Origin of the sequence: Nocardioides sp. GY 10113, assembly GCF_004919105.1 — a bacterium.
Classification (GTDB): Bacteria; Actinomycetota; Actinomycetes; order Propionibacteriales; family Nocardioidaceae; genus Nocardioides.
Genome location: NZ_STGK01000003.1, coordinates 286,715 through 372,365, shown reverse-complemented (window position 1 = coordinate 372,365; position 85,651 = coordinate 286,715). Strand labels below are relative to the sequence as shown.

The 85,651-nt window shown below is 72.8% G+C and carries 83 protein-coding genes and 1 tRNA gene; 32 read left to right on the top strand and 52 right to left on the bottom strand.

What is annotated here, in order from left to right:
• Positions 1-294: 294 nt before the first annotated feature.
• From E8D34_RS06155 to E8D34_RS06110, 10 genes are all read right to left on the bottom strand, one after another.
• Positions 295-1,593, bottom strand: coding sequence for a PhoH family protein (locus E8D34_RS06155; protein WP_136593695.1), 1,299 nt, complete (start codon positions 1,591-1,593; stop codon positions 295-297).
• A 423-nt stretch (positions 1,594-2,016) separates the two neighbouring features.
• Entirely contained in the window at positions 2,017-2,448 is a 432-nt protein-coding gene (locus tag E8D34_RS06150; protein ID WP_136593694.1) for a DUF5709 domain-containing protein, read from the bottom strand.
• Between the two features lie 102 nt (positions 2,449-2,550).
• Positions 2,551-3,285: a tRNA (guanosine(46)-N7)-methyltransferase TrmB gene (gene trmB, locus E8D34_RS06145; RefSeq protein WP_136593693.1), complete on the bottom strand. Its 735-nt coding sequence runs from the start codon at positions 3,283-3,285 to the stop codon at positions 2,551-2,553.
• 202 nt (positions 3,286-3,487) lie between these two features.
• On the bottom strand, positions 3,488-4,681 hold the full coding sequence (gene tuf / locus E8D34_RS06140; RefSeq protein WP_136593692.1) for an elongation factor Tu: 1,194 nt from the start codon (positions 4,679-4,681) through the stop codon (positions 3,488-3,490).
• Positions 4,682-4,765: 84 nt separating this feature from the next.
• Entirely contained in the window at positions 4,766-6,889 is a 2,124-nt protein-coding gene (fusA, locus tag E8D34_RS06135) for an elongation factor G (protein WP_136593691.1), read from the bottom strand.
• A 95-nt stretch (positions 6,890-6,984) separates the two neighbouring features.
• Positions 6,985-7,455, bottom strand: a complete 471-nt coding sequence (rpsG, locus tag E8D34_RS06130) for a 30S ribosomal protein S7 (RefSeq protein ID WP_136593690.1) — start codon at positions 7,453-7,455, stop codon at positions 6,985-6,987.
• Position 7,456: 1 nt separating this feature from the next.
• The gene (gene rpsL, locus E8D34_RS06125; protein ID WP_028654597.1) at positions 7,457-7,831 is read right to left on the bottom strand and encodes a 30S ribosomal protein S12; all 375 of its coding nucleotides are present in this window, start codon (positions 7,829-7,831) and stop codon (positions 7,457-7,459) included.
• Positions 7,832-8,040: 209 nt separating this feature from the next.
• Complete coding sequence (locus E8D34_RS06120) at positions 8,041-9,474, bottom strand: NCS2 family permease (RefSeq protein WP_136593689.1); 1,434 nt, start codon at positions 9,472-9,474, stop codon at positions 8,041-8,043.
• A complete protein-coding gene (locus tag E8D34_RS06115; RefSeq protein ID WP_136593688.1) occupies positions 9,471-10,721 on the bottom strand; it encodes an MFS transporter in 1,251 nt (416 codons plus the stop codon). The genes E8D34_RS06120 and E8D34_RS06115 overlap by 4 nt, the downstream gene beginning before the upstream one ends.
• 75 nt (positions 10,722-10,796) lie before the next feature.
• Positions 10,797-11,246 carry a MarR family transcriptional regulator gene (locus E8D34_RS06110; protein WP_240771147.1) on the bottom strand — a complete coding sequence of 150 codons (450 nt, stop codon included), beginning with the start codon at positions 11,244-11,246 and terminating at the stop codon, positions 10,797-10,799.
• A gap of 98 nt (positions 11,247-11,344) precedes the next feature.
• Here E8D34_RS06110 and E8D34_RS06105 point away from each other — a divergent pair, with 98 nt between their 5' ends.
• Positions 11,345-11,650, top strand: coding sequence for a DUF2530 domain-containing protein (locus E8D34_RS06105; protein WP_240771145.1), 306 nt, complete (start codon positions 11,345-11,347; stop codon positions 11,648-11,650).
• A complete protein-coding gene (locus E8D34_RS06100; RefSeq protein WP_136593687.1) occupies positions 11,643-12,275 on the top strand; it encodes a class I SAM-dependent methyltransferase in 633 nt (210 codons plus the stop codon). Before E8D34_RS06105 ends, E8D34_RS06100 begins: the two co-directional genes overlap by 8 nt.
• A 78-nt stretch (positions 12,276-12,353) precedes the next feature.
• On the opposite strand, the gene E8D34_RS06095 is transcribed toward E8D34_RS06100, so the two are convergent.
• Positions 12,354-13,130: a DUF3027 domain-containing protein gene (locus tag E8D34_RS06095; RefSeq protein WP_240771144.1), complete on the bottom strand. Its 777-nt coding sequence runs from the start codon at positions 13,128-13,130 to the stop codon at positions 12,354-12,356.
• A 103-nt stretch (positions 13,131-13,233) separates the two neighbouring features.
• On the opposite strand from E8D34_RS06095, the gene E8D34_RS06090 reads away from it, so the two are divergent.
• The gene (locus E8D34_RS06090) at positions 13,234-14,679 is read left to right on the top strand and encodes an MFS transporter (RefSeq protein WP_136593685.1); all 1,446 of its coding nucleotides are present in this window, start codon (positions 13,234-13,236) and stop codon (positions 14,677-14,679) included.
• 30 nt (positions 14,680-14,709) lie between these two features.
• On the opposite strand, the gene E8D34_RS21510 is transcribed toward E8D34_RS06090, so the two are convergent.
• Complete coding sequence (locus tag E8D34_RS21510; protein WP_206056571.1) at positions 14,710-15,105, bottom strand: cold shock domain-containing protein; 396 nt, start codon at positions 15,103-15,105, stop codon at positions 14,710-14,712.
• 119 nt (positions 15,106-15,224) lie between these two features.
• The gene (locus E8D34_RS06080; RefSeq protein ID WP_136593683.1) at positions 15,225-16,793 is read right to left on the bottom strand and encodes an FHA domain-containing protein; all 1,569 of its coding nucleotides are present in this window, start codon (positions 16,791-16,793) and stop codon (positions 15,225-15,227) included.
• A gap of 174 nt (positions 16,794-16,967) precedes the next feature.
• Between E8D34_RS06080 and E8D34_RS06075 the strand changes: the two genes are divergently transcribed.
• Together E8D34_RS06075 and E8D34_RS06070 are read left to right on the top strand one after the other, a co-directional pair.
• Entirely contained in the window at positions 16,968-19,244 is a 2,277-nt protein-coding gene (locus E8D34_RS06075; protein ID WP_136593682.1) for a helicase-associated domain-containing protein, read from the top strand.
• 90 nt (positions 19,245-19,334) lie between these two features.
• Positions 19,335-20,990, top strand: a complete 1,656-nt coding sequence (locus E8D34_RS06070) for a DNA repair helicase XPB (protein WP_136593681.1) — start codon at positions 19,335-19,337, stop codon at positions 20,988-20,990.
• Positions 20,991-21,009: 19 nt separating this feature from the next.
• Here the strand turns inward: E8D34_RS06070 and E8D34_RS06065 are convergent, their stop codons facing one another.
• Positions 21,010-21,576, bottom strand: coding sequence for a hypothetical protein (locus tag E8D34_RS06065; RefSeq protein ID WP_136593680.1), 567 nt, complete (start codon positions 21,574-21,576; stop codon positions 21,010-21,012).
• An 80-nt stretch (positions 21,577-21,656) separates the two neighbouring features.
• Positions 21,657-21,959, bottom strand: coding sequence for a chorismate mutase (locus tag E8D34_RS06060; RefSeq protein ID WP_136593679.1), 303 nt, complete (start codon positions 21,957-21,959; stop codon positions 21,657-21,659).
• Positions 21,960-22,039: 80 nt separating this feature from the next.
• On the opposite strand from E8D34_RS06060, the gene E8D34_RS06055 reads away from it, so the two are divergent.
• Together E8D34_RS06055 and E8D34_RS06050 are read left to right on the top strand one after the other, a co-directional pair.
• A complete protein-coding gene (locus tag E8D34_RS06055) occupies positions 22,040-22,672 on the top strand; it encodes a hypothetical protein (RefSeq protein WP_240771142.1) in 633 nt (210 codons plus the stop codon).
• A gap of 3 nt (positions 22,673-22,675) precedes the next feature.
• Complete coding sequence (locus E8D34_RS06050; RefSeq protein ID WP_136593678.1) at positions 22,676-23,047, top strand: hypothetical protein; 372 nt, start codon at positions 22,676-22,678, stop codon at positions 23,045-23,047.
• A gap of 48 nt (positions 23,048-23,095) precedes the next feature.
• On the opposite strand, the gene E8D34_RS06045 is transcribed toward E8D34_RS06050, so the two are convergent.
• Positions 23,096-23,812 (bottom strand): GntR family transcriptional regulator, encoded by a 717-nt coding sequence (locus E8D34_RS06045; RefSeq protein ID WP_240771140.1) that lies wholly within the window; start codon positions 23,810-23,812, stop codon positions 23,096-23,098.
• 131 nt (positions 23,813-23,943) lie between these two features.
• On the opposite strand from E8D34_RS06045, the gene E8D34_RS06040 reads away from it, so the two are divergent.
• Entirely contained in the window at positions 23,944-24,561 is a 618-nt protein-coding gene (locus E8D34_RS06040) for an alpha-ketoglutarate-dependent dioxygenase AlkB (RefSeq protein ID WP_136593677.1), read from the top strand.
• 72 nt (positions 24,562-24,633) lie between these two features.
• On the opposite strand, the gene E8D34_RS06035 is transcribed toward E8D34_RS06040, so the two are convergent.
• Positions 24,634-25,416: a 3'(2'),5'-bisphosphate nucleotidase CysQ gene (locus tag E8D34_RS06035; protein WP_206056570.1), complete on the bottom strand. Its 783-nt coding sequence runs from the start codon at positions 25,414-25,416 to the stop codon at positions 24,634-24,636.
• Between the two features lie 224 nt (positions 25,417-25,640).
• On the opposite strand from E8D34_RS06035, the gene E8D34_RS06030 reads away from it, so the two are divergent.
• Positions 25,641-26,195 carry a type 1 glutamine amidotransferase domain-containing protein gene (locus E8D34_RS06030; protein ID WP_206056569.1) on the top strand — a complete coding sequence of 185 codons (555 nt, stop codon included), beginning with the start codon at positions 25,641-25,643 and terminating at the stop codon, positions 26,193-26,195.
• A gap of 178 nt (positions 26,196-26,373) precedes the next feature.
• Here E8D34_RS06030 and E8D34_RS06025 read toward each other — a convergent pair whose 3' ends face one another.
• Complete coding sequence (locus tag E8D34_RS06025) at positions 26,374-26,721, bottom strand: YtxH domain-containing protein (protein WP_136593676.1); 348 nt, start codon at positions 26,719-26,721, stop codon at positions 26,374-26,376.
• 350 nt (positions 26,722-27,071) lie between these two features.
• Between E8D34_RS06025 and E8D34_RS06020 the strand changes: the two genes are divergently transcribed.
• A complete protein-coding gene (locus tag E8D34_RS06020; RefSeq protein WP_240771138.1) occupies positions 27,072-28,199 on the top strand; it encodes a YihY/virulence factor BrkB family protein in 1,128 nt (375 codons plus the stop codon).
• Between the two features lie 137 nt (positions 28,200-28,336).
• Here the strand turns inward: E8D34_RS06020 and pth are convergent, their stop codons facing one another.
• On the bottom strand, positions 28,337-28,930 hold the full coding sequence (gene pth, locus E8D34_RS06015) for an aminoacyl-tRNA hydrolase (protein ID WP_136593675.1): 594 nt from the start codon (positions 28,928-28,930) through the stop codon (positions 28,337-28,339).
• A gap of 153 nt (positions 28,931-29,083) precedes the next feature.
• A complete protein-coding gene (locus tag E8D34_RS06010) occupies positions 29,084-29,698 on the bottom strand; it encodes a 50S ribosomal protein L25/general stress protein Ctc (RefSeq protein ID WP_136593674.1) in 615 nt (204 codons plus the stop codon).
• 240 nt (positions 29,699-29,938) lie between these two features.
• On the opposite strand from E8D34_RS06010, the gene pepN reads away from it, so the two are divergent.
• From pepN to E8D34_RS05990, 4 genes are all read left to right on the top strand, one after another.
• The gene (gene pepN / locus E8D34_RS06005) at positions 29,939-32,371 is read left to right on the top strand and encodes an aminopeptidase N (protein WP_136593673.1); all 2,433 of its coding nucleotides are present in this window, start codon (positions 29,939-29,941) and stop codon (positions 32,369-32,371) included.
• Between the two features lie 379 nt (positions 32,372-32,750).
• A complete protein-coding gene (locus E8D34_RS06000; protein WP_136593672.1) occupies positions 32,751-33,983 on the top strand; it encodes a glycine betaine/L-proline ABC transporter ATP-binding protein in 1,233 nt (410 codons plus the stop codon).
• Entirely contained in the window at positions 33,980-34,915 is a 936-nt protein-coding gene (locus tag E8D34_RS05995; protein ID WP_136593671.1) for an ABC transporter permease subunit, read from the top strand. Before E8D34_RS06000 ends, E8D34_RS05995 begins: the two co-directional genes overlap by 4 nt.
• Before the next feature lie 105 nt (positions 34,916-35,020).
• Positions 35,021-35,917: a glycine betaine ABC transporter substrate-binding protein gene (locus tag E8D34_RS05990; RefSeq protein ID WP_136593670.1), complete on the top strand. Its 897-nt coding sequence runs from the start codon at positions 35,021-35,023 to the stop codon at positions 35,915-35,917.
• A gap of 290 nt (positions 35,918-36,207) precedes the next feature.
• Here E8D34_RS05990 and E8D34_RS05985 read toward each other — a convergent pair whose 3' ends face one another.
• The 5 genes from E8D34_RS05985 to E8D34_RS05965 all read right to left on the bottom strand — a co-directional run bounded on the left by E8D34_RS05985 (position 36,208) and on the right by E8D34_RS05965 (position 41,925).
• Entirely contained in the window at positions 36,208-37,188 is a 981-nt protein-coding gene (locus tag E8D34_RS05985; RefSeq protein WP_136593669.1) for a ribose-phosphate diphosphokinase, read from the bottom strand.
• A gap of 94 nt (positions 37,189-37,282) precedes the next feature.
• The gene (glmU, locus tag E8D34_RS05980; RefSeq protein WP_136593668.1) at positions 37,283-38,752 is read right to left on the bottom strand and encodes a bifunctional UDP-N-acetylglucosamine diphosphorylase/glucosamine-1-phosphate N-acetyltransferase GlmU; all 1,470 of its coding nucleotides are present in this window, start codon (positions 38,750-38,752) and stop codon (positions 37,283-37,285) included.
• Between the two features lie 34 nt (positions 38,753-38,786).
• Positions 38,787-40,163, bottom strand: a complete 1,377-nt coding sequence (locus tag E8D34_RS05975) for a lipase family protein (RefSeq protein ID WP_136593667.1) — start codon at positions 40,161-40,163, stop codon at positions 38,787-38,789.
• A gap of 110 nt (positions 40,164-40,273) precedes the next feature.
• Entirely contained in the window at positions 40,274-40,714 is a 441-nt protein-coding gene (locus E8D34_RS05970) for an SRPBCC family protein (protein ID WP_168929345.1), read from the bottom strand.
• 14 nt (positions 40,715-40,728) lie between these two features.
• A complete protein-coding gene (locus tag E8D34_RS05965) occupies positions 40,729-41,925 on the bottom strand; it encodes an oxygenase MpaB family protein (RefSeq protein WP_206056568.1) in 1,197 nt (398 codons plus the stop codon).
• 160 nt (positions 41,926-42,085) lie between these two features.
• Here E8D34_RS05965 and E8D34_RS05960 point away from each other — a divergent pair, with 160 nt between their 5' ends.
• A complete protein-coding gene (locus E8D34_RS05960) occupies positions 42,086-42,994 on the top strand; it encodes an NAD(P)H-binding protein (RefSeq protein ID WP_136593665.1) in 909 nt (302 codons plus the stop codon).
• 16 nt (positions 42,995-43,010) lie between these two features.
• Here the strand turns inward: E8D34_RS05960 and E8D34_RS05955 are convergent, their stop codons facing one another.
• Both E8D34_RS05955 and E8D34_RS05950 read right to left on the bottom strand, forming a co-directional pair.
• On the bottom strand, positions 43,011-43,706 hold the full coding sequence (locus E8D34_RS05955; protein WP_136593664.1) for a type II CAAX endopeptidase family protein: 696 nt from the start codon (positions 43,704-43,706) through the stop codon (positions 43,011-43,013).
• A 12-nt stretch (positions 43,707-43,718) separates the two neighbouring features.
• The gene (locus tag E8D34_RS05950) at positions 43,719-44,111 is read right to left on the bottom strand and encodes a helix-turn-helix domain-containing protein (protein ID WP_136593663.1); all 393 of its coding nucleotides are present in this window, start codon (positions 44,109-44,111) and stop codon (positions 43,719-43,721) included.
• 93 nt (positions 44,112-44,204) lie between these two features.
• On the opposite strand from E8D34_RS05950, the gene E8D34_RS05945 reads away from it, so the two are divergent.
• Positions 44,205-44,819, top strand: a complete 615-nt coding sequence (locus tag E8D34_RS05945; protein ID WP_136593662.1) for a malonic semialdehyde reductase — start codon at positions 44,205-44,207, stop codon at positions 44,817-44,819.
• 390 nt (positions 44,820-45,209) lie between these two features.
• Here E8D34_RS05945 and E8D34_RS05940 read toward each other — a convergent pair whose 3' ends face one another.
• The 5 genes from E8D34_RS05940 to cysS form a co-directional block, all read right to left on the bottom strand.
• Positions 45,210-46,520, bottom strand: a complete 1,311-nt coding sequence (locus E8D34_RS05940; RefSeq protein ID WP_136593661.1) for a cation:proton antiporter — start codon at positions 46,518-46,520, stop codon at positions 45,210-45,212.
• A 231-nt stretch (positions 46,521-46,751) separates the two neighbouring features.
• A tRNA-Gln gene (locus E8D34_RS05935) sits at positions 46,752-46,833 on the bottom strand.
• A gap of 123 nt (positions 46,834-46,956) precedes the next feature.
• Positions 46,957-48,537, bottom strand: coding sequence for a metallophosphoesterase (locus tag E8D34_RS05930; protein WP_240771136.1), 1,581 nt, complete (start codon positions 48,535-48,537; stop codon positions 46,957-46,959).
• A 107-nt stretch (positions 48,538-48,644) separates the two neighbouring features.
• A complete protein-coding gene (gene rlmB, locus E8D34_RS05925; protein ID WP_136593660.1) occupies positions 48,645-49,610 on the bottom strand; it encodes a 23S rRNA (guanosine(2251)-2'-O)-methyltransferase RlmB in 966 nt (321 codons plus the stop codon).
• A gap of 105 nt (positions 49,611-49,715) precedes the next feature.
• Entirely contained in the window at positions 49,716-51,116 is a 1,401-nt protein-coding gene (gene cysS / locus E8D34_RS05920; protein ID WP_136593659.1) for a cysteine--tRNA ligase, read from the bottom strand.
• A gap of 149 nt (positions 51,117-51,265) precedes the next feature.
• On the opposite strand from cysS, the gene E8D34_RS05915 reads away from it, so the two are divergent.
• Positions 51,266-52,528, top strand: a complete 1,263-nt coding sequence (locus E8D34_RS05915) for a C39 family peptidase (protein WP_136593658.1) — start codon at positions 51,266-51,268, stop codon at positions 52,526-52,528.
• Between the two features lie 25 nt (positions 52,529-52,553).
• On the opposite strand, the gene E8D34_RS05910 is transcribed toward E8D34_RS05915, so the two are convergent.
• Both E8D34_RS05910 and E8D34_RS05905 read right to left on the bottom strand, forming a co-directional pair.
• Entirely contained in the window at positions 52,554-53,309 is a 756-nt protein-coding gene (locus E8D34_RS05910) for an SDR family oxidoreductase (RefSeq protein WP_240771135.1), read from the bottom strand.
• A gap of 8 nt (positions 53,310-53,317) precedes the next feature.
• Positions 53,318-54,853, bottom strand: coding sequence for a molybdopterin-dependent oxidoreductase (locus E8D34_RS05905; protein ID WP_240771134.1), 1,536 nt, complete (start codon positions 54,851-54,853; stop codon positions 53,318-53,320).
• A 32-nt stretch (positions 54,854-54,885) separates the two neighbouring features.
• Here E8D34_RS05905 and ispF point away from each other — a divergent pair, with 32 nt between their 5' ends.
• Both ispF and E8D34_RS05895 read left to right on the top strand, forming a co-directional pair.
• Entirely contained in the window at positions 54,886-55,404 is a 519-nt protein-coding gene (gene ispF / locus E8D34_RS05900) for a 2-C-methyl-D-erythritol 2,4-cyclodiphosphate synthase (protein ID WP_240771133.1), read from the top strand.
• A gap of 32 nt (positions 55,405-55,436) precedes the next feature.
• A complete protein-coding gene (locus tag E8D34_RS05895; RefSeq protein ID WP_136593656.1) occupies positions 55,437-56,501 on the top strand; it encodes an alpha/beta hydrolase in 1,065 nt (354 codons plus the stop codon).
• Here E8D34_RS05895 and nirD read toward each other — a convergent pair.
• Positions 56,391-56,765, bottom strand: coding sequence for a nitrite reductase small subunit NirD (gene nirD, locus E8D34_RS05890; protein WP_136593655.1), 375 nt, complete (start codon positions 56,763-56,765; stop codon positions 56,391-56,393). The two genes, E8D34_RS05895 and nirD, sit on opposite strands and share 111 nt — an antisense overlap.
• Before the next feature lie 106 nt (positions 56,766-56,871).
• On the opposite strand from nirD, the gene E8D34_RS05885 reads away from it, so the two are divergent.
• The gene (locus tag E8D34_RS05885) at positions 56,872-57,642 is read left to right on the top strand and encodes a 2-C-methyl-D-erythritol 4-phosphate cytidylyltransferase (RefSeq protein WP_240771132.1); all 771 of its coding nucleotides are present in this window, start codon (positions 56,872-56,874) and stop codon (positions 57,640-57,642) included.
• A 211-nt stretch (positions 57,643-57,853) separates the two neighbouring features.
• Positions 57,854-58,033 carry a DUF6767 domain-containing protein gene (locus E8D34_RS05880; RefSeq protein ID WP_136593654.1) on the top strand — a complete coding sequence of 60 codons (180 nt, stop codon included), beginning with the start codon at positions 57,854-57,856 and terminating at the stop codon, positions 58,031-58,033.
• A gap of 36 nt (positions 58,034-58,069) precedes the next feature.
• Here the strand turns inward: E8D34_RS05880 and E8D34_RS05875 are convergent, their stop codons facing one another.
• Both E8D34_RS05875 and E8D34_RS05870 read right to left on the bottom strand, forming a co-directional pair.
• Entirely contained in the window at positions 58,070-58,690 is a 621-nt protein-coding gene (locus E8D34_RS05875; RefSeq protein ID WP_136593653.1) for a 2-C-methyl-D-erythritol 4-phosphate cytidylyltransferase, read from the bottom strand.
• 87 nt (positions 58,691-58,777) lie between these two features.
• On the bottom strand, positions 58,778-59,263 hold the full coding sequence (locus tag E8D34_RS05870) for a CarD family transcriptional regulator (protein ID WP_136593652.1): 486 nt from the start codon (positions 59,261-59,263) through the stop codon (positions 58,778-58,780).
• 351 nt (positions 59,264-59,614) lie between these two features.
• Between E8D34_RS05870 and E8D34_RS05865 the strand changes: the two genes are divergently transcribed.
• The 3 genes from E8D34_RS05865 to E8D34_RS05855 all read left to right on the top strand — a co-directional run bounded on the left by E8D34_RS05865 (position 59,615) and on the right by E8D34_RS05855 (position 62,347).
• Complete coding sequence (locus E8D34_RS05865) at positions 59,615-60,769, top strand: UbiA family prenyltransferase (RefSeq protein ID WP_136593651.1); 1,155 nt, start codon at positions 59,615-59,617, stop codon at positions 60,767-60,769.
• A 169-nt stretch (positions 60,770-60,938) separates the two neighbouring features.
• Complete coding sequence (locus tag E8D34_RS05860; protein ID WP_136593650.1) at positions 60,939-61,595, top strand: hypothetical protein; 657 nt, start codon at positions 60,939-60,941, stop codon at positions 61,593-61,595.
• Positions 61,596-61,600: 5 nt separating this feature from the next.
• The gene (locus tag E8D34_RS05855) at positions 61,601-62,347 is read left to right on the top strand and encodes a phosphoglyceromutase (RefSeq protein WP_136593649.1); all 747 of its coding nucleotides are present in this window, start codon (positions 61,601-61,603) and stop codon (positions 62,345-62,347) included.
• Positions 62,348-62,457: 110 nt separating this feature from the next.
• Here the strand turns inward: E8D34_RS05855 and phoU are convergent, their stop codons facing one another.
• On the bottom strand, positions 62,458-63,111 hold the full coding sequence (gene phoU / locus E8D34_RS05850) for a phosphate signaling complex protein PhoU (RefSeq protein WP_136593648.1): 654 nt from the start codon (positions 63,109-63,111) through the stop codon (positions 62,458-62,460).
• Between the two features lie 133 nt (positions 63,112-63,244).
• Here phoU and E8D34_RS05845 point away from each other — a divergent pair, with 133 nt between their 5' ends.
• The 3 genes from E8D34_RS05845 (at position 63,245) to E8D34_RS05835 (ending at position 66,145) form a co-directional block, all read left to right on the top strand.
• Positions 63,245-64,447: an ATP-binding protein gene (locus tag E8D34_RS05845; protein ID WP_206056567.1), complete on the top strand. Its 1,203-nt coding sequence runs from the start codon at positions 63,245-63,247 to the stop codon at positions 64,445-64,447.
• On the top strand, positions 64,444-65,121 hold the full coding sequence (locus tag E8D34_RS05840; protein WP_136593647.1) for a response regulator transcription factor: 678 nt from the start codon (positions 64,444-64,446) through the stop codon (positions 65,119-65,121). The genes E8D34_RS05845 and E8D34_RS05840 overlap by 4 nt, the downstream gene beginning before the upstream one ends.
• A gap of 100 nt (positions 65,122-65,221) precedes the next feature.
• On the top strand, positions 65,222-66,145 hold the full coding sequence (locus E8D34_RS05835) for a DMT family transporter (RefSeq protein WP_240771131.1): 924 nt from the start codon (positions 65,222-65,224) through the stop codon (positions 66,143-66,145).
• A 44-nt stretch (positions 66,146-66,189) separates the two neighbouring features.
• On the opposite strand, the gene E8D34_RS05830 is transcribed toward E8D34_RS05835, so the two are convergent.
• The 11 genes from E8D34_RS05830 to E8D34_RS05780 form a co-directional block, all read right to left on the bottom strand.
• Positions 66,190-66,936 carry a FliA/WhiG family RNA polymerase sigma factor gene (locus E8D34_RS05830; protein WP_240771130.1) on the bottom strand — a complete coding sequence of 249 codons (747 nt, stop codon included), beginning with the start codon at positions 66,934-66,936 and terminating at the stop codon, positions 66,190-66,192.
• Between the two features lie 20 nt (positions 66,937-66,956).
• Positions 66,957-67,679 (bottom strand): hypothetical protein, encoded by a 723-nt coding sequence (locus tag E8D34_RS05825; protein WP_168929344.1) that lies wholly within the window; start codon positions 67,677-67,679, stop codon positions 66,957-66,959.
• A 180-nt stretch (positions 67,680-67,859) separates the two neighbouring features.
• On the bottom strand, positions 67,860-68,306 hold the full coding sequence (locus E8D34_RS21505; protein ID WP_136593645.1) for a prepilin-type N-terminal cleavage/methylation domain-containing protein: 447 nt from the start codon (positions 68,304-68,306) through the stop codon (positions 67,860-67,862).
• A 128-nt stretch (positions 68,307-68,434) separates the two neighbouring features.
• On the bottom strand, positions 68,435-70,177 hold the full coding sequence (locus E8D34_RS05815; protein WP_136593644.1) for a hypothetical protein: 1,743 nt from the start codon (positions 70,175-70,177) through the stop codon (positions 68,435-68,437).
• Positions 70,174-70,938, bottom strand: a complete 765-nt coding sequence (locus E8D34_RS05810) for a prepilin-type N-terminal cleavage/methylation domain-containing protein (RefSeq protein ID WP_136593643.1) — start codon at positions 70,936-70,938, stop codon at positions 70,174-70,176. Before E8D34_RS05810 ends, E8D34_RS05815 begins: the two co-directional genes overlap by 4 nt.
• Positions 70,935-72,227 carry a prepilin-type N-terminal cleavage/methylation domain-containing protein gene (locus E8D34_RS05805; RefSeq protein WP_168929343.1) on the bottom strand — a complete coding sequence of 431 codons (1,293 nt, stop codon included), beginning with the start codon at positions 72,225-72,227 and terminating at the stop codon, positions 70,935-70,937. The genes E8D34_RS05810 and E8D34_RS05805 overlap by 4 nt, the downstream gene beginning before the upstream one ends.
• Positions 72,224-73,435, bottom strand: coding sequence for a type II secretion system F family protein (locus E8D34_RS05800; RefSeq protein ID WP_136593641.1), 1,212 nt, complete (start codon positions 73,433-73,435; stop codon positions 72,224-72,226). Before E8D34_RS05800 ends, E8D34_RS05805 begins: the two co-directional genes overlap by 4 nt.
• Before the next feature lie 10 nt (positions 73,436-73,445).
• Complete coding sequence (locus tag E8D34_RS05795; protein ID WP_240771129.1) at positions 73,446-74,636, bottom strand: PilT/PilU family type 4a pilus ATPase; 1,191 nt, start codon at positions 74,634-74,636, stop codon at positions 73,446-73,448.
• A complete protein-coding gene (locus E8D34_RS05790; protein ID WP_136593640.1) occupies positions 74,623-76,293 on the bottom strand; it encodes a GspE/PulE family protein in 1,671 nt (556 codons plus the stop codon). The genes E8D34_RS05795 and E8D34_RS05790 overlap by 14 nt, the downstream gene beginning before the upstream one ends.
• A gap of 85 nt (positions 76,294-76,378) precedes the next feature.
• The gene (locus tag E8D34_RS05785) at positions 76,379-76,894 is read right to left on the bottom strand and encodes a hypothetical protein (RefSeq protein ID WP_240771128.1); all 516 of its coding nucleotides are present in this window, start codon (positions 76,892-76,894) and stop codon (positions 76,379-76,381) included.
• Complete coding sequence (locus E8D34_RS05780; RefSeq protein WP_136593639.1) at positions 76,891-78,015, bottom strand: PilT/PilU family type 4a pilus ATPase; 1,125 nt, start codon at positions 78,013-78,015, stop codon at positions 76,891-76,893. Before E8D34_RS05780 ends, E8D34_RS05785 begins: the two co-directional genes overlap by 4 nt.
• A 186-nt stretch (positions 78,016-78,201) precedes the next feature.
• Here E8D34_RS05780 and pilM point away from each other — a divergent pair, with 186 nt between their 5' ends.
• The 5 genes from pilM to E8D34_RS05755 are packed head-to-tail and all read left to right on the top strand — an operon-like array spanning position 78,202 to position 82,810.
• On the top strand, positions 78,202-79,350 hold the full coding sequence (pilM, locus tag E8D34_RS05775; RefSeq protein ID WP_136593638.1) for a type IV pilus assembly protein PilM: 1,149 nt from the start codon (positions 78,202-78,204) through the stop codon (positions 79,348-79,350).
• Positions 79,347-80,234 (top strand): hypothetical protein, encoded by an 888-nt coding sequence (locus tag E8D34_RS05770; RefSeq protein ID WP_136593637.1) that lies wholly within the window; start codon positions 79,347-79,349, stop codon positions 80,232-80,234. The genes pilM and E8D34_RS05770 overlap by 4 nt, the downstream gene beginning before the upstream one ends.
• On the top strand, positions 80,231-80,878 hold the full coding sequence (locus E8D34_RS05765; RefSeq protein ID WP_136593636.1) for a type II secretion system protein GspM: 648 nt from the start codon (positions 80,231-80,233) through the stop codon (positions 80,876-80,878). The genes E8D34_RS05770 and E8D34_RS05765 overlap by 4 nt, the downstream gene beginning before the upstream one ends.
• Entirely contained in the window at positions 80,868-82,016 is a 1,149-nt protein-coding gene (locus E8D34_RS05760; protein WP_136593635.1) for a hypothetical protein, read from the top strand. The genes E8D34_RS05765 and E8D34_RS05760 overlap by 11 nt, the downstream gene beginning before the upstream one ends.
• Positions 82,013-82,810 carry an A24 family peptidase gene (locus E8D34_RS05755; RefSeq protein ID WP_276606580.1) on the top strand — a complete coding sequence of 266 codons (798 nt, stop codon included), beginning with the start codon at positions 82,013-82,015 and terminating at the stop codon, positions 82,808-82,810. The genes E8D34_RS05760 and E8D34_RS05755 overlap by 4 nt, the downstream gene beginning before the upstream one ends.
• 62 nt (positions 82,811-82,872) lie before the next feature.
• Here the strand turns inward: E8D34_RS05755 and E8D34_RS05750 are convergent, their stop codons facing one another.
• The 3 genes from E8D34_RS05750 to E8D34_RS05740 form a co-directional block, all read right to left on the bottom strand.
• Positions 82,873-83,373 (bottom strand): YbjN domain-containing protein, encoded by a 501-nt coding sequence (locus E8D34_RS05750; RefSeq protein WP_136593634.1) that lies wholly within the window; start codon positions 83,371-83,373, stop codon positions 82,873-82,875.
• Positions 83,370-84,677 carry a D-inositol-3-phosphate glycosyltransferase gene (mshA, locus tag E8D34_RS05745; protein ID WP_136593633.1) on the bottom strand — a complete coding sequence of 436 codons (1,308 nt, stop codon included), beginning with the start codon at positions 84,675-84,677 and terminating at the stop codon, positions 83,370-83,372. The genes E8D34_RS05750 and mshA overlap by 4 nt, the downstream gene beginning before the upstream one ends.
• Before the next feature lie 281 nt (positions 84,678-84,958).
• Positions 84,959-85,648, bottom strand: a complete 690-nt coding sequence (locus tag E8D34_RS05740; RefSeq protein ID WP_136593632.1) for an aspartate/glutamate racemase family protein — start codon at positions 85,646-85,648, stop codon at positions 84,959-84,961.
• Positions 85,649-85,651 lie beyond the last annotated feature (3 nt).

Genomic DNA, 85,651 nt, shown 5'->3' with positions numbered 1-85,651 from the left:
ACGCACCGACCTGGTGTCGCCGGAAGAACTCCAGCGCCCGTTGGTCAGGCAACCTGTGAAACACTACCCACCGCTTCGCGCCCGGTCAAACCGGCGAGACCGCCGGTGCCCCGGGCTCACTGGGGCGAGTGCCGTGGCAACCCGTTCCCTCCGGTTTCCCGGGGGCTTTTCCGCTTGCCGCGGCGAGAGAGAACATTACGCACACCGGCGCTCGGGGTCAAACCGACGACGCACCTTCAGCGGGCGGACCCTCGCCGGGCCCGCCCGCTGGCGGCGTTTGTGCAGGTCAGAGCGTCAGATGACGACGTTCTCCAACATCTCGGTGACCAGCGCCGCGATCGGCGAGCGCTCGGATCGGGTGAGGGTGATGTGCGCGAAGAGCGGGTGGCCCTTGAGCTTCTCCACCACGGCGACGATGCCGTCGTGGCGCCCGACCCTCAGGTTGTCGCGCTGGGCGACGTCGTGGGTCAGCACCACCTTGGAGTTCGCGCCGATCCGGGAGAGCACCGTGAGGAGCACATTGCGCTCCAGCGACTGCGCCTCGTCGACGATCACGAAGGAGTCGTGCAAGGAGCGGCCCCGGATGTGGGTCAGCGGCAGCACCTCGAGCATGCCGCGATCGAGGATCTCGTCCACGACCTCGGTGGAGGTGAGGGCGCCGAGGGTGTCGAACACCGCCTGCCCCCAGGGCGACATCTTCTCCGACTCCGAGCCCGGCAGGTAGCCGAGCTCCTGGCCACCGACGGCGAACAGCGGACGGAACACGACGACCTTCTTGTGCTGGCGGCGCTCCATCACCGCCTCGAGCCCGGCGCAGAGTGCCATCGCCGACTTTCCGGTGCCGGCGCGGCCACCGAGGGAGACGATGCCGACCTCCGGGTCGAGGAGCATCTCGAGCGCGATCCGCTGCTCAGCGCTGCGGCCGTGGACCCCGAACGCGTCGCGGTCACCGCGGACCAGGTGCACCTGCTTGTCGGGACCGACCCGGCCGAGCGCGGTGCCACGGTCGGAGAGCAGCACCAGGCCGGTGTGGCAGGGGTACTCGCGGGCAGCGTCGAGGTCGAGGGTCCCGTCGTCGTACAGCTCGTCGAGGTCGTCGGCGGAGACCTCGACCTCGGCCATGCCGGAGTAGCCGGTGTCGGAGTCCGAGATCGCCTCGCCGCGGTACTCCTCGGCACGGAGCCCGACGGCGGAGGCCTTGATGCGCAGCGGCAGGTCCTTGGAGACCAGCGTGACGTCGTGGCCCTCGTTGGCGAGGTTGCGGGCCACCGCCAGGATGCGCGTGTCGTTGTCACTGAGCCGGAACCCCGACGGCAGGGAGGCCGCGTCCGTGTGGTTCAGCTCCACGCGGAGGCTGCCGCCCTCCTCGCTGACCGGTACGGCGGTGTCCAGCCTCCCCTGGCTGACCCGCATCTCGTCGAGGAGCCGCAGCGCGCTGCGCGCGAAGAAGCCCAGCTCAGGGTGGTGACGTTTGCCCTCCAGCTCCGTGATGACCACCACCGGAAGCACCACCTCGTGCTCCGCGAAGCGGTGCAGGGCGCCGGGATCCGCCAACAGGACGCTGGTGTCGAGGACATAGGTACGTCGTCGCATCGACGGCGACTCGGACGCGCCCGACCGGGACTGAGACTTCGTGGTTCCCACGACTCACCTCACCGACCGCACGCGCACCCACGCCCGGTCTACAGTTCCTCAACGGTGGACCGGGAGACGGCGCCCGAGGGGTGCGGGCTGGCTGCCCGACCGCGCATGCCTGCCCGAACGCCGAGGTGCCGGCGCCCCGTCACTCCCGTGCCGCAGGGCATCCCCTGCACCCACTGGGTGATCGAGTCGTTGCTCACGAACGGGCCTCCAGATGTGGCGAGCTTCCCCACCCGCCATTGCTTCGGAAGGTACGCCCCGTCCCAGAGGTGATGCAGGCGACACGCCAAAATATCTGGCGAACGTCACATGCCGGAAACTTTTACGGCGCGGGTCCCCGCGGGGCGAACGGCCGCCCTACGGGGCCCCACAGGCTCAGTCGTCGATGACGTGGACCGCTGCCTCCTCGGCCGACGCCGCGGCACCGTCGATGCCGACGTCCTCGCCGAAGAGCTCGGACTCCCGGTCCTCCCCCGAGCCGTAGTCGGGGTCCACCAGCCGCCCGGCACGTGCGTCACCGACCTCGGGGTCGTAGTCGGAGAGCTGCTCGTCGACGTCCTCGTCCTCATCCGCGTAGGGATCGGGCTCGGGGTCCTCCTGGGCGAGGCGGTCGTCCAAGGGCTGCGCGTGCTCGGCCTCCCAGGGGGTGTTGCCGTAGCGCTGCGCGGCGGAGTACCGCTCGGGCGGGGAGAACCCACGCTCCAGCTCGTCAGTGACGTCGTCGTCCTCGAGGGTGTCCCCCGGATCGAGCTGCGTCTCGTCGTCGACGCTGTAGTCGCCGTAGGTCTCCGGGTCGTTGGTGGTCATCGTCGCCTCCTTCGGCTGATCTCCACCGTACGCGAGACCCCGATCGGCGAGGAGTGCCTTTGGTCCCGGCCCGGGGCCGGGCGGGCGCGGCCGGACCGGAGGTCAGGCGCGCTGGTAGCGCAGGTCGGTGATGGTGCGTCCCACCGCGAGGCCCTTGCGCTCGAACTTCGTCACGGGACGCTCCTCCCACCGCTCCACCACGCCGCCGTGCAGCGCCGGCTCGGCGTCGAGGACCTCCACCATCTGCTCGGCGTAGTCGGCCCAGTCGGTGGCCAGGCGCCAGCTGCCGCCGGGGGCCAGCCGGGAGGCGACGAGCGCCGCGAACGCGGGGTTGACCAGGCGCCGCTTGTGGTGCCGCGCCTTGTGCCACGGGTCCGGGAAGAACGTCCACAGCTCACTGACCGAGCCGGGAGCGATCAGGTGCTCCAGCGACCAGACGGCGTCGACCCCGCACATCCGCACGTTCGATGCGCCGGCGTCCTCCAGCCTGGCCAGCGTCGAGGCGACGCCGGGCCGCCAGACCTCGAACGCGAGGACGTCGTACGACGGGCGCGCGGCGGCCAGAGCGGCGGTCGCCTCCCCCACCCCGGACCCGATCTCGATGATCAGCCCGTCGCGCTCGGCGGGGCCGCGCCCGAACCAGGCGTCGAGGTCGAAGCCTGCCTCGTCGACGGCCTCGTCGGGGATCACCCAGGCCTCGGCGTGCTGGTCCCAGGCTTGCTGCTGCTGCGGGGTGAACCGGCTGCCACGACGCGCGTAGGTGAGCACCTCCCGCATCCGGCGACCGTCGGGGGTCAGCTTGAGGTGCGGACGTGCAGGGGTGACGCGCTGGTTCACGCCTCGAATGATCCCACGCCCCTCGGTACGCCGACAAAGCACGAAGCCCCCGAGCCGTGAGGCTCGGGGGCTTCGTTGGTGAGTCAGACGATCACCGGATCGGCGCGTGCGCGAGCACGCTCCGATCACTTCGTGATCTGCCGCCTTCGGCGGCCATCACTCGTTCGGCTCGCGTGGACGAGCAAGCTCGCCACGCTCACGCTCACTTCGTGATCTTGGTGACCCGGCCGGCGCCGACGGTGCGGCCACCCTCACGGATGGCGAACCGCAGGCCCTCGTCCATCGCGATGGGCTGGATGAGCTCGACCGACATCTCGGTGTTGTCACCCGGCATGACCATCTCGGTGCCCTCGGGCAGGGTCACGACACCGGTCACGTCCGTGGTCCGGAAGTAGAACTGCGGACGGTAGTTGTTGAAGAACGGCGTGTGACGGCCGCCCTCCTCCTTCGAGAGGATGTAGACGCTCGCCTCGAAGTTGGTGTGCGGGGTGGTGGTGCCCGGCTTGATGACGACCATGCCGCGCTCCACGTCCTCGCGCTTGGTGCCGCGGAGGAGCAGACCGACGTTCTCGCCCGCCTGGCCCTCGTCGAGGAGCTTGCGGAACATCTCGACACCGGTGACGGTGGACTTCTGGGAGGTCTCGCGGATACCCACGATCTCGACCTCCTCGTTCACCTTGATGATGCCGCGCTCGATGCGGCCGGTGATGACGGTGCCACGACCGGTGATCGTGAAGACGTCCTCAACGGGCATCAGGAACGGCTTGTCGGTGTCACGAGCCGGGGTCGGGATGTACTCGTCGACGGCCGCCATGAGCTCGGCAACCGACTCGCCCCACTTCGCGTCGCCGTTCAGCGCCGGGAAGGCAGCAACGCGCACGACCGGCACGTCGTCGCCCGGGAACTCGTACTCGGAGAGGAGCTCGCGCACCTCCATCTCGACGAGCTCGATGAGCTCCTCGTCGTCGACCATGTCGCACTTGTTCAGGGCGACGACCAGGGCGGGCACGCCGACCTGGCGGGCGAGCAGCACGTGCTCACGGGTCTGCGGCATCGGACCGTCGGTCGCGGCGACCACCAGGATCGCGCCGTCCATCTGGGCGGCACCGGTGATCATGTTCTTGATGTAGTCCGCGTGACCGGGGCAGTCGACGTGCGCGTAGTGGCGCGCCTCGGTCTGGTACTCGATGTGCGCGATCGAGATGGTGATACCGCGCTGACGCTCCTCGGGAGCCTTGTCGATCTGGTCGAACGGCGAGGCCTCGTTGAGGTCCGGGTACTTGTCGTGCAGGACCTTCGAGATCGCCGCGGTCAGCGTCGTCTTGCCGTGGTCGATGTGACCGATCGTGCCGATGTTCACGTGCGGCTTGGTCCGCTCGAACTTCGCCTTAGCCACTGGGGGCTCCTCCTGTGTGTGTGTTACTTGACTCGTACTAAAGGGGTGCTGCCGAGGCCCGGCAACGGGTGATCCCGGTTGGGATTACTCGCCGCGCGCCTTCTTGATGATCTCGTCGGCGATGTTCGTGGGAACCTCGGCGTACGAGTCGAACTCCATCGAGTACGAAGCCTGGCCGGAGGTCTTGGACCTCAGGTCGCCAACGTACCCGAACATCTCGGACAGGGGCACGAGGCCCGAGACGACGATGTCGCCGTGACGCTCCTCCTGTGCCCGGATCTGGCCGCGACGGCTGTTGATGTCGCCGATCACGGTACCGAGGAAGCTCTCGGGGGTCGTGACCTCGACGGCGAACATCGGCTCCAGCAGGACCGGACGCGCCTGGCGCGCGGCCTCCTTGAACGCCTGGATGCCGGCGATCTTGAACGCGAGCTCGGAGGAGTCGACGTCGTGGTAGGCGCCGTCCTCCAGCGCGACCTTCACGTCGACCATCGGGTAGCCGGCGAGAACGCCGAACTCCATGGCCTCCTGGGCGCCGTTGTCGACCGACGGGATGTACTCGCGCGGGACGCGACCGCCGGTGACGTTGTTGACGAACTCGTAGCCCGCACCGAGGCCGGTCTCGGGGTCGATGTTCGGCTCGATCGAGATGATGACCTTCGCGAACTGACCCGAACCACCGGTCTGCTTCTTGTGCGTGTAGCTGTGGTTCGTGACCGCCGAGCGGATGGTCTCGCGGTAGGCGACCTGCGGCTTGCCGACGGTGGCCTCGACCTTGAACTCGCGCTTCATGCGGTCCACCAGGATCTCCAGGTGGAGCTCGCCCATGCCCGAGATGATGGTCTGGCCGGTCTCCTCGTCGGTCTTCACGACGAAGGTCGGGTCCTCCTCGGAGAGCCGCTGGATCGCGGTGCCCAGCTTCTCCTGGTCGGACTTGGTCTTCGGCTCGATGGCGACCGAGATCACCGGGGCCGGGAACGTCATCGACTCCAGCACCACCGGCTTGGCGTTGTCGGAGAGCGTGTGACCGGTACGGGTGTCCTTGAGGCCCATCACGGCGACGATCTGGCCGGCGCCGACCGACGCGATCTCCTCACGCTTGTTCGCGTGCATCTGGTAGACCTTGCCGATCCGCTCCTTGCGGCCGTTGCTCGCGTTGAGCACGGTCGCGCCAGCCTCGAGCTTGCCCGAGTAGACGCGGACGAAGGTCAGCTTGCCCAGGTGCGGGTCCGCGGCGATCTTGAACGCCAGGGCCGACAGCGGCTCCTCGCTCGACGGCTTGCGGACGACCTCGTTCTCCTCGGTCTCCTCCGCGCCCGGCTTGTGGCCGACGATCGCGTCCACGTCGAGGGGCGACGGGAGGTAGTCGACGATCGCGTCGAGCAGGGGCTGAACGCCCTTGTTCTTGAACGCGGTGCCGGTGAGGATCGGGTTGACCTTGTCGGCCAGGGTCGCGCGACGGATGGCGGCCTTCAGGGTGGGCACGTCGAAGACGTCGCCCTCCTCGAGGTAGACCTCCATGATGTCGTCGTCGGCCTCGGCGAGGGTCTCGACGAGCTTCTCGCGGTACTCCGCGGCCTTGTCGGCGAGCTCGGCCGGGATCTCCTCGACGACGTAGTCCTCGCCCTGGGCGGTCTCGCCGCGCCAGACCTTGGCGTTGCCCTCGACCAGGTCGACGACGCCGATGAAGTCCTGCTCGGCGCCGATCGGGATCTGCAGGATCAGCGGGGTCGAGTTGAGCTTCTGCACGATCGAGTCGACGACGCGGTAGAAGTCCGCACCGGTCCGGTCGAGCTTGTTGACGAAGCACATCCGCGGGACGGCGTACTTGTTGGCCTGACGCCACACGGTCTGCGACTGGGGCTCCACGCCGGCGACACCGTCGAAGACCGCGACGGCGCCGTCGAGGACGCGCAGCGAGCGCTCGACCTCGACGGTGAAGTCGACGTGCCCGGGGGTGTCGATGATGTTGATCTGGTGCTTCTTCCACCAGCAGGTCGTCGCGGCGGACGTGATGGTGATGCCGCGCTCCTGCTCCTGCTCCATCCAGTCCATGGTGGCGCCGCCATCGTGGACCTCACCGATCTTGTAGGTGATGCCGGTGTAGAACAGGATGCGCTCGGTGGTGGTGGTCTTGCCGGCGTCGATGTGCGCCATGATGCCGATGTTGCGGACGACGTTCAGGTCCGTCGTGATGTCGACTGCCACGTGAGTCAGCGTTCCTTAGATAGGTGAGTCTGGGGATCAGGGGCCGGTGCGGCCGGTGCGAGGTGGGCGACGCTGGCGCCGCCCACCTCGTCACGTCACCAGCGGTAGTGAGCGAAGGCCTTGTTGGACTCGGCCATCTTGTGCGTGTCCTCGCGCTTCTTCACAGCGGCACCGAGGCCGTTGGAGGCGTCGAGGATCTCGTTCATGAGCCGCTCGCTCATGGTCTTCTCACGGCGGTCCTGGGCGTAGCCCACGAGCCAGCGCAGCGCGAGCGTGGTGCCACGCGTGCCCTTGACCTCGATCGGGACCTGGTAGGTCGCGCCACCGACGCGGCGGGACTTGACCTCGATCGCGGGGCGGACGTTGTCCAGCGCGCGCTTGAGGGTGATCACCGGGTCGGTGCCGGTCTTCTCGCGGGTGCCCTCGAGAGCCGAGTACACGATCCGCTGCGCGACCTGCTTCTTGCCGTCCTGCAGCACCTTCGAGACGAGCTGGGTCACCAGCTGCGACCCGTAGACCGGGTCGACGTCGATGGGGCGCTTCGGCGCGGGGCCCTTGCGCGGCATATCAGCTCTTCTCCTTCTTGGCACCGTAGCGGCTGCGAGCCTGCTTGCGGTTCTTCACGGCCTGGGTGTCGAGGGCACCACGGATGACCTTGTAGCGGACACCGGGCAGGTCCTTCACACGACCGCCGCGGACGAGCACGATCGAGTGCTCCTGGAGGTTGTGACCCTCACCCGGGATGTAAGCGGTGACCTCGACGCCGCTGGACAGGCGCACACGGGCGACCTTGCGCAGAGCGGAGTTCGGCTTCTTCGGGGTGGTGGTGTAGACGCGGGTGCAGACGCCACGGCGCTGCGGAGATCCCTTCAGGGCAGGCGTCTTGTTCTTCGACACCTTGTCCTGGCGGCCCTTGCGGACCAGCTGCTGAATAGTGGGCACCTGGTGGTTCCCTTTCGGTTTGCTCTCAGTGTCCGACACCTTGCCGGGCACGGGTCATGCAGTACTTCATCGTGCCTGTCGCGCCTCGCCGGCCGGGTGGATCCGGCCGGGGCACGCACGTGTCCGGGTCCCCCCAGACACAGCCAACGAGATTACCGGCCGTTACAGGCGGAAGCAAAACTGCGCAAGTACGCTCCGGCCTGCCCAGTTCAGGTCAGCCAGTCGGTCAGCGGACCGATCGCGAAGTAGACGACGAACAGCGCGGAGACCACCCACATCAGCGGGTGCACCTGGCGGGCCTTGCCGCGGACCGCCTTGAGGAAGACGAAGACCACGAAGCCGGCACCGATCCCGGCCGTGATCGAGTACGTGAACGGCATCAGGACGATGGTCAGGAACGCCGGCAGCGCGATCTCCACGTCGTCCCACGGGATGCCCGCGACCTGCTGCATCATCAGGAAGCCGACCAGGACGAGCGCCGGCACCGCGGCCTGCGACGGGATCACCGCCGCGAGCGGCGCGAGGAACACCGTCAGCAGGAACAGCGCGCCGGTGACCACCGAGGCCAGGCCGGTACGCGCGCCCTCGCCGACCCCGGAGGCGGACTCGATGTAGGAGGTGTTGGACGAGACGCCCGCGGCACCACCGGCGGCCGCGGCGATCGAGTCGACGACCAGGATCCGCTCGGTGTGCGGCGGCTTGCCCTCCTCGTCGAGCAGGCCGGCCTCCGCACCGATCGCGGTCATCGTGCCCATGGTGTCGAAGAAGTCGGCGATCAGCAGCGTGAAGAGCAGCAGCAGGGCCGCGACGGCCCCGATCCCGGAGAACGAGCCGAACAGGTTGAACTCGCCGAGGGTGCCGAAGTTCGGCGTGTCCACGATCGTGTCCGGGAACGCCGGGACGGACAGCCCCCACGCCGGCCCGACCTCGACGATCGACTCCAGCACGATCGCGACGACGGTCATGGTCAGGATCGAGATCAGGATCGCGCCGGGGACCTTGCGCACCCACAGCGCCGCGACCAGCAGCACGCCCACCACGAAGACCAGCACCGGCCATCCCGACAGCTGGCCGCCCGCACCCAGCTGCACCGGCACGGTGGTCAGCGAGGCGTCCGGGATCCGGGTCACGAACCCGGCGTCCACGAAGCCCACCAGCGCGATGAACAGGCCGATGCCCACCGAGATCGCGGTCTTGAGGTGGGACGGGATGGCGTGGAAGACCGCGGTCCGGAACCCGGTCAGGACCAGGACCAGGATGATCAGGCCCTCGAGCACCACCAGGCCCATCGCGTCGGCCCAGGTCATCTGGCTGGCGATGGCGAAGGCGACGAAGGCGTTCAGGCCCAGGCCGGCCGCCAGCGCCAGCGGGTAGTTGGCGACCACGCCCATCAGCACGGTCAGCAGCCCGGCGGCCAGTGCGGTGCCGGCCGCGATGGCGACCCGCGAGGCCTCGGGGGTGTCCCCGCCGAGGAGGTTGCCGTCGACGTCGGGGACCCCGCCGAGGATCAGCGGGTTGAGGATGACGATGTAGGCCATCGTGAAGAAGGTGACGACGCCGCCCCGGATCTCGCGGCCGAGGGACGAGCCCCGCTCCGAGATCTGGAAGTAGCGGTCGACGACGTTGCCCGAGACTGCACTCACCGATGCATCATGGCAGGCTCACGCGGGCCCTCGTCCACCCCCTCGGGCCGACCGCTCCGCTCCGTGACGGAGCGCACGAGGAGGGCCAGGCCGACGCCGGCGATCACCAACGTACCGCCCAGCACCAGCGTCCACCGGGCGCCGTACGTCTCCCCGATCCAGCCGACGACCGGGGAGCCGAGCGGCGTGCCGCCCATCACGATCGTCATGTAGAGCGCCATCACCCTCCCCCGCAGCGCCGGGTCCGCCTCGACCTGGAGGGTCGCGTTGGCGGAGTTGAGCAGCGTGATCGTGCTCAGCCCGATCAGCGGGCAGACCAGCATGAAGGTCGCGTACGTCGGCATCAGGCCGGCCACGATCTCCGCGGCGCCGAACGCGATCGCGGCGCCGAGGATCAGCCGCAGCCGGACCCGCACGCGCCCCGCGGCCAGCAGCGCGCCGCTGAGCGAGCCGACGGCCAGCGCGGAGCCGAGCAGCCCGAACTCGCCGGCCCCCTTGCCGAACACCTCGGTGGCCATCAGGGCCGAGGTGAGCTGGAAGTTCATGCCGAAGGTGCCGGCGAAGAAGACCACCACCAGGATCATCATCATCTTGGGCTGCGTGCGCAGGTACGCGACGCCCTCGCGGAGCATCCCCGGCTGCCGAGCGACCGGTCGCGGCGCGTGCAGTCGGGTGACGTCCATCCGCTCCAGCTGCGCGATCACCGCGAGGTAGGACAGGGCGTTGAGCAGGATCACCCAGCCGGTCGCGCGCATCCCTCCGCCGAGGGCGCCGATCATCAGTCCGGCCAGCGCCGGGCCGAGGAGCCGGGCGGTGTTGAAGGCGGCGGAGTTGAGACCCACCGCGTTGGTGACGTCGGCCGGGCCGACCATCTCGGAGACGAAGGCCTGCCGCGCCGGTGCGTCGAAGGCGGAGCCGACACCGAAGGCCAGCGCGAGCGCGTAGACGTGCCACGTCTGGGCGTGCCCGGAGGCGGCGATCAGCCCGAGGCCGAGCGCGGCGAGCGCCATGGTCGCCTGGGTCAGCTGCAGCATCCGGCGCTTCGGGAAGCGGTCGGCGATCACGCCGGCGTACGGCGAGAGCAGCAGGACCGGCAGGAACTGCAACCCGGTGGTGATGCCGAGCTCGGCACCCCCGTTGCCCGGGATGGTCAGCACCAGCCAGTCCTGCGCGACGCGCTGCATCCAGGTGCCGACGTTCGAGACGACGCTGCCGGCGAAGTAGAGGCGGTAGTTGGGATGGGACAGGGAGCGGAAGGTGGGACTCGTGGTGACTCCTCGTGGTGATGCCGGGGGTTCTGTGTGCCGGGAGGGCGGTGCCCCTCAGTCGTGGCTGGCCAGGCGGTCCAGGATCGGGGCGGCGCGGCGCAGCAGCTCGCGCTCCTCGGCGGGCAGCTCGGCCAGGCGGCGGGCGAGCCACGCATCGCGGCGGGCGCGGTCGGCCAGGACCGTCGCGCGCCCCGGTCCGGTGAGCCGGACCACCACCTGCCGACCGTCGTCGGGGTGCGGGCGGCGCTCGACGTACCCGCCCTCGGCGAGGGCGTTCACCGTCCTGGTCATGCTCGGCGGCTGGACGCGCTCGGCCGCGGCCAGCGCGCCGACGGTCGCGTCGCCGCCGCGGTAGAGGACGCCGAGCACCGCCATCGCGCCGGAGCTGAGGGGGTTGTCGGGGTCGCGCTCGGCGATCAGGCGGCGGCGCAGCCGCATCACGCCGACGCGGAGCTCGCTGGCGAGCCCGGCGTCGGTGCGGACGGTCCGGGAGATGGTGGGCACGACGGGTGAAACTCGTTAGCGTTGCTAACTATTCCCGGGCGCCGGGCGCGACCTGTGCCGACGCTGCTGCCGGGAACCCCAGCACCTACGATGGAGGGGTGGATCGACCCGAGGAGCAGCCCGAGCGGCGAGAGATCGGCAACCGCAGCTACCTGATCGCCCCCGTCGAGCCGCTGGACGTCGACGGCGTGCGGACCGTGCAGGTCGGCACGGCGCTGTTCGGGCTGGCGTTCGTCGCGCTGCTCCCCTTCTACGCCAGCCTGCAGGCCAGCGGCCGCACCTGGCTGCTCTGGATGTGCCTCACCGGCGTCGGCCTCGGGCTGATCGGGCTGGGCTACTGCCGACGCCGACGCGACGCGCGGATCGAGGGCGCCGCCGACCCGGCCACCTCCGCCGATGTCTGAGCACGACACGCTCCCGCCGACGCGGTGGGCGCTCGGCGGCCCCAAGAACGCCGGTTACGGGCGACGCTTCGCCGAGCTGATCGACGAGGGCGCCGACGTGCACGGCGAGGCCCGGCTCGCCGACGCCCTGGTCCCCCGCGGCGCCCGGATCCTCGACGCCGGCTCGGGGATGGGCCGGGTCGGCGGCTACCTGCGGGCCCAGGGCCACCGGGTGCTCGGCGCCGAGCCCGACCCCGCGCTGGTCGAGCAGTCGCGCCGCACCTACCCCGACCTGCCCGTGCTCCCGCTGCAGATCCTGGAGCTCGACCCGGCCGCACTCGCCGCGGCCGGCGCACCCACGGAGTTCGACCTCGCCGTCGCCGTCGGCAACGTGCTGCCCTTCGTGGCCGAGGACACCGAGGTGGCGGTCCTGACGCGGCTGCGGTCGCTGCTCGCTCCCGGCGGCCGCGTGCTGGTCGGGTTCCACCTGCAGGGCGGGCCGGAGAGCGCGCGACGCTACCGACCGGAGGAGTTCGTCGCCGACGCCGCCGACGCGGGTCTCGCCGTGCACCACCGGTTCGGCGGCTACGACCTGCGGCCGGCCGACGAGGAGTACGTCGTCTGGCTGCTCGCGCCCACGGGCTGAGCCCTTCGGCGTACCGGCGCCGCGGCTCGCGCAGTCACGACCCGCGACCCGGGCAGCGACGACCCGCGCCCCGCGGGGTCAGAAGGTCTCGAGGTCGCCCTGGGAGACGGTGTCCAGCACCGGCGGCGCCGGCGGAACCGGCGCGTGCCGCTTGCTCAGCCGCACCTCGGAGTGCGCGCCGCAACCGTGGTCGAGGCTGACCACGCGGCCGTCGTCGTTGGCGTCGCCGTTCGCGCAGACGCCGAAGGTCTCGGAGAGCGGGCCGGCGAGCCGGACCAGGAAGCCGCACGACCAGCACTTGTCGGCGACCGCCTTGGCCACCGGGGCGTCCGGGCCGCCGTCGCCGTCGTACCACCGCTCGGCGGCCGCGTCACGGCCCTCCGGGGACAGGGTGCGGACCCGGCCCAGGCCGAGCTCCTTGGCGACGGTGCGGATCTGGGCCTTCGCATCGGCGTCGAGGTCGTCGTCGCCGAAGGAGTACGTCGGCACCAGCCGCGGGTCGTCGTCCTCGACCGGCAGCAGGTCGCCCGGCGACATGTCGCCCGGCTTGATCCGTTCCCGGTAGGGCACCCACGCCGGGGCGGTGATCGCCTCCGGACCGGGAAGCAGCACGGCCTCCACGACGGTGACCCGCTTCTGCCGCGGCGCGCGGGTCAGGGTGACCGCCCACTGCCAGCCCACGTAGCCCTTGCGGCTACACGCGAACAGGTGGGTCACCACCCGCAGACCGTCGACCTGACGCCCCAGGTAGTCGCCCACGTCGCTCGCGGGAACCTCTTCCAACAGCGCCGACCGCGCAGCATCGACCGCATCCGCGGTGACGGCGTCGAGCGACTTGCGTTCCAGGGTGGCCACGGGCACAGCATCCCTCATCCGGCCCGACTTCGTGACGTCGGGGCCACCCCGCGGTCTCGGCGTGCCCGCCACGCCGGTCACCCGGGGAGGGCAAGATGGGCGTGTGAGCAGCGACGGACGGCACCCCGGGCCCCCGCCGCCTCCTGCGTCCGACCCCGCCGACCCCACGGCTCCCGACGCGACCGCTCCGCCGACCGTCGGGCAGAGCCTCGGCAAGGGCGCCAAGGCCACCGCGCGCGGCGTGCGCGGCGCGGCCGGCGCCACCGGTCGGCTGGGACGCGCCACCGTGCAGCGGGCCCGCCGCGCGGCCGGCGCCCAGGGCGCCGACCGGTCGGGGCTGAACCGGCTGCTCGAGCTGCACGCCTGCAACGCCGCGGGTGACGCCGCGGTGGCGATCGCACTGGCCGGCACCATCTTCTTCTCCGGCGCCACCAGCGAGGCACGCGGCCAGGTCGCCCTGTTCCTCGGGCTGACCATGCTGCCGTTCGCGATCGTCGCGCCGTTGATCGGGCCGTTCCTCGACCGGTTCAGCCACGGGCGGCGCTGGGCCATCGGCGCCACGTTCGCGATCCGCGCCTTCCTGTGCTGGGTGCTCGCCGGCGCGATCGCCTCGGAGTCGGTCTGGTTCTACCCCGCCGCCCTCGGCGTCCTGGTCTCCTCCAAGGCGTACGGCGTCACCCGCGCCGCCGCGGTCCCGCGGCTGCTCCCCTCCGAGATCACGCTAGTCAAGGCCAACGGACGGGTCTCGCTGGCCGGGGTCGTCGGCGCCACGGTCTCCGCGCCGCTGGCCGGCGCGGCGGCGTACTTCGGGGCGGAGTGGACGCTGCGCTACGCGTTCCTGGTGTTCGTGCTCGGCACGGTCGCCGCCATCCTGCTGCCCGCGAAGGTCGACTCCAGCGAGGGCGAGCGCCAGGTGGCGGTCGGGATCGGCGCCCCCAGGGGCACGGGCGTGCCGGCCAAGGTGGCGTTCGCGCTGCGCGTGAACTGCGGCCCGCGGTGGCTCTCGGGCTTCCTCACGATGTACATGGCGTTCCTGCTGCGCGCCGAGCCGATCGAGGGCTGGGAGGACCGCACCACGCTGCTGATCGGGCTGGTCATCGGCGCCGCCGGCCTGGGCAACACGCTCGGCATCGTCGTCGCCTCCGTGGCGCGCCGGATCAACCCCGCCGTGATGGTGGTGATCGCGCTGATCGCCGACATCGCGATCTGCGTGGTCGCGGCGCTCTTCTACAGCGTCCTGGCGATCGTGGCGCTGGGGCTGACCGCCGGCCTGATGCAGTACCTGGCGAAGGTCTCGCTGGACTCCACGATCCAGACCGGCGTCCCGGCCCGCTACCACTCCAGCGCGTTCGCCCGCGGCGACACCACGCTCCAGCTGGCGTGGGTGATCGGGGGGTTCGTGGGCATCGCGATGCCCTGGATCCCGCAGCTGGGGCTCGGGGTCGCCGCGGTCGTGCTCGCTGCCTGGGCGGTCTTCACGCTCGGCTCGCGGCCGCGGAGCGGCGGGTCCGCCGGCGCCGACGCCGCGAACGCGGCCGCGCGGGCCTGAGCCTGGCGCCGGGCGCGGCGGCCCGGGCGCTCAGGCCTCGAGCTCGTCGGCCAGCGCGCGCAGCAGCTTGGCGACCGGCTGCGCCGTACGACGCTCGGGGTGACGGCCGTGGCGGTAGCCCTCGCCGATGCCGTCGAGGAGCCGGATCGTGTCCTCGACGATCGTGACCATCTCCTCGGGCTTCTTGCGCTTGGCCTGTGCCTGCTTGCGGGCCACCGACGCCGGGGCGTCGACCACCTTGACCTGCAGTGCCTGGTCGCCGCGGCGACCCTGGGCGATGCCGAACTCCACGCGGGTGCCGGCCTTCAGCGTCTCGACGCCCTCGGGGAGCGCGTCGGCGTGCACGTAGACGTCCGGTCCGCCCGGCTGGGAGAGAAACCCGAAGCCCTTCTCCGCGTCGAACCACTTGACCTTGCCAGTCGGCACGTCTGGACCTTCCTCGCTGTCTCGGGCCGGACATCCCGGCGCGTCGGAATCGTAGGCCATCGCCCCTGCCGCCACGAAGGCGTTCCGGGGGTGCGCCACCGACCCGTCACCGACGGGACCTAGGACACCTGGATCGTGATCCCGTCGCCGAGGTTGATGATCGCCCCGGGGGTCAGGGCGACGGCGATGCCCGGCTTGAGATCCTCCGGCCCCTGCCCGGGACGGACCAGGACGGTGCCGTTCGTCGACCCCATGTCCGTCACCAGGGCGGTGCCCCGCTCGGCGCCGGGCCGCACCTCGATGTGCGTGGAGGAGATCTCGTTCAACCTGCTCGGCACCGCCACCAGGCGCGGCTGCTCGGTGCCGGTGAAGCGACGAGCCTCCGGCGCGCGCCCGATCAGGACCACCTCGTCGACCACGACCGCCTGGCCGTCCGAGACCCGGAGAGTGACCGGCGATCCGGTCGGCGGCACGGTGGGCGGGGTCGACGGCGGCGAGGTCGGCGGCGGCGAGGACGGCGGCGGCGAGGACGGGGGCGGGGCCGACGGGGGCGGGGTCGACGGGGGCGGCGAGGACGGCGGCGGCGAGGACGGCGGCGGCGCCGCCGCGCGCCTCGACGGCGTCACGGACGTGCCCGGTCGCGCCGCGGGAGGGGGCGGCAGCGGCGGAACCGCCGGCGCGGGTGGCGCGCTGGGCGGCGCGCTGGGCGGGGACGGGGGCGCGCCGAGGCGCTCCCAGGATCCGATGCCGAGCGGCGGGGGCGGATCCTGCGGCGGCTCACCGGGGCCGACGCCCCCGATGTCGAACTGACCGGTCTCGATGTCGTCCTGCTCCGCTGCCTGCTCCCCCGCGTCCGGCTCGGCGTCCGCGTCGGCGTCCGGCTCGGCGTCCGCGTCGGCGTCGGCGTCTGCCACGCCGGTCCCGGCGAGCGGGTCCCCCCACGGGTCGCCGAGGGGATCGCTCAACGGGTCGCGCAACGGGTCGCTCAACGGGTCGCTCAACGGGTCCTGGAGCAGGTCGGTGAGCGGGTCGCTGAGGGGGTCGCTCAGGGGATCCGGGATCGGGTCGCTGAGCGGGTCCACCGACGGGCCGTCGAACAGCTCGGTCGGCGGGCCGAGGTCGACCGCACCCGCGGCCGCCGGCTCCACCGGCGCCGGCGCCACCCGCTCCGCGGCCTCGGCCGCGGAGGAGCCGGCGGGCCCGGTCGCCCACCGCGCAGGGTGGTCGACACGGCCCGCCCGCACCAGCCCGGTGAGGATCGGCAGGTCGAGCGCCGCGCCCGCGGAGGCGTGCACGGGAGCGTCGTCGGGGGCCTCGCCCGGGGCCACCGTGATCGACAGCGCCGTCACGTCCGCCACGGTGCGCTCCACCCAGGTGCCGCCGGCGCCGTCGAACCGCACCGATCGTCCGTCCGCGACGATCTCGGCCGCCACCGCCGCGCCCCGCAGCAGCACCCGCGCCCCGCCGTCCTCGAAGCTCACCACGGCGAAGCCGGGGAGCCTGCTCAGCCCCGAGGCCAACAGGCTGTCCAGGGCCTCACCGAAGTCGGCGCCGCCGTCCACGCTCGCCCACAGCCCGACCGCGATCTCCTTCTGCGCCTCCGGCAGCAGCACGGTGACCCGGCTGCCGACGACCGCGAACCAGGGACCCGGCCGGTAGGACCAGGTCAGCGGACTCGTCACGCTCATGGGGGACTCCAGACTTCTTCTCCGGACTCCCGCGCTGCGCGCCGGAGTCGTGCGCCGTGCGTGGGGCAATCCCATCACATCGACGAGGACCGCGGTGAGGTTGTCGCGGCCCCGGACCCGACTCAGGTCGACATCGGTCATCACCGGCGCCCGCCGCTCGGTAGCGTTGGCCGGGTGGGAAAGGAACCGGTCGGCCACCGTTCGCTGGCGGACCAGCTGCGCGCGTGGCCGGACGAGCGGATCACCAGGCTGCTCACCGAACGCCCCGACCTCGCCACTCCGGCCCCCCACGACTTCGGACTGCTCGCCTCCCGGGCCGCCGCCCGCAGCTCGCTGCTCCGCGCCCTCGACGGCCTCACCCGCGGCGAGCTCTTCGTGCTCGACGCCCTCGTGGTCGCCGGACCGACCACCCTCGAGCGGCTGGTCGCCACCGTCGCCGCAGATCCGGCGTACGTCGCACGGGTGGTGGAGCGCCTGCAGGACCTGGCGCTGGCCTGGGACTCCCCCGAAGGGCTGCGTCCGCTCACCGGGATCGGCGACTGCCTGACCGGCGGTGTCGACGGCGGCGTGAGCGGGGTCCGTCCCTGCTCGGCCGACCCACGTCCCACCGAGGAGAACGCGGGTCGGATCGCCGACCTCTCCCCCGACGCCCGCCGGCTGCTGGACCACGTGATCGACAACGGCGGGCTCGCCACCGCCGGCACGACCCGGATCGGCCTGGGGCCCGACGACGCCCGCTCCCCCGCCGAGGAGCTGATCGCGCAGCACCTGCTGCGCCCGGGCGGTTCCGCCCACCCCGGGATGCTCGTGGTGCCCGGCGAGGTCGCGCTGATCCGACGGGGCGGCCGGACCACGACCACCCCGGTCGACCAGCCGCCGACGGTCGCCAGCGAGGCCCGTTCCGAGCGGCTGGTCGCCAGCGCAGCGGTCGGTGCCGCCACCGAGTTCGTACGACGGGTCGAGCTGCTGCTCGAGGGCTGGGGGCGGCGCCCCGCCGCCGCCCTGCGCACCAGCGGTCTCGGCGTACGCGAGCTACGGGCCACCGCCACGCACCTCGGCGTCGCCGAGCCCGAGGCCGCACTGCTGATCGAGGTCGCCTCGGCGGCCGGCCTGCTCGCCACCCGCGCCGACGGCGACGGCAACCAGGTCTGGGTCCCCACCGACGCCTACGACACGTGGCTCGGGCAGTCCGCCGCACAGCGATGGACCACGTTGGCCCGTGCTTGGCTGCACAGCACCCGGTTGCCCTCGCTGGTCGGCGAGCGCGGCCCGGACCAGAAGCCGTGGAACGCGCTCACCCCCGAGCTCTCCGCCGCGGGCATGCCCGAAGCCAAGGCGATGGCGCTCGCCGCGCTGGCCGACCTGCCGGAGGGGCACGGCCTCGCCGCCGGCACCGGGCTCCCGTCGTTGGTCGCCCGCATCGCGTGGCTGCGCCCGCGGCGCCCGCGCACCCGACCCGACCTCGTCGCGTGGACGGTCGCCGAGGCCGCCCAGCTCGGCCTCACCGGCGTCGACGTGCTGACCGACTACGGCCGCTCGTTGGCCGCCGGCGAGGACCCGACGCCGGTGCTCGCCGCGCGGCTGCCGGCGCCGGTGGACCACGTCCTCATCCAGGCCGACCTGACCGCGGTGGCGCCGGGACCGCTGGAGTCGCTGCTCGCGCGCCGCCTGCAGGAGGTGGCCGAGATCGAGTCGCACGGCGCGGCGACCGTCTACCGGTTCACCCCCGCGTCGGTGCGCGGCGCACTGGAGTCGGGCTGGAGCGGCGGGGAGATCAAGGAGTTCCTCACCGCGGTCTCGCGGACCCCGGTCCCGCAGCCCCTCGACTACCTCGTCGACGACGCCGTCCGCTCGTTCGGCCGGCTCCGGGTCGGCCTGGCCGCCGCCTACGTCTGCTCCGAGGACGAGGTGGCGCTGGCCGAGCTGGTCAACCACCCGCGCGCCGACGCGCTCGGCCTGCGGCGGATCGCGCCGACGGTGGTGATCAGCTCGGTGCCGGCCGACGTGCTGCTGCCGCGGATGCGCGAGCTCGGGCTCTCCCCGGTCGTGGAGGGCACCGACGGGGTGGTCCGGGTCGGCGTCGGGGATCCGCTGCGCGCGCGCAGCCCGCGGCAGGCCACCGACTCCGCCCGCGGTGCGGCCCGCGCAGCGGCGCACGTCGCCACCGCCGTACGGACGTTGCGCGAGGGCGACGCCGAGGCACGCACCCGGCCCGCCTCGGCCAGCACCCCGGCCGGCGCCTCGGCCGCCCTACGGGACGCGATCGAGCGCCGGGGCCGGGTGCAGATCGGATTCACCGACAACCAGGGCGTGATCGTCGAGCGCGAGGTGCTGCCGCTGGTCGTCGAGGGCGGGCGGCTCACCGCCCGCGACGCCGGCGCCGAGGCCGACGACCCGGACGCCGAGCGCAACTACCCCCTGCACCGGATCAGCCGCGTCCTCCCCCTCTGACGCGAGCCGGGGGTGAGGACCCGCCGAGCCGGGGCTCGGGGCCCGGCTCGTGGTTCGGGGTGGGGACCGGACCGCCCGTAGACTCGTGCGGTGACCGACGGACCCCTGATCGTGCAGTCCGACAAGTCCCTGCTCCTCGAGGTCGACCACCCGCAGGCCGCCGAGTGCCGCAAGGCGATCGCCCCGTTCGCGGAGCTGGAGCGCAGCCCGGAGCACATCCACACCTACCGGCTCACCCCGCTGGGCCTGTGGAACGCGCGCGCCGCCGGCCACGACGCCGAGCAGGTGGTGGACACGCTGCTCACGTTCAGCCGCTACCCGGTTCCGCACGCGCTGCTCGTGGACGTGGCCGAGACCATGGCCCGCTACGGCCGGCTGCGCCTGGAGAAGCACCCCACCCACGGGCTCGTCCTCGCCTCCACCGACCGCCCGGTCCTGGAGGAGGTGCTGCGCGCCAAGAAGGTCGCCGGCATGCTCGGCAACCGCGTCGACGACGACACCGTCGCGGTCCACCCCTCCGAGCGGGGCAACCTCAAGCAGGCCCTGCTCAAGCTCGGCTGGCCGGCCGAGGACTACGCCGGGTACGTCGACGGCGAGGCCCACCCGATCGAGCTGGCCGAGGACGGCTGGGCGCTGCGCGACTACCAGCGCGACGCCGCGGAGTCGTTCTGGCACGGCGGGTCCGGGGTCGTCGTACTGCCCTGCGGCGCCGGCAAGACGATCGTCGGCGCCGCCGCCATGGCGCACGCCCAGGCGACCACGCTGATCCTGGTCACCAACACCGTCAGCGCCCGGCAGTGGAAGGACGAGCTGATCCGCCGCACGTCGCTGACGGCGGACGAGATCGGCGAGTACTCCGGGACCGTCAAGGAGATCCGGCCGGTCACCATCGCGACGTACCAGGTGGTGACGACCCGGCGGAAGGGCGTCTACCCGCACCTCGAGCTCTTCGACGCCCGCGACTGGGGCCTCATCGTGTACGACGAGGTGCACCTGCTCCCGGCGCCGATCTTCCGGATGACGGCGGACCTCCAGGCCCGCCGCCGGATCGGGCTGACGGCCACGCTGGTGCGCGAGGACGGCCGCGAGGGCGACGTCTTCTCGCTGATCGGCCCGAAGCGGTACGACGCGCCGTGGAAGGACATCGAGGCACAGGGCTGGATCGCGCCGGCCGACTGCGTCGAGGTCCGGGTCACCCTGCCGGAGTCGAGCCGGCTGACCTACGCCACGGCCGAGGCCGAGGAGCGGTACCGGCTGGCCGCCTGCACCCCCGAGAAGATCGGCGTGGTGCGCGACCTGGTCACCCGGCACGCGGGGCAGCCGACGCTGGTCATCGGCCAGTACCTGGAGCAGATCCACGAGCTGAGCGAGAAGCTGGACGCGCCGATGATCACCGGCGAGACCAGCGTCAAGGAGCGACAGCGCCTCTTCGACGCGTTCCGGTCCGGCGAGATCGGCCTGCTGGTGGTCTCCAAGGTCGCGAACTTCTCCATCGACCTGCCCTCGGCCGAGGTGGCGATCCAGGTGTCGGGCTCCTTCGGCTCCCGGCAGGAGGAGGCCCAGCGCCTGGGCCGGCTGCTGCGCCCCGGGGATCCGGGCCCCGACGGGGAGCGCAAGGTCGCGCACTTCTACACGCTGGTCTCCCGCGACACCGTGGACGCCGAGTTCGCCGCGAACCGGCAGCGGTTCCTGGCCGAGCAGGGCTACGCCTACCGGATCGTGGACGCCGACGAGCTCGGCGTCTGACCGGACCGGCGCCTGCGGACTACATCTCGCAGGTGCTCTCGCGGGTGCCGCGGAAGGTCGGCGACGCCGGCGAGAGGACCTCGCGGTGGCGGCCGAAGGAGCGCACGGTGAAGACCGGCTGCACCCACATCGAGCCCCCGTCGGTGCAGCCCCGTGCGCGGAACTCGATCGACACCACGATGGCGGCCTCCGTGCCCGCCGGCACCGTCTGCGCCCCCGACCACACGGCGTCGACCTCGCTGGCCGGGTCGAGGTCGTCGTACTCCACCGAGACGACCTTCCACGCGGCGCCGCCGCCCGGACCGCCGAGGGGATAGGTCAGGCCGGTCACGACCACGTCGTGGCTACCGGGGTTCGCCACCCAGTACGGGATCTGGCACGCCATCGCCGGGCGCAGCGGGATCTGCGGCCGGTAGCGGTCGTCGCGGCGGTCGACACCCACCGTGACGCCACTGCAGGTGGGCGCGCCGGGCTCGATCCTGACGTCGGCCATCGATCGGGCGGCGACGGCGCGCCAGGCGCCGAACGGAAGTACGACGAGCAGCACCACGCCGACGACGAGAGCAGGACGGATGCGGACCCCCATGCCGCCCGATGGTGGCAGGGCGCGGGCAGCACCGGGCCGTTTCGCGGCGACCCGGCCTCACCGAGGGACGCCGGCGGAGCTCAGGCCTCGGCCTCGTCGGCGAACTGCTCGTGGTTGCGGATCACCTCGGCGATGATCACGTTCAGGATCTTCTCCGCGAAGTGCGGGTCCAGCCCGGAGGTCTCGGCCATCGACCGCAGCCGGGCGATCTGCACCGACTCCCGGTCCGGGTCGGCCGGCGGCATGCCCGCGCGTGCCTTGAGGCGCCCGACCTGCTCGGTGCACTTGAAGCGCTCCGCCAGCAGGTGGACCAGGGCCGCGTCGAGGTTGTCGATGCTGGACCGGAGCCGGAGCAGCTCGGCGCGTGCGTCCTCAGCAGTCATGGGCGCCATTCTTCCCATGCCCGGACACTTCTGATGACATCGACTCACGCCGTGGGCACCCCGTGGGTTTCAATGGAGCCATGGAGGACGACCATCCCGACATGTCCTGGCCGCTGGACGGCGCCGCGCAGCTGCGCGACGACCTGCTGGCGGCGTACGACGACCCGGACCGCGGGTACCACGACCGCGGCCACCTGATCGCGGTGCTGAACCGCCTCGACGAGCTCGCCGCCGGCGGGGTGCGCTTCGACCGCACCCCGGTCCAGCTGGCCGCCTGGTTCCACGACGCGGTCTACGACGGCGAGCGTGACGCCGAGGAGCGGTCCGCGGCGTGGGCCGAGGACGAACTGCCGCGGTACGCGGACGCCGCGACGGTGGCCGAGGTGGCCCGGCTGGTCCGGCTGACCGAGACCCACCACCCCGACGCCGGCGACGTGAACGGCGCCGCGCTCTCCGACGCCGACCTCGGCATCCTTGCCGCGGACCGGGCGACGTACGACGCCTACGTGGCGGACGTTCGGCGCGAGTACGACCACCTCGACGACCCCGACTTCGTCGTCGGACGGGTCTCGGTGCTGCGCGACCTCGCCGACCGCGAGGAGCTCTTCCACACCCGCTACGCACGGGAGCGGTGGACCGCCGCGGCCCGCGCCAACCTCACCCGCGAGCTGGCGTTCTGGTACGACGGCGCCAGCGCGGTCGGCGTCGCCTGAGCCGTGGACGACCAGGTCATCTTCGCCGCCCGCGCCGCGGTGCTGACCGACCTCGAGGCCCGCGGCCTGGCGAGCCCGGTGTCGGTCTCCATCCTCGACGACGCCTGCTCCGAGCGTCGCTGGTGGCTCGAGCAGTGGGCGGAGGGGGCGCAGTTCGTGCCGGGCCTGATCGCCCAGGACGTGCAGGAGGCGCTGGCCGACGGGCTCGGGCGCACGGATCCGGCCGGGCTGTGGCCGGTCTGCCGCCACTGCACCGAGGGGCCGGTGCACACGCTGCACATCGACCCCGACCTGGGCGGTCCGGACCCGGTCTGGGTGTGCGAGGAGACCGGCACCACGATCGCACCGCTGGGCCGGCTGACGGCGAACGACTGACGGCGAACGACTGACGGGGACCGGCTGACGGGGACCGGCTGACGGGGCTCAGTCGTACAGGTGGAGGCGGAACGTGTGCCGGTCGGCCCGGTAGACGGTCCGGGAGAGCTCGACCGGGACGGTGCCGCACAGCGCCCGCCGCGAGTGCTGGAGCAGCGCCGAGCCGATCGGGACCTCGAGCAGCGAGGACTCCGCGGCGTCGGCGGTGACCGCCACCAGCGCGTCCTCGGCACGCGTCGGACGCAGCCCCCGGGCCTCCAGGTCGGCGTACAGGCTCACCGGCTGGTCCGCCTCGAGGAAGCCCGGCACCAGCGCGTCGGGCAGGAAGACGTCGGCGACGCAGGTGGCGTAGCCGTCGGTGGCCCGCATCCGACGCCAGCGGACGACGGGCTGGTCGACCTGCATCTCGAGCGCCCGGGCCACGCCCGGAGGGGCCGGGATCCGGTCGGCGACCACGGTCCGGGAGGTCACGGCCACCCCGCGGCGCGCCATCTCCTCGCTGAAGCCCACGACGCCCGTCCGGCGGGGGCGCGGGTGCGCCACGAACGTCCCGCGGCCGGGGAACCGCTCGAGGACCCCCTCGCCGACCAGCGCGTCCAGGGCCTGGCGCACCGTCATCCGAGCCACCCCGAACCGTTCCACCAGCTCGCGCTCCGAGGGGGCGGCGGTGCCCGGGTCGCAGCCCGCGACGAGAGCACGCACGTACTCGCGGATCACCACGTGTTTCGGTGATCGCCTCTCGTCGAACGTCGGGACCCCAGGCACGGCCGGAGGCTAGGCACGCCCGCTGTTCGGCAGCACGCGATCCGTCGATTCATACCGAAGCGGCGGTACGGATGACGACACCCCGACCCGCCTTGCGAACACCTGTTCGAACCATGGGCTATCGTGGACGCATGGACTTCCAGGGCACGCTCTTCGCCCCCGACCCGGCGCTGACCGCGCCCGACACCGGGCGCCTGGAGCGGCGCGACCTGGGCTCGGGCGCCTGGATCGACGTGGCTCGGACCTGGCTGCCCCAGCCCGACGAGGTCTTCGCCGCGCTGGCCGAGCGGGTGCCGTGGCGGGCCGAGAAGCGGCAGATGTACGACCGCCTCGTCGACGTCCCCCGGCTGGTCCACACCTACATGATCGGCGAGGAGCTGCCGCACCCGATGCTGACCGCGGCCCGCGAGGCCCTCTCCGCGCACTACGCGGAGGAGCTGGGCGAGCCGTTCCGGACCGCGGGCTGCTGCTACTACCGCGACGGGCGCGACAGCGTCGCCTGGCACGGGGACACCATCGGCCGGGGCAGTACGCACGACACCATGGTCGCGATCGTCTCGGTCGGCGACCCGCGGCGGCTGTGCCTCCGGCCCCGCGGCGGCGGGGAGTCGATCGCGGTCGAGATGGGCCACGGCGACCTGGTCGTGATGGGCGGCAGCTGCCAGCGCACGTGGGAGCACGCCGTGCCGAAGGTCGCCGCAGCGGGGCCGCGGATCAGCGTCCAGTTCCGGCCGCTCAACGTCTTCTGAGCCGCCGGGGCGGGTCGTGTGCCCCACGCACCCCGATGAGGAGGCGTCAGGCACACGACCCGAACGGGGAGGTCAGGCCTCCGTGCCGTGGGCGGCGATGAACGCCAGGATCTGCTCGGAGAGCTCGGGACGGCACACGATCACGTCGGGCAGGTAGACGTCGTCCTGGTTGTAGCGCAGCTCGCTGCCGTCCACCCGGGAGGTGAACAGGCCGGCGGCCCGCGCGACCGCGACCGGGGCGGCGGAGTCCCACTCGTACTGCCCGCCGGCGTGCACGTACGCGTCGGCGACGTCGCGCACCACCGACATCATCTTGACGCCGGCCGATCCCATCGGCACGAGCTCGGCGTCGAGCTCGGCGGCCAGCGCCTCCACGAACGCGGGCGGGCGGCTGCGCGAGACGGCGATCCGGGGGCGGACCGACGTACGCGGCGGCACCACCGGCGCGGTGCCGGTGTTGAAGGTCTCGCCGAGGGCCGGCTGGGCGACCGCGCCGGCGACCAGCTCGCCGTCCTGCCACAGCGCGACGTGCACGGCCCAGTCGTCGCGGGGCGGCTCGGAGAACTCGCGGGTGCCGTCGAGCGGGTCGACGATCCAGACCTTCGAGGCGGCCAGGCGGGCCTTGTCGTCCTTGCCCTCCTCCGAGAGCACCGCGTCGTCCGGGCGGTACTGCGCCAGCAGCTCCATCAGCAGCTCGTGCGCGGCCTGGTCGCCGGCGTTCTTGAGCTCCTTGCCCTCCAGGCCCTCCTCGCGGACCTCGAGCAGGCGCCGGCCGGCGACCTCGGCCAGCCAGGCCGCGAGCGCGTGGTCGTCGGCGACGATGTCGGGAGAGGGGGTGCCAGCTTCGAAAGTCACCGGGACACCATAGAGCCTGGCCAGCCGCGCGTCGCAGCCCACGACGCGGCGTACCCAGTCCGGGTGCCGGGGAGGACCGCCCGCCCTCGACAGCAACGGACGGGGTGTGCGGACCACCGCAACGGGTACACGTCACGTGCGGCGCCCGGTGACCGTGCCCGCCACGGGGTTCTGACGCCTGCGTCCCCCGGGCACCGCTGACCCCTGTGAGAGGAGAAGATCCCATGTCGAGAATCGCATTCCTGGTGGCCCCCGAGGGTGTCGAGCGGGTGGAGCTGACCGAACCGTGGGACGCGGTGATCGATGCCGGCCACGAGGCGGTCCTGCTGAGCACGAGCGCGGGCGAGGTCCAGACGTTCGACCACCTGGACGCCTCGGAGTCCCGTCCGGTCGACGTGGTCGTGGCCGACAGCGACCCGGACGAGTACGCCGCGCTGGTGCTGCCGGGCGGCGTGGCGAACCCCGATGCGCTGCGGCTGGACGCCGCCGCCGTCGACTTCGTGCGCGCCTTCGCCGGCTCCGGCAAGCCGCTGGCCGCCATCTGCCACGCCCCCTGGGTGCTCGTCGAGGCCGATGTCGTCGAGGGCCGCCGACTCACCTCGTGGCCCAGCCTGCGCACGGACCTCACCAACGCCGGCGCGACGTGGTCGGACGAACGCGTGGTGACCGACGGCAACCTGATCACCAGCCGCAAGCCGGACGACCTGCCGGCGTTCATCGCCGCGCTCCTGGAGGCGGTCAACCACGGCCCCGACAGCGCCGGCGCGACCGACGCCTGAGGCGCGGAGCCGCTCCTGTCGGGGCGGCTGACAGCAAGGACCGGCGCGCCCGGGAAGCGTGAAGCATCCCGGGCGCGCCGGTCCGAGGCGGGCTCGCCCGCCCGCGGGCGTCGCAACCCCCGACGCCCCGCCGGACGGGGCGCGGTTCACACGTGAGGACCGCCCGCCGGGCGACGGCTCACGGCAGGGGACGCGGGCGGACGCCCGAACCCTCTTCCGACTGCTCCGGCCCGCCGGCGGCCCGGTCCACCGCCTGCCCGGCGTCGTCGACGGCATCCTCAGCGTCCCGCACCGCCTCGCCCGCCCGGTCCGCGAGCTGGCTGGCCTTGTCGGCGACGACGTCCTGCGCCTCGTTCGCCTTCCGCACCACCGCCCGTTCGGCCCGGTGGGCCGTGGCCTGCACCCGCGGGTCCTCCCACAGCCCCTGGGCCTTCGCCGCGATCTGCTCGTAGCGTCCTCGACCAGCGCGGGCCCCCAGCACGTAGCCGGCTCCCAGGCCAGCGAGGAAGTACAGCTTTCCAGGCATGCTCCGCTCCTTCGTCTCTACCGCGCCGGCTCGACCGGTCACGGTCCCTCGGCCTTCCATAGAGTCGTTCCCACTGGGCACGGATCCATGCCTCGCACCCCGGACAGCGCCGCGCTGCGCAGCCTCCTCGCCGCGGCGGCGATCGCGGTCGACCTGGGCGCCGCCGTCGACGGCTGGTCGTAATCGCGACCCGCTCCGAGGCATACCTGACGGCCGCGTGGGGAATCGGTACGGCCAGAGCCAGCAGAGGAGATCGTCATGACAGCAGGAGCAGCACCCCGGCAGAAGCACCCGTCGACGGGCCGGGCTCGTGCCCGGCTCCGCGGCGACCTCTCAGCGCGGCGCCGGCGGTGAGTGCGATCGGTCGGCAGCCTGACCGGGGCACGCCCGACGCCGCCACCCGGCCCGACCCCGACGACCCGCGCAAGCCGGAGTCGCCCGTCGACCTCACCGCGCCGTCGAGGCGCTACGTCGTGGTCAAGACCTTCCGGGAGTTCTCCGAGGACGGCTGCCTGGATCTCGCCGCGGCGCTGACCTACTACTCGGTGCTCGCGCTGTTCCCGGCGACGGTCGCGATCCTCTCCCTGGTCGGCCTGGTCGGCCAGGGGCAGGCGACGGTCGACACGCTGCTGCAGACGTTGCGCGATGTCGGCGCGGGCGGCGTGGCGGAGACACTGGAGCCGACCCTCGTCGAGCTCAGCCGCGCGCAGAACGCGGGGCTCGCGCTCCTGCTCGGCCTGGCTCTGGCGCTCTGGTCCGCCTCGGGCTACGTCGGCGCCTTCGGTCGCGGCATGAACCGGATCTACGAGGTGGCAGAGGGAAGACCGATCTGGAAGCTGCGCCCGGCCATGCTGGCGATCACCCTGGTCACCGTCGTCCTCACCGCCCTGGTCGCGCTGGGCCTCGTGCTCACCGGACCCGCCGCCCGGGCGGTCGGCCAAGCGGTGGGACTAGGGGACACCGCGGTCCTGGTCTGGAGCATCGCCAAGTGGCCGGTGATGCTGCTGGCGGTGGTCCTCATCGTCGCGCTGCTCTACTACGCGACCCCCAACGTGCGACAGCCCCGGTTCCGCTGGATCAGCATCGGCGCGGTCGTGGCGATCCTGACGTGGGCGCTGGCCTCGGCGGTGTTCGGCGTGTACGTCGCCAACTTCGCGAGCTACAACCGGACCTACGGCTCGCTGGCCGGGGTCGTGGTCTTCCTGCTGTGGCTCTGGCTGACCAACCTGGCCCTGCTCTTCGGTGCCGAGCTCGATGCCGAGCTGGAGCGCGGCCGCGAGCTCCAGGCCGGGATGCCTGCGGAGAGGGACATCCAGCTGCCGGCACGCGACACCCGCACGAGCGACAAGGCGGCCAGGAGGGCCGCAGAGGACGTCGAGCGCGGCCGCCGGCTGCGCGTCAGCCGCGGGGAGTCCGCCGAGAGGGCTGCCTCCGGGTCCACGAGCACCGACAAGCCGTCGGAAGGCGACAGGTCATGACCCGTCTCGCGAGGCGCCCGAGCCGCTCCGCCAGCCTCCTGCTCCGCCCGGGGGTCCCGACGACCTGCCGGATCGCCACGCCGTACCGATGCACCTCGCGGCCTCGCCCCGACAGGTCGGACCGAACCCTGCGCGGGTCAGGAGTTGAACCGCGACTGGGTCCGCTCGAGGCCGTCGGTGATCAGCGACTCGACCGCGTCCGCGGCCGTGTCGATCTGGAACGGCAGCTCCTTGCGCTCGACCGTCGAGTAGTTCGACAGCACGAAGTCCGCAACGTCCTGGCGACCGGGCGGGCGGCCGATCCCGGCCCGCACCCGGTAAAAGTCGCCGCTGCCGAAGGAGGAGCGCATCGACTTCAGGCCGTTGTGGCCGTTGTCCCCGCCGCCACGCTTGACCCGCAGCGTGCCGAAGTCGATGTCGAGCTCGTCGTGGATCGCCACCACGCGCTCGGGCGGGACCTTGTAGAAGGTGGCCAGCGCCTTGACCGGTCCCCCGGTCTCGTTCATGTAGCTGCGCGACTTGGCCAGGACGACCCGCGGCCCGGGGGCGCCGGGCGCGCCGACCCGGCCCTCGACGACCTCGGCCCGCCCGGTCTTGTGTGCGCGGAACCCGCTGCCCATCCGGCGGGCCAGCTCATCGACCACCATGTAGCCGATGTTGTGGCGGTGGCCGGCGTACGAGGGCCCGGGGTTGCCGAGCCCCACCACGAGCCACACCTCGGCGTCGGTCAACGGTCCTCCTGCTGCGGTCGCGCCACCCGCTGGTGGCTGGATCGGGTCCCCGGGAGTCGGGTCCAAGAATGCAGCACTCCCCGGCGCGAGGTCCGCGCCGGGGAGTGCTGGTGTCGGCTCGGGCTCAGGCGTGGCCCGACCCGGCCGACGGGGTCACTCGGCCTCGGTGGCCTCGGCCTCGACGGCCTCGCCCTCGGCGGCCTCCGCCTCGGCGGGCTCCTCGGAGACGGCCGGGGTGGTCACGTTGACGACCAGCGCGTCGCCGTCGGTGTGCAGCACCGAGCCCTTCGGCAGGACCAGGTCGGAGGCGTGGATCTGGGTGCCGGCCTCGGCGCCCTCGACGTTGACCTCGATGGCCTCGGGGATGTGGGTGGCCTCGGCCTCGAGGTGGATCGCGGCCAGGTCGGTGACGACCAGGGTGCCCGGGGCGGCGTCGCCGACGACGACGACCGGGACGTCGACGACGACCTTCTCGCCGCGCTTGACGGCGACGAAGTCGACGTGCTCGAGGATGCGGCGGACCGGGTCGGTCTGGACCTGCTTGGCCAGGGCCAGGTGGGTGGAGCCGTCGAAGTCGAGCTCGACGACCGCGTTCGCGCCACCGTGGCGCAGCGCCATCATGGTGGCGTGGCCCGGGAGGGTCAGGTGGACCGGGTCGTTGCCGTGGCCGTAGATGACCGCGGGGATCTTGTCCTCGCGGCGGATGCGGCGGGCGGCGCCCTTGCCGAACTCGGTGCGGACCTCGGCCTTGATGATCTCGGTGGACATGGAGTCTCCCTCGTCGCTGGTGGGGTGGCGTGTACGTGAGGCCCCGGGCGGGAAATGCAGAGCGCCGCGCTGCGGGATCCGGTGACCGGCGGCACCGAACCGTCCGCGCGCGGCGCATGACGTCATTCGGCCCAGTCGATCACGGAGTCAGCTAGTGCTCCCTCGCCGAGGCAACCACAGGAGTCTACGTAGCCACCGGTGCCGAGTGCCAATCGGCGGCGCGGGCCTAGTGTGGACGGCGTGGCCCTGAAGCTTCCCGAAGCCCGCGATCGCGCGGCACTCGTCTCCGACGTCCACACCACCGTCCACCTCGACCTGCGCTCCACCGAGGAGTACACGGTCGACGCGACGGTGCGGTTCTCCTGCGCCGAGCCCGGCGCGAGCACGTTCCTCGAACTGGACGGCGCGCGGGACGTGACGCTCGACGGCCAGCCCGCGCCGTACGCCGACGGACGGATCGCGCTGGACGGCCTGGCCGCCAGCAACGAGGTGCGGGTGACCGCGACCCTCCCCTACGTCACCGACGGTGACGGGATGACGGTCACCGTCGACCCCGCGGACGGCGAGCGCTACGTCTGCGCGTTCACCGCGATGGACATCGCGCACAAGGTGATCCCCTGCTTCGACCAGCCCGACCTGAAGACCACGTTCACGGTCTCGGTGACCGGCCCCGCCCACTGGACGGTGCTGGCCAACGGGCTGGCGATCAGCCAGGAGCGGGAGGGCGAGGACGGGGGCGCCCGCCGGTTCTCGTTCGCGCCGACGCCACCGATCTCGACGTACCTGTTCTTCGTGGCCGCCGGACCGTGGGTCTCGGAGACCTGGGAGGAGCCGTACGAGCACGCCGAGTCCGGCGCCCTGCCGTTCGGCTGGCACGCCCGCGCCTCGCAGGAGCGGGAGCTGCGCCGCGACGCCGCCGAGCTGCGCCGGATCACCAGCACCTGCTTCCGCTGGTTCACCGAGGCCTTCGACCCGCCGTACGCCTTCGACGACTACCAGCAGGTCTTCACCCCGGGCCTCAACTGGGGCGCGATGGAGTTCCCGGGCTGCGTGGCGTTCCGCGACCAGTACCTGGTCCAGGGGGCGCCGACGGCCCTGCAGCGGCAGTGGCTGGCGAACACGATCGCCCACGAGATGGCCCACATGTGGTTCGGCGACCTGGTGACCATGGAGTGGTGGCAGGACACCTGGCTCAACGAGTCCTTCGCCGACTACATGGGCTACGAGGTGGCCGCGCTCGCCGCGGGCTACGACGACGCCTGGACCACCGCGGCGCTGACCCGGAAGCCGACCGGGTACCGCGCCGACCTGCGCCGCTCCACGCACCGGATCGCCGAGGACGCCGAGCAGCTCATCGACGCCGACACGGCGTTCGCGAACTTCGACATGATCACCTACGCCAAGGGCAACGCCGTGCTCCGCCAGCTCGGCACCTGGCTGGGCGAGGACTTCCTGGCCGGCGTCAACCGCCACCTGCGCAGCCACGCCTTCGGCAACGCCACCCTCGCCGACTTCCTCGACGCGCTCGACGCCGAGACCGACCGCGACGTCCGCGGCTGGGCGGAGAAGTGGCTGCGCACCACCGGCTTCGACACGATCGAGGTGACGCGACGGGACTGGGTGCCGGTGCTCACCCGGCACGGGTCGCGTCCGCACCGGTTCACCGTCAGCGCGTACGACGACCACCTGCGCCTGGTGGAGACCCGAACCGTCGACCTGGACGACGAGCCGCTGGTGCTGGAGGGGCTGGCCGGCCGCGTGGTCGTTCCCAACGCCGGCGACGAGACCTTCGTCGCGCTGCGCCTGGACGACCACTCGTGGGAGGTCGTCACCCGGCACCTGTCGGCGATGGAGTCGTCCCTGACCCGGGCCGTGCTGTGGTGGGCGGTGATCGACCGGGTCGAGTCGCACGGCAGCTCACTGGCCGACCTCAGCGCGCTCCTCGGCCGCCACCTGCGGGTGGAGCGCGACCCGGTGATCTTCGAGTCCGTGCTCGCCGCCGCGCTGCGGATCGCCCGCCTGTACGCCGCGCCCGAGGACCTGCCCGCCTTCTTCCGCAGCGTCGAGGAGGTCTGCCACGCCGCGCTCGCCGAGGACGAGCCGGCGCTGGAGCCGGCCGCGCTGCGAGCGCTGGCCGGCACCACCCGCGACCGCGACCTGCTGGTGCGCTGGCTGCACGGCACCGCCCTGGACCAGGAGGTCCGATGGATCGCCGTCCGCCGCCTGGCCGAGCTCGGCGACCCGTCGTTCATCGCCGCCGAGGAGGAGCGCGACCGTTCCGTCTCCGGCCACCTCGCCGCGCTCGCGGCGCACGCCGCGGTGCCGACTCCGGAGGCCAAGGCGGAGGCCTGGGCCCGGCTGATGGGCGGCGGGCTCGGCAACCACGAGCTGACCGCCGCCGCGGCCGGCTTCTGGGGCTGGGAGCAGGCGGACCTGGTGGCGCCGTACCTGGACCGCTACCTGGTCGAGGGGCTGGCCCTGGCGACCGCGTCCGGACAGGCGATGAGCCAGATCATCGGTCGCGCGTTCCCGTACCTGCCGATGACCGGGGCGGCGCGCCAGCAGCTGCGCGACCGGCTCGCGGAGGTGCTCGACGGCGAGGTGCCGACCGTCCTGGCGCGCACCTGGAACGACGCCCTCGACGACCTCGACCGGGCACTGACCGGGCGCTGACCGGGCGCTGACCGGGCACTGACGGGGCGGTCCTGGGCCCTCCTCGGGGCCGCCTCGACCATGACCTCTCTCACGTTTCGACGTCCCCGAGGGGGACGTGCGACGCCGCGCGAGCGGTCTGCTACCTACGCGCGCGAGGCGCCGCGAGCCGCGCTGTCGCCGCCTCGACGCCAGGTTGAACCGTCAACCAGACCTGTGCGACGGTCCTGGGGCGGCTCGGGACCCGGGCGGCGCCTGATGCGCCACTCCTCGTAGCCCGCGATTCTGCCCCGGCGCAGGTGCCCCTTCGCATCCGCCGCGTGGTGTCGTGGTGTGCGTGTTCCGGCCGTGACGAGCGGTGTGGACGACAGGTCCGCGCCCACGGTTGAGGAGCACCCGGATGCCAGTCATCGAGGCGCACGAGGTCTACAAGGTCTTCGGTCGCAGGCCCGAGCGCGGAGTCGCCAGGCTCCGCGACGGAGCGACCCGCGAGGAGCTGCGGGCCGACGGACTCACCGCGGCCGTCATCGACGCCTCCTTCGAGGTCGCCGAGGGCGAGATCTTCGTCGTGATGGGGCTGTCGGGCTCCGGCAAGTCGACGCTGATCCGCACCGTCAACGGCCTCCAGCCGCCGACCGCCGGGTCGATCCGGGTCGGCGGCGAGGACCTGATGGACCTCGACGGCCGCGGCCTGCGCCGCCTGCGCCGCGAGCGGATCAGCATGGTCTTCCAGCACTTCGCGCTGCTGCCGCACCGCACCGTCGGCGAGAACGCGGCGTACGGGCTCAAGGTCCGCGGGATCAACCGCGCCGAGCGCGAGCGCCGTGCCGAGAAGGCGCTGCAGATGGTCGGCCTCGGCGGCTGGGCCGGCTCGCTGCCCGCCCAGCTCTCCGGCGGCATGCAGCAGCGCGTCGGCATCGCCCGCGCGCTGGCCGCGGAGACCGACGTGATGCTGATGGACGAGGCGTTCAGCGCCCTCGACCCGCTGATCCGGCGCGAGATGCAGGACCAGCTCGTCGAGCTCCAGCACGAGCTGGGCAAGACCATCCTGTTCATCACCCACGACCTCAACGAGGCGATGCGGCTGGGCGACCGGATCGCGATGATGCGCGACGGCCGGATCGTCCAGCAGGGCACGGCCGAGCAGATCCTCAACGACCCCGCCAACGACTACGTCGCGCAGTTCGTCCAGGACGTCGACCGCACCCGGGTGCTGACCGCCTCCTCGGTGATGGAGGCGCCCGTCGCCGTCATCGGCGCCACCCAGGGCCCGCGCGCCGCTCACAAGCTGATGCGCGAGCACCAGATGTCGGCGGTGATGGTGGTCGCCCGCGACCGCCAGCTGGTCGGCGTGGTCACCGAGCGCGCCGCCGCCACCGCGGTGGCCGCCGGCCGCAGCGACCTGTCCGGGGTGATGGAGGCCGTGGCCTCGGCCGCCCCCGACACCGCCGTGGCCGACCTGTTCGCGGCCTCCGCCGACAACGCGACGCCGATCGCCGTCATCGACGAGCGCGGCCGTCTGCAGGGCGTGATCCCCCGCGTGACGCTGCTCAGCGCCCTGGGCGAGACCTCCGGACCCGAGGCGGCCGAGGCCGTCCAGCCCGTCCTCATCGACGAAGGGAGCCTGGCATGAGCGCGCAGGTCGTGACCGCCACCGAGAACGTCGACGGCGTGCCGCGGCTGCCGGTCGGCGAGTGGATCAGCGACGGTTTCGACTGGGTCCAGGATCACTTCGGCCCGTTCTTCGACTCCCTCGCGGACGGCATCGAGAGCACCGTCGACGGTCTGGCCGACCTGCTCACCGCGCCGGCGCCGCTGCTGCTCGCCGCCGTGCTGGCGCTGCTGGCCTGGCTGGTCAAGGACTGGAGGCTCGGCCTCGGCTCGTTCCTCGGCCTCGCCGCCGTGATCGGGATGGACCAGTGGGAGAACGCCATGGTCACCCTCGCCCTGATCCTGGTCGCGACACTGGTCGCCCTGGCGATCGGGATCCCGCTGGGCATCCTCGCGGCGCGCTCGGAGCGCGCGAGCCGGGCCATCCGCCCGGCCATGGACCTGATGCAGACGATGCCGGCGTTCGTGTGGCTGGTGCCCGTCGTGACGCTGTTCAGCATCGGCCCCTCCGGCGCCCTGGTCGCCACCGTCATCTTCGCCCTGCCGCCCGGCGTCCGGCTCACCGAGCTCGGCATCCGCCAGGTCGACGCCGAGGTGGTCGAGGCCGGCCACGCGTTCGGCGCGACCCCGCGTCAGATCCTGCGCGAGGTGCAGCTCCCCCTGGCCCTGCCGACGGTGATGGCCGGCATCAACCAGGTGATCATGCTCGCGCTCTCCATGGCCGTGATCGCCGGCCTGGTCGGCGGCGGCGGCCTGGGCAGCCAGGTGACCACCTCGATCTCACGGCTCGACATCGGGCTCGGCTTCGAAGCCGGCCTCTCGGTCGTCGTGCTGGCGATCTTCCTCGACCGCGTCACCGCCGCGGCGGGCCAGCGACAGCGGAGCCCGGGCACGGTCCGGTCGCTGCTGCGCCGGCGCTCCGCCGTACCGGCGAAGGAGGGCGCGAACGCCTGACGCATGACCCCGAACCAGCCGCCGGCGGGGCACGCACGACCCCGCCGGAGACAACGGGCGCCCGGACCAGACGGGCGCGCACGTGCACGACGAGAGGAATCACGAATGAACAGCAAGCGGACCCTGCGCCGGAGCATTGCCGGAGCGAGCATCCTCGCCCTGGGGCTGACGGCCACCGCGTGCGGCTCTGACGACGCTGCCGCCGGCGAGGACTCGACGATCACCATGGGGATCATCCCCTCGTGGACCGACGGCCTGAGCATGGCCCACCTGTGGAAGGACCTGCTCGAGGGCGAGGGCTACATCGTGGAGATCGAGGAGTTCTCCGAGGCCGCCCCCCTCTACACCGGCCTCGCGAACGGCGACATCGACATCTACCCCTCCGCCTGGCCCGAGGTCACCCACGCCTCCTACATGGAGAAGTACGGCGACGACATCGAGGACCTCGGCACCTACTACGACGCCGCGAAGCTCACCTTCGCCGTGCCCGAGTACAGCGAGATCGACTCGATCGCCGACCTGGCCGGCAAGGCCGACGTCTACGACGGCAAGATCATCGGCATCGAGCCCGGCGCCGGCCTGACCAAGGTCGCCAAGGAGTCGGTGATGCCGGCCTACGGCCTCGACGACGACTACACGCTGGTCGAGTCCTCCACCACCGCGATGCTGGCCGAGCTCAAGAAGGCCACCGAGGCGAACGAGGACATCGTGGTCACCCTGTGGCGGCCGTTCTGGGCCAACAGCGCCTTCCCCGTGAAGGACCTCGCCGACCCCGAGGGCGCGCTGGGCGAGGCCGAGGGCCTGCACGAGCTCGGCCGCACCGGCTTCGCCGAGGACTTCCCCGAGGCCGCCGAGATGATCGGCAACGCCACCCTCTCCGACGAGGAGTACGGCTCGCTCGAGGACATGGTCGTCAACGAGTACGGCCAGGGCAAGGAGTCCGACGCCGTCGCCGCCTGGCTCGAGGAGAACGCCGACTGGGCGGACGCCCTCCAGGGCTGACCCTCCCCCGGTACGACGAAGCCCCCTGCACCGGCCGGTGCAGGGGGCTTCGCTCTCCTGGGCGACCGCCGGACCCACCCGCCGGGTGCCGGCGGATCGACGGCTGCTACCGCGGAGAACGCGAAGCAAGCGCACCGGAGGGAACGACGAAGGAGTGACCGGAGGGCGCGAGCGAGCTTCTCCGCGTGCAGCCGCCAGGAGCCGCCAGCGGACCTGGCACCGAGCCAACCTGGACCGCGGGTCCGGCAGCGTGTCCGAGCGCAGCGAGAGACACGCTCGGACCATCCAACTCAGGCGTGGCCGTCGAACATGGAGGTCACGGAGCCGTCCTCGAAGACCTCGCGGATCGCGCGCGAGATCATCGGGGCGATCGACAGCGTGGTGAGCTTGTCGAACTGCTTGGCCGGCGGCACCGGGAGGGTGTTGGTGATGACCACCTCGGTGGCGCAGCAGTTCTTGAGCCGGTCCACGGCCGGGTCCGAGAGGATCGGGTGGGTGGCGGCCAGGATCACGCCCAGGGCGCCGGCGTCCATCAGGGCCTCGGCGGCCTTCACGATGGTGCCGCCGGTGTCGATCATGTCGTCGGTCAGCACGCACATCCGGCCGGCGACCTCACCGACGACGCGGTTGGCGACGGTCTCGTTGGGCCGGTTGATGTCGCGGGACTTGTGGATGAACGCCAGCGGCGCGCCGTCGAGGCGGGCCGACCACCGCTCGGCGACCTTGATCCGACCGGCGTCCGGGGAGACCACGGCGAGCGGCTGGTCGCCGTACTTGTCCTTGATGTAGTCGGTGAGCAGCGGCAGCGCCATCAGGTGGTCGACGGGGCCGTCGAAGAAGCCCTGGAGCTGGTCGGCGTGCAGGTCGACGGTGATGATCCGGTCGGCGCCGGCGGACTTGAACAGGTCGGCCATCAGGCGGGCCGAGATCGGCTCGCGGCCGCGGTGCTTCTTGTCCTGGCGGCTGTAGCCCCAGAACGGCATGACCACGGTGATCCGCTTGGCCGAGGCGCGCTTGAGCGCGTCGACCATGATCAGCTGCTCCATGATCCACTCGTTGATCGGAGCGGTGTGGCTCTGGATCACGAAGGCGTCGCAGCCGCGGACGGACTCCTCGTAGCGGACGTAGATCTCGCCGTTGGCGAACTCGTACGCCGAGGACGGGACCAGCTGGGTACCGAGGAGCTCCGCGACCTCCTCGGCCAGCTCGGGGTGTGCCCGACCGCTGAAGACCATCAGGTTCTTCTCGGTGGTCCGCTTCAGTCCGCTCATGGGGAGGGCTCCTGGGGGTCGTCGCCGCTGGGGGTGTCGGTTTCCGATTCTGCCGCCAACTGCCGGTTGCTCCCAACCGGCGTTCACCCCAGCGTCACTCAGATGTCGCACTCGTGTCGAGGGTCACATCCGCACCAGAGGCCTCGGCCGCGGCCCGGGCCTGCGCGGTGCCCGGGCGGCTGCGCTCGGCCCAGCCCAGCAGGTTGCGCTGCGGGCCCGCGCTGACGGCGAGCGCACCCGGCGGGACGTCCTCGCGGACGGTGGTGCCGCCGGCGGTTCCGGCGCCGTCGCCGACGGTGACGGGGGCGATGAAGGTGTTGTTGGACCCGGTCCGCGCGTGCCGGCCGATCGTGGTGCGGTGCTTGTTCACGCCGTCGTAGTTGGCGAAGATCGTGCCGGCGCCGATGTTGGTGCCCTCGCCGATCTCGGCGTCACCCACGTAGGACAGGTGCGGCACCTTGGCGCCCTCGCCCAGCACGGCGTTCTTGGCCTCCACGAACGCGCCGAGCTTGCCGCGGTCACCGACCACGGTGCCGGGGCGCAGGTAGCTGAACGGCCCGACGTTGGCCTCGGCGCCGATCACCGCCAGCTGCGCGTGCGTCCGGACGACCCGCGCGCCGGCGCCGACCTCGCAGTCGGCCAGCGTGGTGTCGGGGCCGACCACCGCGTCCTCGGCGACCACGGTGGCGCCGAGCAGCTGGGTGCCCGGCAGGATGGTGACGTCCGGCGCCAGCTCGACCCCGACGTCGATCCAGGTGGTCTCGGGGTCGATCACGGTGACGCCGTCGCGCATCCACCGGGTGACGATGCGCCGGTTGAGCTCGCGGCCGAGCGCGGCCAGCTGGGCGCGGTCGTTGGCGCCCTCGGTCTGCAGCTCGTCCTCGATGGCGTGCGCGCTGACCACCAGCCCGTCGCCGCGGGCGATCCCGACGGCGGTGGTCAGGTAGTACTCACCCTTCGCGTTGTCGTTGTCGATCCGGGTCACGCAGTCGGCGAGGAAGCTCGCGTCGAAGGCGAGGATGCCGGAGTTGATCTCGTTGATCGCCCGCTGCTCCGCGGTGGCGTCCTTCTCCTCGACGATCGCGTCCACGAATCCGTCGGCGTCGCGGACGATCCGCCCGTAGCCGAACGGGTCCTCGACCAGGCCGGAGAGGACACTGACGGCCGCGGAGGCAGCGGTGTGGGCGTCGAGGAAGGCCTGCAGGGTGGCGGTCTCCAGGAGCGGGGTGTCGCCGTTGGCGACCAGCACCGTGCCCGACTCCGGGGCGAGACCGGCCTCGGCCAGCGCCTCGAGGGCGACCCGCACCGCGTGCCCGGTGCCGAGCTGGTCCTCCTGCACCGCGAGCACCGCGTCCGGGACCCGCTCGGTGACGTGCGGGCCGACCACCTCGCGCTGGTGCCCCACGACCGCGACGAGCCGAGCCGGGTCGAGCGCGCCGACCGCGGCCAGCACGTGCCCGATCATGCTGCGCCCACCGATCGGGTGCAGCACCTTGGGCGTCTTCGACTTCATGCGGGTGCCGCCGCCGGCGGCGAGGACGATGACGGTCAGCTGCTCGGTCACGGAACCACCCTACGCAGCCCGGAGCGGGGGCCGGTCAGGGCGCGACGTAGGTGAGCCGGCGCAGCGGGTTGCCCTTCTTGATCGACCCGCAGCTGCTCGGTACCGCCTCGCCCTCGAACCGGTCCAGCAGCCAGGGGTAGGCGTCGGGCAGCCAGAGCGCCATCGAGGTGAAGTGGGACAGGTCGTACTCCTCGTACTGCACCCGCACCCCACGCCGGCAGTACCGGCGGGCCAGGGTGCGCACGTCGCCGGTGATCATCACGCCGTCCCCGGGGCCGATGCCCGCGGGGCCGGCGTCGGTGCCCTCCAGCTCGCCGGCGTTGCCCTGCCCGATGAACATCGGCGCGGTCGGCGTACCGCCGGTCGACATGATCAGCCGGTTGGAGAACCGCACGAACGCCCGGATGTTGCGGGGCTCCGGGTAGCGCTTCTTGACCACGTCGCCCCACATCAGGCCCGAGTGGAAGCCCAGCACCTCGGCGATCGTGTCGTCCTGCATCTTCGCGAGCAGCTCCCGACCGTCGGGACTGGCCCAGCGGTTCAGGTCGACCCCGAACGCCCGCGCGATCCCGATCAGCGCCATCGGCGCCACGCCCGCCCAGATCGTCGAGCCCTCGACGTACGGCAGGTTGTGCGCCGGGTTGACCAGGACACCGCCGATGGCGGTGCCGACGATCCGCCGCGCCACGCCCGGGGCGTACGACGACGCGAGCTCGGCCGCCCACTCGCTGGCGATCGCGCCGCCGGAGTAGCCGATCAGCCCGATCGGCGCGCGGCGGCCGACGCCGGTCGCCTTCCGGGCCCCCCGCAGCGCGCGCAGCGAGTCCAGGGTGACGTAGCCGTACTCGGGACCGGCCGCGAAGTGCGCCCCCTGCCCCTCGGTGTCGGGGATGTTGACGGTGTAGCCGGCCAGCAGCAACGGCGCGATCAGCCCCGTCTCGACGTTGGTCACCGCCTCCCCCAGGCCGCGGCCGCCGGCGATCGCGGCCGACGGCTGGTCGGAGGGGTCGAGGGAGTCGTAGAACGACTGGTAGGAGACCACCTTCGCGCGACCCGACGCGTGCGGGGGCCGGAGGACCGTGGTCACGCCGAGCGCGGGGCGACGCCGCACGTCGACGGTCCGGAAGAGCAGCTGGCGGGCCTTCAGCGGCAGGTCGAGCCCCTGGATGCTGTAGCGGACGGTGCGCCGCTTGAGCACCGTCCCCGGCGCGATCTTCCGCAGCGGCGTCCGGCCGCGGTAGCGGTAGAACGGGGCGTCCAGCGGTGACGGGTCGTCCTCCACGGCGGCCGGCGCCGCGCCGGTGGTGGCAGCTCGCGTCGGCGCGGCGTACGCCGGCCCGGTCAGCGCGAGGGTGGCGGTCAGGGCGGCGCCGGTCAGCGCCGCGACCAGCCTGGTCGGTCGGTTCCCCATGTCTCTCCTCCGGTACTCCTCCCGGAGGAACAACGGAGAACTGTGGCGGTCGTCACGCCCGGGTGGGGCACCGGGCCCGGATCGCGCCCGTCCCAGAGCCGGCCGAGCGCTCAGCGACGCTCGATGTTGCGCACCAGGTGCTCGCTGGTGTGCTTGATCGCGACGCCGATGAGCGGCCGCACCGCGGCCGCCATCGCCCGGCCCGCGGGCCCGCCCGGGAGGCGGTAGCTGATCCACGCCTCGACCCGGGTGCGGTCGCCGCCCAGGTCGGTGAAGTACCAACGCTGGACGTTGTGCACGCCCTTCACCGAGCTGATCTCGATCAACCTGTCCCGCTCCCACGCGGTGCACTGGATCCGCGAGGAGAGGTGCACGCCGACCTTCATCACGCCGTCGTAGGTGGCACCCACACCCCGGGTCTGCTCGGTGACGGGCTCGATCGTGTGCAGTCCGTACATCCACTCCTTGATCCGGGAGAAGTCGTCGACGTAGTCGAAGACCTCACGGACCGGTGCGTCGATCTCGACGCTGTGCTCGACCACGCTGCTCACCCGCACCGCCCTGCTCAGTCGGCGTGGCCCACGGCGCCGGGCACCGCGTCGACCAGGTCGTGGACCATCCCGTGCTCCCGCTTGAGCCGGAGCAGCTCCCGGTCACGCGCCTGGTAGCCGCGAGCACTCAGGCGCTCCCGCCCGAAGGCCAGCAGCCGGGCCTGGTCGGCGAGGAACAGTCCGGGACGCAGTGCGCGTACGACGTGCTTGGCGCCGCCGTCGGGGATCTCTAGCGCGTCCGCCGCCTCGTCGCCGAGGAAGACCCGCGACATGCCGTACATCATCCGGCGGGCGGCGTCCTCGCGCAGCCGCCGCGGACCGACCAGCAGGGTGGCCAGCTGGGGCGCCAGGTAGTCCTCGGTCAGCGCCCGGACGAAGTCGCGGCTGTGCTGGTCGGGGCCGGGCGAGGTGAGCCGGTAGAGGCCCTCGATCGCGACGTGGTCGGCCTCGCCGGTCGGGTTGAGCTCGGGGGCGACGCCGATCACGTGCCCGACGTAGCGCCACAGGTGGTAGATGTCGTCGAGCTCGGCGGGGGTCAGCCGCACGCCGAGCTGCGCCATCGCGGCCAGCGAGATGTGCCCGAACTCGGCGAGCGTGAACGCCATGTAGGGCTGCGGGACCGGCACCCCCCACGCGGCCAGGTCCCAGGCGGCGTGGCTGGTGACGTGGCGGCGCACGTGGGCGTGGATCAGCCGCACCCGCACGGTGCGGGCGAATCCCGGCCCGCCGATCTCCATCCCGCCCGGGCGCACGACGGTGGCCAGCCACTCGCCGACCTCGATCGAGCGGACCGCCGGCTGGTGGCCGTAGCGACCGGTCAGCAGCAGCGGCTTGGCGGCGATCCAGTTGTCCGCGCCGGCCAGGAGCGAGGCGGCGCCCAGCACCAGGCCCCACTGCGCGCTGTAGCGGACCAGCACGTCGGCGGCGCGGTCCAGCCGCTCCCGCTCCAGCCAGGCGGGCTCGGTGGTGATCTGGTGCAGCAGCGCAAGGGCCGAGTCGGGCGGGTCGTCCACGGCACGTGCGCTCTTCTCCACGATCGCCCGCACCGCCCGCAGCGCGGCTCCGCTGCCGGCGCGATCGTTGACCACGGCGTCCGCCAGCGGATCGGCGTGCCACATCCCGTCCAGCCAGGCCCTGCCCCGCTCGCCGTACCGACGCACGGCGAGGTCCGCGTTCGGCAGCGCGCTGGGGACCTCCGGCTGAATCGTCATCGGACCATCTCCTGCCCTGACCTGAGAACGCGAGAAGCACCCGGCGACACCGCTCGGGAGTCGCGGTGGAAGGGTCAGGGTGAGGATCGCACGCGGCGCCGACTGCCGCCAGGGAATCGAGACCCGGCCCAGATCCGCCGCGCCTCGCTACGGTGGGGCCATGGACGACCCGACGGTCCTCGTCACCGGCGCCACCGGCTTCATCGGACGGCGGCTGGTGCCCGCGCTGGTCGAGCGCGGCCTCGAGGTGCGCGCCATGACCCGCCGCCCGGAGGAGTACGACGGCCCGGCGACCGCCGTGGGCGGCGACGTCGCCGATCCCGCGTCGCTGGCCTCGGCCCTGGCCGGCGTCGACGTCGCGGTCTACCTGGTGCACGCGCTGGACCAGCCGGACTTCGAGGAGCGCGACGCCGCCGCGGCCAGGAGCTTCGCGGCCGCGGCGGCCGACGCCGGCGTGCGGCAGATCGTCTACCTCGGCGGCCTCGGCGCCGATGACCAGGACCTCTCCCCGCACCTGCGCTCGCGCCGGGAGGTGGAGGGGCTGCTCGCCTCGACCGGGGTCCCGGTCACGGTGCTGCGCGCCGCGATCGTGGTCGGCCACGGCGGCATCTCCTGGGAGCTCACCCGACAGCTGGTGAAGAACCTGCCGGCGATGATCGTGCCGCGCTGGACCAGCACCCGCACCCAGCCGATCGCCCTGGACGACGTGGTCCGCTACCTGGCCGGCGTGATCGGCGTGGAGCGTGCGTACGGCGAGGTCTACGAGGTCGGCGGCCCGGAGGTGATGACCTACATCGACATGCTGCGGGAGGCCTCCCACGCGGCCGGCACGCGACCGGTGCCGATCATCCGGGTCCCCGTGCTGACACCGCGCCTGTCGTCGTACTGGCTGGCGTTGGTGACCGACGTCGACGTCACCACCGGTCGGAACCTGATCGACTCGATGGGGACCGAGGTGGTGGTCAGCGACCACCGGATCCGGGAGATCGTGCCGGGCGAGCCGCTCCCCTACGAGGAGGCGGTGCGTCGGGCGCTGGCCGAGCGCCTGGCCGACGGGCAGGACATCTAGTTCCCGTCCTCGGGGCTCAGCCGAACAGGGTCGGCAGCACGAAGAGCATCGCCACCGACCAGGTGCAGTGGGTCAGGATCGGTGCCAGGATCCCGCCGGAGGCGCGGCGCTGCAGGCCGACGACGACGCCGAGCAGGATGGCGGCGAAGGCGAGCATGACGTTGCCGGTGGCCAGGGTGGCGACCACGTAGGCGACGCTCGTCCAGACCACGGGGTGCCGGGTGACGGCCGCATAGAGCGCGCCGCGGAAGAACAGCTCCTCGGCCACCCCGTTGGCCAGAGTCACCACGAGCACCGCCGCGGTGGCGCCCTCGTCGGCGAAGTCGAGGACCGCGCTGACCTGCTGGTCCAGCCAGGGGATCTCGCGCACGACCAGCCCGCCGACCAGGAAGAGCGCGGCGAGGGCCAGGCCGACCAGCACCGGCGCCACGACGGGCCGGATCAGGTGCTCACCGTCGCGCGGGTGGGCGATCCGGCCGAGGTGCAGCGGACCCGAGGCGAAGGCGCCGACGGTCCATACCAGAGCCACCGCGAGGGTCGCCGGATAGAACCAGACGCTCCCGGGCTCGATCCGCAGGCTGACGCCGAGGAGCCCGGCGCCGAGCAGGATGGTGACCACGGCGACGACCTGCCGTCGCCGGAGCGCGACGACCGTGTCGCGGTGGTCGCGCGGCACCACCTCCCACAGGGAGCGACGAAACCAGCGCTGCACGCGACCAGCCTCTCACCCGTGTCGGGCGCAGATGGCCTCGTCGAGGTTGTCCCGGGCCCAGTCGCCCAGGGCGTGCAGCGCCGGGAGCAGCGCCTGGCCGGCATCCGTGAGCGCGTACGCGACGGTGACCGGCGGCCCGGCGTCGACCGTCCGCTGGACCAGGCCGGCACCGGTCAGCTCGGCGAGCCGGTCCGAGAGCACCGAGTCGCTGATGCCGAGCACCCGCTTGAGCTCGGCGAAGCCGGCCGGCCCCCCGCCGAGCACGCTGATCAGCATCCCGTTCCACCGCTTGCCCAGGAACTGGAACGCGCGGGACAGCGCGCCGTCGCAGGAACGGACGTCGGGCGCGGGCGCGGTGGCCTCGCCGACCACGGGGCCTGGCGCGGCCTGGGTGCGAGACGTCATGTGACCAACGGTACCCCCACTACGGACTTGACTGCCACTTCTATTTTAGAAGTATCATCGAATTGCCAAGCGACACCGACTCAAGGAGTAGCCATGACCGTCACCGCACTCGAGACGCTGGACGACACCTCACGCGCCCTCCTCTTCACCGAGGCGCGCACCGCCAACTCCTTCTCCGACCGCCCCGTCACCGACGAGGAGCTGCGCGGCATCTGGGAGCTGACCCGCTTCGCCCCGACCATGGCCAACAGCCAGCCGCTGCGCGTGCTCTTCGTGCGCACCGACGAGGGCAAGGCCCGGCTGCTCCCCCACATCGCCGAGGGCAGCAACCGCACCAAGGCCGCCGCCGCCCCCGTCGTCGCCGTGCTCGCCTACGACGCCGACTTCCACGAGCAGTTCCGCGTCACCTTCCCCGACCGCGCCGAGATGTTCGTGAAGAACTTCGGAGCCATGCCGGCCGAGGCCCGCGAGCCGATCTCGAAGTACAGCGCCGCGCTCGCCACCGGCCAGTTCTTCCTCGCCGTCCGCGCCCACGGACTGGCCGCCGGCCCGATGGCGGGCTTCAACGCCGCCGGGATCGACGAGGAGTTCTTCGCCGGTACGCCGTGGAAGTCCCACCTCGTGGTCAACATCGGCCACCCGGGCGACGACCCCTGGTTCCCCCGGCTGCCGCGCGTCGACGTCGCCGACGCGGTGCGCTGGGCCTGAGCCTGGCCGACGCCGGCGGCCCGACGACGCCGGCCGCCCGACGCCGGCGGCCCGACGACCGATGGGTCAGTGGGGAGCGGAGAGAGCAGGCGGTGGTGTGGGCTACCGGTCCCGGAGGCGGGTCGTGTGCCTGAGGCATCGGGATAGCGGGGTGTCAGGCACACGACGCCGACGGCGCCCCACCCCACCCGAGTCGTGTGCCCCAGACTCCGCAATAGCGGGGCGTCAGGCACACGACGCGGACGGCACCCCACCCCACCCGAGTCGTGGGCCCCAGACCCCGCAATAGCGGGGCATCAGGCACACGACGCCAACCACGTGGCGGCACGAGCCCGACCGTCCCGCAAGCCACGTCATCCCTCGTGCCGCGGCGGGGCCCCCGCCGCGACCTCACCGGCCACCATCGCCCCCGCGTCGACGGACCGCGTCCGCGGCCACCAACCGCTGCCGCCGCGCGGTCGGCGCCGGCCCGACCTCGGGCGGCCGGCCCTCCGGCGTACCGAAACGGCGGGCGGCCGGGCCGGCGCTCAGGCCGTGCAGGACCACGCTCAGCAGCACGGTGAACGCGATCGCGGCGACCGCCCACGCCGCCAACGGGTGCTCGGACTCGGCGAGCGCCTCGACGGCGAGCAGCGCGAAGACCACCGAGGCCAGCCCCCGCGGGCCGAACCAGCCGAGGAACAGCACGTCGCGGCGCGACAGCCCCGAGCCGATCAGCGCGATCCCGACCGGCACCATCCGCAGCACCGTCAGCGCCAGCACCGCGAAGGTGACCGCGGCGAGGTCGATGTTGGTCACGATGATCGGCACCAGCCCCGCGCCGAAGAGGAACCACACCACCAGCGCCAGCAGCTCACCGCCGAGCTCGGGGAGCACCACGGCACCGTCGTCGGCCGCGTCCCTGGCGCTGACGCCGCTGAACGCCAGTCCGGCGACGAACGCCGCGATGAAGCCGTTGCCGCCGGATGCCAGGGCCGAGGCGTAGGCGACGACCGCCAGGGCGAGCACCGCCATGGCACGCGCGTCCGCGGAGGCCCACCCGCGGCGCAAGGCCCGATCGGTCGCCCAGGCGCCGACGCCGCCGACCAGCGCACCGGCGAGCACGCCGAGACCCAGCTCGCGCAGGGCGTCGACCACCGCGACCGACTCGGCGCCCCCGCTCAGCCCGAACACGGCGGCACTCGCCGCCAGCGCCATGCTGACCACCGGCGTGGCGATGCCGTCGTTCAGGCCGCTCTCGACGTTGAGCGAGCGCCGCAGCCGCAGGGGCACCCGCTCGTCGGTGATCACCGCGGCGCTCAGCGCGGCGTCGGTCGGCGCCAACGCCGCTCCGACGAACAGCGCCAGGACCCACGGCAGGTCGGCGACCAGGACGACCGCCGCGGCGGTGCCGGCGATCATCGCCAGCGGGAGTCCGACGCCCAGCAGCCGGGCCGGTACGGCGGCCGTGTGGCGCAGCTGCTCCGGATCGATCCGGGACGCGTCGGCGAAGAGCAGCAGGGCGAGGGTCACCTCGGCGATCACCCGCGCCGACTCGGTGGCGACGTCCACCCCCATCGGCCCCCAGTCCGGGTTGCCCAGCAGGTAGCCGGCCGCCACGAAGACCATCGGACCGGTGACGTTGTGGCGGGAGAGCGCGCCCGACATCAGCGCCCAGGCGGCGACGAGCGCGGAGAGCACGGCGATCGCGGTGGCGGTCACGGATGCACCGCCGGGCGCGTCGTCGCCTCGTCCACGTCTGGCTCCTCGGGGCTGCCGACCGGGTGGCGCGATCGCGCCGGGGCGGCCTACTCGGTTCTACCAGGTGTCGTACGGCGACGTCCCCGAGCCCGCCGCACGGGCTTTCGACGTTCCGGCCACCGCAGCGGACGGCCAGATGGGCGTATGGCGGCCGGCGAGGTGATCCGAGCACGCTCGGTGTGCGCTGCGGTCTGGCTCCCCGGGTAGGAGTCGAACCTACGTCGCTTGTCCTGATTCAAAGTCAGGCGGGCCCTGCCGGCAGACCAACCGGGGATCGGCGTCAACCGGCCACCAGCCTACGGGCGCGCAACGTCGCGGTGGGCGTCGGGGCGGGGTCGTGTGCCCGACACACCGGAACACGGGGCCTCAGGCACACGACCCCGCTCGTGGCATCCGATCAGCCAGCGTCGGCGCCGTCGTTCCCGCCCGAGCCGCCGCCGTTCCTGCCCGCGGTCCCGCTGTCGCCGCGCCCCGGGGTGGCGTCGCCGTCCCCGTAGTCCAGCGGCATCCACGCGTCGACGTCGTAGCGGCCGTTGGTCTGCAGGGTGACGCCCTGGATGCCGACCGGGCGCCCGTCGCGGTAGGTCACCAGCGCTACCCCGGCGGCGCGGCGCAGCTTCGACCCCAGCGCGACGGCGTACGCCGCCCCGCCGGTCGTGCCCGTCACGAAGGTGTACCCGGTCCTGCCGTCCTCCGCGACCGTCGGCGTCGGGCCGTCCTGGACGTGCGTGTGACCGGCGACCACCAGGTCCACGCAGCCGCGCTCCAGGGCGGTGTCGCCGAGGTTGTTGTCGTGGACGATCAGCGTCGACACCCGGTCGCCCTGCTCGTCGGCCGCGCAGGCCTCGTCGGCCACGCGCTCCTCGACCTCGGCGAAGCTCAGCCCGGTCTCGTCGCGCCAGTCCCCGAAGCCGCTGGAGCGGGGGTCGTCGACACCGAGCAGCCGCGACCCGCCGGGACCGTCGATCACCTCGCCGTCGAAGTAGGTCCAGCCCAGGTCCTCCATGTACTCGCGGACGAAGGTCCCGTTGTCGTGGTTGCCGGCGACCGCCCAGCGGTCCCAGTCCTCGAACGTGGTGGAGACAGAGTCCAGCGAGAACGCCTCCCAGGTCTCGCCGGTGGAGGTGTCGTCGCCGAGGTCGAAGACAGCGGTGGCGCCGCCCACGTCGCCGATGGCGCGGGCCACGGCGTCCATGCCGACGTTGTCGTGACGGTCGGTGACCAGCAGCACGACGGTCTCGCCCTCCTCCGGCGTGCGCAGCTCCAGGCGCGCGGCGTCCTCGGCGGCCTTCGCGTAGAACGCCTCGCCCCGGCGGTAGCTGCTCACCAGGCTGGAGACGATCCGGCGGGTGGACTGGGTGACGCCGGCGGCGAGGACCTCGACGTCGGCCGCCTCCGCGGGCAGGCTGACCTCCGGGCCCAGGAAGTCCTGCAGGCTCTGCCACTCCTCGGGCGGACGGGTCGGCCCGCTGCCCCAGTGCCAGGGCTGGGCGAGGCCGACGCCGACCAGGACGAGCACGGTGCCGGTGACGATCCCGCCCCGGCTGACCAGGTGCCGGTAGAGCCGGCGGCGTCTGGTCCGTCCCACGGCGACCCAGGCCATCAAGGGCAGCACCGCGAGCGCGGCACCGCGGACCGCGGCGTCCACCGCCATCTCCTGCAGCGCGCCGGTCACCTTGGCGACCTGGCCGTCGGGGTTGCTGGCGATCGTCGCGTAGCGCTGGGTCAGCGCCTCGACGTCGGCGACGTCGGTCTTGCCGAGCAGGATCTGGACCCCGACGGGCGAGCCGGAGTCGACCCGCACGTCGGGCAGGATCGGCCCGGTGCGGACCACCACCTCGCCGCTCAGGTCCGGCTTCAGGTCAGCCTCGTGGCTGGCCACGTCGACGGTGCGGTGCGAGGTGGTGAAGAGCAGCAGGCTCAGCCCGACCGCGAGCACCAGCCAGGCGGCGCCGTACGCCGCGACGCGCAGCGCCACCCGACCCAGGTCGGATCGGCCGGCGCCACCCGACCCGCCGGGCTGTGCCGGCCCGCCCGTCGAGGGCCGGCCGGTCGCCTGGGGGGTGTCGGGAGCGTCGGTCGAGGTCAGGCGCGGGCCTCCGCGACGGCGTACAGCACGACGGAGGCGGCGACCCCGGCGTTGAGCGACTCCAGCGAGCTCGACATCGGGATCGACACCAGCCGGTCACAGGTCTCGGCGACGAGGCGGGAGAGACCGCCGCCCTCGGAGCCGACCACGACCACCAGCGCGCCCTGGGCCAGGTCGGGGTCCTCGACCAGCTCGCGCAGCGACAGGTCGCCGTCGGCGGCCAGGCCGACCACGAAGCAGCCGGACTCCTGGTAGGCCTTGAGCTGGCGGGTCAGGTTGACGGTCTGCGCGACCGGGATCCGGGCCGCGGCGCCCGCCGAGGTCTTCCAGGCGGAGGCGGTCATCGAGGCCGCGCGGCGCTCGGGGATCACCACGCCGTGCGCGCCGAAGCCGGCGGCCGAGCGGATGATCGCGCCCAGGTTGCGCGGGTCGGTGACCTGGTCGAGGACCACGATCAGCGGCTTCTCGCCCTGGCTGCGGGCATGGTCGAGGAGGTCGTCGGGGTGCGCGTACTCGTACGGCGGCACCTTGGCGGCGAGGCCCTGGTGGACGGCCTCGCTGGTGATCCGGTCCAGCTCGCGGCGGTTGATCTCGAGCAGGCTGATGCCCATCTCGGCGCAGAGCTGGAAGACCTCCTTGAGGCGGCCGTCACGCTCCGCACCCTCGGCGACGTAGACGCCGCTGACCGGGACGCCCTCACGCAGCGCCTCGAGCACCGGGTTGCGGCCGACGATCATCTCGGCGTCGCCGCTGTTGCGACGCCGCGGCCCCGGCTTGCGGGCACTGCCCTGGCCGCCCTCCTTGGCGTTCTTCGCCTTGTGGGCCTTGTGGTAGGGCCGGTCCTCGGCGCGCGGGGTCGGACCCTTGCCCTCGAGCCCGCGCTTCACGCGGCCGCCCGAGCCGGCGGTGGGCTTCTTGCTCGTCTTGCGAATCGCGCCGCGGCGCGAAGAGTTACCAGCCACGTCAGTGACCTCTCCGGTAGTCATGAGGGAGGCACGTCGGTGCCTGTCGGTGGTGGAGGAGCCCGTCGCGAGGGACGAGCGATGGGCGGTGCGAGACCCCAGCCATCAGTCAACCGTCCACTTGGGTCCGTCGGGGGTGTCGGTGACCTCGATGCCGGCCACCTTGATGCGGTCCCGGATCGCGTCCGCCCGCGCCCAGTCCTTGTCAGCGCGCGCAGCGGCCCGCTCCTCGAGCAGTCCGCGCACCAGCGCGTCCACCGCGGCGCTCAGCTTCTCGTCGGCCCCGGCGGAGCCGCTGCCGGCCCACGCCGGGTCGGCGGGGTCGAGGCCGAGCACGTCGAGCATGGTCCGCACCGCGGTGGCCACGGCGCCCGCGTCCTCGCCGGCCGCGAGCCGGCGGTTGCCCTCGCGAACGGTGTCGTGCAGGACGGCGGTGGCGGCCGCCGTACCGAGGTCGTCGTCCATCGCCGCGACGAACGCCGCGGGCAGCGTCGCCAGGTCGACCGCGCTCTCGCCGGCACGCTCGAGGAAGCTCTCGACGCGGCCGAACGCCACCGCAGCCTCCTCCAGCGCCTCGAAGCTGAACTCGACGTGCGAGCGGTAGTGCGCGGCCACCAGGTAGTAGCGCAGCTCGATGCCGCGGAAGCGCTGCAGCACCGCCGGGATGGTCAGCGAGTTGCCCAGCGACTTCGACATCTTCTCGCCGGCGGTGGTGATCCACGCGTTGTGCATCCAGTACGACGCGAAGGGCCGCCCCGCGGCGCGGGACTGCGCCTGCTCGTTCTCGTGGTGCGGGAAGCGCAGGTCCACGCCGCCGCCGTGGATGTCGAAGGCGTCGCCGAGGTACTTGCCGGCCATCGCGGAGCACTCGATGTGCCAGCCGGGGCGGCCGGGGCCCCAGGGGCTGGGCCAGGAGGCGGTCTCGGGCTCGGAGTCCTTGCGACCCTTCCACAGGGCGAAGTCGCGGGGGTCGCGCTTGCCGCGCGGGTCGGCGTCGCCGGCTGGCTCCATGTCGTCCACGCCCTGGCGGGTCAGCGAGCCGTACTCGCCCCACGAGCGCACGTCGAAGTAGACGTCGCCCGAGCCGTCGCCGGCCGGGTAGGCGTGGCCGCGCGCGATCAGGTCCTCGATCAGCACGATCATCTCGGGAACGTGCCCGGTGGCCAGCGGCTCGTAGGTCGGCGGCGCGACGTTGAGCGCGTCGTAGGCCTTGGACAGCTCGCGGTGCATCGTGGCGGCGAGGTTGTACCAGGGTCGGCCCTGCTCGGCGGACTTCGCCAGGATCTTGTCGTCGATGTCGGTCACGTTGCGGATGAAGGTGACCGCGAACCCCTTCGCCCGCAGCCAGCGCTGCAGCACGTCGAAGTTGACGCCGGAGCGGACGTGGCCGACGTGGGGCTCGCTCTGCACGGTCAGGCCACAGACGTAGAGACCCACTTCGCCCTCACGGAGCGGCACGAAGTCACGGACCTCGCGGGTGGAGGAGTCATACAGCCTGATCGTCACCCGCCCAGTCTAGGGATCGCGGGAGGCACGCCCACATCCACGACGCGGTGGGTCGGGAGGCAGGTGGGGCCCTGCGCCCAGCGCCGGAACCCGAGGGCCCACGGCACGCCTGCGACGGATGGGGCGTGTGTGACTTTACGTTGGGGCACATGCGCCGCCTGCTGGGACCGATCCTGCTGACCGTGGCGCTCGCCACCACCGCAACCCTCACCGGATGCACGGCGACCGGCGGCGAGACCGGCGCGATCACGACGGCCGCGTCGACCGCGCGCGACATCGACCTGGCCCGCTTCGACACCGCGGACGAGTGGCGGACCGGCCGGGCCGCCGGCGCCACGGTCGTCGACGACCGGCTGCGGTTCGACAGCCCCGTCGGCACCCGTCGCTACAACGGGCACCGCTACGAGGTCGCCCGCTGGGACTCCCCCTGGATCGCCCCCGGCTTCTCCTTCACCGAGCTGATCGCGTCCTGGTCCGCCGCCACCCCGGGCGCCAGCTGGATCGAGGTCCGCGTCCGGGGTCGCAGCGCCGGGACCGGCGGCAGCCGTACCTCCTGGGACGTGCTGGGCCGCTGGGCGCGCGGCGACAAGCGGATCCAGCGCTCCTCGGTCTCGGGACAGACCGACGACGGCACCAGCGTGGCGGTGGACACCTGGCGCACCACCGGCCTGGCGTCGTACCAGCTGCGCGTGGTGCTGCTGCGCGGCGCCGGCGGCGGCGCCCGTCCCTCGCTCGACCTGACCACGGCGATGGCCTCCGCGCTGCCCTCCACCGCGGGCGCGACCTCGACCCCGGGCCCCGGTCGCGGAATCGTGCTGCCGGTGCCGCGCTACTCGCAGATGGTGCACACCGGCCACTACCCGGAGTGGGGCGGAGGCGGAGAGGCGTGGTGCTCACCGACCTCTACCTCCATGGTGCTGGGCTACTACGACGCCCTGCCGCGGCCGCGGACCTACCGCTGGGTGGCCGGCGAGCACACCGACCCGTGGGTCGACCACGCGGCCCGGATGACCTACGACCACACCTACGACGGCACCGGCAACTGGCCGTTCACCACCGCGTACGCCGCCCCGTTGGCCGGCAAGGCGTTCGTGACCCGACTCCGCTCGCTGCGCGAGGCCGAGCGGTTCATCGCGGCGGGCATCCCGTTGGTGGTCTCGGTGGCCTTCGGCCGCGGAGAGCTCGACGGCACGCCCATCTCGGCCTCCAACGGCCACCTGCTGGTGATCTCCGGCTTCCGCCAGAACGGCGACGTGGTCGTCAACGACCCGGCGTCCTCGACCCGCGCGGGCGTGCGCCGCACCTACGGCCGCGACCAGTTCGAGAAGGTGTGGCTGGAGGCCTCCGGCGGCCTCGCCTACGTGATCCACGACCAGGCGCACCCGCTGCCGTCCTCCCCCGGCAACTGGTAGCGCCGAGCGGCACGGGTCGGCGGGTTCAGACGCCGTAGCCGCCGTCGACGTCCAGCTTCTGCCCGCTGATGAAGCCGGCCCGCGGACTGGCCAGGAAGCAGACCGCCTCCGCGATGTCGGCGGCGGAGCCGAAGCGGCGCAGCGGGATGTTCCCGCGGGTGACCTCGAGCGCGGCGTCGTCGAGCTCGCCGGAGGAGATCAGCCGCTCGGCCATGCCGTCGGTGAGCATGCCCGGGCCCACCGCGTTGACCCGGACGCCGAAGCGTCCCTCCTCGGCGGCCAGCCCGCGCACCATCGCCTCGACAGCCGCCTTGGGCGCCGAGGAGAGCCCGTCGCGGACCGGGAACCGCGCGGTGGCGGCGGTGGTCACCGCGACCAGGGAGCCCTGCGCCGACCGCAGGTGCGGCAGCGCGGCGTGGGCGAGGGCGAAGAAGCCGCTGGCGTCGACCGCCAGCTGGGCGGCCATCGCGGTCGGCTCCACCCGCGACAGGTGGCGCATCGGCACGTGCGGCCCGGCGGCGTAGACCACCGTGTGCAGGCCGCCCAGGTCGGCAGCGGCCAGGTCCACGACGGCCGGGACCGCATCCGGGTCCCCCAGGTCCAGCGCGTACGACGCTCGCCCGATGGACGCGGGCCGGCTGAAGTGCGTGACCGCGACGGCGGCCCCGCGCTCGGCCAGCAGCAGCGCGATCGCGCGCCCCAGGCCGCCGGACCCGCCGACCACCAGGGCACCCCCGGTCAGGTCGGCGAAGTCGTCGGCGTACGGGATCGAGTGGCTCACGGTCGGCATCATGTCGCCTGGAAGCTGACGCCGTGCCATCCCGTCGCACCGTCCGGGAGCACACCGGCGGTCACGCCGGTCTGTGTCTCGCCGTTGCGGCCGACGGCGCGGACCCGCACGAGGTGGTCGCCGGCGTCGGCCTCGACCTCGGCCCGCCACTGCACCCAGGTGTCGGCGCTGGGGACCTCGCCCAGCGTGGCCCGGGTCCAGGGCCCGCCGTCGAGGGAGACCTCGACCGCCTCGATGCCGGTGTGCTGGTACCAGGCGGAGCCGGCCACGACGACCGTGCCGGCCTCCACCGACGAGCCCTGCGCCGGCACGTCGATCCGCGAGGCGATCTTGACCGGGCCCAGCTCGGCCCAGCCCTTCTGGGTCCAGTAGGCGTCGATGTCGTCGAAGCGGGTGACCTCCATGTCGACCACCCACTTGCAGGCCGAGACGTAGCCGTAGAGGCCGGGCACGATGGTCCGCACCGGGAAGCCGTGCTCGATGGGCAGCGGGTCGCCGTTCATCGCCACCGCGAGCATCGCGTTGCGGTCGTCGGTGAGCGCGGCCAACGGGGTGCCGCAGGTCCAGCCGTCGTCGGAGGTCTGCAGGACCGCGTCGGCGCCCTCCTGCGGCCCGGCCTCGGCGAGGATGCCGGCCAGCCGCACCCCGCTCCACCAGGCGTTGCCGATCAGGTCGCCGCCGACCTCGTTGGAGACGCAGTTGAGCGTGATCCAGTCCTCGGTGATCTCGCGGGCCACCAGCTGGTCGTAGGTCAGCGTGATCTCCCGGTCGACCATCCCGTGGATCCGCAGCTCCCACTCGACCGGCTCGATGGTCGGCTTGATGAACGCGGTGTCGATCAAGTAGAAGTCGTCGGCCGCGGTCTGCCACGGCGCGACGCCGGGCACCTCGACCCGGGCCGCGGCCGGGAGCACCGGCGGGGTGACCCGCTCGAGCCGGAGCAGGCGGCGGCTGGCCTCGGCCTGGCCACGCGCCGAGCCAGCGACCCTGCCGAGCGCGCCGGCGACCGCCGCCGCGACCGCGAGGCCGCCGGTGAGCAGGAAGAAGCCGCGCCGGGTGTGGGCGGGGTCGTGGGCGAGGTCGTCGCTCGCCTCGACCACCTCCCAGCGCCGCAGCGCCTGCGCGCAGAGCGCGAAGCCGCCGAGCCAGACCACGAGACCGACCAGCACGGGCACCATCTCGGTGCCGGTGGATCCGGGCTTGGCCAGGACGGCCCAGGCACCGATCACGGCCAGGACGACGTACCCGAGGACAGCGATCCACCAGGTACGACGGGCCACGGCGCCGAGGACGCCGAAGATGACCACGAGCACCACGAGCATGCCGAGCACCAGCGCGCTCTTGTCCTGCGTGCCGAGGTTCTGGATGGCCCACTCGGCGATCGCGCCGGGGGTCAGCGCCGTGATCCCCTCGGCCACGGCCACGACCGGCGACTCCCGCACGTGCAGCAGCGCCGCGGTCAGGTAGCTGGCGGCCAGCCCGAGCATGCCGACGACCACGCCCGCCAGCGACCACCAACCTCGGGATGTTCTCACCGGGCCATTCTCCCGCACGGCATGATCGGTCGGTGACCAGTTCCCCCGCACCGCCCCCGTTCCGGGTCGGCACCGGTACCGACGTCCACCGCCTGGTCCCCCGCGAGGAAGGCGATCCGCCGTTCGCACTGGGCGGCCTGACCTGGCCCGAGGAGGCCGTCCGCCTGGAGGGTCACTCCGACGCCGACGTGGCCGCGCACGCCGCCTGCGACGCGCTGCTCTCGGCGGCCGGGCTGGGCGACCTGGGCAGCAACTTCGGCACCTCGGCGCCCGAGTGGGCCGGCGCGGCGGGCACCGCGCTGCTCGCCGAGACGGTACGACGGGTCACCGCCGCCGGGTACGCGGTGGGCAACGTCGCGGTGCAGGTGATCGGCAACCGTCCGCGGATCGGTCCGCGCCGTGCGGAGGCCGAGGCGACGCTCACCGCGGTCGTCGGCGCCCCGGTGTCGCTCTCGGCGACCACCACGGACGGGCTGGGCCTGACCGGCCGTGGCGAGGGCGTCGCCGCGATCGCGACCGCGCTGGTCGCCGTCGTACCGACCACGGCGTAGCCGACCGCGGGCCCGACCGTTGTGAGGAGACGATGGACACCAACGCGATGGGCACGAGATCGATGGACTTCGGACGACGGACGCTGGTCACCGAGGACGGCCTGCGCCTGCAGGTGACCGTTCGGGGCCGCGACGACGCCCCGCTCACGGTGCTGCTGGCGCACTGCTGGACCGCCGACGAGCAGGACTGGCACTACCAGGTGCACGACCTGATGGTCCGCTACGGCCACGACCTGCGGGTGATCACCTGGGACCACCGCGGGCACGGCCGCTCGGACGCGGCCCCGGAGGCCGCGTGCACCGTCGCGCACCTGGCCCGCGACCTCGGAGGGGTGGTGGACGCCTTCGCACCGGAGGGCCCGCTGCTGCTCGCCGGCCACTCGATCGGCGGGATGGCGATGACGGCGCTGCCGCAGGAGCGGCCGGACCTGGTGGCTCGGGTGGCAGGGCTGCTGTTCGTCTCCACCTCGGCCGGCGAGATGAGCACCGTCACGCTGGGGCTGCCGGCGGCGACGACCGCCGCGACCCGGGATCGCGTGCCGGCGGTCCTGGCGACCCGGGCACGGAGGCTGAGCCGCTCCCAGCGGCGGCGTACGCCGATCCTCGAGCGGCGGATCATGCGCCGCTTCGTCTTCGGCGGCGGCGCCCGGCCGCGCGACGTCGGCGTGGCGGTCGACCAGCTGATCGCCTGCCCGCCGGAGACCATGTCGGGGTTCTACCGCGACATGATGACCCACGAGCGCGGAGCGGCACTGGCGGCGTACGACGGGGTGCGCACCGTCGTGCTGGTCGGCAGCCGCGACCTGCTGACCCCGCCGGCGCACGGCCGCCGGATCGCGCGCAGCATCCGCGGGGCGCGGCTGCTGGTGGCGCCCGGGGCGGGGCACATGCTGCCGATGGAGCGCGCGGAGCTGGTCACCGAGCACCTGTGCGAGCTGATCGACCGGGCCCTCGCCGAGCCGGCGGGTCCCGGCTCGGGGAGTGGCTCAGGCGGCGTCGCTCTTGCGGTGCCCGACGAGGACGACGCCCTCGACGACCTTGACGTCGTAGGCGGGGACCGAGACCTGCGGGTCGTCCAGGCACCGACCCGTTCGTAGGTCGAAGCCGTGCCGGTGGGCGGGCGAGGCCACGAACGGGACCTCGCCGCGGCGGCCGACGATGCCCTTGGCGATGCCGCCGGCGTGCGCGGAGGCGCGCGCGAACGGGTCGTGGTTGCCGAGCGCGTAGACGGTCTCGTCGTCGACCTTGAAGATCGCGATCGCCTGCCCGTGCACGAGCGCCGTGACACCTCGCGCGACCTCGAGCTCGACGAGCCGGCACACGGGCTGCCACTCCTCCGTTGGCGCGCTCCGAGCAGTCATGGGCCGAAAGTAGGGTGGCTCTGTTCTCGGCAGCGTTTCGGCGTGTAACACCCACGAAAACGCTCCCGGCCGGCCGCCGCACGACGCCGGCTAGGGTGACGCTGCGATGACCGACCAGCCCTCCACCGCCCCGCTGCCCCCGATCCCCGGCGCCGCGATCGTCGTCCTCGGCGCCGGCAGCGGCAGCCGCGTCGGCGCCGGCGTGAACAAGATCCTGCTCCCGCTCGGTCCGCGTCCGGTGCTCGCCTGGAGCGTTCGCGCGGCGTTGGCCGTGCCCGGCGTGGTCCGGGTGGTCGTGGTCTGCGCGCCCGGCGAACGGGAGGCCGTCGCCGCGGCGCTGCTGCCCGACCTGGGCGAGGAGCGCGAGGTGCTGCTGGTCGAGGGCGGCGCCACCCGGCACGCCTCGGAGGAGGCCGCGCTCGAGCTGCTCGGGCCCGACATCGACGCCGGGCGGATCGACGCGGTGGCGATCCACGACGGCGCGCGCCCGCTGGCCCCGCCCGCTCTGTTCGCCACCGCCCTGGACACCGCCCGGCGGTACGGCGGCGCGGTCCCGGTCGTCGACCTCGCCGGCCTGCTCCCCCGTGACCCGGCCTCGCCGGCGCTCGGGCCGACGTCGCCGGGCCGCGGGGCCGGCGACGGCCGCGTCCTGCGCGGCGTGCAGACCCCCCAGGCGTTCCGGGCCCAGCCGCTGCGCCGCGCCTACCAGGCGGCGGCCGCCGAGGGGTTCGAGGGCACCGACACCGCCGCCTGCTTCGAGCGGAGCGCGCCGGACCGGTTCGAGGTGCACGCGATCGAGGGCAGCCCGACCAACCTGAAGGTGACCTGGCCCGAGGACCTGGCCACGGCCGCGGCGCTGGTCGACCGGGTGCTGTAACACGCCGTTGCGGGCGCTGGGCGACCGTTGGCGTCCCCGGAAGCCCGTTCCAACGGGAGCCCAGCAGCGCAGACGACCGGCCAGCGCGTGCAACGGCGTGTTACATGCCCCCACCCGCCCACGACGCGCACCGCACACTGTGACGGAACAGTCACCCCGCAGCACCCGCCGCCATTGGGGCCCGGGCCCGACCCGGCCTACCGTGGAAGGCATGGGAAAGCCCGTCCCGCAGTGCCCGATCCGGCTCGGGGAGCCGTGCACGCTGTGCAGCCCCGGCGCGACGGGGCCCCAGGACTGCGGGCTGGTCTGGCTGGTCATGGACGACCCGGACCTCCGCGAGCGCCTGGCCGAGCTGCGCCGCGAACGGGCCGCCGCCACGACGGCGGCCTGACCCGGCGCCGGCCACGCCCACCGCGCCGACCGCGAGCTAGCGCGCCGGGCGGGTCTGTGCCTCGAGCACGGCCACGTCGGCGACCGAGGTGACCCGGCGAGCGCCGGCCGGGGCGTCGACCAGCAGCACCGGGTAGTCCCGCTCGCGCAGGAAGGCGACCTGCTCGGCGAAGCCCGCCGCCGGCAGCCCGCCCTCCCCGACGAGTCGGGCCAGCAGCGCGGGCGGCAGCACGAGCGGCGAGCAGACGGCGACCAGCGACTCACGGTCGACGGTGGCGCCGATCCGGCCCCCGACGACCTCCTTGACCGTGTCGGTCACCGGCCGGACGCCGACCACGACCTCGCCGGTCGCGAGCGCGGCGCGCACGCAGTCCGCCAGGAACTCAGGCGGCGTCATCGGGCACAGCGGGTCGTGCAGGACGAGGGGCTCCTCGCGGTCCACCACCACGTCCCACCCGAGGCTGGCGTCGATCAGCTCGATGCCCGCCTCGCCGGCGGACCAGGCGGCGGTGGCCACCAGCGACTCGCCGTGGATCAGCGCGAACGGCAGCGCGCCACGTCCCTCGTCCACGATCACGCCGGACGCGGGCTCGAGCTCGGGAGTCGGCTCGGCGGAGGCGCCGTACGGCGTCGGCTCCTCGGGCGGGAGGGTGCTCATGACGCCCCCAACCTAGTGTTCCTGCCCCCGGAGACGACAAGCGCCCCGCGGCGTGGGCCGCGGGGCGCTTGGACAGCTACGTGTCGATCAGGACGCGAGAACCTCGTCGAGGATCGTCTCCGCCTTGTCCTCGTTCGTGTGCTCAGCGAGCGCGAGCTCGGAGACGAGGATCTGACGGGCCTTGGCGAGCATCCGCTTCTCCCCGGCCGACAGGCCGCGGTCACGCTCCCGACGCCACAGGTCACGAACGACCTCGGCCACCTTCATGACGTCGCCGCTGTGCAGCTTCTCCAAGTTGGCCTTGTAGCGGCGCGACCAGTTGGTCGGCTCCTCGACGTGCTCGGCACGGAGCACACTGAAGACCCGATCCAGGCCGTCCTTGTCCACCACGTCCCGGACACCTACGAGATCGAGATTGCACGCGGGAACCCTCACTACCAGGTCCTGCTGTGCCACGATGCGGAGTACGAGGTACTGACGCTCCTCTCCCTTGATCGTCCGCATCTCGATGTCCTCGATGACTGCGGCCCCGTGATTGGGATAGACGACCGTTTCGCCGACGGTGAAAGTCATATGAGCAAACCCCTTCCTGGACCGCCATCTTACCACGTCTCAGCGAAGTCTCAGAAAGCGTTTGCGCAGGTCAGCCTGGCAATCCGGGCTTGACAGATCGTCTCCCGTGTGTTGCACAGTGGCCGGAAACACGTTCGAAACGTGTCGGAACTGCGTGAACGACCCGTTTTTCTCTGGCAGGGTGCCCGCCCACCGCGAGCCGCGCCGGCACCGCCGGCGACGCGCAGGGCCCGTAGGGCCCTCGACGGCCGACCTGGCCCCGAGGCCCCGGCCGACCGGCCGCCGACGCGCCGGGAGCCCGTTCCGCGGTACGCCGCCCGGTCGCCGGTCCCGTGGTCGATACTGCTCGCCATGGGGAACACGCAGCGCTGGCGACGCGGCCGCACTGCCGGGGAGGCGACGGCGACCGACCGGGCCGACGGTGATGACGACGCGCCCGCCACGGGCACGGACGCGGGCACGGACGCGGGGACGGGCGCGGGGACGGGCGCTCCGGAGGTCGACAGCTGGGGGGCCGACGCACCGGCGGCCGACGCCGAGGCACCGTCGCTCGCCCCCCACGGGGTGACCGACGTCGATGCCTACCTCGCCGCGGTTGCGGTCAGCCGACGCGACTTCGCCGCCGAGGAGGCCGCCGAGGAGGCCGCCGAGCTGGCCGCGGAGCAGCCGAGCGACGACGACACCGCCCAGGGCGAGGGCGCGTACGACGCCCCGGACGCGGACGGCGCTCGCCCGCCGCAGGCGCCGCCGCTCCCCACCGCTCCTCGCCGCCGGCGCCTGGGCTGGATCGCCGACGGCTCCCCGCGCGAGTGGGTGGTCGTCACGCTGCTCCAGGCGGGCCACCTCAAGCAGGCGGTGGCGATGGCGCTCGGGATGGGCTTCGCGGCCGTCCTCTCCGGCCGGCCGGCCCGGGAGTCCGGGGTCATCGTGGTCACCGTGCTGGTGGGCCAGACGATCCTCGGCTGGCACAACGACATCGTCGACAAGCGCCGCGACCAGCGCCACCACACCGCGGGCAAGCCGATCGCCGACGGCCGCCTGGCGGTCGGCACCGCCTGGTACGCGATCGTCCTGGCCGCGCTGCTGGTCGTGCCGTTGGCGATCACCACCGGCATCACGGCCGGCTGCATCTACCTCGCCTCCGTCGCGGTGGGCATGCTCGGCAACGTCGTGCTGCGCACCGGCCCGCTGTCGTTCTGGTCGTGGGCGGTCGGGTTCGGCATGCTCCCGGCGTACCTCTCCTACGGCGGCTGGGGCGGCCAGGCGGTCGGCTCTCCGCCCGAGACGTCGATGGTGGTGCTGGCCGCGCTGCTCGGCGTCGGGGTGCACTTCACCCGCGCCGTGTGGGGCCTGGTGGCCGACCACGAGGACGGCTGGACCTACCTCCCGCTCCGGCTCGGGCTCAAGCTCGGCGCCTCGCGACTGCTGGCCCTGTCCTCGCTGTACGTCGCGGTGATCGTGGTCCTGCTCTTCGTCTTCGGCGCCCGCGACGGCCTCTCCCGCTGACGGCGGCCGGAGCGGGCACCCCCGCCGGCCGGCGCCCGCCGGGGCGCGATCGGGACGGACCAGTCGGTCGCCTGACGCGCGCGACCGCTAGAGTGTGGCCGCCCGAATCAACCACCGACGTCCGACCCCGGACGGCCGGAGGACACACCTGCAGCGGAGGCCTGCCGACATGCTTCACCGACGCCCGACCGCGATCGCCGCACTGCTCCTGGCGGCCCTGCCGGCGACCCTGTCCGCCTGCGGTTTCGACTACCCGACCGACCGGGTCAACCAGATCGCTGCGGGCGCCAACGACCGCGAGGCCTCGGTCGACGCGCTCGGCATCCGGATCCTCTCCGACGCCGAGGGGTCGGGCCGCCTGATCGGCGCCCTGGCCAACAACGACAACACCACCGCGGCCAGCCTGGACTCGGTGACCGACCCGTCCGGCCAGGTGACCGCCGGCTCCTTCGCCCCGATCGAGGTCGGCGGCGGCGCGGGCGTCAACCTCGCCGACGAGGAGACCACCCCGATCCCGCTGACCGGCGACCTCGCCGCGGGTGACGTCGTCACCCTGGAGCTCGGCTTCAGCACCGGTGAGGCGGTGACGCTGAACGTGCCGGTCGTGAAGCCGTGCTTCCAGTACGCCGAGCTCGCCGGCGAGGCGGCGCCGGAGGCGGAGGCCGAGGAGGGTGCTCACTCCGAGGAGACCGACGCGGCCCACGGCGACGAGACCGCGACCGAGGAGGAGGCCGCCGCCGAGGAGGCCTCCGAGGGGATCACCGCGCTGGAGGGCTCGGCGATCTACGACTGCGCCGACGAGGCGCCCGCCCCCGAGGAGCACTGATCCCGATGGCCGCCACGCTGATCCTGCTGCGCCACGGCGAGTCCGAGTGGAACGCCAAGAACCTCTTCACCGGATGGGTCGACGTCGCGCTGACCGAGAAGGGCCGCGACGAGGCGGTCCGCGGCGGTGAGCTGCTCAAGGAGGCCGGCGTGCTGCCGGACGTGGTGCACACCTCCCTGCAGCGGCGCGCCATCAACACCGCGGCGCTGGCGCTCGACGCCGCCGACCGGCACTGGATCCCGGTGCGCCGCTCCTGGCGCCTGAACGAGCGCCACTACGGCGCCCTGCAGGGCAAGGACAAGAAGCAGACGCTGGCGGAGTTCGGCGAGGAGCAGTTCATGCTCTGGCGTCGCTCCTTCGACACCCCTCCGCCGCCGCTGGCCGACGACGACGAGTTCTCCCAGGTCGGCGACCCGCGGTACGCCGACCTCGGCGAGGAGATGCCGCGCAGCGAGTGCCTCAAGGACGTCATCGAGCGGATGCTCCCCTACTGGGAGGCCAGCATCGTCCCCGACCTCCGCTCCGGCCGGACCGTGCTGATCGCCGCCCACGGCAACAGCCTCCGGGCCATCGTGAAGCACCTGGACGGGATCAGCGACGAGGACATCGCCGGCCTGAACATCCCGACCGGGATGCCGCTGCTCTACGAGCTCGACGACGAGAGCCTGGCCCCGCTGGTGCCCGGCGGCCGCTACCTGGACCCGGAGGCCGCGGCCGAGGCCGCGGCGGCCGTCGCCAACCAGGGGCGCTGACCTCGCACCGCTCGGCGCACGCGCCTGTTCATCGACACTGGCCCCCATCTCGCGCGAGATGGGGGCCAGTGTCGCTGTGACGCCGTCTCACGACGGCCCGGGGCCCGAGCTCAGCTGACGCCGTGCCTGTTGTGCCCGGTGACCACGAAGATCACCCGGTTGGCGATCGACACCGCGTGGTCGGCGATCCGCTCGTAGTACCGGCCCAGCAGCGCGACGTCGACCGCGGCCTCGACGCCGTGCGACCAGTCGTCGGAGAGCAGGATCTGGAAGGTGCCGCGGCGCAGCTGGTCCATCTCCTCGTCGTCGCGGCCGAGAGCGATCGCCGACTCGACGTCGCGGGTCAGGATGATGTCGGTGACGCGGGCGACCATGTCCTTGGCGACCTCGGCCATCCGCTGCATCGTCGGCTGCACCTCGCCCGGCACGGCCAGGTCGGGCACCCGCAGCCGGGCCACCTTCGCGACGTGCACCGACAGGTCGCCCATCCGCTCGAGCTCGGTGACCATGCGCAGCGCGCCGACCAGCGTCCGCAGGTCGCCGGCGACGGGCTGCTGGAGGGAGAGCAGGTTGAACGCCGCGTCCTCGGTCTGCTCGCGCATCCGGTCGATCACGATGTCGTCGCTGATCACCTGCTCGGCGATCATCGGGTCTCCGGAGGTCAGCGCAAGGGTGGCCTGCTCCACCGCGGTCTGGACGCGACGGCTCATCGCCGCCAGGTCCACGAAGATGGAGTCGAGCTGTTCATCGAAGGCCTCACGCATGCGACGAGCCTATGACGGCGTCGATGCCGAGAAAGTGACACACTCTCCACTCCCGGTGAACGGGGAGTGAACATCCCGAACGTGCTGCGCCACGATTCCGAGGCCGCACCTGGCGCCACCGTACGATCATGACGTGGATCCGTCGACGCAGGCCTTCCTGGCCGCGCTGCTCGGCGCACTCGTCGCCGGGAGCGCCATGCTCGCGTGGCACCTGAGCGATCGCCAGCAGAACCGCATGGTCGAGCCCGAGGCGCCGCTGGTGCCGCAGGGCGTGGCGGCCGTGCTCTCCGTGCTGCGCAGCAGCGCGGTCGTCGTCGACGAGGACGACGTCGTGGTCAAGGCCTCCGCACCGGCGTACGCGATGGGTGTGGTCCGCGGCAAGATGCTGGTCTCCGTCGACCTCGGCACGATGGTGCGCGACGTGCGCCGCGACGGACAGATCCGCGACACCGAGCTCACCCTGCGCCGCACCCACGGACCGGAGCGCACCGTCTCGGCGCGGGTCGCGCCGCTCGGTCCCCGCCTGGTGCTGGTGCTGGTCGAGGACCGCACCCGCGAGCGTCGGGTCGAGGCCGTGCGCCGCGACTTCGTGGCCAACGTCAGCCACGAGCTGAAGACGCCGGTCGGCGCGATCCACCTGCTCGCCGAGGCGGTGCAGGACGCCGCCGACGACCCCGAGGCGGTGCACCGCTTCGCCTCCCGGATGAAGACCGAGAGCGACCGGCTCTCCAAGCTGGTGCAGCAGATCATCGAGCTCTCCCGACTGCAGGGCGACGAGCCGATCGCCTCCCCGCTGCCGGTCGCGATCGACGACGTGATCGCGACCGCGATCGACACCAGCGCGATGGAGGCCGACGCCAAGGAGATCACGCTGCTCACCGAGGGCACCGAGGGCCTGAAGATCCTCGGCAAGGAGGACCAGGTCACCGCGGCCGTCGCCAACCTGGTGGCCAACGCGGTGCACTACTCCGACGCCCGCAGTCGGGTGCTGGTCAGCCGCCGGCTGGTCGGCCACAGCGTGGAGATCTCCGTGGTCGACCAGGGGATCGGCATCCCCGACGGCGAGATCGACCGCATCTTCGAGCGGTTCTACCGGGTCGACCCGGCCCGGCACCGCTCCACCGGCGGCACCGGCCTGGGGCTGTCGATCGTCAAGCACGTCGCCGCCACCCACGGCGGCGAGGTCCGGGTGTGGTCGGTGGAGGGCCAGGGGTCGACATTCACCCTGACGCTCCCCCAGCACCCGGTGTACGACGTGGGAGCCACGATGCTCCCCGCCACGATGCTGCTGGGGGACTCCAGCGTGTCAGACCCGAATCAGGAGGAACGCCCGTGACCCGGGTACTCGTCGTCGAGGACGAAGAGAGCTACAGCGACGCGCTCGCGTACATGCTCCGCAAGGAAGGCTTCGAGGTCGCGATCGCGGCCGACGGCAACACGGCACTGACCGAGTTCGACCGCAACGGGGCCGACATCGTCCTGCTGGATCTCATGCTGCCGGGGATCCCCGGCACCGAGGTGTGCCGGACCATCCGGCAGACCTCCAACGTGCCGGTCATCATGGTCAGCGCCAAGGACGACGAGGTCGACAAGGTGGTCGGCCTCGAGCTCGGCGCCGACGACTACGTCACCAAGCCGTACTCCCCGCGCGAGCTGACCGCCCGGATCCGTGCCGTGCTGCGCCGCGGGCACGACGCCGAGCTGGTGCCCGACACGCTGGAGGCCGGTCCGGTCCGGATGGACGTGGAGCGGCACGTGGTGACCGTCGACGGCCACGAGCAGCGACTCCCGCTCAAGGAGTTCGAGCTGCTGGAGATGTTCCTGCGCAACCCCGGCCGGGTGCTCACCCGCGGCCAGCTCATCGACCGGGTCTGGGGCTCGGACTACGTCGGCGACACCAAGACGCTCGACGTGCACGTGAAGCGGCTGCGCGCCAAGCTCGAGCCGGAGCCGAGCGAGCCGAAGTACCTGGTCACCGTGCGGGGCCTGGGCTACAAGTTCGACGTCTGAGCCCCGGCTGACGCGGTCCGGCGCTCGGGCGCCGACCGCCCCCACCGCCCCGGCCGATACCCGCGTGCGCACCCTCGGCGCCACCGCGTAGCGTCCTGCTGTGCAGCACCGCCCGTTCCTCCCCCTGCTCGCCGTCGCCACCACGCTGGTGCTCTGGTCCTCGGCGTTCGTCGGCATCCGCCACCTGGCCGACGACTTCGGTCCCGGGGCCCTCTCGCTGGGCCGGCTGCTGGTCGGCGCGCTCGCCCTGGCGGCCGTGGCGCTGCCCCAGGGGCTGCCCCGTCCGACCGGCCGCCAGTGGGCCAGCATCGTCGCCATCGGCGCCCTGTGGTTCGGCGTGTACAACCTCGCGCTGAACGCGGGCGAGCACCGCGTCGACGCCGGCACCGCCGCGATGCTGATCCAGGTCTCCCCCGTGCTGATCGCCGTGCTGGCCGCCGCCTTCCTCGGGGAACGGTTCACCCTCGCCCTCGGCGTCGGCCTGCTGCTGGCGTTCGCCGGAGTCGCCCTCATCGGCGTCTCCAGCTCCGGCGGGGACGGCCACCGCGACCTCCTCGGCGTCGGGCTCGTCCTGCTGGCAGCGCTCGTCTACTCGATCAGCCTGGTGCTGCAGAAGCCGCTGGTCGCGCGCCTCTCCGCGGTCCACGTGACCTGGCTGGCGTGCAGCGTCGGTGCGCTGGTCTGCCTGCCGTGGGCCGGGCAGCTGGTCGACCAGGTCCGCGCCGCGCCGGCCTCCTCGACCCTCTGGCTGGTCTACCTGGGCGTCTTCCCGACCGCGATCGCCTTCACCACCTACGCGTACGCGCTGCGCCACATGAGCGCCTCCTCGCTCGGCGTGACCACCTACCTGGTGCCGCCCCTGACGATCGTCATGGGCGTGCTGCTGCTCGACGAGGCGCCCGCGCCCGCGGCGTACGTCGGGGGCGCGCTGGCGCTGCTCGGGGTGTCGGTCGCGCGGCGGCGCCCGCGGCCGCGACCGGCGCCCGGCGCGTCGGTCCCCGACGCGGAGGCGGCACCCGCCTGACCGGCCGTCGGCGTACGTCGCCGTCCGGAGCGGGCGGCCCGGGGTCAGGCGTCGGCGAGGAGGATCTCGGCGAGGTGCTCGCGCAGCGCCCTCATCGCGCGGCTGCGCAGCTGGCTGACCCGTGACTCGGTCACGCCCAGGATCACCCCGATCTCACCGAGGGTGAACCCCTCGAAGAAGTAGAGCGCGATCACGATCTGGTCCCGTTCGGGCAGCCGGGCCACCGCCACCATCAGCTCGGCGCGGGTGTCCTCGTCCTCGAACAGGTCGTCCAGGTGCGGCCCCAGGTCGCCGATGCCGGCGAGGTCCTCGGTCGCGGCCGGGGCGACCGCGGTGGGCCGCGCCCGGCTGGCCCGGAGCTCGGCCACGGTGATCCCCAGCTCCGCGGCCACGTCGCAGTCCGTGGGCGTGCGGGCGAGGCGCTGCCGCAGCTCCTCGGTCGCGCGGTCGATATCGCGTTGGCGGCCGCGGACCGAGCGCGGCACCCAGTCGGCTGCGCGGATGCTGTCCACGATCGCGCCGCGGATCCGGGTCACGGCGTAGGCCTTGAAGTCGATGCCCCGGGCCGGGTCGAACTTGTCGATCGCGTCCATCAGCCCGATCACCCCCTCGGAGACGAGGTCGGCGGAGTCCACGTTGGGGGGCAGCTCGGCGCGCACCCGCCCGGCGGTGTACTTCACCAGCGGCGCGTAGCGCAGCACCAGCTGGTTGCGCACCTCGGCGGAGCCCGTGCGCTGGTAGTCGACCCAGAGGTCGTCGGCCGGGCTCTCAGGGGGGACGTCGATCACCATGGCGTGCCTCGTTCTCCGGATCAGTCGTCGAGGAACCGCAGCTCGTCCAGCACCTGCGCGGCGCTGCGGTCGTCCAGCCGGGGCTCCTCCGGCGCCGTGGGCTCGATCGTCAGGAGCGGGTCGACCACCGGGACCAGAGGCTCGACCTCCAGCAACGGCTCGACCTCCACCAGCGGGGCGACCTCCAGGAGCGGCTCCGCCTCCACGAGCGGCTCCACCTCCGGGAGCGGCTCGAACTCCGGCACCAGAGGCTCGACCTCCAGCAACGGCTGAACCTCCAGGAGCGGCTCGACCTCCGCCAGCGGGGCGACCTCCATCAGCGGGTCGACCTCCATCAGCGGGTCGACCTCCATCAGCGGGTCGACCTCGGCCGCGGCGAAGGAGATCGGGGCGACCTCCGCCATCGGCTCCCCGAGCTCCGCCTCCACGTCCGGAACGTCCTCGCCGAGGCGGTCCCAGGAGGCGACGGTCGGCGGCGACGGCTGGCCGTCACCGCCCGCGGGCAGGACCACCAGGGGCAGCCGCTCGAACGCCGGCAGCCCCTCGAGCTCCACCGACGTCGGCGGCTCGGACTCCGGGGGTGCGGTCGCCGTCACCGGCTCCACCGGTACCGCCGCCAGCGGCTCGACCGCGGTCAGCCGCTCCACCGCGACCGGCTGCTCGGCCGCACGCGAGCCGGCGCGCTGCTCGAGTCCGAGCAGCACGCGGGTCACCGCCGCCAGGTCGCGTTGCAGCTCCGCCACCTGGGGATCCCCGCCCTCGCTCATCGCCTCGCCGCTCCTCACCGGCCCGCCCGATGCGGACCTTCGTCCTCCCCCTCATCGGCAGGGCACCCGCCCGGGCTGAGCCCTCGGCGACCGACGCGGGAAAAGCGCGCGGGGCGCGCCGCCTCTCGGCGACGCGCCCCGCGTGGATCGTCGGGATCAGGGAGCGACGTAGTCGACGTAGCCCGGGGTGGCACCGATGGTGCAGCCCGGCAGGGCGTCCTCGTCGGAGAGCAGACCGCCCGCCTGGGAGTCCCAGACGTAGAAGGTGCCGCTGCCGGCGTCGTTGACGGCGGTCACGCAGTAGCCGTCCTCGTTGACCGCGATGGAGACGGTGTTGCCGCTGGAGACGGTGTAGCCCTCGCCCGCGATGTCCGCGGCGTCGGTGCTGTAGGCACCGGTGGCGGAGTAGATGGTCTCCTGCACCTTGGACATCGCGTCCAGGTCGGCCTTGATGCTGGTGTCGACGGCCTTCTGCCGCTGGCTCAGGAACGCCGGGATGGCGATCGCGGCCAGGATGCCGATGATGACGACGACGACGAGGAGCTCGATCAGGGTGAAGCCCTGGTCCTTCTTCTCGACGGCCTGCTGGTTGTTCTCGGTCATGCGTTCCTCCCCAGGTGGTGCCTACACGGTCCTTGTCGGGTCGGACGGTTCGGCCGCCGTGCCCGCATCTGGAATCGGTAGCGACACGCCATCACTTGAGGTGTGAAGGGTAAAAAGAACCCGACCGGTCAGTAGCGCGGCACCAGCTCGCCGTAGGTCTTCACGCCCCAGGCGCTGCGCACGGGGTCCAGGAAGTACGGCGGGGGCGCGTAGCGCATCCGGGTGTCGTAGACGTACTTCTTCAGGTATCCGGAGGTGTTCGTGGTGCCGACCGGCCCACGGAACCGCTGCGCGATGGTGCCGAACAACGAGAGGTCGCCGAGCCGCGAACCGAACTGGTACTGCTGCACGGTGAAGCTGTGCCGCAGCGTCAGGATCGCGGCGTTCACCTCGGGGTCGGTGAACGTCGACCCGCTGGGCCGGTTGAGGTTCGAGCCCGACGAGCACTCCTTGCGCCAGCTGCTGTAGCTGGTGCACCGCACCGGGTGGTAGATCTTCACCGACTCGTTGGCCAGCAGCCCGAGCGCGTCGGTGCCGGTGCGTCCGCCGCTGTAGGTCAGGTCGCCGGTGATCACCACGTTGGCCTCCGCGGCGATCGAGAGGCGGCCCTTGAGGGTGCCCTCGACGTAGACCGTGCCGTAGGTGCACTTCGCCTCGTCCAGCGTCTGGTTGTAGTCGCCACTGGTCGTGGTGCCCGCCAGCGGGAACCCGTCGCCGATCCAGCCGCCCGGACAGGCTCCGGTGCCGGGGTTGGTCTTCCCGGAGACGGGCGCGGTCTGGGTGGCCGGCACGTTCTGCACGTAGATCAGGCTGTTGTGCGGGATCGGGATCGCCGCGGAGCCGTTGAGCGGCACGGTGCCGCACCCGGAGTTCGTGCTGGTGGTCCAGGGGCTCCAGACCCTCATCGTGGAGGGCGTGGTGCCGCTGCCGTTGACGATCTTGATCCGGGTGGGCCCGGTGTAGAGGCATCCCGGGTTCGGTTGGGTCGGGTCGACGTACTGCCGGAGGTCGCCGATGCTCTCCGGCAGCTGCACGGGGTCGCGGTACGCGATGCCCTTGGCGAAGGTCGGGCTCGGGCTGCCGTTCCTCCGGTAGCACGTCGACGGGTTGGACTTGGTGCAGCTCGGCCAGGAGGTGGTCGTGGTGCCGTTGAACCGCGGGGTGCCGTACATCAGCATCGCGTCGTTGGTGTGCAGCGGGCCGTCGATCACGTCGCCGGAGACGAAGTTGATGTCGCTGCAGTACGACGTGTCCCGGCCCTGGTAGTAGTACTTGGTGCAGCGGCTGATCGCGGTGGTGTTCTTGTAGCCGTAGACCGCCTCGTTCTCCGGGTCGACGGTCTCGTACACGGTGTAGTAGAGGAACTCCCCGAAGCCGCCTCGTCGCATCCGGACCTGGATGGTCCGGTTCTCGCCGCGGCTGCGCCCCGACGAGGTGAGCACCACGGTGCCGTTGGACGGCGTGGAGCTGACGTCGACCTCGTAGTGGTACTGCGCACCGGACCCGGGCAGGTCGGCCCAGCCCGGCGGGGTCGTGGCGTTCCACCCGCAGGTGTTGGTGCGGCTGGTCGGCCCCTTCAGCGCGACGTTGGTGCAGTCGACGCCCTGCCAGTAGTTGTCGTCGGCGTTCAGGCGCGCCAGGTAGTCCGCGACACCGGCGTCCGCGGCCTGCAGGGCCTGGTTCCAGTCGGCGGCGTTGCGGACGGTCTTGATCGTGGTGCGCGAGTAGCCGAGCACCACGGTCAGCATGGCGATCAGCACCGTCATGGAGACCACCACGACCACCATCACGTAGCCCTGGTCGCGCGCCCCGGACCGGTCGCCGGCCCTCCCCTGGTTCCCGGCGCTCCCCGGGCTCCGCACCGCGCTCATCCTGACTCCTCGCTGTTCAGCACGCTGATGTCGGCGTTCGGCAGGTTGACCCGCTGGATCAGCGTCTGCGACGGCGTCCTGGACTGGTCCGGCAGCAGCTGGATGGTCAGGTTGACGTCGATGCTGGCGACCTTGACCAGGTCGCCCCCGGGCAGGGTCCCGGTCCCCAGCGGCAGCCCCTCGAAGTCGTAGTAGCGGAGCACCACCGGCGAGGTCGACAGCCGCGGCAGCCCACGGGCCAGCACCCGCCGGCTGAACCGGCAGGTGGGGCTGGTGATCGCGCAGAAGCTGTAGGAGCCGTCGCTGGCGATCGTGGGCGGGATCGTGGTCTGGCGCAGCAGCGAGGAGCCCGGCCGGGTGGCGTCCGCGAGCGTCTCGATGGTGACCAGGCTCGGCCCGCCGCTGGTGTTGTTGATGTTGGCGTAGAACGACATCTGCGTGCTGCTCGCGGCCACGATCGCCGAGTCGGCGCAGTTGCTGCAGCCGGCGTCGTTGAGCTGGTCGGGCAGCACCGCGGTCCGGATCACCTTCGTCGCCGCCGCCATCCCGATCTGGCCGGTGGTGATGTTGTCCAGGCGGGTGTCGGCGGCGTGCATCGTCCGCAGCCCCACCACCGCGAAGGCCGCGAGCATGCTGACCAGCAGCGAGCCCAGCGTCATCGCGACCATCACCTCGATCAGGCCCGAGCCCTCGTCGCGCGGGCGCGCCGCGGGCCGGGCGGGCGTCGCGCGGTCGGGGACCACCCTCGTCGAGGCGCTCACGGCAGGCTCACCGTCTGCGGGCCGGCGGCCTGGGTCAGCGTCACGTCCTTGCTGGCCGAGCCCGCCTTGATCGTCCACCGCCCGTACGGGAGGCTCGTCGCCAGTACGCCGCCGGACGGCGTGCCGAGGTCGACCGTGGTCGCGGCGCACGGGCTCTGCGGGTTGTCGATGCTCGGGTTGGAGACGGCGGTGATCGCCCCCGCGCCGCCCCAGGAGACGGTCAGCGGCGCCAGCGCGACCTCGATGCTGGTCGTGGTGCCCGGGTCGCTGACGGCGACCGGGGCGCGCGCCTCCCCGAGGTTGGCGGGGTCGTTGTCGAGGCAGTGGCCGGCCCAGATCTCGTACCCCGAGGCGTAGGGCCACAGGTCGGAGACGGTGCGGTTGTTCCCGCTGCCGGTCCGCTCGACGGAGCCGGCGCTGGTGGTGAACATCAGCGGCAGGTCGTTGGCCCGGGGCAGCGCGTAGCCGGGCGCGGTGGTGAAGTGGACCGCCATCCGCGCCGCCCGGTCGTAGCTGACCGAGCCACGCCAGAGCTGGCCGGCGGTGACGGTCACGGTGCGGCTGGAGGAGACGGCGCCGGCGATGTCGACGTACCCGCTGGTGTTGAGGGTGACCGTGTAGGTGCCCGGGCTCACGTAGGCGAACAGCACGCAGCCGTCCTCGGCGGTGCTGGCGGTGCGGGTGCCGCTGGGGCCGCTGATCGTGACCGACTGGCCGGCCCGCGGGACTCCGTCGCGGTCGATCACCTTGAGCCCGATGTGTCCGTCGGTCGAGGAGTAGGTCCCCTTGAGCGGGGTCATCAGGGTCGTCATCCGCACCGGGTGGTCCTCGCCGCCGGGCCAGGTGACCTCCACCCGCACCCTCAGGTAGGCCAGCTCGGAGCTGGTGCCGTCGTCGCAGGTGGACGACGCCGCGGAGCCGACCGCGGCCCACTGCGCGGTCCTCTTGACCGTGTACGGCACGTTGTCGATCACCAGCGGCTCGCCGGGTGTGCCGCCGGGCAGCTGGTCGGGGTTGAGCACCTGGTTGACGGCCACCTCCTCGGGTCCGCGCAGCAGCGAGTTGAAGGTGTCCGCGGTGATCGCGAGCTCGCGGGCGGCCAGGTTGATCGCAGCGGTCCGGCGGGAGTTGTCGCGGGTGCTGTCCTGGGTGGCGGCGAGGACGACCGTGCTCGATCCCAGCAGCACCATGAACAGCGCGAAGGCGACGATGACCTCGATCAGCGTGAAGCCGTCGTCGGCATGCGTCGTCTCCCGCGTCTCCCGCGTTCCCCCGGCCAGCACGGTCACTCGATCAGGTCGAAGATGGTGAACATCGGCAGGTACAGGCAGATGATCATGCCGCCGACCACGACCCCGAGGAACGCGATCATCAGCGGCTCGATCAGCGCGGTCAGCGCCTCGGTGGTCGCCTCGACCTCCTCCTCGAACCACTGCGCGACGCGCTTGAGCATCTGGTCCACGGCGCCGGACTCCTCGCCCGAGGCGATCATCTGCACCACCATCGGCGGGAAGATCGGGTGCTGGCTGAGCGGGCCGGCGATCGACTCGCCGGTCGCCACCGACTGCCGCACGTCGTGCACGGCGTGCTCGATCACCTTGGACCCGGTGGTCGCCGAGACGATGTCGAGCGCGCTGAGGATCGGCACGCCCGAGGAGAGCAGCGTGCCGAGGTTGCGGGAGAACCGGGTCAGCGCGATCTTGGAGAAGAGGTCGCCGAAGACCGGCATCCGCAGCTTCAGGGGGTCGACGAACTCCCGGACCTTGTCGTCCTGGGCGTGCCGGCGCCACCACCACACGAAGGCGGCGATGAGGGCGGCGAAGATCGGCGCGCCGTAGCGCACCACCCCCGACAGCGCGACCAGGAACCGCGTCGGCAGCGGCAGCTGGCCGCCGAGGTCGGCGAACATCCCCTCGAAGATCGGTACGACGAAGAGCAGCATGCCGATGCACATCAGGATCGCCATGCAGAAGACGACGACCGGGTAGGTCATCGCCGCCTTGATCTTGGAGCGCAGCTTGACCTCCGCCTCGAAGGTCTCCGCGACCTGCTTGAGCGCCACGTCCAGGAAGCCGCCGACCTCGCCGGCGCGGGCCATGCTGACCAGGAACGGCGGGAAGGTACGGCGGTCCGCGGCGAACGCCTGCGAGAGGCTCTGGCCGCCCTCGACGGCCTTCTTCACCTCGTGCAGCGCCCGGCGCAGCTCGGGGTTCTCGACCTGGTCGGCGAGGATCGTCAGCCCGCGCATCAGGGTCAGGCCGGCGTCGACCATCGTCGCCAGCTGGCGGGAGAAGACCGCGAGGTCCTTCATCGTGACCCGCTTGCGACCGAAGCTGATGTCGCGGTTGAGGCCCACCCCGGCGGGCTTGACCTCCAGCGGCACGTAGCCCATCGCGAGCAGCTGCTCGGCGACCGCCGTCTCGGAGGCGGCCTTGACCTTGCCCTCCTTGAACCGGCCGGCGGTGTCGCGGACCTTGTAGGCGTACTGGATGCTCATCGCGGCTGCCTCATGACCAGCCGCCTGACTGGTGGGCGACGGAGACCCCGGCCACCTTGCCGGCGTACGCCGTTCCCGGCGGCAGGCTGGCGCCGGAGCCGACCAACGTCAGGTAGTCCTCGCGGTGCGCGCAGTTCTCGAGGCCGACCTCGCGGGTGATCAGGCCGGCGCGGGTGTGCGCGGCCAGGTGCGCGTCGAGCGTCTGCATCCCCTCGCGGGCGCCGGACTGCAGGGCGCCCGGGATCTGGGGCAGCTTGTCGTCGCGGATCATCGCCCGGATGCCCGGGTTGCAGACCATGATCTCCGCGGCCGGGATCCGGGCCGCGCCGTCGACGGTCGGCACCAGCGTCTGGCAGACCACACCCTGGAGGGTGGCGGCCAGCTGGGTCCGGATCTGCTGCTGCTGGTTGGCCGGGAAGACGTCGACGATCCGGCTGATGGTGTCCTGCGCGGACTGCGTGTGCAGGGTGGCGAAGACCAGATGGCCGGTCTCGGCGGCGGTGAGCGCCACCGAGATGGTGTCCAGGTCGCGCAGCTCGCCGATCAGGATCACGTCGGGGTCCTGGCGCAGCACGTGCTTGAGCGCGCTGCGGAAGTCGTGGGTGTCCGCCCCGACCTCGCGCTGGTTGACCAGGCACCCCCGGTGGGAGTGCAGGAACTCGATCGGGTCCTCGACGGTCATGATGTGCCCGCGCCGGGTCCGGTTCACCAGGTCCACCATCGCGGCCAGGGTGGTCGACTTGCCCGACCCGGTCGGGCCGGTGACCAGCACCATGCCCCGCTTCATGCTCGCGAAGGACTCCAGCACCGGCGGCATCCCGAGGTCGCTGAGCGGCTTGATGTCCCACGGGATCAGCCGCAGCACCGCGCCGACGCTCTCCCGCTGCCAGTAGACGTTGACCCGGAACCGGGCGTGGCCCGGTACCGCGTGCGCGAAGTCGAGCTCGCGGCTGTCCTCGAAGGTCTGCCGCTGCCGTTCGGTCATCACCGCGTACATCGCGGTCCGCAGCTCGTCGGGCTTGAGCACGCCGTACCCGGGGACCGGGGTCATCGCGCCCCGGACCCGGATCGTGGGCGGGGCGCCCACGGTCAGGTGCAGGTCGGAGCCGCCCATCTCCTTGACCATCAGCAGCAGCTCGTCCAGCTCCAGCCGCGGCGCGGGTGGCGCATAGGACTGCGTTGGGGATTCAGCCCACGACACGGAGTACCTCCTCGATCGACGTCCTGCCCTGCTTCACCTTCAGCCACCCGTCGTCGCGCAGCGTGGTCATGCCCTGACCGCGCGCGACGGTGCCGATCTCGTCGGTCGAGGAGCGGGCGACGGTCAGCCGCTCGATCTCCTCGGTCACCGACATCACCTCGTGCAGCGCCATCCGGCCGCGGTAGCCGGTGCCCGCGCAGGAGGTGCAGCCGACCGCCCGGTAGAGCAGGTCGATGTCGTCGTCGAGCTGGAAGCGCACCGCCGCCAGCTCCTCGGCGGTCGGCCGGTAGGACTCCTTGCACCGCTCGCACAGCGCGCGACACAGCCGCTGCGCCACCACGGCGTCCAGCGCCGAGCCGACCAGGAACGGCTCGATGCCCATCTCCACCAGCCGGGTCACGGCCGACGGCGCGTCGTTGGTGTGCAGCGTGGAGAGCACCAGGTGGCCGGTGAGCGACGCCTCGATCGCGATGTTCGCGGTCTCGTGGTCGCGGATCTCGCCGATCAGCACGATGTCGGGGTCCGAGCGCAGGATCGAGCGCAGCGCCGAGGCGAAGGTCAGCCCGGCCTTGACGTTGGTCTGCACCTGGTTGATCCCGGCCAGCCGGTACTCGACCGGGTCCTCGACCGTGATCACGTTGACGTCGGGCTTGTTCAGCGCGTTCAGCGTGGCGTAGAGCGAGGTCGACTTCCCCGAGCCGGTGGGCCCGGTCACCAGGATCATCCCGTAGGGCTTGGAGTACGACGCCTCGAACCGCTCGAAGTTGGCGGGACTGAACCCGAGGTCGGCCAGGCCGAGGCGCGTGTTGGTGTTGTCCAGGACCCGGGCCACGATCTTCTCGCCCCAGACCGTGGGCAGGGTCGCGATGCGCAGGTCGATCGGCTGCCCGTGGTGGTTGACGGTGAGCCGACCGTCCTGGGGGATCCGCCGCTCGGCGATGTCCATCTCCGCCATGATCTTCAGTCGCGAGACCACGCCGGGGTGGATGCCGCGCGGGGCGCGGTGGGCGTCCTGGAGCACGCCGTCGATCCGGTACCGCACCCGGACGTCGTGCTCGGTCGGCTCGATGTGGATGTCGGAGGCCCGGTCCGAGATCGCCTGGGAGATCAGCAGGCTGACGAAGCGGACCACCGGAGCATCGCCCTCGACCTCGGTGAACGAGTCGAGGTCGGCCTGCTCCTCCTCGACCACGAGCGTCGAGGAGAGATCGGCCAGCTCGCTCTCGGCCCGGTAGATCTGGTTGATCCGGTACTCGATCTCGGCCCGTCCGGCGAGCACGAAGCGCACCCGCCGCCCGGAGAGCCGGGCGATGTCGTCCTTGAGGTCGAGGTCGGAGAGTGCCCGTAGCGGCACGGCCACCAGCAGCTCCGAGCCCGACCAGCCGTACGGCAGCGCGTGGGCGCGGCGGGCGAACTCGCCCGGCAGCACCGCGGCCGCGATCGGGTCGATCGGGTGCTCGGTCAGCTCGACGTGGTCGACGCCGGCGGCGACGGCCGCCATCCGCAGCAGCGTCGGCCGGTCCACGACGCCCTCGGCGAGGAGGACGTCGAGGATGGCCGAGCCCTCGACCTCGGCGCGCAGCCGGGCGCGCGCGACGTCGTCCGGGGTGACCTTGCCGTGGCTCAGCAGCGCCTCGACGGTGGCTCCCTGGTCCATCCGCACCTCCCCCTCCCCCAACGGACGTGCCGCGCCGACACCAGAGGAGTCGGCGTCGGCGCCGGCGAACTTGAATCGGCCCGCCTCAGCGGGGCAGCACCGTCAGCACGCTGGCCGGGTCCCGGCGGTAGCGCACCATCAGCTCGGACGTGGCCTCGTCGATCCGCCGGTGCAGGGCGGAGCGGTAGTCGCTGAGCTGGGCCTCGGCGGACCGCAGGCGGCGTACCGCCTCGGCCCGGGCGTCCCCGTCGGCCGGCGCCAGCCAGACCTCGTCCAGCGCCGGCAGCTCCGGCAGCGGGTCCGCGACCCGCACCCGGTGCAGGGCCCGGCGGGTCCGGCCGCTGCCGGTGTCGCCGAGCGCACGGACCAGGGCGGACAGCGAGAGCGACCCGTCGACGGGACTGCCCGCCTCGAGCAGGTCGATCCGGGCCTGCACCAGCCGGCGCCAGTAGGAGACGCGCTCCTCCTCACCCCGCAGCCGGCCCCGGTAGGCGCGCAGCTCGGGCAGCGCCAGCCCGGCCAGGTACGGCGACTCCTCGGGCAGGATGCCCCGGCTCGCGGTGCGCTCGGCGCGCTCGGCGCGCTGGGTGGTGACGGTCATGGTGCCCCCTGGAGTGCGTGCTGGGTCTCGCCCGCCGGCTGCCAGCCGGAGCGGCGGAGCATCACCGAGAAGTCGTGCGGGTTGCTGGCGGCGGCCATCGCGTCGGCGACGTCGACCGCGCCGGAGGTCACCAGCTCCTGGAGACGCTGGTCGAAGGTGTGCATCCCCGAGTACTCGCCGCGGGCCAGGATGTCCGGGATGGTCGCGGTCTTGTCCGGGTCGGCGATCGCGTCGGCGAACCGGGCGTCGCGGACGGCGACCTCGGTGACGCAGACCCGGCCACGGCCGTCGGCCCGGCGGACCAGCCGCTGGCAGACGATGCCCTCCAGCGTCGTCGAGAGGGCCGCGCGCACGCGCGCCTGCTCGTGCGGGGGGAAGAAGTCCACCAGCCGCAGCACCGTCTCCCGCGCATCGGTGGTGTGCATCGAGGCGAACACCGCGTGCCCGGTCTCCGCCGCGGAGAGGGCGGAGCGGACGGTGTCGTCGTCGCGCAGCTCGCCGATCAGGATCACGTCCGGGTCCTGGCGCATGGCCGCGCGCAGTGCCGAGGCCCAGTCCCGTGTGTCGCTGCCCAGCTCGCGCTGGGTGACGGTGGCGACCTTGTTGCGGTGCAGGATCTCGATCGGGTCCTCGAGGGTCAGCACGTGCACCGAGCGGCTCTCGTTGACCATGTCGATCATGCCCGCGAGCGTGGTGGTCTTGCCCGAGCCGGTCGGGCCGGTGACCAGCACCAGACCGCGGGGACGCAGCGCCAGGTCGGCGATCACCTCCGGCATCCCGAGCTGGCTCAGCGTGGTGGGCGCGTCGCCGACCAGCCGCATCACGGCTCCGGCCTCGCCCATCGTCCGGAACGCGTTGACCCGGAACCGGCCCAGCCCCGGCACCGCGACGGCGTAGTCGGCCTCGAACCGCTCCTCGAACGTCGCCAGGGTGTCGGCGTTCATCGACGCCCGCACCAGGCTCTCGATCTCCGCGGCCGGGTAGGGCCGCTCGCCCACGGGCACCAGCTGACCGGAGATGCGCAGCTTCGGGGTCGCGTCGGGACGCAGGTGCAGGTCAGAGGCGCCGTTGCGCACAACGGCGTCGAGCAGGGACAACAGGGCACTCGGGATCACGCTCATCTGGCTCCTCGTGGCCGGCCGGCAGACTCCACGCGATCAGATCGGTCCGGACGGTCGCGACCTGAGCGGACCCATAAATTTGCGGACCGCAAAGGTCAAGTCGACCCGCCGTCCGGCCGATAACTCGTGCACAAGGGGCCCGGTGGCGTCGCCGGAGCCCCGCCGGGCGGATCACGGGGGTGGAGCATGGCGCGCAGCACGCTGGGGCTCGACATCGGCAGCTCGGCCGTTCGCGCCGTCGCGCTGGCCGGCGGACGGACGCCGAGCCTGGTCCGCGGCGGCGCCGTGGAGCTGCCGCGCGGGGCGGTCGAGGCGGGCAGCGTCAAGAACCCGCGCGCGGTCACCGAGGCGGTCCGCACCCTGTGGGACCAGGCCCGCCTGAAGGGCAAGGACGTCCGCATCGGCATCGGCAGCGGCTCGGTGCTGGTGCGCCAACTGGAGCTCGACTGGATGCCACCTGCCGACCTGCGCAAGGCGCTCCGGTTCCAGGTGGCCGACCTGCTGCCGGTCTCCATCAACGACGCCAACATCGACCACATCACGCTCGACGAGTACGAGCGCCACGACGCCGAGACCGACGCCCCGCGCCGGCTGGTGCGGATCCTGCTGGTCGCCACCGCGCGCGGCGCCGTGGACGAGATGGTGCGCTGCGTCCAGGCCGCCGGCCTGCGGCCGCAGGTGGCGGACCTCTCCGCGCTGGGCGTGGTCCGGGCCGCGGCGCGCGCCGGCGCCCGCGCCGGCCAGCACGCCCCGACCGAGGCCGCCATCGACATCGGCTCCGACAAGATCGCGGTCGCCGTGCACACCGCCGGCCGACCCCACTTCGTGCGCGTCATCGCCGGCGTGGGCGGCTCCCTGCTGACCCAGGCGATCGTCGACCGGGCCGGCCTGAGCTGGGCGGAGGCCGAGCAGCTCAAGCACGCCTGCACGCTGCCGCAGCCGGCCGTGGCCGGCGTCCACCCGTCGTACGGGGCCGCCGGGATCGCGCCGGGCGCGGCCGGGACCGACACGCAGACCGGCGCGCAGACCGACGTCGTCGGCCAGATCGTGCTGGAGGCGGCCCGCCAGCTCGTCGCCGAGGTCAAGGCCACGCTCGCCTTCCACAACGGCTCCGACCAGGAGCACGCACCCCAGCGCATCCTGCTCACCGGCGGCGGTGCGGCACTGTCCGGGATGAGCGACCTGCTCGGCCACACCCTCGGCCTGCCCGTGCAACGGCTGGCCCCCAACGACGTCCTGCCACGACTCGGCAGCGGCCGCGGGGACCTCGCGCACCTGGCCTCCGACCCCGCGATGGTCGTCCCGCTCGGGCTGGCACTGGCGGGTGGGGCATGACCAGCACCCAGACCCCGCCGACCACGGTCCCCGCCGACGGCGGCGGCCGCCGCGACCGCCGGGCCCCCAAGCCCGCCAAGGCCCGGAAGGCGGCCAAGCCGTCCCGCGCCACGCGCCAGAAGGGCGTCGAGGCCGGTCGCGACGCCAGCCAGACCGTGGTCAACCTGCTCTCCCCGTGGGTCTTCGAGGAGCTGCGGGTCCACCAGCTGCGCCGGCGCTTCGTGCTCGGCGCGCTGGTCCTCGTCGTCGCCGTCGGGCTGATCTGGTCCGGCCTCCGCTTCGAGCTGCACCGGGCCGAGGAGGAGCTGCGCGGCCAGGAGGCCCGCGGGAGCGCGCTGACCGTCCAGATCCGCGACCTGGCGCCGGTCCGCACGTTCGTGGACGGCGTACAGCGCCGGGTGATCCGGGTGCACGACACCGCCTACGACGAGGTCGCGTTCTCCCGGGTGCTCGGCGGCCTCACCGCGGCCGCCGGCCCGGGCACCGCGATCACCTCGGTGTCGATCGGGCTGGTCAGCCGGGTGTCGGCACCGGACTCCTCCGCCACCGGCGGATCGGCCGGTACGGCTCCGGGCGGCCAGGGCGCCGAGCAGGACCCGACCCGAGGGCTGCTCGGCACCACCTGCCCCGGGCCGGACCCCTTCGCCACCAACGACGTCGTCGGCTGCCTGAGCATCGAGGGCACCGCGAGCTCGCGCGCCGAGGTGGGCGACCTGGTCGTCGCGCTCGGCGAGGACGACCTGTTCCTGGACCCCTACGTCTCCACCACGACCGCGGACAACGACCGCGTCTCGTTCTCCGGCACCGTCGGGCTCTCCCCGAAGGTCTTCAGCGGCCGCTACGATGACCCCGGCCGCTCGCTGCGCGAGGGAGTGAAGAAGTGAGCCTGCGCACCGTGACCGGCACCCTGGTCCTCGGCATCGCCGGGATCCTCGTGCTCCTCGCCGTCAGCTGGATGCTGCTGATCAGCCCCGTGCTGGCGAACACCTCGACGACCCGCGACTCCATCGAGTCCAGCCGGACCCGCAACCAGGCGATGGCCGCCCAGCTGAGCGCGCTGCAGCAGCAGGAGCGACAGCTGCCGCGCTACCAGGCCGCCGCCGACGAACTGGCCGCCCTGTTCCCGCCCACCGCCGCCCAGAAGGAGTTCTTCGCGGCGATCGTCGAGGCGGCGCGCCAGGCCGGGATCGGCGCCGACGACGTCACCGCGGTGAGCCCCGGAGCGCCGGTGCCGCTGGGACCGAACGGCGAGCCGCTCGCGGACGCCGCGAAGGTCGCCGACACCGCCGCCGCACCCGAGATCGCCGAGCAGACCGTCACGGTCACCGCCGCCGGCACCGACGACCAGGTCCGGCAACTGCTGGCCAACCTCGAGCGGATGGACCGCACCTTCGTGGTCACCTCGCTCACCGTCGACGGCTCCTCCGACGAGCCCGGCGCCTCGACCACCTCCACCGTCTCCGTCACCGGCAGCGCCTTCGTGGGGGCGTCGCTGACCTATGAACCGGGAGCCAACCGTGTCCCTTGACAGCCTGACGACCGGCACCGCCGGCATGTCCGTCGCCAACTTCGCCGCGCTCGGCGCCGTGCTCTGCCTGGTGCTGCTCCTGCGCCGGCGCGTGCGGCGCACCGGCCACGTCGCCCAGGTCGCCCAGGTCGCCCACGGCGTCCACGGCGGGGCCGCGTTCGAGGCGTACGGCCCCGGGGCCGTGGCCGGACGCGACCCGCGGGCCGCCGCCGGCGCCGGCGCCCCCAGCCTGGAGGCCGCCACCGCGGCGCTGCAGGAGGCCCTGGCCGCCGAGGCGGCGCGTCCGGGCGCGGCCCCGTCGGCGGAGCTGCTCGACGCCGCCCCGGCCCCGGCAGCGATCGCCACCGCACCGGCCGACCCCGAGCCGGTCTCCGCGGTCGCGCCGTTCGGCGCGTTCGCCGAGATCCCGGCAGTGGTGGAGATCGCGGAGGTCGCCGAGATCGTCGAGATCGCCCACGTCGCGGAGGTCGCGGCTCCTGCCTCCGCCGCCGCGGTGGGCTACGCCGAGCTCTCCCGGCGATACGCCGCCCAGGGCCGCGATCGCGACGCGGCGCTGGCCCAGTGGGCCGCCGACCTGCAGTCCGCCGCGCCGCTCCTCGAGCGGGTGGCCGCCCTGCTGCCGCGCGCGCAGGAGATGGCCCTGGCCGGCAGCCACCGCGAGGCGGTGGACTCCGCCCGCAACGTGGTGCTCTCCCTCGTCCCGAGGCCGGCCGACCTGCGCGCGCAGCTCGGCCCCATCGACCACCTGCCGGCCGGTCCGGTCGACGAGCCGGTCCGGCTCCCCCACCACCAGCCCACGGTGACCTACCTGCTCGACCACGCCGCGGCGCAGATGGGCGCCGCGCACCAGCTCGACGACACCGACCGCGCCGCCGCGGGCCAGCACGCCCGCGAGGCCGACCTGGCGTCGTACGAGGCCATGCTGCTGGAGTCCGCCCTCAGCTGCGGGGACCTGGCCATGGTCACCGTCGCGCTGCGCCACGACCTCGCCGTGCTCGCGCTGGAGCACAGCGACGCCGCGGCCGCGGACGAGACCCTGGCGCAGTCCGTGCGGCGCACCCGCGAGGTGCTCCGCTCGCTCGCCCAGCCGCACGAGCTGGCGGCGCTCGACGTCGCCTTCGTGCCGCTCACCGCGTGACACCTCCGGTGGCCTGGCTGCTGCCGGTCGGCGTACTGGGCCTGGTGGTCGGCTCGTTCCTGAACGTGGTGGTGCACCGGGTCCCGGCGGGGCTCTCGATCGTCCGCCCCGGGTCCGCCTGCCCGCGCTGCGGCCACGCGGTGCGGGCCCGCGACAACGTGCCGGTCCTCTCCTGGCTGCTGCTGCGGGGACGGTGCCGGGACTGTGCCGCGCCGATCCCGGCGCGCTACCCCCTGGTCGAGGCGACCACGAGCGCCCTGTTCGTGCTGGTCGCGCTGCGGCTGGCGGCCACCGGCGAGCTGGACCTGCTGGCGGCCTTCCTGGTGCTCGCCGGCGCGGGCGTCGCCCTGGCCCTGATCGACCTCGAGCACGGCCGGCTGCCGTTCTCGATCACCGGCGTCGCAGCCGTGCTCGCGCTGCTGGCGCTGGCCCTGGGCTGGTGGGGCGGCGACGTCGCCCCGCTCGAGGCGCTCGCCTCCGCGGCGCTGTGGCTCGGCGTGTACGGCGGCATCCGCGTGCTCACCCGCGGCCGCGGGATGGGCCTGGGCGACGTCGCACTCGCTCCCCTTCTCGGCGCCGTGCTCGGGGCGCTCGGGCCCGGGCCCTCGCTGGTCGGCCTGGCCGCGGGCTTCCTGCTCGGCGGCGTGCTGGGGATGGCGCTGATGGCGACCGGCAGGGCCGGCCGGGGCAGCCGGATCCCGCACGGGCCGTTCATGCTCGTCGGCGCCGCGATCGGGCTGTTCGCGGGCGAGGGGCTCGCGGCGGCGTACCTGTCGCTGGTCGGTCTCGGCTAGCGCGAGCCGGGGGTCAGGCACCCCCGAGCCGGGGGTTGGGACCCGCCGACCCGGGTCGGCGGTCAGGCGGGGTCGGCGTCGCCCTCGAGCCAGCCTCGGAACGCCTCGAGGTTCTTCGTCGACTCCCCCCGCAGCTGGCGCCACTCCCACTCCTTGCGGATGGAGGACTCGAAGCCGAGCTCGAGGATGGTGTTGAACGACTCGTCGGCGTAGGTGAGCACCGAGCCCAGCAGCCGGTCCAGATCCTCGGGGTTGACCGCGGAGAGCGGCAGCCGGCCGTCGAGGTAGATGTCGCCGTGGTGGTCCAGCGCGAAGGCGACCCCGAACATCTTCAGGTTGCGCTCGAGCAGCCAGCGGTAGACCCGTTCGTACTCCTCGTCGGGGCGCCGGCAGACGAACGCGTGCACCGCGAGCGAGTGCGGGCCCACGTCGAGCCGGACCGGCGTCTGCAGCTTGCGCTCGCCGGGCAGCGAGAACGAGAACAGGCCGGGCTCGCGCTCCTCGTACTCGATCCCGGCATCCGCCAGGTGCTCCCGTACGACGGCCGCGACCGCCTCGCTCACGCGACCTCCTCGCGGACCTGCGCCGCCACCCGCTCGTAGTGCCGCAGCGTCTGCTCCGCGGTGGCCTCCCAGGTGAAGGACTCCGCCTGGGCGAGGGCGCCCGCGGCGAGCCGGTCGCGCAGCGCGGGGTCGGCGACGACGCGCTCGAGCGCGTGGGACCAGTCGCGGGGTGCGTGGCCGTCGACCAGCAGACCGCTGCGCTCATGGTCGATCACCGTGGTCAGGCCGCCCACGGCTGCGGCGACGACGGGCGTCCCGCAGGCCTGCGCCTCCGCGGCGACGAGGCCGAAGGACTCGTTGTAGGAGGGCACGGCCACGACCGTAGCCGACGACAGCCAGCCGGCCAGCTCGCTCTGCGGCACCGGCGGCACGAAGCGGACCACGTCGGTGATGCCCAGCCGGGCGGCCAGGTCGGCCAGCTCGGTGGGTCGGTCCAACCCGGAACCGGAGGGCCCGCCGACGATCGGCACGACCAGGCGCGAGCGGAGGTCGGGGCGACGCTCGACCAGGTCGGCGACCGCCTTGAGCAGCACGTCGGGTGCCTTCAGCGGCTGGATCCGGCCGGCGAACAGCACCACCAGGGCGTCCTCGGGCAGGTTGCGCTCCGCCCGCGCCGCCCGCTGGTCGTGGGGGCGGAACACGGAGACGTCGACACCCGGGTGGACCACCTCGACACGGGACGGCGGGGCGTCGTACAGGCCCATCAGCTGGTCCGCCTCCAGGACGGTGTTGGCCAGCAGCAGGTCGGAGGCCTCGACCACCTGCTCCTCACCGAAGACGCGGGCGGCCGGCTCGGGGGTGTCGCCCGCGGCGAGCGCGAGGTTCTTCACCTTGGCCATCGTGTGCATGGAGTGCACCAGCGGCACGCCCCAGCGGTCCGCGGCGAGGGCGCCGACCTGGCCGGAGAGCCAGTAGTGGGAGTGGACCAGGTCGTAGTGGCCGACCGGCTGGCGCGCCTCGGCCCGGAGCACCTCGCGGGCGAAGACGCACAGCTGGCCGGGCAGCTCGTCCTTGGTCAGCCCCTCGAAGGGACCGGCGTGCACGTTGTGCACGGTGAGACCGTCCTCGGCGCGGCCGGTGCGCGGGTCCAGCAGCGGCTGGGTCGGCGGCAGGGAGGAGCGGGTGGCGCGGGTGAAGACGTCGACCTCGATGCCGCGACGGGCCAGGCGGCGCGCCACCTCGACGACGTACACGTTCATGCCACCGGCGTCCCCGGTGCCGGGCTGGTCCAGCGGGGAGGTGTGCAGGCAGATCATCGCCAGTCGCCGGATCGGTCGGTCGGCGACCAGCGTCCTCACCGTCATCACACTCCTGTCCTCCCGCGCGTCGGGATCGTGGCAGCGGGCCTCGGTGTTCAACGACCGGGCCGCGTCGGATCATTCCCGCTCGACGGGAAAAACGAGTGTCGGGTTGCACACATTCGGCCGGGCAGGAGGAGCGATGACGCTCGTCGCCGGGTGGGTCGTGTGCCTCAGGCACCTCACGCGTCCCACCGGGAGGGGAGTTCCTGCGCTTGTCGGGCACTGCGATGCCTGACAGGCGCGGGCATCACCGGTCGACCGGTGATTCCCGCATCACCGAGACCTCAGCCCAGCGCCCGGTCCAGCGCCGCCTCGACGTGCAGCGTGGTGCACCCGAACACGGGGATCTCGGAGTCGGCCTGCTTCACCAGCAGCTCCAGCTCCGAGCAGCCGAGGATCACGCCACCGGCACCGGCGTCCCACAGCTCGGAGATCATCGAGACCACCGTGCGCCGCGAGCTGTCGAGCACCTTCCCGTGCACCAGCTCGTCGTAGATGATCCGGTTGAGCTCGTCGTGGTGCGCCGCGTCGGGCACCATCACCGAGAGCCCGTGCTCGGCGATGCGGTCGGTGAAGAACGTGCGCGACATCGCGAACCGGGTGCCCAGCAGGGCCACGGACTCGACCTGCTCGGCGACCGCCGCCTGCGCGACCACGTCGCCGAGGTGCAGCAGCGGGATGTCGACCGCGCCCTGCACCTGGTCGGCGACCCGGTGGAAGGTCGTGGTGCAGAGCATCAGGAAGTCCGCGCCGGCGCGCTCGACCGAGCGGCCCGCCTCGGCCAGGATCGCGGCGACCGCGTCCCAGTCCTCGGCCTCCTGCAGCGCGGTGATCTCGGCGAACTCGACCGACGCCATCATCGTGCGCGCCGAGTGCAACCCTCCCAGCCGCTGCTCGACTCCGCGGTTGAGCAGCTCGTAGTAGGCCGCGCTGCTCTCCCAGGACATCCCGCCGATGAGGCCGATGGTCTGCATGGT

Coding starts and splice junctions, on each gene's coding strand:
- E8D34_RS05740 (WP_136593632.1), bottom strand. CDS start 85,648: ATGCAGACCATCGGCCTCATCGGCGGGATGTCCTGGGAGAGCAGCGCG.
- E8D34_RS05990 (WP_136593670.1), top strand. CDS start 35,021: ATGAACAGCAAGCGGACCCTGCGCCGGAGCATTGCCGGAGCGAGCATC.
- E8D34_RS06000 (WP_136593672.1), top strand. CDS start 32,751: ATGCCAGTCATCGAGGCGCACGAGGTCTACAAGGTCTTCGGTCGCAGG.
- E8D34_RS06055 (WP_240771142.1), top strand. CDS start 22,040: ATGGAGGACGACCATCCCGACATGTCCTGGCCGCTGGACGGCGCCGCG.
- E8D34_RS05780 (WP_136593639.1), bottom strand. CDS start 78,015: ATGAGCGTGATCCCGAGTGCCCTGTTGTCCCTGCTCGACGCCGTTGTG.
- E8D34_RS05855 (WP_136593649.1), top strand. CDS start 61,601: ATGGCCGCCACGCTGATCCTGCTGCGCCACGGCGAGTCCGAGTGGAAC.
- E8D34_RS06060 (WP_136593679.1), bottom strand. CDS start 21,959: ATGACTGCTGAGGACGCACGCGCCGAGCTGCTCCGGCTCCGGTCCAGC.
- nirD (WP_136593655.1), bottom strand. CDS start 56,765: ATGACTGCTCGGAGCGCGCCAACGGAGGAGTGGCAGCCCGTGTGCCGG.
- E8D34_RS06040 (WP_136593677.1), top strand. CDS start 23,944: ATGGACTTCCAGGGCACGCTCTTCGCCCCCGACCCGGCGCTGACCGCG.
- E8D34_RS05985 (WP_136593669.1), bottom strand. CDS start 37,188: ATGAGCGGACTGAAGCGGACCACCGAGAAGAACCTGATGGTCTTCAGC.
- E8D34_RS05975 (WP_136593667.1), bottom strand. CDS start 40,163: ATGGGGAACCGACCGACCAGGCTGGTCGCGGCGCTGACCGGCGCCGCC.
- E8D34_RS05865 (WP_136593651.1), top strand. CDS start 59,615: ATGGGGAACACGCAGCGCTGGCGACGCGGCCGCACTGCCGGGGAGGCG.
- E8D34_RS05965 (WP_206056568.1), bottom strand. CDS start 41,925: ATGACGATTCAGCCGGAGGTCCCCAGCGCGCTGCCGAACGCGGACCTC.
- E8D34_RS05885 (WP_240771132.1), top strand. CDS start 56,872: ATGACCGACCAGCCCTCCACCGCCCCGCTGCCCCCGATCCCCGGCGCC.
- phoU (WP_136593648.1), bottom strand. CDS start 63,111: ATGCGTGAGGCCTTCGATGAACAGCTCGACTCCATCTTCGTGGACCTG.
- E8D34_RS06080 (WP_136593683.1), bottom strand. CDS start 16,793: ATGAGCGTGACGAGTCCGCTGACCTGGTCCTACCGGCCGGGTCCCTGG.
- rpsG (WP_136593690.1), bottom strand. CDS start 7,455: ATGCCGCGCAAGGGCCCCGCGCCGAAGCGCCCCATCGACGTCGACCCG.
- E8D34_RS05790 (WP_136593640.1), bottom strand. CDS start 76,293: ATGGACCAGGGAGCCACCGTCGAGGCGCTGCTGAGCCACGGCAAGGTC.
- E8D34_RS05800 (WP_136593641.1), bottom strand. CDS start 73,435: ATGAGCATCCAGTACGCCTACAAGGTCCGCGACACCGCCGGCCGGTTC.
- E8D34_RS05895 (WP_136593656.1), top strand. CDS start 55,437: ATGGACACCAACGCGATGGGCACGAGATCGATGGACTTCGGACGACGG.
- E8D34_RS06025 (WP_136593676.1), bottom strand. CDS start 26,721: ATGCCTGGAAAGCTGTACTTCCTCGCTGGCCTGGGAGCCGGCTACGTG.
- E8D34_RS05875 (WP_136593653.1), bottom strand. CDS start 58,690: ATGAGCACCCTCCCGCCCGAGGAGCCGACGCCGTACGGCGCCTCCGCC.
- pilM (WP_136593638.1), top strand. CDS start 78,202: ATGGCGCGCAGCACGCTGGGGCTCGACATCGGCAGCTCGGCCGTTCGC.
- E8D34_RS05770 (WP_136593637.1), top strand. CDS start 79,347: ATGACCAGCACCCAGACCCCGCCGACCACGGTCCCCGCCGACGGCGGC.
- E8D34_RS05785 (WP_240771128.1), bottom strand. CDS start 76,894: ATGACCGTCACCACCCAGCGCGCCGAGCGCGCCGAGCGCACCGCGAGC.
- mshA (WP_136593633.1), bottom strand. CDS start 84,677: ATGACGGTGAGGACGCTGGTCGCCGACCGACCGATCCGGCGACTGGCG.
- E8D34_RS05995 (WP_136593671.1), top strand. CDS start 33,980: ATGAGCGCGCAGGTCGTGACCGCCACCGAGAACGTCGACGGCGTGCCG.
- E8D34_RS05830 (WP_240771130.1), bottom strand. CDS start 66,936: ATGGTGATCGACGTCCCCCCTGAGAGCCCGGCCGACGACCTCTGGGTC.
- E8D34_RS06065 (WP_136593680.1), bottom strand. CDS start 21,576: ATGGGGGTCCGCATCCGTCCTGCTCTCGTCGTCGGCGTGGTGCTGCTC.
- E8D34_RS06030 (WP_206056569.1), top strand. CDS start 25,641: ATGTCGAGAATCGCATTCCTGGTGGCCCCCGAGGGTGTCGAGCGGGTG.
- E8D34_RS05945 (WP_136593662.1), top strand. CDS start 44,205: ATGACCGTCACCGCACTCGAGACGCTGGACGACACCTCACGCGCCCTC.
- E8D34_RS06150 (WP_136593694.1), bottom strand. CDS start 2,448: ATGACCACCAACGACCCGGAGACCTACGGCGACTACAGCGTCGACGAC.
- E8D34_RS21505 (WP_136593645.1), bottom strand. CDS start 68,306: ATGACCGAGAACAACCAGCAGGCCGTCGAGAAGAAGGACCAGGGCTTC.
- E8D34_RS06155 (WP_136593695.1), bottom strand. CDS start 1,593: ATGCGACGACGTACCTATGTCCTCGACACCAGCGTCCTGTTGGCGGAT.
- E8D34_RS05950 (WP_136593663.1), bottom strand. CDS start 44,111: ATGACGTCTCGCACCCAGGCCGCGCCAGGCCCCGTGGTCGGCGAGGCC.
- E8D34_RS05960 (WP_136593665.1), top strand. CDS start 42,086: ATGGACGACCCGACGGTCCTCGTCACCGGCGCCACCGGCTTCATCGGA.
- E8D34_RS05880 (WP_136593654.1), top strand. CDS start 57,854: ATGGGAAAGCCCGTCCCGCAGTGCCCGATCCGGCTCGGGGAGCCGTGC.
- E8D34_RS05915 (WP_136593658.1), top strand. CDS start 51,266: ATGCGCCGCCTGCTGGGACCGATCCTGCTGACCGTGGCGCTCGCCACC.
- E8D34_RS05815 (WP_136593644.1), bottom strand. CDS start 70,177: ATGAGCGCGGTGCGGAGCCCGGGGAGCGCCGGGAACCAGGGGAGGGCC.
- E8D34_RS05870 (WP_136593652.1), bottom strand. CDS start 59,263: ATGACTTTCACCGTCGGCGAAACGGTCGTCTATCCCAATCACGGGGCC.
- E8D34_RS05860 (WP_136593650.1), top strand. CDS start 60,939: ATGCTTCACCGACGCCCGACCGCGATCGCCGCACTGCTCCTGGCGGCC.
- E8D34_RS06010 (WP_136593674.1), bottom strand. CDS start 29,698: ATGTCCACCGAGATCATCAAGGCCGAGGTCCGCACCGAGTTCGGCAAG.
- E8D34_RS06100 (WP_136593687.1), top strand. CDS start 11,643: ATGTCTGAGCACGACACGCTCCCGCCGACGCGGTGGGCGCTCGGCGGC.